Annotated in this window: 99 protein-coding genes and 3 tRNA genes (1 of these 102 running past the window's edge); 60 read left to right on the top strand and 42 right to left on the bottom strand. The window is 71.5% G+C overall.

What is annotated here, in order from left to right:
- Positions 1 to 212: the 3' portion of a DsbA family protein gene (locus DEJ24_RS12260; protein WP_258374672.1), read on the top strand. It extends 439 nt beyond the left edge of the window; the window shows 212 of its 651 coding nt (coding positions 440-651); its start codon lies beyond the left edge, outside the window; it ends in the stop codon at positions 210 to 212.
- 371 nt (positions 213 to 583) lie between these two features.
- Here the strand turns inward: DEJ24_RS12260 and DEJ24_RS12255 are convergent, their stop codons facing one another.
- Positions 584 to 1102, bottom strand: coding sequence for a GNAT family N-acetyltransferase (locus tag DEJ24_RS12255; RefSeq protein WP_111078847.1), 519 nt, complete (start codon positions 1100 to 1102; stop codon positions 584 to 586).
- Here DEJ24_RS12255 and DEJ24_RS12250 point away from each other — a divergent pair.
- The 3 genes from DEJ24_RS12250 to DEJ24_RS12240 all read left to right on the top strand — a co-directional run bounded on the left by DEJ24_RS12250 (position 1101) and on the right by DEJ24_RS12240 (position 3677).
- Positions 1101 to 1805 (top strand): XRE family transcriptional regulator, encoded by a 705-nt coding sequence (locus DEJ24_RS12250; protein WP_111078846.1) that lies wholly within the window; start codon positions 1101 to 1103, stop codon positions 1803 to 1805. The genes DEJ24_RS12255 and DEJ24_RS12250 overlap by 2 nt on opposite strands.
- A 360-nt stretch (positions 1806 to 2165) precedes the next feature.
- Positions 2166 to 2654, top strand: coding sequence for a ribose-5-phosphate isomerase (locus tag DEJ24_RS12245; RefSeq protein WP_111078845.1), 489 nt, complete (start codon positions 2166 to 2168; stop codon positions 2652 to 2654).
- A gap of 93 nt (positions 2655 to 2747) precedes the next feature.
- The gene (locus tag DEJ24_RS12240; protein WP_111078844.1) at positions 2748 to 3677 is read left to right on the top strand and encodes an Fpg/Nei family DNA glycosylase; all 930 of its coding nucleotides are present in this window, start codon (positions 2748 to 2750) and stop codon (positions 3675 to 3677) included.
- Positions 3678 to 3760: 83 nt separating this feature from the next.
- On the opposite strand, the gene DEJ24_RS12235 is transcribed toward DEJ24_RS12240, so the two are convergent.
- Positions 3761 to 5239, bottom strand: coding sequence for an amidohydrolase (locus DEJ24_RS12235; RefSeq protein WP_220036716.1), 1479 nt, complete (start codon positions 5237 to 5239; stop codon positions 3761 to 3763).
- Positions 5236 to 5889 (bottom strand): FMN-binding negative transcriptional regulator, encoded by a 654-nt coding sequence (locus tag DEJ24_RS12230; RefSeq protein WP_110905031.1) that lies wholly within the window; start codon positions 5887 to 5889, stop codon positions 5236 to 5238. Before DEJ24_RS12230 ends, DEJ24_RS12235 begins: the two co-directional genes overlap by 4 nt.
- Positions 5890 to 5922: 33 nt before the next feature.
- Here DEJ24_RS12230 and DEJ24_RS12225 point away from each other — a divergent pair, with 33 nt between their 5' ends.
- Positions 5923 to 7329, top strand: a complete 1407-nt coding sequence (locus DEJ24_RS12225; protein ID WP_110905030.1) for a serine hydrolase — start codon at positions 5923 to 5925, stop codon at positions 7327 to 7329.
- Positions 7330 to 7400: 71 nt separating this feature from the next.
- Here the strand turns inward: DEJ24_RS12225 and DEJ24_RS12220 are convergent, their stop codons facing one another.
- The gene (locus DEJ24_RS12220) at positions 7401 to 8066 is read right to left on the bottom strand and encodes a hypothetical protein (RefSeq protein ID WP_111078843.1); all 666 of its coding nucleotides are present in this window, start codon (positions 8064 to 8066) and stop codon (positions 7401 to 7403) included.
- Positions 8067 to 8227: 161 nt separating this feature from the next.
- Here DEJ24_RS12220 and DEJ24_RS12215 point away from each other — a divergent pair, with 161 nt between their 5' ends.
- The 3 genes from DEJ24_RS12215 to DEJ24_RS12205 are packed head-to-tail and all read left to right on the top strand — an operon-like array spanning position 8228 to position 11364.
- Positions 8228 to 9823 (top strand): sensor histidine kinase, encoded by a 1596-nt coding sequence (locus DEJ24_RS12215; RefSeq protein ID WP_111078842.1) that lies wholly within the window; start codon positions 8228 to 8230, stop codon positions 9821 to 9823.
- 30 nt (positions 9824 to 9853) lie between these two features.
- A complete protein-coding gene (locus DEJ24_RS12210; protein WP_110904025.1) occupies positions 9854 to 10516 on the top strand; it encodes a response regulator transcription factor in 663 nt (220 codons plus the stop codon).
- Positions 10513 to 11364 carry a DMT family transporter gene (locus tag DEJ24_RS12205; RefSeq protein WP_111078841.1) on the top strand — a complete coding sequence of 284 codons (852 nt, stop codon included), beginning with the start codon at positions 10513 to 10515 and terminating at the stop codon, positions 11362 to 11364. Before DEJ24_RS12210 ends, DEJ24_RS12205 begins: the two co-directional genes overlap by 4 nt.
- A gap of 32 nt (positions 11365 to 11396) precedes the next feature.
- Here DEJ24_RS12205 and DEJ24_RS16935 read toward each other — a convergent pair whose 3' ends face one another.
- The 3 genes from DEJ24_RS16935 to DEJ24_RS12195 all read right to left on the bottom strand — a co-directional run bounded on the left by DEJ24_RS16935 (position 11397) and on the right by DEJ24_RS12195 (position 13273).
- The gene (locus DEJ24_RS16935) at positions 11397 to 11549 is read right to left on the bottom strand and encodes a hypothetical protein (protein WP_181436597.1); all 153 of its coding nucleotides are present in this window, start codon (positions 11547 to 11549) and stop codon (positions 11397 to 11399) included.
- A 108-nt stretch (positions 11550 to 11657) separates the two neighbouring features.
- Complete coding sequence (locus DEJ24_RS12200; RefSeq protein ID WP_111078840.1) at positions 11658 to 12029, bottom strand: hypothetical protein; 372 nt, start codon at positions 12027 to 12029, stop codon at positions 11658 to 11660.
- A 212-nt stretch (positions 12030 to 12241) separates the two neighbouring features.
- Positions 12242 to 13273 (bottom strand): LacI family DNA-binding transcriptional regulator, encoded by a 1032-nt coding sequence (locus DEJ24_RS12195; RefSeq protein WP_111078839.1) that lies wholly within the window; start codon positions 13271 to 13273, stop codon positions 12242 to 12244.
- Positions 13274 to 13375: 102 nt separating this feature from the next.
- On the opposite strand from DEJ24_RS12195, the gene DEJ24_RS12190 reads away from it, so the two are divergent.
- The 9 genes from DEJ24_RS12190 to DEJ24_RS12150 all read left to right on the top strand — a co-directional run bounded on the left by DEJ24_RS12190 (position 13376) and on the right by DEJ24_RS12150 (position 26922).
- A complete protein-coding gene (locus DEJ24_RS12190) occupies positions 13376 to 14671 on the top strand; it encodes a sugar ABC transporter substrate-binding protein (RefSeq protein ID WP_111078838.1) in 1296 nt (431 codons plus the stop codon).
- Between the two features lie 36 nt (positions 14672 to 14707).
- A complete protein-coding gene (locus DEJ24_RS12185) occupies positions 14708 to 15586 on the top strand; it encodes a carbohydrate ABC transporter permease (protein ID WP_110904020.1) in 879 nt (292 codons plus the stop codon).
- Positions 15583 to 16584, top strand: coding sequence for a carbohydrate ABC transporter permease (locus DEJ24_RS12180; RefSeq protein ID WP_220036715.1), 1002 nt, complete (start codon positions 15583 to 15585; stop codon positions 16582 to 16584). Before DEJ24_RS12185 ends, DEJ24_RS12180 begins: the two co-directional genes overlap by 4 nt.
- Entirely contained in the window at positions 16584 to 17921 is a 1338-nt protein-coding gene (locus DEJ24_RS12175) for a cellulase family glycosylhydrolase (protein ID WP_111078837.1), read from the top strand. Before DEJ24_RS12180 ends, DEJ24_RS12175 begins: the two co-directional genes overlap by 1 nt.
- Before the next feature lie 88 nt (positions 17922 to 18009).
- On the top strand, positions 18010 to 21045 hold the full coding sequence (locus tag DEJ24_RS12170; protein ID WP_111078836.1) for a glycoside hydrolase family 38 C-terminal domain-containing protein: 3036 nt from the start codon (positions 18010 to 18012) through the stop codon (positions 21043 to 21045).
- A gap of 123 nt (positions 21046 to 21168) precedes the next feature.
- Complete coding sequence (locus DEJ24_RS12165; RefSeq protein ID WP_111078835.1) at positions 21169 to 22140, top strand: endo-beta-N-acetylglucosaminidase H; 972 nt, start codon at positions 21169 to 21171, stop codon at positions 22138 to 22140.
- A gap of 14 nt (positions 22141 to 22154) precedes the next feature.
- Positions 22155 to 25385, top strand: a complete 3231-nt coding sequence (locus tag DEJ24_RS12160) for a GH92 family glycosyl hydrolase (protein WP_111078834.1) — start codon at positions 22155 to 22157, stop codon at positions 25383 to 25385.
- A gap of 66 nt (positions 25386 to 25451) precedes the next feature.
- Positions 25452 to 26312: an alpha/beta fold hydrolase gene (locus DEJ24_RS12155; RefSeq protein ID WP_111078833.1), complete on the top strand. Its 861-nt coding sequence runs from the start codon at positions 25452 to 25454 to the stop codon at positions 26310 to 26312.
- Positions 26305 to 26922: a TetR/AcrR family transcriptional regulator gene (locus DEJ24_RS12150; protein WP_111078857.1), complete on the top strand. Its 618-nt coding sequence runs from the start codon at positions 26305 to 26307 to the stop codon at positions 26920 to 26922. The genes DEJ24_RS12155 and DEJ24_RS12150 overlap by 8 nt, the downstream gene beginning before the upstream one ends.
- A 269-nt stretch (positions 26923 to 27191) precedes the next feature.
- Here the strand turns inward: DEJ24_RS12150 and DEJ24_RS12145 are convergent, their stop codons facing one another.
- Positions 27192 to 27863, bottom strand: a complete 672-nt coding sequence (locus tag DEJ24_RS12145) for a TetR/AcrR family transcriptional regulator (RefSeq protein ID WP_220036714.1) — start codon at positions 27861 to 27863, stop codon at positions 27192 to 27194.
- 106 nt (positions 27864 to 27969) lie between these two features.
- Here DEJ24_RS12145 and DEJ24_RS12140 point away from each other — a divergent pair, with 106 nt between their 5' ends.
- The 4 genes from DEJ24_RS12140 to DEJ24_RS12125 all read left to right on the top strand — a co-directional run bounded on the left by DEJ24_RS12140 (position 27970) and on the right by DEJ24_RS12125 (position 29878).
- The gene (locus tag DEJ24_RS12140; RefSeq protein ID WP_111078831.1) at positions 27970 to 28284 is read left to right on the top strand and encodes a putative quinol monooxygenase; all 315 of its coding nucleotides are present in this window, start codon (positions 27970 to 27972) and stop codon (positions 28282 to 28284) included.
- Positions 28285 to 28481: 197 nt separating this feature from the next.
- A complete protein-coding gene (locus DEJ24_RS12135) occupies positions 28482 to 29039 on the top strand; it encodes a GNAT family N-acetyltransferase (RefSeq protein ID WP_111078830.1) in 558 nt (185 codons plus the stop codon).
- Between the two features lie 33 nt (positions 29040 to 29072).
- Positions 29073 to 29567, top strand: coding sequence for a hypothetical protein (locus DEJ24_RS12130; protein ID WP_111078829.1), 495 nt, complete (start codon positions 29073 to 29075; stop codon positions 29565 to 29567).
- A gap of 29 nt (positions 29568 to 29596) precedes the next feature.
- Positions 29597 to 29878, top strand: a complete 282-nt coding sequence (locus tag DEJ24_RS12125; protein ID WP_111078828.1) for a transcriptional regulator — start codon at positions 29597 to 29599, stop codon at positions 29876 to 29878.
- A 62-nt stretch (positions 29879 to 29940) separates the two neighbouring features.
- Here DEJ24_RS12125 and DEJ24_RS12120 read toward each other — a convergent pair whose 3' ends face one another.
- The 8 genes from DEJ24_RS12120 to DEJ24_RS12085 form a co-directional block, all read right to left on the bottom strand.
- Positions 29941 to 30732, bottom strand: coding sequence for a hypothetical protein (locus DEJ24_RS12120; RefSeq protein WP_258374805.1), 792 nt, complete (start codon positions 30730 to 30732; stop codon positions 29941 to 29943).
- Between the two features lie 74 nt (positions 30733 to 30806).
- Entirely contained in the window at positions 30807 to 31190 is a 384-nt protein-coding gene (gene rbsD / locus DEJ24_RS12115) for a D-ribose pyranase (protein WP_110904007.1), read from the bottom strand.
- Positions 31187 to 32197 (bottom strand): ribokinase, encoded by a 1011-nt coding sequence (locus DEJ24_RS12110; RefSeq protein ID WP_111078827.1) that lies wholly within the window; start codon positions 32195 to 32197, stop codon positions 31187 to 31189. The genes rbsD and DEJ24_RS12110 overlap by 4 nt, the downstream gene beginning before the upstream one ends.
- Positions 32194 to 33144: a substrate-binding domain-containing protein gene (locus tag DEJ24_RS12105; RefSeq protein ID WP_110904005.1), complete on the bottom strand. Its 951-nt coding sequence runs from the start codon at positions 33142 to 33144 to the stop codon at positions 32194 to 32196. The genes DEJ24_RS12110 and DEJ24_RS12105 overlap by 4 nt, the downstream gene beginning before the upstream one ends.
- A 66-nt stretch (positions 33145 to 33210) precedes the next feature.
- The gene (locus DEJ24_RS12100) at positions 33211 to 34182 is read right to left on the bottom strand and encodes an ABC transporter permease (RefSeq protein WP_111045316.1); all 972 of its coding nucleotides are present in this window, start codon (positions 34180 to 34182) and stop codon (positions 33211 to 33213) included.
- A gap of 80 nt (positions 34183 to 34262) precedes the next feature.
- Positions 34263 to 35774, bottom strand: a complete 1512-nt coding sequence (locus DEJ24_RS12095; protein ID WP_111078826.1) for a sugar ABC transporter ATP-binding protein — start codon at positions 35772 to 35774, stop codon at positions 34263 to 34265.
- Between the two features lies 1 nt (position 35775).
- Positions 35776 to 36834 (bottom strand): LacI family DNA-binding transcriptional regulator, encoded by a 1059-nt coding sequence (locus DEJ24_RS12090; protein ID WP_111078825.1) that lies wholly within the window; start codon positions 36832 to 36834, stop codon positions 35776 to 35778.
- Positions 36835 to 37115: 281 nt separating this feature from the next.
- Positions 37116 to 37189 (bottom strand) — tRNA-Gly (locus DEJ24_RS12085).
- A gap of 53 nt (positions 37190 to 37242) precedes the next feature.
- Here DEJ24_RS12085 and DEJ24_RS12080 point away from each other — a divergent pair.
- The 5 genes from DEJ24_RS12080 to DEJ24_RS12060 all read left to right on the top strand — a co-directional run bounded on the left by DEJ24_RS12080 (position 37243) and on the right by DEJ24_RS12060 (position 40564).
- Positions 37243 to 37506 carry a hypothetical protein gene (locus DEJ24_RS12080; RefSeq protein ID WP_111078824.1) on the top strand — a complete coding sequence of 88 codons (264 nt, stop codon included), beginning with the start codon at positions 37243 to 37245 and terminating at the stop codon, positions 37504 to 37506.
- A gap of 127 nt (positions 37507 to 37633) precedes the next feature.
- Positions 37634 to 37710: transfer RNA gene (locus DEJ24_RS12075), tRNA-Pro, on the top strand.
- 36 nt (positions 37711 to 37746) lie between these two features.
- Positions 37747 to 39081 carry a trigger factor gene (tig, locus tag DEJ24_RS12070; protein ID WP_111078823.1) on the top strand — a complete coding sequence of 445 codons (1335 nt, stop codon included), beginning with the start codon at positions 37747 to 37749 and terminating at the stop codon, positions 39079 to 39081.
- A 167-nt stretch (positions 39082 to 39248) separates the two neighbouring features.
- Complete coding sequence (locus DEJ24_RS12065) at positions 39249 to 39878, top strand: ATP-dependent Clp protease proteolytic subunit (RefSeq protein WP_110903999.1); 630 nt, start codon at positions 39249 to 39251, stop codon at positions 39876 to 39878.
- Between the two features lie 26 nt (positions 39879 to 39904).
- A complete protein-coding gene (locus tag DEJ24_RS12060; protein ID WP_110903998.1) occupies positions 39905 to 40564 on the top strand; it encodes an ATP-dependent Clp protease proteolytic subunit in 660 nt (219 codons plus the stop codon).
- Positions 40565 to 40636: 72 nt separating this feature from the next.
- Here DEJ24_RS12060 and DEJ24_RS12055 read toward each other — a convergent pair whose 3' ends face one another.
- Both DEJ24_RS12055 and DEJ24_RS12050 read right to left on the bottom strand, forming a co-directional pair.
- Positions 40637 to 41338: a copper resistance CopC family protein gene (locus DEJ24_RS12055; RefSeq protein WP_181436596.1), complete on the bottom strand. Its 702-nt coding sequence runs from the start codon at positions 41336 to 41338 to the stop codon at positions 40637 to 40639.
- Entirely contained in the window at positions 41335 to 42087 is a 753-nt protein-coding gene (locus tag DEJ24_RS12050) for a YcnI family protein (RefSeq protein WP_111078821.1), read from the bottom strand. The genes DEJ24_RS12055 and DEJ24_RS12050 overlap by 4 nt, the downstream gene beginning before the upstream one ends.
- A 184-nt stretch (positions 42088 to 42271) precedes the next feature.
- On the opposite strand from DEJ24_RS12050, the gene clpX reads away from it, so the two are divergent.
- Entirely contained in the window at positions 42272 to 43552 is a 1281-nt protein-coding gene (gene clpX / locus DEJ24_RS12045) for an ATP-dependent Clp protease ATP-binding subunit ClpX (RefSeq protein WP_111078820.1), read from the top strand.
- A gap of 76 nt (positions 43553 to 43628) precedes the next feature.
- On the opposite strand, the gene DEJ24_RS12040 is transcribed toward clpX, so the two are convergent.
- Together DEJ24_RS12040 and DEJ24_RS12035 are read right to left on the bottom strand one after the other, a co-directional pair.
- The gene (locus DEJ24_RS12040) at positions 43629 to 45656 is read right to left on the bottom strand and encodes a M3 family metallopeptidase (protein ID WP_111078819.1); all 2028 of its coding nucleotides are present in this window, start codon (positions 45654 to 45656) and stop codon (positions 43629 to 43631) included.
- A 52-nt stretch (positions 45657 to 45708) separates the two neighbouring features.
- Entirely contained in the window at positions 45709 to 46290 is a 582-nt protein-coding gene (locus DEJ24_RS12035) for a TetR/AcrR family transcriptional regulator (RefSeq protein ID WP_111078818.1), read from the bottom strand.
- Positions 46291 to 46423: 133 nt separating this feature from the next.
- On the opposite strand from DEJ24_RS12035, the gene DEJ24_RS12030 reads away from it, so the two are divergent.
- Positions 46424 to 47263 (top strand): alpha/beta fold hydrolase, encoded by an 840-nt coding sequence (locus DEJ24_RS12030; protein WP_111078817.1) that lies wholly within the window; start codon positions 46424 to 46426, stop codon positions 47261 to 47263.
- Between the two features lie 106 nt (positions 47264 to 47369).
- Here the strand turns inward: DEJ24_RS12030 and DEJ24_RS12025 are convergent, their stop codons facing one another.
- The gene (locus tag DEJ24_RS12025; protein ID WP_111078816.1) at positions 47370 to 47621 is read right to left on the bottom strand and encodes a hypothetical protein; all 252 of its coding nucleotides are present in this window, start codon (positions 47619 to 47621) and stop codon (positions 47370 to 47372) included.
- Between the two features lie 91 nt (positions 47622 to 47712).
- Entirely contained in the window at positions 47713 to 50310 is a 2598-nt protein-coding gene (gene valS, locus DEJ24_RS12020) for a valine--tRNA ligase (RefSeq protein WP_258374804.1), read from the bottom strand.
- Positions 50311 to 50549: 239 nt separating this feature from the next.
- Between valS and proP the strand changes: the two genes are divergently transcribed.
- Complete coding sequence (proP, locus tag DEJ24_RS12015) at positions 50550 to 52154, top strand: glycine betaine/L-proline transporter ProP (RefSeq protein WP_258374803.1); 1605 nt, start codon at positions 50550 to 50552, stop codon at positions 52152 to 52154.
- 94 nt (positions 52155 to 52248) lie between these two features.
- Here proP and DEJ24_RS12010 read toward each other — a convergent pair whose 3' ends face one another.
- From DEJ24_RS12010 to DEJ24_RS11995, 4 genes are read right to left on the bottom strand one after another with little or no spacing between them, the layout of a single operon-like run.
- The gene (locus DEJ24_RS12010; protein ID WP_111078815.1) at positions 52249 to 53874 is read right to left on the bottom strand and encodes an ABC transporter ATP-binding protein; all 1626 of its coding nucleotides are present in this window, start codon (positions 53872 to 53874) and stop codon (positions 52249 to 52251) included.
- Positions 53871 to 54797 carry an ABC transporter permease gene (locus DEJ24_RS12005; protein ID WP_111078814.1) on the bottom strand — a complete coding sequence of 309 codons (927 nt, stop codon included), beginning with the start codon at positions 54795 to 54797 and terminating at the stop codon, positions 53871 to 53873. The genes DEJ24_RS12010 and DEJ24_RS12005 overlap by 4 nt, the downstream gene beginning before the upstream one ends.
- Complete coding sequence (locus tag DEJ24_RS12000; protein ID WP_258374802.1) at positions 54794 to 55795, bottom strand: ABC transporter permease; 1002 nt, start codon at positions 55793 to 55795, stop codon at positions 54794 to 54796. Before DEJ24_RS12000 ends, DEJ24_RS12005 begins: the two co-directional genes overlap by 4 nt.
- Positions 55796 to 55802: 7 nt before the next feature.
- The gene (locus tag DEJ24_RS11995) at positions 55803 to 57452 is read right to left on the bottom strand and encodes an ABC transporter substrate-binding protein (protein ID WP_111078813.1); all 1650 of its coding nucleotides are present in this window, start codon (positions 57450 to 57452) and stop codon (positions 55803 to 55805) included.
- Positions 57453 to 57484: 32 nt separating this feature from the next.
- Here DEJ24_RS11995 and DEJ24_RS11990 point away from each other — a divergent pair, with 32 nt between their 5' ends.
- Together DEJ24_RS11990 and DEJ24_RS11985 are read left to right on the top strand one after the other, a co-directional pair.
- Positions 57485 to 58084, top strand: a complete 600-nt coding sequence (locus tag DEJ24_RS11990; RefSeq protein ID WP_111078812.1) for a TetR/AcrR family transcriptional regulator — start codon at positions 57485 to 57487, stop codon at positions 58082 to 58084.
- A 72-nt stretch (positions 58085 to 58156) separates the two neighbouring features.
- Complete coding sequence (locus tag DEJ24_RS11985) at positions 58157 to 58975, top strand: hypothetical protein (RefSeq protein WP_111078811.1); 819 nt, start codon at positions 58157 to 58159, stop codon at positions 58973 to 58975.
- A gap of 39 nt (positions 58976 to 59014) precedes the next feature.
- Here the strand turns inward: DEJ24_RS11985 and DEJ24_RS11980 are convergent, their stop codons facing one another.
- A complete protein-coding gene (locus DEJ24_RS11980; RefSeq protein ID WP_111078810.1) occupies positions 59015 to 60088 on the bottom strand; it encodes a cation diffusion facilitator family transporter in 1074 nt (357 codons plus the stop codon).
- Positions 60089 to 60342: 254 nt separating this feature from the next.
- Here DEJ24_RS11980 and ileS point away from each other — a divergent pair, with 254 nt between their 5' ends.
- The 4 genes from ileS to ndk are packed head-to-tail and all read left to right on the top strand — an operon-like array spanning position 60343 to position 65963.
- On the top strand, positions 60343 to 63627 hold the full coding sequence (gene ileS, locus DEJ24_RS11975; protein ID WP_181436595.1) for an isoleucine--tRNA ligase: 3285 nt from the start codon (positions 60343 to 60345) through the stop codon (positions 63625 to 63627).
- Positions 63624 to 65096 carry a folylpolyglutamate synthase/dihydrofolate synthase family protein gene (locus DEJ24_RS11970; RefSeq protein WP_111078809.1) on the top strand — a complete coding sequence of 491 codons (1473 nt, stop codon included), beginning with the start codon at positions 63624 to 63626 and terminating at the stop codon, positions 65094 to 65096. The genes ileS and DEJ24_RS11970 overlap by 4 nt, the downstream gene beginning before the upstream one ends.
- Positions 65093 to 65509, top strand: a complete 417-nt coding sequence (locus tag DEJ24_RS11965) for a DUF4233 domain-containing protein (protein WP_146240699.1) — start codon at positions 65093 to 65095, stop codon at positions 65507 to 65509. Before DEJ24_RS11970 ends, DEJ24_RS11965 begins: the two co-directional genes overlap by 4 nt.
- Before the next feature lie 34 nt (positions 65510 to 65543).
- On the top strand, positions 65544 to 65963 hold the full coding sequence (gene ndk, locus DEJ24_RS11960; RefSeq protein ID WP_110903983.1) for a nucleoside-diphosphate kinase: 420 nt from the start codon (positions 65544 to 65546) through the stop codon (positions 65961 to 65963).
- Positions 65964 to 66024: 61 nt separating this feature from the next.
- Here the strand turns inward: ndk and DEJ24_RS11955 are convergent, their stop codons facing one another.
- A complete protein-coding gene (locus DEJ24_RS11955; protein WP_111078808.1) occupies positions 66025 to 66891 on the bottom strand; it encodes a thioredoxin domain-containing protein in 867 nt (288 codons plus the stop codon).
- Positions 66892 to 66993: 102 nt separating this feature from the next.
- Complete coding sequence (locus DEJ24_RS11950) at positions 66994 to 67599, bottom strand: vitamin K epoxide reductase family protein (protein WP_111078807.1); 606 nt, start codon at positions 67597 to 67599, stop codon at positions 66994 to 66996.
- A 327-nt stretch (positions 67600 to 67926) separates the two neighbouring features.
- Here DEJ24_RS11950 and DEJ24_RS11945 point away from each other — a divergent pair, with 327 nt between their 5' ends.
- Positions 67927 to 71085 carry an Rne/Rng family ribonuclease gene (locus tag DEJ24_RS11945; RefSeq protein WP_111078806.1) on the top strand — a complete coding sequence of 1053 codons (3159 nt, stop codon included), beginning with the start codon at positions 67927 to 67929 and terminating at the stop codon, positions 71083 to 71085.
- Positions 71086 to 71278: 193 nt separating this feature from the next.
- Positions 71279 to 71791 (top strand): hypothetical protein, encoded by a 513-nt coding sequence (locus DEJ24_RS11940; protein ID WP_111078805.1) that lies wholly within the window; start codon positions 71279 to 71281, stop codon positions 71789 to 71791.
- Positions 71792 to 71857: 66 nt separating this feature from the next.
- On the opposite strand, the gene DEJ24_RS11935 is transcribed toward DEJ24_RS11940, so the two are convergent.
- A complete protein-coding gene (locus DEJ24_RS11935; RefSeq protein ID WP_110903979.1) occupies positions 71858 to 72145 on the bottom strand; it encodes a DUF4031 domain-containing protein in 288 nt (95 codons plus the stop codon).
- Between the two features lie 176 nt (positions 72146 to 72321).
- Between DEJ24_RS11935 and rplU the strand changes: the two genes are divergently transcribed.
- The 10 genes from rplU to DEJ24_RS11885 all read left to right on the top strand — a co-directional run bounded on the left by rplU (position 72322) and on the right by DEJ24_RS11885 (position 79826).
- Complete coding sequence (rplU, locus tag DEJ24_RS11930) at positions 72322 to 72630, top strand: 50S ribosomal protein L21 (protein ID WP_110903978.1); 309 nt, start codon at positions 72322 to 72324, stop codon at positions 72628 to 72630.
- Positions 72631 to 72645: 15 nt separating this feature from the next.
- Complete coding sequence (gene rpmA, locus DEJ24_RS11925) at positions 72646 to 72897, top strand: 50S ribosomal protein L27 (protein WP_071257351.1); 252 nt, start codon at positions 72646 to 72648, stop codon at positions 72895 to 72897.
- A gap of 85 nt (positions 72898 to 72982) precedes the next feature.
- Positions 72983 to 74530, top strand: a complete 1548-nt coding sequence (obgE, locus tag DEJ24_RS11920; RefSeq protein WP_111078804.1) for a GTPase ObgE — start codon at positions 72983 to 72985, stop codon at positions 74528 to 74530.
- A 5-nt stretch (positions 74531 to 74535) separates the two neighbouring features.
- On the top strand, positions 74536 to 75336 hold the full coding sequence (proB, locus tag DEJ24_RS11915; RefSeq protein ID WP_111078851.1) for a glutamate 5-kinase: 801 nt from the start codon (positions 74536 to 74538) through the stop codon (positions 75334 to 75336).
- Between the two features lie 68 nt (positions 75337 to 75404).
- On the top strand, positions 75405 to 76685 hold the full coding sequence (locus DEJ24_RS11910; RefSeq protein ID WP_111078803.1) for a glutamate-5-semialdehyde dehydrogenase: 1281 nt from the start codon (positions 75405 to 75407) through the stop codon (positions 76683 to 76685).
- Between the two features lie 41 nt (positions 76686 to 76726).
- Complete coding sequence (locus tag DEJ24_RS11905; RefSeq protein ID WP_110903974.1) at positions 76727 to 76927, top strand: hypothetical protein; 201 nt, start codon at positions 76727 to 76729, stop codon at positions 76925 to 76927.
- Between the two features lie 11 nt (positions 76928 to 76938).
- Positions 76939 to 77538, top strand: a complete 600-nt coding sequence (nadD, locus tag DEJ24_RS11900) for a nicotinate-nucleotide adenylyltransferase (RefSeq protein WP_111078802.1) — start codon at positions 76939 to 76941, stop codon at positions 77536 to 77538.
- Positions 77535 to 79118, top strand: a complete 1584-nt coding sequence (locus DEJ24_RS11895) for a hypothetical protein (protein WP_111078801.1) — start codon at positions 77535 to 77537, stop codon at positions 79116 to 79118. The genes nadD and DEJ24_RS11895 overlap by 4 nt, the downstream gene beginning before the upstream one ends.
- Before the next feature lie 109 nt (positions 79119 to 79227).
- Complete coding sequence (rsfS, locus tag DEJ24_RS11890; RefSeq protein ID WP_111078800.1) at positions 79228 to 79620, top strand: ribosome silencing factor; 393 nt, start codon at positions 79228 to 79230, stop codon at positions 79618 to 79620.
- A 130-nt stretch (positions 79621 to 79750) separates the two neighbouring features.
- Positions 79751 to 79826: transfer RNA gene (locus DEJ24_RS11885), tRNA-Ala, on the top strand.
- Between the two features lie 329 nt (positions 79827 to 80155).
- Here DEJ24_RS11885 and DEJ24_RS11880 read toward each other — a convergent pair.
- A complete protein-coding gene (locus DEJ24_RS11880) occupies positions 80156 to 83596 on the bottom strand; it encodes an SdrD B-like domain-containing protein (RefSeq protein WP_111078799.1) in 3441 nt (1146 codons plus the stop codon).
- Between the two features lie 174 nt (positions 83597 to 83770).
- On the opposite strand from DEJ24_RS11880, the gene DEJ24_RS11875 reads away from it, so the two are divergent.
- The 5 genes from DEJ24_RS11875 (at position 83771) to DEJ24_RS11855 (ending at position 92347) form a co-directional block, all read left to right on the top strand.
- Positions 83771 to 84709: an aldose 1-epimerase family protein gene (locus DEJ24_RS11875; protein ID WP_111078798.1), complete on the top strand. Its 939-nt coding sequence runs from the start codon at positions 83771 to 83773 to the stop codon at positions 84707 to 84709.
- On the top strand, positions 84688 to 86235 hold the full coding sequence (locus DEJ24_RS11870) for an anthranilate synthase component I family protein (RefSeq protein WP_111078797.1): 1548 nt from the start codon (positions 84688 to 84690) through the stop codon (positions 86233 to 86235). The genes DEJ24_RS11875 and DEJ24_RS11870 overlap by 22 nt, the downstream gene beginning before the upstream one ends.
- 79 nt (positions 86236 to 86314) lie before the next feature.
- Positions 86315 to 87139 (top strand): hypothetical protein, encoded by an 825-nt coding sequence (locus DEJ24_RS11865; RefSeq protein WP_258374801.1) that lies wholly within the window; start codon positions 86315 to 86317, stop codon positions 87137 to 87139.
- A gap of 131 nt (positions 87140 to 87270) precedes the next feature.
- Positions 87271 to 88848 (top strand): DNA polymerase Y family protein, encoded by a 1578-nt coding sequence (locus DEJ24_RS11860; protein WP_375334709.1) that lies wholly within the window; start codon positions 87271 to 87273, stop codon positions 88846 to 88848.
- 13 nt (positions 88849 to 88861) lie between these two features.
- Positions 88862 to 92347, top strand: coding sequence for an error-prone DNA polymerase (locus DEJ24_RS11855; protein WP_111078796.1), 3486 nt, complete (start codon positions 88862 to 88864; stop codon positions 92345 to 92347).
- A 57-nt stretch (positions 92348 to 92404) separates the two neighbouring features.
- Here DEJ24_RS11855 and DEJ24_RS11850 read toward each other — a convergent pair whose 3' ends face one another.
- Both DEJ24_RS11850 and DEJ24_RS11845 read right to left on the bottom strand, forming a co-directional pair.
- Positions 92405 to 93922, bottom strand: coding sequence for a cell wall metabolism sensor histidine kinase WalK (locus DEJ24_RS11850; protein ID WP_111078848.1), 1518 nt, complete (start codon positions 93920 to 93922; stop codon positions 92405 to 92407).
- Positions 93923 to 93929: 7 nt separating this feature from the next.
- The gene (locus DEJ24_RS11845) at positions 93930 to 94607 is read right to left on the bottom strand and encodes a response regulator transcription factor (RefSeq protein ID WP_110903965.1); all 678 of its coding nucleotides are present in this window, start codon (positions 94605 to 94607) and stop codon (positions 93930 to 93932) included.
- Positions 94608 to 94814: 207 nt separating this feature from the next.
- Here DEJ24_RS11845 and DEJ24_RS11840 point away from each other — a divergent pair, with 207 nt between their 5' ends.
- Positions 94815 to 95132, top strand: a complete 318-nt coding sequence (locus DEJ24_RS11840) for a hypothetical protein (protein WP_111078795.1) — start codon at positions 94815 to 94817, stop codon at positions 95130 to 95132.
- Between the two features lie 21 nt (positions 95133 to 95153).
- Here the strand turns inward: DEJ24_RS11840 and DEJ24_RS11835 are convergent, their stop codons facing one another.
- A complete protein-coding gene (locus DEJ24_RS11835) occupies positions 95154 to 96215 on the bottom strand; it encodes an aromatic acid exporter family protein (protein ID WP_111078794.1) in 1062 nt (353 codons plus the stop codon).
- A 79-nt stretch (positions 96216 to 96294) separates the two neighbouring features.
- On the opposite strand from DEJ24_RS11835, the gene DEJ24_RS11830 reads away from it, so the two are divergent.
- Positions 96295 to 97536, top strand: coding sequence for an aminoglycoside phosphotransferase family protein (locus DEJ24_RS11830; protein ID WP_111237994.1), 1242 nt, complete (start codon positions 96295 to 96297; stop codon positions 97534 to 97536).
- 466 nt (positions 97537 to 98002) lie between these two features.
- Entirely contained in the window at positions 98003 to 100129 is a 2127-nt protein-coding gene (locus tag DEJ24_RS11825) for a DEAD/DEAH box helicase (protein WP_111078792.1), read from the top strand.
- A 174-nt stretch (positions 100130 to 100303) separates the two neighbouring features.
- On the opposite strand, the gene DEJ24_RS11820 is transcribed toward DEJ24_RS11825, so the two are convergent.
- Entirely contained in the window at positions 100304 to 100576 is a 273-nt protein-coding gene (locus DEJ24_RS11820; RefSeq protein ID WP_110903960.1) for a mycoredoxin, read from the bottom strand.
- A 184-nt stretch (positions 100577 to 100760) separates the two neighbouring features.
- On the opposite strand from DEJ24_RS11820, the gene DEJ24_RS11815 reads away from it, so the two are divergent.
- The gene (locus tag DEJ24_RS11815; RefSeq protein ID WP_111078791.1) at positions 100761 to 102275 is read left to right on the top strand and encodes a CYTH domain-containing protein; all 1515 of its coding nucleotides are present in this window, start codon (positions 100761 to 100763) and stop codon (positions 102273 to 102275) included.
- A gap of 84 nt (positions 102276 to 102359) precedes the next feature.
- Here DEJ24_RS11815 and DEJ24_RS11810 read toward each other — a convergent pair whose 3' ends face one another.
- Positions 102360 to 104534, bottom strand: a complete 2175-nt coding sequence (locus DEJ24_RS11810) for a S9 family peptidase (protein ID WP_375334708.1) — start codon at positions 104532 to 104534, stop codon at positions 102360 to 102362.
- 28 nt (positions 104535 to 104562) lie between these two features.
- Positions 104563 to 105771: a Fic family protein gene (locus DEJ24_RS11805; RefSeq protein ID WP_181436594.1), complete on the bottom strand. Its 1209-nt coding sequence runs from the start codon at positions 105769 to 105771 to the stop codon at positions 104563 to 104565.
- Positions 105772 to 105991: 220 nt separating this feature from the next.
- Here DEJ24_RS11805 and DEJ24_RS11800 point away from each other — a divergent pair, with 220 nt between their 5' ends.
- Complete coding sequence (locus DEJ24_RS11800; RefSeq protein WP_111078788.1) at positions 105992 to 107194, top strand: amidohydrolase; 1203 nt, start codon at positions 105992 to 105994, stop codon at positions 107192 to 107194.
- Positions 107195 to 107282: 88 nt separating this feature from the next.
- Here the strand turns inward: DEJ24_RS11800 and DEJ24_RS11795 are convergent, their stop codons facing one another.
- Positions 107283 to 108173, bottom strand: coding sequence for an aminodeoxychorismate lyase (locus DEJ24_RS11795; RefSeq protein ID WP_111078787.1), 891 nt, complete (start codon positions 108171 to 108173; stop codon positions 107283 to 107285).
- Between the two features lie 25 nt (positions 108174 to 108198).
- Positions 108199 to 108549 (bottom strand): tryptophan synthase subunit alpha, encoded by a 351-nt coding sequence (locus tag DEJ24_RS11790; protein WP_110904027.1) that lies wholly within the window; start codon positions 108547 to 108549, stop codon positions 108199 to 108201.
- A gap of 64 nt (positions 108550 to 108613) precedes the next feature.
- On the opposite strand from DEJ24_RS11790, the gene DEJ24_RS11785 reads away from it, so the two are divergent.
- Positions 108614 to 109132 carry an 8-oxo-dGTP diphosphatase gene (locus tag DEJ24_RS11785; protein WP_181432948.1) on the top strand — a complete coding sequence of 173 codons (519 nt, stop codon included), beginning with the start codon at positions 108614 to 108616 and terminating at the stop codon, positions 109130 to 109132.
- Positions 109133 to 109178: 46 nt separating this feature from the next.
- Here the strand turns inward: DEJ24_RS11785 and DEJ24_RS11780 are convergent, their stop codons facing one another.
- From DEJ24_RS11780 to DEJ24_RS11770, 3 genes are all read right to left on the bottom strand, one after another.
- A complete protein-coding gene (locus DEJ24_RS11780; protein WP_111078785.1) occupies positions 109179 to 109463 on the bottom strand; it encodes a hypothetical protein in 285 nt (94 codons plus the stop codon).
- A 31-nt stretch (positions 109464 to 109494) separates the two neighbouring features.
- Positions 109495 to 110850 (bottom strand): ABC transporter permease, encoded by a 1356-nt coding sequence (locus DEJ24_RS11775; RefSeq protein ID WP_111078784.1) that lies wholly within the window; start codon positions 110848 to 110850, stop codon positions 109495 to 109497.
- A 68-nt stretch (positions 110851 to 110918) separates the two neighbouring features.
- Complete coding sequence (locus tag DEJ24_RS11770) at positions 110919 to 112607, bottom strand: sodium:proton antiporter (protein WP_111078783.1); 1689 nt, start codon at positions 112605 to 112607, stop codon at positions 110919 to 110921.
- Between the two features lie 113 nt (positions 112608 to 112720).
- Here DEJ24_RS11770 and DEJ24_RS11765 point away from each other — a divergent pair, with 113 nt between their 5' ends.
- Positions 112721 to 113977: an inorganic phosphate transporter gene (locus DEJ24_RS11765; RefSeq protein ID WP_110903952.1), complete on the top strand. Its 1257-nt coding sequence runs from the start codon at positions 112721 to 112723 to the stop codon at positions 113975 to 113977.
- Between the two features lie 111 nt (positions 113978 to 114088).
- The gene (locus DEJ24_RS11760) at positions 114089 to 114385 is read left to right on the top strand and encodes a hypothetical protein (protein ID WP_111078782.1); all 297 of its coding nucleotides are present in this window, start codon (positions 114089 to 114091) and stop codon (positions 114383 to 114385) included.
- Positions 114386 to 115343: the final 958 nt, after the last annotated feature.

Raw genomic sequence — 115343 nt, 5'->3', positions numbered from 1 at the left:
ACGGCATCGAGCGGGTCGGCCAGGACGTCGGCACGCCCGTCATCGCCGTCGACGGTGTCGCCTTCTTCGGACCGGTCATCTCGCCGGCGCCGAAGGGCCAGCAGGCACTCGACCTCTGGGACGGCGTCGTCGCCGCGGCCCGCTACCCGGGCTTCTTCGAGCTCAAGCGCTCCCGCACGACCGGTCCGGTCTTCGACACGGTCGAGGACTGACCCCGGCGCGACCACGACGGTCGCGCCCGCCGCGTGCATCGCCCCCCGTTCCGACGGGGCGCGATGTCGGTGCGGGGGCAGAACAGGTCGGTGCCGTCGCGGTCCCGCGGGCTCGCGTGGTGCGGGGCGGACGGGAGGCGCGGGTCGGCCCCGCCACGGGCCTCCCGGTCCGCGTCCCGCCGCGTGCGCCGCGCCCCGTTCTGACAGGGCGCGATGTCGGATCGGGCGGGCTCGCGTGGTGCGGGGCGGACGGGAGGCGCGGGTCGGCCCCGCCACGGGCCTCCCGGTCCGCGTCCCGCCGCGTGCACTGCGCCCGGTTCTGACGGACGCGATGTCCCTGCGGGGTGCAGCCCAGCCTGAGCAAGGTCAGATCAGGCCAGCGGCAACCGCATCAGCGTCAGGTCGAGCCATCGGTCGAACTTGCGGCCGACCTCCGGGACGACCGCGACCGTCGCGAACCCGAGTCGCTCGTGGAGCGCGATCGACCCCGTGTTGGTGCTGCAGATGCCGGCGATCATCACGTGCCGGCCCTCGTCGGTGGCGCGGGTGACGAGGGCGCGCATGAGCGTCGAGGCGACACCCCGCCCGCGGAACGACTCGACGACGTAGACGCTGTGCTCGACGGTGAGCCGGTAGCCCTGGTGGGGCCGCCACTGCGAGTAGGTCGCGTACCCGGCGACGACCCCGTCGACCTCGGCGACCAGGACGGGCCAGCCGTCGCCCTGCCGCTCGGCCAGCCAGGTGTCGAACCAGGCGCGGGGGTGCGGGACCTCTTGCCAGATCGCCGTCGAGTGCAGGACCGCGTCGACGTGGAGTGCGTGCACGACGTCGAGGTCCGCGGGAGTGCAGTCGCGGACCCGAACCGCATCTGTCGCATATGCTGTCGCCATGTCTCACATCGTAGACGAGCCCGAGGGTGCCGACGCAATCCCCGACCAGGAGCGGACGGACCAGGAGCGGAAGGGCAGTGGGCACGCGGACAGTGATCGTGCGGAGATCGATCACCCGGACGACGCCGACCAGCGCCGGCTGGGGGAGCGGTTGCAGCGCCTCCGCACCGAGCGCCGCTGGAGCCTCACGGAACTCGCCGAGGAGTCCGGCGTCTCCCGCGCCATGATCAACCGCGTCGAGCGGGGCGTCTCGAGCCCGACCGCCACGATCCTCGGCCGCCTCTCCGGCGCGTTCGGGCTCACCGTCTCGCAACTCCTCGACGAGGCCCTCGAGCACGAGGTGCCCCGGACCAGCGATCCGGACGAGGCCCGCGGGGTGCAGCGTGCCGCCTCGGCCGACTCGTGGACCGACCCGGAGACCGGGTACCGCCGCCGCCCGCTGTCGAGCGCGGACTTCCCCGCCGACGTGACCGAGGTGCGCCTGCCCGCCGGTCGCGAGGTCGCCTACCCCGCCAGCGCGTACGCCTTCCTGCGGCACTGCATCTGGGTGGTCGACGGGGCCCTCGAACTGCAGGTGGGTGCGACCACGACGCGCCTCGGCGCGGGGGACCGGATCGAGCTCGGCGAACCGGCCGACGTGGTCTACCGCAACGCCGGCGACGAGCCGTGCCGGTACGTCGTCGTGGTGGTCCGCCAGCGCTGAGGGGAGGCCCGCTCCGGGTCCGGCACCGCGCCTCCCGGCCCGGCCTGCCTGCCCGGCCCTGCTCGTGCGCGAAAGCGACAGTCCGCGGCGGAAGGTTCGCGCAGATCTGTCGCTTTCGCGGACGGGACGTCCGCCCCGCGTCCGGCACCGCGCCTCCCGGCCCGGCCGGCCCGGCTCCTGCGCGAAAGCGACAGTTCGCGGCGGAAGGTGCGCGCAGTTCTGTCGCTTCCGCGGACGGGAGGCCCGCCCCGCGTCCCGGCCCCGCGTCCGGCCCGGAGGCCCGCCCCACGTCCGGCACCGCGCCTACCGGCCGGAGCGGGCGCGGGAAGCCCGCCGCGGGTGCAGGAATAGGATCGGTCCATGCGCATCCACCTCGGAACGGACCACGCCGGCCTCGAGTTCAACAAGACCCTCGCCTCGCACCTGACCGAAGCCGGCCACGAGGTCGTGGACCACGGTCCGACCGAGTACGAGCCGCTGGACGACTACCCCTCGTTCTGCATCAACGCCGCGCACGCCGTGGTGCAGGACCAGCGCGCGGGGGTCCAGGCCCTCGGCGTCGTCTTCGGCGGATCGGGCAACGGTGAGCAGATCGCCGCGAACAAGGTCGAGGGCATCCGGGCGGCGCTGGTGTGGAACGAGTCGACCGCGGTCCTCGCGCGCCAGCACAACGACGCGAACGTCATCTCGATCGGTGCCCGTCAGCACACCGAGGAAGAGGCCATCCGCTTCGTCGACCTGTTCATCGCCGAGCCGTTCTCGGGCGAGGAGCGCCACGCCCGCCGGATCGCGCAGCTCGCCGAGTACGAGCAGACCGGCACGATCGCCGGCAAGCAGGTCGACGCGTAGCAGGGCGCTTCCGGCCGGGTCACCGCGGACCGGGCCACGCCGTCGGCAGTCGGGGGACACGGGTCGTCAGCGGTACCGGGTAGAACGGAACGCATGCCCGAGGGTCACTCCGTCCACCGAATCGCCAACCAGTTCACCCGGCACTTCGTCGGCAAGCGCTGCGAGGTGTCCAGCCCGCAGGGCCGGTTCGCCGCGGGCGCCGCACAGCTCGACGGCAAGACACTGATCGCTGCCCGCGCCGTCGGCAAGCAGATGTTCCTGGAGTTCGAGGACGACCTGTTCCTCCGTGTGCACCTCGGTCTGTACGGGGCGTGGGACTTCGCCGGCGTGATCTCCACCGCCGAAGCGCTGTCGGACGACGACGACCGCGAGGAGTCCTTGTCCTCGATCGGCGCCCCGCGACTCGCCCGCTACCGGATGGCCGAGCAGGAGAAGACCGAGGACCCGATCGAGGCCTTCCCGCCGGACCCGGTCGGCCAGGTGCGCGTACGGCTGCTCACCGAGGACACCGTCGCTGACCTGCGGGGCCCGACTGCCTGCGTCGTCGAGGATCCCGCCGGTGTGCAGCGTGCGCTCGACAAGCTCGGCCCGGACCCGATGAACGACGACGGTCCGGAGGCCGAGAAGGTGTTCGTGGAGAACATCCGGAAGCGCAACGTCGCGATCGGGCAGCTGCTGATGGACCAGTCCGTGGTGAGCGGCATCGGCAACATCTACCGCGCGGAGCTGCTGTTCCGGCAGCGCCTCGACCCGTACAAGGTCGGGAAGAAGATCACCGTGAAGCAGGCGAAGGCGCTCTGGGCGGACTGGTCGAAGCTGCTGCACGACGGTGTCCGGGACGGCTTGATGCTGACGATGGACGGCCTGTCCGACGCCGACCACAAGAAGGCACTGCGCTCGCGGAAGGACCGCCACTGGGTGTACCACCGACAGGGCGAACCCTGCCGGGTCTGCGGCACCGAGATCCGGATCGCCGACATGGCCGGCCGCAAGCTCTACTGGTGCCCGAAGGACCAGAAGTAGCCCTCCCGCAACACGCAAAGGTGGCGGCGCTCCGCAGGGCTACTGCCGTGCGTGACGACGCCACCGTTGCGTTTCGCGAGGACCTAGACGGCCCAGTGGGTCCAGCGGCCGGCGACGGCGGTGGCCAGGACCGGCATCGTGCGGAGTGCGGCCGACGTCGCCGTGAGCGGGTCGGACGGCACGAGGACCAGGTCGGCGACGTCGCCGACGGCCACGCCGACGCGGCCGTCGGTGCTGCCCCGCCACGCGGCGAGCGCCGACATCCGCTGCTCCGGGTGCCACGGAGCCCGTCCGTCGCGGTCCCGGCCGACGGCGGCGGCGAGCGCCACCCACGGGTCGAGTGGCGCGACGGGGGCGTCCGATCCGAGTTGCATCCGGGCTCCGGCTCGCTCGAGTGCGGCGAACGGGAAGGCCCGGTCGGTGCGGCCCGCCCAGTGGTGGTCAGCGATGTCGCGGTCGTCCATGGCGTGCTCGGGCTGGACGGAGGCGACGACGCCGAGCCGCGCGAACCGCGGGACGTCGTCGGGCTGCAGCAGTTGGGCGTGCTCGATGGTGCCGCGGGTGCCGACGGTCTCGAACGCGTCGAGTGCCAGCGTGACGGCCCGGTCGCCGATGGCGTGGACGGCGGGGACGAGTCCGGCGGCGACGGCACGGCGGAGGACCGGGACGAGGTCCTCCGGCGTCCAGGTGAGCAGCCCTCCGCCGTCCGAGGTCGCGGCGGTCCGGGTGCCGAGGGACCCGTCGGTGATCACCTTGAACGGCCCCATCGTCAGCAGGCCGCGGGTGCCCGGCACGACGTCGCCGGTGCTGAGGCCGCGCGCGACCACGCCGTCGAGCTCTCCCGGGTAGACGCCGGACGCCACGCGGATGCCGTCCGTGCCGGCGGCGATCCGGCGCGCCCATCGGTCGAGTCCGAACACCATCTCGAGGTCCACGACGCCCGTCACCCCGCGTCGGGCGGCGGCGTCGACCGCTTCCTCGACGGCGGCGTCGAGCAGTTCGCCGGGCACCCGGGACAGCGCACCGGTGACGTCGAAGGCGTCCTGTTCACGGAGGACGCCGTCCTCGCCCGCCGGCAGGGCACGGCCGAGCGCCGCTGCGAAGTGCGCGAGGGCGCGGGTGTTGCACCAGACGGCGTGCAGGTCCGCGGCGACGACGACGACCGGGAGGCCCGGGGCGGCTCGGTCGAGCAACTCGCGTCGCGCCGGGGCCGGCCAGAGTCCGTCCCGGTAGCCGTGTCCGACCAGGACGCGGTCCGGGAGCGCAGTGCGGGTGGCCTCGGCGAGGCGGTCGGCGGTCTCCTCGGCGGAGGCGCAGTCCTGCACGTCGATGCGCTGCCGCATGAGTGCCCACTGGTCGAAGTGCACGTGGTGGTCACGGAGCCCCGGTCCGAGCCAGGCGCCGTCCGCCTCGACGACCTCGGTGGTGACCTCGCTGCCGGAGGGCGCGTCGATCGTCCCGGCCGGTCCGATCGCGGCGACCCGTCCGTCGAGGACCAGGACGTCGGAGGGGGCGCCGGACGTGCCCACACGGCGGACGGTGCGGAGCAGGACGGATGTCACAGCGCCTCCCGTCCGGCGTCGCCCAGGTCCTCACGACGCGCGCGTACGCGCTCCATCTCGTCCGCCAGCGCCGGCGCCGCGTAGGGCCCGTCGGCGCGGAGGCCCTCGATGACCCGGTCGACGACCTCGGGTGCCTTGTTCTGGCTGAGCTTCGCGCGCGCGTCGAACCGGGTGACGCGCAGCCGGATGCCGACGGTGCCACGGGCGATGCGGCGGGCGGTGTCCTGGTCGACGTCGAGCGACACCGGGGACGGCATCTCCCGTTCGAAGTGGTCGACGAGGTCCCCGAGGACCCGGAAGTTCTCGTCGTCGGACAGGATCTCCGGCGTGCCCCACAGATGCGCGGTGGTGTGGTTCCAGGTCGGGACGAACTGCTCCGGCGGGTACCAGGCGGGGGAGACGTAGCCGTGTGGGCCCTGCACGATGACCAGGACCTCGTGCTGGCCGAGCTCGTGCGCGACCTCGTCCGGACGGCCGACGTGCGACACCAGGACGAGTTCGTCGTCAGCGCTCGCTTCGAGCAGGAACGGGTAGTGCGACGCCACCAGCCCGGTCGCCGTGTGCGACACGATCGTCGCCCAGGGGTTCCCGTCGACGAGTCGTCGGACCTCGTCGACCTCGGTCATCAGGAAGGATGGTGTGTGCCGCATCCGACGAGCGTGGCACATGCCAGGCTGGTCGGCATGGAGAAGCGCGCTGCCTACGAGTCCGTCCTGCCCTACGTCCGGGAGTGGATCGCCTACAAGGTGTGGCAGCTGCGGTTGCCCGGCGTGCAGGTCGCCGTCGGGTTCGAGGGGCAGGAACTGTTCGCCGACGCCTTCGGCTACGCGGATGTCGAGGCCGGGCGTCGCCTGACGACCTCCGACCTGTTCCGGATCGCCTCGCACTCGAAGACGTTCACCGCGACGGCGCTGCTCCAGCTCGCCGACCAGGGCGCCCTGCGCCTCGACGACACCGTCGGCACGTTCGTCCCCGCCCTGGTCGAGGCCGGTTCGCCGATCGCCGACGCCACCGTCCGCGAGCTCATGGAGATGGGTGCCGGAGTCGTCCGCGACGGCGCCGACGGCGACCACTGGGCGCTGGCACACCCGTTCCCGGACGCCGCGGAACTCGTCGCGCTCGTCGTCGCGGGCGGCGCGAAGGTGCCCGTCGGGTCGGCCTTCAACTACTCGAACCTGGGCTACGGCCTGCTCGGCCTCGTCATCGAGGCGGTCACCGGCACCCGCTACGCCGACCACGTCCGCACGGCGATCACCGAGCCGCTCGGGCTCACCGGCACCGGCGCCGAGTTCGACCCGGCGCGCGAGGACGAGTACGTCATCGGCTACACCGGCCTGCACACCGCCCGCACCCGGCAGCGCGTCCCGCACGTGACGACGGGGGCGCTCGCCGCGGCCACCGGGTTCCACGGCACCGCCTCGGACCTGGTCCGGTACTTCTCGGCACACGTGCCCGGCCGCGGCACGCTGCTCTCCGACCATGCCAAGCGGCTGGCCCAGCGGAAGGCGTGGAGCGCGCTCGACAGCGACCCCGCCGCCCGCGGCTACGGCGCCGGGTTCGTCGTCGACCGGATCAACGGCCGGGAGGTCCGTGGCCACTCCGGCGGGTTCCCCGGGCAGATCACGCAGTCGGTGTTCGACCCCGCGTCCTCGCTGGTCGTGTCGGTGCTGACGAGCAGCGCCACGGGTCCCGCGACGATGCTGGCCTACGGCATCGTCCACCTGCTCGACGCCGCCGCCGACGAGCACGCCCCCGGGGCGCCGGTGCCGGCTGACGTCGACACCGACCGCTACACCGGGCGCTTCACCACCTTCGAGGGGATCACCGACATCGCCCGCGTCGGGGAGCGGCTGCTGGCGATCGACCCGACGCAGCCGGTGCCGACCGAGTCGCCCGTCCGCCTGGAGGTCGTCGACGCGGACACGCTGCGGATGGCGTCCGGCAACCGGTTCGGGTCGATCGACGAGGACATCGTGTTCACGCGCGACGACTCCGGCGCGATCGTGTCCGTCCGGGGCGACAGCGGCATGACGCAGCGTCCGTGGTCCGTGCCGGAGGAGTCACCCGAGGTCGCGGCCGCACTCGTCTGATCACTGCCCGGGTCTGAGCACTTCGCTCGTCTGCACACGCAGCCCTGCGGCCGGGGACCGGGCGGTCGGCGTCAGCGGACGTCGGCCGTCTCCCACAGCCGTCGGGCACCGTGGCCGACCGGGCGGAGGAGCGGCGGCGCGAACACCAGCAGCGCCCCGACGAACGCCACGAACTGCGCGGTCTGCGGGATCGCGAACAGAACGGTCAGGGCGTCCTGCGGCGGCATCCAGAACCCGAACAGGACCGGCTCGACGACCGTCCAGGCGAGCCAGATCCCGGCGCCGACCAGCACGGCCCAGGCGGCGACGCGGTGCAACGGACCGCTCGCAGCGCCGGCGGTGGTGTCGGCGGTGGTGTCGGTTGTGGTGTCGCCTGTGGTGCTGGGCCTGGTTCGCAGGACGAGTAGCACGCCGAAGACGAACAGCAGCACCCGGGCCGCGATGAACAGCACGGTCCCGAGGGGCCAGGCGGCACCGGGCACGAGTCCGGCCACGGAGTACGTCAGCGCGGCGAGGGCGAAGGCGAGCAGGACGTGGTCATGATTGCGGAGCGCCTCGATCGTCACCACGGCGGCGGCGGCGAGACCGACGGCCATCACGGTCCGGAACCCGATGCTGTACTGGTCCGGCCACGTGAGGGCGACCTGCAGCCAGCTGGCGACGACGGCGATCGCCGGGACGAGTGCGGCGACGACCGCGGCGAGTGCCGTCAGTCGGTCACGTGTGGTGTCGTGCATGGTTCCCCCCTCGTGCTGTCCTGCCTCCGTGCAGTGTCGGCACTCTACACATCACCGGCCGCTGCAGGGAAGGGTCGGGAGGACGGGGTGGGGACAACCCCACCACGCGTCCGGGAGGCGGCAGGATGGGACCGGGCCCGCTCCTGGGCGAGGCTCGATGCATGACCGACACCGACCGGCTCGACCTGGCCCGCACCGTCCCCCTGGACGACGCGATGACCTCGCCCGACCATGCCGAGACCGTTCCGCTCGACACCACGACACCGGAAGCGACCATCCCGATGCCCTCCGCCCCTGCACCCGGTCCTGGCGGGCCTCCCGGCGCCTGGGACGCGACCCCGCCGGTGACCACCCCGCAGCCGCCGAAGCCGACGGCGTCGGCCCCCGGCGGTCGCGGTCCGGATGCCCCGATCCGCTCGGGCAGCGGTGGCAGCGGTGGGCGACCGAGCGCCGGTGCCTTCTACCGGGAGGCCTGGCGTCGGTCACCGCGGGACTTCGGTTACATGGCCCTCACCGCGGTGCTCCTCTGCACGCTGTACTTCGCGTTCCCCGCGATCCTGGGCATCGGCGGCCTCGGGTCCCGCGACGTGTTCAACCCGTTCACGCTGCTGCTGTTCTTCGTGGCGCTGTTCGTCGCCCGCTGGCTCGGACAGTTCGAGAAGCTGCGGATGAGCTGGGCCGACCCACGGCCGATCCGTCCGGTGGACTGGACGCCGAAGTGGCAGCAGAACTGGTGGACGCGCACCGGGTCGGCGGTCGCGAACCCGCACTACTGGCTGTACCTGCTGCACGCGGTCGTCGTCTACCCGCTGACCGCTGCCGTGACCGTCGGTGCCGGGCTGCTCCTGGCGGTCGGGTTCCTCTGGCCGGTCGTCGTCGTCCTGGTGTACGTCGTCGCCGGCCGGTACCTGCTCGACCCGAACGACATCGGCTCGGGTGCCGGGGTCGTCTTCCTCGGCCTCCTGTCGATGGCGGCGAGTGTGCTCCTGTTCCCGCTCTGGCTGCGCGGCTCCGTGCTCGCGCACTACTGGATCGACCACGGCCTGCTCGGCGGCTTCCGGGCCGAGGTGCTCGAGGAGCGGGTGGCGGGCCTCCAGGCCTCGCGTGCCGGCGCCGTGACCGCGGAGGGGCAGGCGCTCCGCCAGATCGAACGCGACCTGCACGACGGCCCGCAGCAGCGACTGGTGCGTCTGCGGATGGACCTGGCCGCGGCCGAGCGGTCGTTCGAGAAGGACCCGGAGCGGGCCAAGCGGCTGATCGGTGAGGCGTCCGGCCACGCGCAGGACGCGCTCGACGAACTGCGGGCGCTGTCCCGCGGGTTCGCGCCGCCGATCCTGCTCGACCGTGGGCTCGTCGCGGCCCTCGAAGCGCTGTGCTCCCGTTCGCCGATCCCAGTCGGACTCGACATCCGCCTTCCCGACGGGCTCGAGCTCGCGACCGAGATCCAGCGGAACGTGTACTTCACCGTCAGCGAGCTGCTGACGAACACCGCCAAGCACGCCGGCGCCTCGGCGGCCGGGGTGTACCTCGGGCTGCTGGTCGACACGGCCGGCACCTGGTTCCTCACCGTCAGCGTGACGGACGACGGCCGCGGCGGGGCGAGCCCGCGCGAAGGGCACGGCATCGAGGGGCTGATGGGCCGGATGCGCGCCCTGGACGGTGAACTGACGGTGTCCAGCCCGCTCGGCGGACCGACGGAGGCGACCGCCCGGATCCCGCTCGGTGCGCTGAACGGTGTCCCCACGCCCCGCACGTGAGCAGGTGCGCGTCGCCGCTAGGCTGAGCGCATGACCGACGGCCCGGATGCAGCACGCATCCGGGCCGTCGTCGTCGACGACGCCGTCCTGCTCCGCGAGGGCCTGGCCCGCGTGCTCGACGAGGCCGGCATCGACGTCGTCGGCCAGTTCGGCGATCCGGCGTCGTTCCTCGCCGCACTGCCCGCGCTGACCCCGGACGTCGTCGTGATGGACGTGCGGATGCCGCCGACCTTCACCGACGAGGGTGTCCGCGCAGCCGTCCAGGCGCGGCGGATCGCCCCCCGGACCGGCATCCTGCTGCTGTCCCAGTACGTCGAGGCCGCCTACGCCGAGGACGTCCTGGCCGCCGGCAGCGCCGGCATCGGCTACCTGCTCAAGGACCGCGTCACCCGGCTCGACGAGATCGACGACGCCGTCCGTCGGGTCGCATCGGGAGGCACGGTGCTGGACCCCGAGGTCGTCACCCAGTTGATGAGTCGCCGCCGCGACCCCCTGGCGGCGCTGACACCCCGGGAGCGCGAGGTCCTCGGCCTGATGGCGGAGGGTCGCACCAACGCCGCCATCGCCCGTGCACTCGTGATCGGCACCGGGGCGGTCGAGAAGCACGTGACGAGCATCTTCGGCAAGCTCGCGCTCGAGGACACCGGCGAGGACCACCGCCGCGTCCTGGCCGTCCTGGCCTACCTCGGATGAACCGCGTCCCGGCACCGCTGCTGGCACTCACCGCGATGCTGTCGGTGCAGATCGGCGCAGCGGTCGCGAAGACGCGCTTCGAGGACGTCGGCTCGGTGGGCGCCGCCACCCTCCGGCTCGTCATCGCCGCGGTCGTCCTGGCGCTCGTCGTCCGCCCCCGGGTCCGGCACTGGACCCGTGCCCAGTGGCTCGCCGCGGTCCTGCTCGGCCTGGCGCTCGGCGGCATGAACCTGTTCATCTACGTGGCGTTCGCGACGATCCCGATCGGCGTCGCCGTGACGATCGAGTTCCTCGGCCCGCTGACGCTCTCGCTCGCGCACACCCGGCGCTGGCGGGATGCGGGTTGGGCGGCGCTGGCGCTCGTGGGCGTGGTGCTGCTCGGCGTCGGACCGTCCGCGGTCGGCGACGTCGGGGGAGTCGTGGCCGCCGTCCTCGCCGCCGGGTGCTGGGCCGCGTACATCGTGATGAACCGCCGGGTCGGTGCGGCGATCCCGGGCATCGACGGGCTGGCCGTGTCCATGCTCGTCGCGATGGTGGTGGCGCTGCCGTTCGGACTCCGGTCCGCAGTCCAGGGTGTCGTGGCCGACCCGCTGCTGCTCGTCGTGTTCGGCGTCGTGGCGCTGCTCTCGAGTGTGCTGCCGTACGCGCTCGAGATGTCCGCGCTCCGCCGGATGCCGACGCGGGTGTTCGGCGTGCTGCAGAGCCTGGGCCCGGCGATCGCAGCGCTCGCCGGCCTGGTCGTCCTCGGTGAGGCCCTGTCGGTACTCGAGGTCGTCGCCCTCGTCTGCGTCACCGCGGCGAGCGCCGGGGTCACCCTGACGTCGCGGCGGGGCGCCGCCGCGGTCTGACGTCATCCGGCTGTCCGCCGGCCGAGGGCCGACTACTCGGCGCGCAGGAAGTCGGCGTAGGTTGGCTCGGACTGGACGCCCGACAGGAGCGAGGGGTCGTTGACGCGTCGGTCGACGTAGGCCTCGATGACCTCGGGTGGGGTGAGCACGTGGGCGCCCCAGGACGGCACGTCGGTCTTCTTCACGGTGCCTCCTCTCGGTCTCCGGCGCAGATGTCTCGATCGTCGAGAATCTTCGTGAGCCGGTGTGTCACGAACGATCCTCGCCGGCGCGCAGGAAGTCAACGCAGTGCGTCATGCGGACTCCGGGGAACGCGATCTCGCCGGTCGGGGGTCTGATCGGCTGCCGCTCGTCGGCGCGTGTCCGGTCCGCGGATCCACCGCACGGAGGGTGCGGTGCTTCACGGCCGAACGCCAGATCCAGGCGTCGGCCTGCTGTCCGAACTGCGCCCACTCGACCAGGACGGCGTCGCGCGTCCAGCTCCGTGCGAAGGCCTTCACCCGGACGTGGAAGGTCGGGAACTGCACCCATGCCCAGACCGGCATCGGGGTGACCGCGTGGCACACGTCGCCGCCCCGGGCCTCCTCCGACAGGGAGAAGGCGCTGGGGCGCTCCACCTCCGGGTGCTCCGGGGGCTGCCACCGGTTCTCGCGACGCCGTCCCACCCTCGTATTCGAACGTGCGTTCGAATGCCCCGTCAAGTCCGGCGCGTGCTCCGGCGTGTCCAGCACGGCTCGGAGGGCCCGACCTAGACGCGAAAGCGACAGATGTGCGCCGGAATTCGGCGCGCATCTGTCGCTTTCGCGTGCAGGACGGGTGCGGCCGCGGCCGCGGCTGCGGCGCGGCCGGCTCGCGCGGCCGGCTCGCGCGGCCGAGGTCAGGGGGCGGCGCGCGCGGTGGACTCGCGCACGCTCAGCGTCAGCTCGGGCCCGGGGCGCGACGGGAGGGGCACCTCGGACTCGATCTGCTCGCGGAGCAGCACCGCGGCTCGCTGCCCGAGCTCGACGGTGTCCCGGGTGAGCGAGGTGATCGCCGGACGCACGAGCCGGATCATCGCCGAGTCGTCGAACGACACGATCGACACGTCCTGCGGCACCCGGACGCCCATCTCGCTCGCGACGCCGAGCCCGGCGACGGCGAGCACGTCGTTGTCGAACACGATCGCCGTCGGCCGGGTCGCGCCGGAGAGCAGGCGCCGGGTGGCTGCGGCACCGGCCTCGGCGGAGTAGTCGGTCGGCACGGACTCCATGCGGTCGTCGACATCGGTCCCGGCGAACGCCCGCACCCGGTCGATCCGCAGTGCGGTGTGTTCGAACTCGGGCGGCCCGGAGACGTGCGCGATCCGCCGGTGCCCGAGGGCTCGCAGGTAGCGCAAGACCGTGTCGGTGGCGTCCGAGTCGTCGATCCAGACGCTCGGGGCTGCGCCGGCAGGGGAGGGGTGTGACCCGACGATGACCGACGGCATGCCCAGGTCGGCGAGCAGGCGCAGGCGTTCGTCGTCCCTCCGTGGGTCGATGACGATCACGCCGTCGACCCGGTGTCCGCGCCACCAGTCGCGGTAGGTCTCGAGCTCTTCGTCGGCGTCGCGGGCGACGAGCAGCGTCATGCCGATGTGGGTGCCGGTCAGGCCGAGCTGGATGCCGGAGATCAGGTCGCCGAAGAACGACTCGGTGCCCAGGGTGCGGGCGGGGCGGTTCAGCACGAAGCCGATCGACCCGGCCTTCGCGCCGCCCAGTGCCCGTGCTGCGGTGTGCGGTTGCCAGTCCAGGTCACGGGCCACCTGACGGACCCGTTCCCGTGTCGTCTCGGAGACGCCGGGGCGGCCGTTGAGCGCGAACGAGACGGCGCTGATCGACACGCCCGCCCGCGCTGCGATGTCGGCGATCGTCGTTCGGCGTCCTGTGGCCACGGGCTTGACTATAGCGCTTTAGTCAGGCATTGTCGCCGTCACGTAGGGGTTCGGCGCACAAGGCTGAACCGGTTCAGTAGCTCGACGAAGGAGTCAGCAACGATGAGAAGCACCCACCGCACCACGTCGGGCCGAGTGGCCGCGATCCTCGCAGGCGCCGCAGCCACCGCCCTCGTCCTCACCGGTTGCTCGAGCGGCGGCACCGCCAGCACCGGCGGCGGTGACGGCGAGGTCAGCGGGTCGATCACCCTGCAGACCTGGGCCCTCACGCCGACCTACACGGACTACCTCAACGGGGTGGTCAAGGCGTTCGAGAAGAAGTACCCGGATGCGAAGGTCAAGCTCGTCGACCAGCCCGGCGACGGCTACGCGGACAAGGTGCTCAGCCAGGCCTCGTCGAACTCGCTGCCGGACGTCGTCAACCTGCCGCCGGACATCGCCCTGCCCCTCGCCAAGCGCGGCTTCCTGCAGGACGTGTCGAAGGACGACAGCAAGCTCTCGAGCACCTACGTCGAGGGTGCCCTCGCGGCGTACGACTACAAGGGCGTCGACGGCACGTTCGGCTACCCCTGGTACCTCAACACCGACATCGACTACTGGAACAAGACGATGTTCGAGAAGTGCGGTCTCGACCCGGCCAGCCCGCCGAAGACGACCGACGAGCTGTTCACGCAGGCCGAGACGATGCACCAGAAGTGCCCGGACGACTACCTGATGAGCCGCAAGCCCGGTCTGTCCGACTTCTCGCTCGCCGGCGTCAAGATCCTCAACGCCGACGGCACGAAGTTCACCTTCGCGAACTCCTCGAAGGCCGCCGACCTCATCACGAAGTACGCCAAGGCATACAAGGACGGCCTGATGCCGTCGTCGGTCCTCAACACCGACTACCTCGGCAACTCCACCCTGTTCACCCAAGGCAAGGTCGCCTGGACCACCGGTGGCGCGACCGCGATCAGTGACTTCGAGAAGAACAACCCGTCGCTGAAGGGCAACATCATCGTCTCGCCGGCGCTGGACAACCCGCCGCTCTACGTGCAGGGCCTCAGCGTCTCGGCGAAGAGCAAGCACATCGCCACGGCCGAAGCGCTCGCCGCGTTCATGACCAACGCGGAGAACCAGGAGGCGTTCGCGCACCTGGTGAACATCTTGCCGTCGACCAAGTCGTCGCAGTCCGACCCGTTCTTCTCGAAGGACGACGGCACCGTGCAGGCCAAGGCCCGTGTGCTCGCGAACGAGGCGCTGAAGACCGCGAAGAACCTCAACCCGGTCGAGGCGAACTCCGCGATGACCGACTTCCTCGACCAGCAGATCGCGCTGGCGATGAAGGGCGGCACCACCCCGGAGAAGGCGCTGCAGACCGCGCAGGACAAGATGAACACCCTGCTCGCCAACGGCTGACCCAGCTCGTCACGTCAAGGAAGAGGGAGGATCGTCATGCGTGCGAACCGTTGGTTCACGCCCTGGCTGCTGGTGCTGCCCGCACTGGTCTGGCTGCTCGCGTTCAGTCTCTGGCCGTCGATCAACACCGTGCGGCTGTCGTTCACGAACGCCAGCCCGCTCGGCGGGGTCAGCGCCTGGGTGGGGACGGCGAACTTCCGGACCCTGCTCGCGGACCCGCAGGTGTGGGAGGCGCTGCTCAACAGCGTCATCTACATGGCGGTGTGTCTGCCGCTGCTGACGGTCCTCCCGCTCCTGATGGCGGTGCTCGTCCAGCACAAGATGCCCGGCATCGCGTTCTTCCGGACCGCGTACTACACGCCGGTGATCGCGAGCGCGGTCGTCGTCGGGCTGATCTGGAACTGGATCCTCGACGACCGCGGTGTCGTCAACGAGATGGCGCAGTCGCTCGGCATCGTGCAGGGCGCGATCCCGTTCCTGACGGACCGGTGGCTCCTGCTGTTCAGCGCCATCAGCCTGACCGTGTGGAAGGGCCTCGGCTACTACATGATCATCTTCCTGGCCGCGCTCGGGAACGTCGGCAAGGACCTGCACGAGGCCGCCGCACTCGACGGTGCCGGCTCGGTCCGACGCTTCTGGTCGGTGACCATGCCCGGCGTCCGCGGCACGATGACCCTCGTCGGGATCCTCGTGTGCGTGAGTGCACTCCGGGTGTTCAGCGAGCTCTACATCCTGACGAACGGGACGGGTGGCCCCGGCGGCCAGGACAACTCCCTCGTCATGCTCATCCAGCAGTACGCCCGTGGCTTCACCGGCAACCTCGGCTACGCGTCCGCCCTGAGCCTCCTGCTCTTCGCCGTGACGCTCATCCCGATGCTCGCCCTCGCCCGGATGAACAGCAAGGCGGACAAGTGACGAACACGACCGACACCAGCGAACCCGTCATCGGGGGCAACGCCGGCCTGGCCGCACCGACGCCCGACGTGGCCGGCGCGACGGGCGGCGGACGGGCCTCCCGAACGGACCGACGGGGCGGAACGGACGGACCGGGCGGAACCGGCAAGCGTCGCCGTCGTGCGGTCTGGGGCGTCATGTCCACCCGCGAGAAGGTGGTCCGCTACGTCCTGCTCATCGTGGTGCTGTTCATCACGATCGGCCCGTTCCTCTGGCAGCTCTCCACCTCGCTCAAGGGCACCGGTGAGGACATCTACACGGCGAACCCGTCGTTCATCCCGTCGCAGCCGACGATCGGCAACTACCTGCGCGTCGCCGACGCGATCCCGGTCTTCGGCTACATCGGCAACTCGCTCATCGTCGCCGCGATCGACGTGATCGGGAACATCGTCTTCGCGACCCTCGCCGGATTCGCCCTGGCACGGCTGCAGTGGCGCTTCCGAAAGGTCGTCCTCGGCCTGTTCCTCGCCACCCTGGTGCTGCCCGGCGAGGCGACGATCATCTCCCAGTTCGTCACCGTGAAGGACCTCGGCCTCGCCGACTCCCTGGTCGGCGTCGCCCTGCCCGGCATGATCGCCGCGCTCAACGTGCTGCTCATGTTCAACGCGTTCCGGCAGGTCCCCGAGGAGATCGACCAGGCCGCGGTGATGGACGGCGCGAACGCCCTGCAGCGGCTCCGGTACATCTCGTTCCCGGCCGTGCAGGGGACCATCGCGGTGATCGCGATCTTCTCGTTCATCGGCGCGTGGGACGACTTCCTCTGGCCGCTCATCGTCCTGCAGTCGCCGGACAAGCTCACCCTGACCGTCGGACTGCAGTACCTACAGGGCACGTTCGCGACCGACCAGCGCATGATCGCGGCGGGCACGATGATCGCCTTCATCCCGATCGCGGTGATCTTCGCGCTCCTGCAGCGCTTCTTCTTCAAGGGCGTGGAAGAGGGCGGGGTGAAGGGCTGATGCGCTTCGGCGTCAACCACACGCCGTCGAACGGGTGGTTCCACTCGTGGCTGGACTTCTCGCCCTCGGACACCGCGCGGGACCTCGAGGCCATCGCGTCGCTCGGCGCCGACCACGTCCGGATCTTCCCGCTCTGGCCCGTCGTGCAGCCGAACCGGACGCTGATCCGCCCCTCGGCACTCGAGGACGTCGCCACCGTCGTCGACATCGCCGGCTCGTTCGGACTCGACGTCAACGTCGACGCCCTGCAGGGTCACCTGTCCAGCTTCGACTTCGTGCCGTCCTGGCTGGAGAGCTGGCACCGCCGGAACATGTTCACCGACCCGGACGTCGTCGCCTCGACCGCCGCGTACGTCCGGGCGCTCGCCGCCGCGGTCGCCGACCGGCCGAACCTGCTCGGCATCACCATCGGCAACGAGGTCAACCAGTTCGCGCACGCCCCGCACCCCGCGCCGTTCGCGACGACCGCCGAGCAGGGACACGCGTGGGCGGCGGCGATGGTCGACGCGGCCCGGGCCGGGCTCGGTGACGGCCGGGAGGTCCGGAGCGCGTCCGTCCCGCCGGCCCGCCGACCGCTGGTCACCCTGGCCCAGTACGACGCCGCCTGGTACGACGACGCCCAGCCGTTCGGCCCCGAGCACGCCGCCGAGCACGGTGACGCGACCGTCACGCACTCGTGGGTGTTCAACGGCGCAGCCCGCCTGCACGGTGCCCTCGGTGCCGGGTCGGTCCGGCACGGGGAGTACCTGCTCCAACTTGCCGCCGCCTGGAACGGACGCGCAGACCGGCCGAACTGGTTGCAGGAGGTCGGCGCACCGACGAACGTGGTGGACGTGGCCGACGCCCCGACCTTCACCGAGCAGACGATCCGGCACGCCCTCGACGTGCAGGAGCTGTCCGGGATCACGTGGTGGTGTTCGCACGACGTCTCCCGCTCGCTCGCCGACTTCCCGGAGCTCGAGTACGACCTCGGGCTGCTGACGAACGACGGCCGCGTGAAGCCGACGGGGGAGCGGTTCCGCGAGATGGCGCTGACGTTCGGCGACGGCCGCTACGACGCACCCACCCCGCCGGCCACCGCGCTCGTCCTCGACGACGTCGCCCCGGACGGTGCACCGCTGCACGGGACCCGGGCCGACTCCGCTCCCGGCGGCCGGTTCGCCGCCGCCTGGCTCGCGCTCGCCGAGCAGGACGGGCGTGGGCCCCAGGTGGTGCTGCGCTCCCGACTCGCCGACACCGCGCTGCTCGCAGCCCGCGGCATCCGTACCTGCGTCGACGTGCCCGCGGGCACCACGGCGACCGCGCTCTCGGTCGCGCACCCGGCGACCATGCCCTGACCGACCGACCGACGACCGACCGACCGCACGACCGACCGCACGACGAACACCACCGACCCGACGACCACCGCCGTCCCCGGAAGGACCCATGCACGACGACATCCCGCTCACCATCGGCCGCGCACGCCGCGTGCTCGACGAGCGCATCCTGCCCGAGGTGCACGCCACCGCCGTCCCGCTCGACACCGCCTGGCACGAGCTGCCCGGCGAACCGATCGCCCCCGCCGAGGGACTCGCGCTCACCTTCGAGCCGTACGAGGTCGGCACCCCCTGGGGAGCAGCCTGGGGCACCACCTGGTTCCGCCTCTCCGGGACCGTCCCCGCCGAGTGGGCCGGGCAGCGCATCGAGGCGCTCATCGACCTCGGGTTCGACAAGAACATGCCGGGCTTCCAGTGCGAGGGCCTCGTGTACCTGTCCGACGGCACACCGGTGAAGTCGATCAACCCGCGCAACCAGTGGGTCCTCATCGCCGAGCAGGCCGTCGGTGGCGAGACCGTCGAGTTCTTCGTCGAGGCGGCGTCGAACCCGGTGCTGCTCGACTACCACCCCTTCCTGGTCACGCAGGAGGGCGACGTCCGGACCTCGTCCCCGAAGCGCCTGTACACGTCGCGCCGGATGGACCTGGCCGTGTTCGCGGCCGAGGTGCACGAGCTCGCACTCGACATCGACGTCCTGCTCGAACTGCAGGAGGAGCTGCCGCAGGGCCCCCGGCGGATGCGGATCCTGCAGGCGCTCGATGACGCCCTCGACGCGCTCGACCTGCAGCACATCGCCGAGACCGCCCCGGACGCCCGTGCCGCGCTCGCCGAGGTGCTCGCCGCCCCGGCCGAGGCCTCGGCACACCGGATCTCCGCCGTCGGACACGCCCACATCGACTCCGCCTGGCTCTGGCCCGTCCGCGAGACCATCCGCAAGGTCGCCCGCACCACGTCGAGCATGACGGAGCTGATCGGGCAGACCGACGACTTCCTCTACGGCATGTCCAGCGCCCAGCAGTACGCCTGGATCAAGGAGCACCGCCCCGAGGTCTACGCGAAGGTCAAGGACGCCGTCGCCGCCGGACGCTTCCTGCCCCTCGGCGGCATGTGGGTCGAGTCCGACACCGTGATGCCGACGGGGGAGTCGATCGTCCGGCAGTTCTCGCAGGGCCAGCGGTTCTTCGAACGGGAGTTCGGCATCCGACCGAAGGGCGTGTGGCTGCCGGACAGCTTCGGCTACTCGCCGGCGCTGCCGCAGCTGATGCGCCGCGCAGGGTTCGAGTGGTTCTTCACGCAGAAGATCTCCTGGAACCAGGTGAACAAGTTCCCGCACCACACGTTCCTCTGGGAGGGCATCGACGGCTCGCGGGTCTTCTCGCACTTCCCGTCGATGGACACGTACAACTCCCGGCTCTCCGGGTCCGAGGTCGCGAAGGCCTCCCGCCAGTTCCGCGAGAACCGCCTGGCCTCCGGCTCGATCGCCCCGGTCGGCTGGGGTGACGGCGGCGGCGGCACCACCCGCGAGATGACCGGCACGGCCGCACGCCTGGCCGACCTCGAGGGCAGCGCCCGCGTCACGTGGGAGCACCCCGACGCGTTCTTCGACCGGGCGAAGTCCGAGCTGGAGAACCCGCCCGTGTGGGTCGGCGAGCTCTACCTCGAGCTGCACCGCGCGACGCTGACCAGCCAACACCAGACCAAGCAGGGCAACCGCCGCAGCGAGCACCTGCTCGTCGAGGCCGAGCTGTGGTGCGCCACGGCCGCCGCCCGCACCGACTTCGCGTACCCGTACGACGAGCTCGACGCACTCTGGCAGCAGGTGCTGCTGCAGCAGTTCCACGACATCCTGCCGGGTACCTCGATCGCGTGGGTGCACCGCGAGGCCGTCGAGCGGTACGCGGAGATCGCCGACCGCCTGGAGGCCCTCATCGCCTCCGCCCTGTCGGCCCTCGCCGGTCCCGGGGACCGGACGGTCGTCGTCAACCCGGCCCCGAGCCTCCAGAGCGGTGCCCTGGCGCAGAGCGCGGTCCTGACCACCGACGTGGCGGCGACGACCGACGTCACCCTCACCGAGGTCGACGGCGGGTTCGTGCTCACCAACGACCTGGTCCGGGTGGTCGTCGACGGCCGCGGCCTGGTCACCAGTGCGGTCGACCTGACCACCGGACGCGACGCGATCGCCCCCGGCCAGGTCGCGAACCTGCTGCAGCTGCACCAGGACTTCCCGAACATGTGGGACGCGTGGGACGTGGACCGGTACTACCGGAACCGCGTCGAGGACCTGGTCGACGTGACCGGCCTCCGCGCCTCGGTCGACGCCGACGGGACCGCCCGGGTGACGGTGTCGCGGGCGTTCAGCGAGTCCACCGTGACGCAGGAGATCACGCTCGCACCGGGCGCACGCACCCTGGAGTTCGCCCAGGTCACCGACTGGCACGAGACCGAGAAGTTCCTCAAGGTGGCGTTCCCGCTCGACGTCCGCGCCGAGCACACCATCGCCGAGACGCAGTTCGGCGCGCAGAAGCGGGTGACGCACACGAACACCTCGTGGGAGGCCGCGAAGTTCGAGACGTCCATGCACCGCTACGTGCTCGTCGAGGAGCCCGGCTTCGGTGTGGCCCTGGTCAACGACTCGATCCACGGGTTCGACGTCACACGCGACTCGGTCGACGGTCACGTCACCACGACGCTGCGGCTCTCGCTGCTGCGGGCGCCGCGGTTCCCGGACCCGGAGACCGACCAGGGCGTGCAGACGCACCGGTACGGGATCGTCATCGGAACGGACATCGTCGGCGCGACCGTGGCCGGCACGGCGATGAACACCGCCGTCCGGACGGTCACCGGTGCGCACGGCTTCGACTCGCTCGTGCAGGCCTCCGGCGACGTGGTGGTCTCGGCCGTCAAGCTCGCCGACGACCGCTCCGGCGACCTGGTCGTCCGGGTCTACGAGCCGGCTGGACGCCGGGGGACGGGCGGCCTGGCGGTCGACGGACCCTTCGACGAGCCGGTCGAGGTCACGCTGCTCGAGGAGACGGATCCGGCACTGCCGGGCGTCGCCGCGATCACCGACGGGGTGGCGGCCTTCCCGGTCGACGCGTTCGAGGTCCGCACGTTCCGCTTCCCGCGACGGGGTGCAGCGCACTGACCGTGGCCGGATGAGACCCCCGCCGCCGGGACTTCGGGTGTCCCGGCGGCGGGTCCCACGGCCGATCGGTCGTGGACCCGCGGCGGCAGTCGTCGCCGCGGACACCACTCGAAGAGGAGTGACATGCAGAAGTCCATGAAGATCGGGATCGTGGCGGCGCTGGTCGCCATGGTGGCGGCACCGATGGTGCCCGCCGCCGCTTCGGCGACACCGGGCGGGCCGGCAGCCGCGTCGCACGGCCAGGGGCACGGCAACGGCCACGGCCACGGCCACGGGCGGCCGGGACACCACGCCCCGACGAAGTCCGGGCCGACGAGCATCGCGTACGTCGAGGTGAACAACGACGAGCTCCGGAACGTCGGCCGCTACACGCTCGAGAACGGTGCGAACGCCTTCGACGTCGCGATCATCTTCGCCGCGAACATCAACCGCGACGCGGACGGCGACGCGGTCCTGTACGCCAACGAGAACGTGCAGCGCACGCTGGACCAGGCTGCGACGCAGATCCGGCCCCTGCAGGCCAAGGGCATCAAGGTGACGCTCTCCGTGCTCGGCAACCACCAGGGCACCGGGCTCGCGAACTTCACCTCGAAGGCCGACGCCCGCGACTTCGCGGCGCAGGTCTCCGCGACGGTCAAGCAGTACGGCCTGGACGGCGTGGACCTGGACGACGAGTACTCGGACTACGGCGTGGACGGCACACCGCAGCCGAACGACCAGTCGATCGGCTGGCTCGTCTCGGCGCTCCGCGCGGACATGCCCGGCAAGATCATCTCCTTCTACGACATCGGCCCGTCGTCGACGTCGCTGCAGCAGGAGAAGCCGTCGATCGGCAAGAAGCTCGACTACGCGTGGAACCCCTACTACGGCACCTACACGGCGCCGCAGATCCCGGGTGTGCCGAAGTCGAAGCTCTCGGCCGCCGCGGTCGACATCCAGAACACCCCGGTGGCCACGGCCGTCTCGTTCGCCGAGCGGACCAAGGCCGACGGGTACGGCGTGTACATGACGTACAACCTGCCGGACGGTGACGTCAGCCCCTACGTGTCGCAGTTCACGAGGGTGCTGTACGGCCAGTCGGCCGTCTACCGGTGAGGGACGACTGATCGATGAGTGACGTGCGCCGTGGTGGCCCGACCGCAGTCGGACCGACAGCTGGCCCGACGACCGCGGTCGCGGCCCGGAACGGGGTCGGGTTCGTCTCGCAGGAGGCGACCCTGATCGAACAGACCGGCCCGGAGGCGACCGTGGTGGTCGTCCCCGGGCCGGCAGGTCAGGAGGTCGGACCCACCGACGTCCTGACCTGGGTCTGGTTCCCGGAACGGTCACTGCCGGACGGGCAGACCGAACCGGCCGAGGCGGACCTCGACGGGTTCTGGGCCGCCACGGCGTTCGCACTCGACATCGTCTTCACCGACGGCACCCGGCTCAGTGCCGGGTCCAGCACCGACTCCGCCCGCGACCAGTACGGGGACACCGTCACCCCGGAGGCGCAGGACGACGCCCGCAAGCAGTGGGTCGACCAGTGGAACCGGCGGACGGTCGACCTGTCGGCACACGCCGGCCGCGTGGTGGACCGCCTGGAGGCCCGGCTCGGCCGGACGGACCGGCCTGCGTCCGCCCCTGGTCCCGACCCCACCGACGGCGCGGTCCGCACCGTCCGTGGCTGGCTCGACGACGTCCGTATCGAGCCGGCAGGGCCCGCCACCGGTGCCCTGCCCGCGGACGCCCGCCCACTCGACCACGTCCGCACCACCCGCGGCACACACTCGTCCGGCACGTTCTCCCGCGGCAACAACGCACCGCTCGTGGGGCTGCCGCACGGCGGGGTGTTCGGCCTGCCGATGACGAACGCCGCCGACAGCCGGTGGCCGTACGCCTACCAGGAGCACAACCGGCCGAGCGACAACCGGCCCGCGGTCCAGGCGTTCGCCACCAGCCACCTGCCCTCACCGTGGATGGCCGACCGCGGGGTGTTCCAGGTCATGCCGTCACCGCTCGCCGACCCCGATGTCGACCGGACCGCCCGTGCGCTCGGGTTCGACCACGTCGACGAGCTCGACGGCCCGCACCGCTACCGGGTCACGCTCGACGAGGGGGTCACCGCCGAGATGACCGCCGGAGAGTTCGCCCTGGCGTGGCGGTTCACCGGTGTCCGGAGCATCGTCATCGACCACCACGGTGTGCTCCGTTCGTGCGAGGTCCGGATCGAGGACGGCACGGCGATCGTCGACGCCCTGCTCGACGACCGCGCCGAGACGCCACCGCACCACGTGCACCTGCGGATCGGGAACGCCGTCGCCGAGCACACGACGGTCGTCGACGGGCTGCTGCGCGGCTCGGTCGAGGTCGCCGGCGACAGCGACGTCCTGCTCGGCACCTCGACGGTCTCCGCGGCGGACGCGGTGGCGAACCTCGACGCCGCGGGCGACTTCGACGCGATGCGCCGGCACGCCGAGGACCGGTGGGTCACCGAGCTCGACACCCTGCAGGTCGAGGGCGCGACCGAGGACCAACTCGTCTCGATCTACTCCGGCCTGTACCGGGCGTTCCTCTACCCGACCCGCGCCGGCGAGACCGCCCTCGTCCACCAGGACGACCCGGCCGGCAGCCCGCGTCACCGGTCCCCGTACGGTTCGGTGCTCACCGAACCGATCCGCGACGAACCCGGACCCGAGGTCGTCGACGGACCGCTCACCACCACGAACGGGTTCTGGGACACCTACCGGACCGCCTGGCCGCTGCTGGCACTCCTCACCCCGGACACCGCGGCCGACCTGGCCGAGGGCGTCGTCGGCCACTTCGCCGATGGTGGTTGGACCCCGCGCTGGAGTGCTCCCGGCGCCGAGGACGTGATGACCGGCACCACGAGCGACACCGTGTTCGCGGATCTCGTCGCGAAGGGCGTCGACGGGTTCGACCTCGAGCAGGCGTACCGGTCCGCACTGCGGAACGCGACCGTCCCGGCGCGGGACCGGCGGGTCGGGCGGAAGGGGAGCCTCCCGGGCCTGTTCCGCGGGTACGTCGACACGGCGACCGGCGAGGGCATGTCGTGGACGCTGGACGCGGCCATCAACGACTGGGGCGTCGCCGTGCTGGCGGACGCCCTGGCCGATCGCGCGGTCGCGGCCGGTGACGACGTCGGCGCTGCCCGGTACCGCGCCGAGCACGAGTGGTTCGCGCGCCGTTCCCTGCAGTACCGGAACGTGTTCGACCGCGAACGCGGGTTCTTCATCGGGCGGACGCCCGACGGCGCCTGGCGCGACGACTTCGACCCCGACGTGTGGGGCAGCGACTACACCGAGACCAACGCGTGGGGCACGATGTTCACCGCGCCGCACGACAGCGCCGGCGTCGTCGAGCTGCACGGCGGTCCGGCCGGGTTCGACGACGCGTTCGCGCGGTTCTGGGCGCGACGGGAGACCGGTGGGACCGATCGTTCCGGCTCGTACGGGTTCGCGATCCACGAGATGACCGAGGCCCGCGACATCCGGATGGGCATGCTCGGACTGTCGAACCAGCCCGCGCACCACATCCCGTTCTTCCCGATGGCCACCGGCCGGCACGACGACGCGCACCGCGTCGTCCGCGAGTGCCTGGAGCGGCTGTTCGTCGGCTCCGACATCGGTCAGGGGTACCCCGGTGACGAGGACAACGGCGAGATGAGCGCTTGGTACGTCTTCGCGACCATCGGGCTCTACCCGCTGGCGCCGTCGACCGGGACCTACGTGATCGTGCCGCCGTCGGTCCGCCGGACCGTGCTGAACCGGGCGGGAGGGTCGCCCACCGTCATCGAGACCACCGGCAGCGGGGCGTTCATCGCCGCCGTGACCGTCGACGGCGAGCCGTGGGAGTCGGTGAGCATCCCGCACGCGGTCGTGGTCGGGGCCTCGCGCATCGAGGTCGCGCTCGCCGACACACCCCGGGGGTGGGCGGCGGACAGCCGGCCGGCATCGGCGTCCGTGCTGCACGGGTACCGGGACACCCCCGACGACGTGCTGCCGGTCGGCGCGTCGCCGCTCACCGACGACACGGGGGTGGCCGTCGTGGCGCTCGAGGCAGGTGAGTCCGCCACGGTGCCCGTGACGGTCGAGGCCGTGTCGCTCGTCACGGTGACGGTCGCGGCCGCCGGTACCGCGTCGTGGCGGATCGTGCTGCGGGACGTCGACGGTGCAGCGGTGCACGTGCTCGAGGGGCGGGACGAGGTGTTCGACTGGGCCGGGCAGACCCGGGTGTTCCCGTTCGACGGCGGGGTCCACGGCGGGACCCTGACGTTCCACGCCCTGACGCCGATCACGCTGTCGCAGCTGCAGCTCATCGCCGCGGACGGCACTTCCTGACCGGCTGTTGACGTTCCTGGCTATGGGTGTTAGCTTTTGGCTAACACTCGTAGCCAGGAGGCAAGCATGCTCGAACACATCGAACGTGACGGCGGCACCATCGCCGTCGACGTCAGCGGTACCGGACCCCTCGTCGTCCTCGCCCACGGCATGGGCGACACCCGGCACTCGTACCGGTTCCTCGTCCCCGAACTGGTCGCCGCCGGGTACCGGGTCGCGAACGTCGACATCCGCGGCTGCGGCGACTCGAGCACCGGATGGACCGGGTACTCCCGCGCGGACATCGCCGGGGACCTCGTCGCCGTCGTCCGGCACCTCGGTGGCCCGGCCGTCGTCGTCGGTCAGTCGATCAGTGGCGGTGCCGCGACGATCGCCGCCGCCGACGCCCCGGAGCTCATCACCGGTGTCGTGGAACTCGCCCCCTTCACCCGGGCGCAGTCCTTCGACCTCGGCGGGTTCCTCCGCAACCGGAACCACCACCGATCCGGCACCGTCCAACTCCTGCGGGTCATGACGGCCGGCAGCCTGCCGGGCTGGCTCGCCTACCTGGACCTGGCGGTCGCCACCAAGCCCGCCGACTGGGCCACCGAACGCGGGCACATCGAGGACACCCTGCGGCAGCCCGAGCGGATGGCCGTGCTCACGGCGATGACGAAGACCAACCCGGCCGACGCCGGCGCTCGACTGGCTGACGTCCGCTGCCCGGTGCTCGTCGTCCAGGGCGGTGCCGACCCGGACTGGGCCGACCCCGCAGCCGAGGGTCGCCGCATCCTCGGCGACCTGCCGACCGGCCTCGGCGAACTCGCCGTCATCGAGGGCGCCGGGCACTACCCGCACCGCGAGACCCCGGCCGAGGTCATGGACCTCCTGCTCCCGTTCCTTCGGCGCACGCTCACGGCGACCACCACGGGTGGTGACCGTGCCTAGGGCCGGACTCGACCCCGCGGTCGTCACCGAGGCCGCCGCGGTCCTCGCCGACGAGAACGGCCTCGCGCAGCTGAGCATGAGCACCGTCGCGGACCGGCTCGGCGTGAAGCCGCCGTCGCTCTACAAACACGTGGCGGGCCTCCCGGACCTGACCCGGCGGATCGCAGCGCTCGCTGCCGCCGAGCTGACCGAGGCACTGACGGAGGCGACCCGGGGGAGCACCGGACGGGAGGCCCTGGCCGCCGCCGCGCGCACCGTCCGTCGGTACGTGCAGGAACACCCGGGCCGCTACGCCGCCACCACCGGCAGCCGACCGGCGGACGCCGACGATCCGCTCGCCACGGCCCTCGACCGGTCGCTGTCGTCGTTCGTCACGGTCCTGCGGGACTACGGGCTCGACCCGGCCGACGAGGTGCACGCGCTCCGGATGCTCCGCAGCATGCTGCACGGCTTCGCCACCCTCGAGGTGTCCGGCGGGTTCCAGCTCGGCGCCGACGTGGACGAGAGCTTCACCTGGATGATCGACTTCCTCGACCAGGGGCTGCGGGCCCGGGCTGCGGGTGGGGACGGGCGTTCGGTCGTGCCCGACGGGCGCTCGGTGGCTCGGTAGCCTGCTCGAGGGGGGACCATGGGCGACACGATCACCACCTGGGGTGGGAGCAAGTCGCCCGGTCTCGGGGTGGTGTCGAGTTCGGGAGCGTGGTCGCGCGGGATCAGCGGGGACGGAAGCGGCTTGTCCGCGCCACCCCTGGACACCCGGGGACCGACCGGCCGTGGACACCCGGGGACCGACCGAACCGAGGCGTGCTTCGCGGCACGCTGCCCGGAGGAGTGGGCGGAGTTCGTCGCGCCGTGTCCCTCACGCGGAGGCCCCCCGGGTCAGCGCAGCGTCGCGATCCCGGCCAGGATCACGTCGACTCCCGCGCGGAACTGCGCGCGGTCGTCATGGTCGGCGAACGTCGTCGCGAACCGGTCCAGGAAGGGGAACGCGTCGGCGCCCCCCTGGGTGGTCCTCCTGGTGGCGACCGCGCCGAGGAACGCGGACCGGTCCGTGCCGGGGCCGGCGAGGCGCGCTGCTGCTGCGTACTGCCCCGCGACACCGAGGACGTGGTGCACCAGCGTCGAGGTGGCATCGAACTGCGCCGAGGCGGGCACGCCCAGCGCGTCCAGCAGTGTGCCGACACGGTCGAAGACCCGGAGGACCGCGGGCTGCCACGGCTCTGCTGCCAGTTGCGTGCCGACCCACGGGTGCGCGTCGAACACGTCGAACACGTCGAGCATGAGGATCCGCACGGCCTGCGCTGGTTCCGCGGGGGGCGTTCGGTCGTGCAGGGCTGCGGCGACCACGTCGTCGGTGACGGCTGTCAGCAGCTGGCTCTTGTTCGCGACGTGGTGGTAGATCGCTCCTGCGCCGGTGTGGAGCCGGGTCGCGAGCGCCCGGAAGGTCAGTCCCGTCTCGCCGGCTGCGTCGAGGATCTCGACCGACACCCGGACGATCACGTCCTTCGTCAACGGTTCCCTGCGCCGCTCGGCTCGCTGCTCGTCCTGCACGACCCCATCTTGACATGACTGGAACCACGTTCCATACGCTGCGATGGAACACCGTTCCAACGTGACGTCACCGATGTCGCCGTCTTCCCTCCCAAGAAGGATCCGCATGCTCACCTCGAACCAGCCCGGCACCGTCCTGCAGTTCCAGGCGAAGCCCGGCATGGGCGACCGCCTGTTCGAACTCACCAACGCGCTGCACTTCACCGGGGACCCGGACGGTCCCACCGACTGGGTGCTCTGCCGTGCGGACGACGACCCGGACACCCTGTGGGCGTTCGAGTTCTACGCGGACGACGCGTCGTTCGAACGCCACTTCGCCGACCCCGTGATCGACGCGAACCACGAGGAGGTCATCGACCTGCTCGCCGCTCCGCCGATGCGGGTGACCGTCCGGCCTGCCTTCTCGGGGTTCGCGAGCTGAAGTCGGCCGTCGCGATCGCCGCGGTCGCGCTCCTGCCTCCGGTTCAGCACACGCCGACCTTGGCGCTCCGGCCGGAGCAGGCGGCCCGCTACCGTCATCGGTATGAGTGTCTCGTCCTCCGGCCGCAGATCCGTCGAGGGCGACTGGCCGCTGGTGCGGGAGCTGCAGAGCGGGCGTCCTCTCGACGGACGCGCACGATGACCAGCATCCGCCTGATCGAACCCGGCGACGGCCGCGCACTCTCCGACCTGCTCGTCCGCAACCGGGCGTTCCTCGCGCCGTGGAGCCCCATCCGCGCCGACGGGTACGAGACCGTCGCCGGTCAGCGGACGGACATCGACCTCGTGCTGGAGCAACACCGTCGCGGCGGGACCGTCCCGTTCGTGGTCCTCGACGATGACGGCCAGGTGGCAGGTCGTCTGACCCTCAGCGGCATCGTGCGCGGCTCGTTCCGGTCCTGCGCGATGGGGTACTGGTTGTCGGAGGACCGGACCGGCCGAGGCCTCGCGACCCGCGCAGTCGCCGCGGCGCTCGGGCATGCGTTCGACGAGCTCGGCCTGCATCGGGTCCAGGCCGAGACCCTCGTCCAGAACACCGCCTCGCAGCGGGTGCTTGCCCGCAACGGTTTCGTCCAGTACGGCCTCGCCCCGCGGTACCTCGAGATCGCGGGCCGGTGGCAGGACCACCGCATGTTCCAGCGGCTGCGTGACGATCCTCCGGTCCCGGTCCCGGTCCCGGTCCCGGTCGACCGTTGACTTTCCATGGCGGCAAATGATTGACTTGCCGATATGGAAAACGACCCGAGGAACAGCGCACCCGACGGCTCGGACCCGACCGACGCCCGACAGGCGCTCGCCGCGGTCGACGCGACCAGGGCCTCCGTCGCCGACCGTCTGGTGACCCCGTGGTGGTACCACCCGGCCCTGGGCCTGCTCGCCGGCGCCTACCTGGTCGGCTACGCGTTGGGCGACACCATCGTCCGAGTGGCCGTGCTCGTCGTCTTCTTCGCCGGGATCTTCACGCTCGTCTCGGCCTACCGCCGACTCACCGGTGTGTGGGTCTCCGGCCACCGAGCCGGAGCCGCAACCCGGTGGGCAGTGGCGATGGGCGTGTTCGATGTGATCGCGGTCGTCGCCGCGATCTTCGTGCACGAGGCCACGGGCCTCCTCTGGCCGGTGTGGGTGCTGGCGGCGATGGTCGTCGTGGCGATGGTCCTGCTCGGACGTCGGTTCGACCGCCGGCTGCGCTCGGAGCTGCGGCACGGCCGCGTGCAGGCCTCGTGACCGCGCCGTCGACGGGTCGGGGGAGCGGCGTGAGCGGGACGTTCGACGAGGTGGTGCACGCGCCGAACCGTCTGCAGATCTGCGCGTTCCTCGATCCGCTCGACCAGGCCGAGTTCTCAGTGGTGCGCGACGTGCTCGGCGCGAGCGACTCGGCGACGAGCAAGCACGTCAAAGTGCTGCAGGACGCGGGGTACCTGACGGTGCGCAAGCCGACCGGCAAGGGTCGGGTCAAGACGTGGCTCGCACTCACCCCGGAGGGTCGCAGCGCCTACCAGGGACACGTCGCCGCCCTGCGCGCTCTGTTGGGCTGACGCCGGAGCGCTGAGGGACCGCGGACGTGAGTCGATGCGGTCGTGGAGATCGGGACGGACGCTCAGGCGTGAGCGGCCAGGTGTGCGCCCCACACCGCGTAGGTGTCGCGGTACCGGTGTTCCTCCGCCTCCGGACGCCACACCGATCGCGTCAACTCCTCCGGGAAGCCGACGACGCTGACACGCGGATGGTCCTCCGCCACGGCGCGAGACCGGAGGTTGAGCGCCTTCCCGTGCACGCCGGCGGCGGCCCGCGCGGGACGGGAGAGGCTGCCGGCGTTGTCGAGGGGCGGGATCTCACCGACGAGGACCCGGGCGGTGGGCGGGAGCACCTCGAGGAGTGCGGTGACGGTGTCCCGGAGGTGCTCCTCCCACGTCCTCGGAGGCATGACCCGCAGCGCGTCCGTGATCCCCACCATGACGACGGCGAGCTCGCACTCCTGCAGGTGTTCGCGGTGCGCGTGGACGATCGGTGGCAGCTGTCGGACGCTGGACGACGGTGCGCTGACGATCGACCACGAGGTCCCTCGACCACATCGGCCTGTGCGCTTCCGGGCGAAGAACGCCGGGAGGGACAGCTCGTGGGTACGGACGCCGAGCGACAGTTCACCGCGCTCGCCGACGAACCAGACCCGGTCGACCGCCGACCCCGGGACGGTGCCGGCCGGGTCGTCGTCGGGGAACACGTCCCAGGCGGCGTCGGAACGGCGGAAGACGAACTCGCTCATCCGCCCCACACGCACCGGCATCATGAGTGCGGAACGGACCATCTCGCGGGCTCGTGACATCGGTGCACCCTCGTCGCACCAGCGCAGCGGCGTGTCCGCCGCGGAGTCGACGTCCTTCCGGGTCACCGCCAAGCTAGTCCTCCACCATGGGGACCATCGGGGTACAAACGGTCGGTGGCGAGCCGGGGACGGCCCGGACCTCAGAAGGGGACGCCGCAGACGAGCACCGCGTTGGCGAACGGCGTCGCCTCGCCGGTGCGCACGAACAGCCGCGCTCCGCCGGACATCGCCTTGAGCTGCTCGTGCGACACCGACCGGCGCTCCGGGAACCGTTCGGCCAACCACGTCTCGGCCTCGGTCCCGGCGACCTCCGTCGCCACGACGCAGTCCTGGAAGACCGCGTCCCCGAGCAGTGCGTCGAGGACGTCGACGAAGCGCGGGACTCCGTGCACGAGGGCGAGGTCCACGACCGGGACTCCCGGTGGGATCGGGAGTCCGCAGTCCGCGACCACGACGAGGTCGCCGTGGCCGAGCCGACTCAGCCCCGCGTTCAACTCCGCGTTGAGGATGCCGGTCTTCTTCACGCGTCGACTCCCTGCGCTCCGTCGGTCCGGTCCTCGGGCGCGGACTCGACCTCGACCTCGGACTCGGACTCGGACTCGGACTCGACCTCGGGCAGCACGTCGTCGAGCGTCGGGTAGGACGGCTGGGTCCCGACCCCCTGCACGGCGAACGCCCCGACCCGGACGGCCTGGCGAGCCGACTCGAGCAGGGAGCGTCCCGCGGCGAGCCCGGCGGCGAGCGCCCCGACGAACGCGTCGCCCGCACCGGAGGTGTCGACCGCGACCACGCGCGGTGACGGCACGGCGATCACCGCTGCCGGGTCCTCGTCGTCGGAGACCAGGGCACCGCGTGCTCCGAGCGTGACGACCACGGACCGGATGCCGAGCGAGCGGAGCATCGCGACGAGCGCTCCCTCGTCCGCCGGCACCTCGGCACCGGGGACGAGCTGCGCGAGGACGAGCGCTGCCTCGTGCTCGTTGACGACGAGCGGGTCGGCGGCGAGCACGACCTCCCGTCCGACCGGCACGACGGGCGCCAGGTTGAGCAGCACCCGCCCGGTCGCCGCCGTGACGGCGGCGCCGACGCCGTCCGCGGGGACCTCGCCCTGCAGGACGACCACCGCGGCCGACGCGACGGTGTCCGCGGCCGCGAGCACAGCCTCCGTCCCGGTCGCCGCGTTGGCCCCGGGGACCACGACGATCGTGTTCTCGCCGCTGCGGTCGACCGTGATGGTCGCGAGCCCGGTGGGGGCGTCGACCGCGCGGACGTGGGTGACGTCGACGCCGCTGTCGGCCAGGAGGCTCGTGGCCACCGTCGCCGCACCGTCGCGTCCGACGCTCCCCACCATCACGGTCGGCGCGCCCCGACGGGCGGCCGCGACGGCCTGGTTCGCACCCTTGCCACCCGGGAGCAGGGCGAAGGAGGTCGCGATGAGCGTCTCACCCGGTGCGGGGTGGCGATCGACGGTCACGACCTGGTCGACGTTGAGCGAACCCACGACGACCACGGTTCCGGTGGGACGGCTCACTTGGTGAAGTCTCCGACGTTGCTCTTGGTCACCGAGACGACGGGCACCTGGACGGTCTTCTCGGCCTTGCCGGAGACGGCCTTCACGGCCTGGTCGACCGCCAGTGCGCCGAGCTTGGCGGGCTGCTGGGCGACCGAGCTGCTCAGTGTGCCGTCCTGGATGGCCTTGAGGCCGTCGGCCTCGCCGTCGAAGCCGGCGACCTTGACGCTCGTGCCGGCCTTCGCGCCCAGGGCCTTGATCGCGCCGAGTGCCATCTCGTCGTTCTCGGCGAAGACGCCGACGACGTCGGGGTGGGCCTGCAGCAGGTTGGTGGTGACGTCGAGCGCGGTGGCGCGGTCGAAGTTCGCGGTCTGCTTGCCGACGACCTTGATCCCCGGGTAGGCCTTGATGCCCTCGGCGAAGCCCTGGCCACGGTCACGGCTGGCGGAGGTGCCCGCCTGACCCTGCAGGACGAGGATCTCGCCCTTCTCGCCGATCGCCTTCGCCAGGTCGTCGGCGGCCTGCTTGCCACCGGCGACGTTGTCGCTCGCGATGAACGAGTCGACCGAGGCGTCGTTGACGGTGCGGTCGACGGCGATGACCGGGATCTCGGCCTTGTTCAGCGCGGTGACGCTCGGGCCGGCAGCGTCGGAGTCGACCGGGTTGACGATGACGGCCTTGGTGCTGCCGCTCGAGGCGGTCTGCAGCTGGTTCGCCTGCTGGGCCGAGTCGTTCTGGGCGTCGACGACGTCGAGGGTGACGCCCTGCTTCTTCGCCTCGGCCTTCGCGCCGTCGCGGACCTCGACGAAGAACGGGTTGTTGAGCGTGGAGAGGGCGAGCGTGATCTTCATGTCGCCGCCGCCCGACGCGCCGGTGCTGCTCGTGCGGTTGCACCCGGCGGTGCCGAGGACGACCAGGCCGGCGACGACGCCGACGGTGGCGACCTTCTGGAAGGAGGAGAACTTCATCGTTGGTTCCTTTGTGGAGAGGGTGGGGGAGGAGGAAGAGGAGAGGAGCGCGTCAGCTGCTGCGCGTCAGCTGCTGCGCGTCTTGCGGCGGAGCACGTCGAAGCCGACGGCGACCGCGATGACCAGGCCGATGACGACCTGCTGCCAGAACGAGCTGACGTTGAGCAGGTTCAGGCCGTTACGGATGACGACGAGGACGAGCGCGCCGATGAAGGTGCCGGAGATCCGGCCGACACCGCCCGCGAGCGAGGCGCCGCCGATGACGACCGACGCGATGGCGTCGAGCTCGTAGCCGCTGGCGGCCTGCGGCTGCGCCGAGTCGAGTCGACCCGCCAGCAGCAGACCGGCGAGCGCGGCGAACAGCCCGGACAGCCCGAACACGACGACGACGATCCGCTTGACCGGGAGGCCCGACAACCGTGCCGCTTCCGCGTTGCCCCCGACGGCGTACATGCTCCGACCGATCACGGTGCGGTTGAGGATGAAGGACGCGATCAGCGCGGCCACCACGAGGACGATGATCGGCACCGGCACGGGGCCGATGTCCCCGCCGAGGAACGACACCTGGGGCGAGGTCGGCACCGGCTTGCCGTCGGAGAGCACGAGGGTCAGACCGCGGGCGACGCTGAGCATCGCCAGGGTCGCGATGAACGACGGCAGTTTGCCGTAGGCGCTGGCCAGACCGTTCACGACGCCGGTGGCCAGCCCGGCGACGAGTCCGCCGACCAGGGCCAGCCAGCCGGGCAGCCCCGCGGTGGCGAAGAACCACGCGGAGACCATCGCCGACAGTGCGGCGACCGAGCCGACGGACAGGTCGATGCCGCCCGCGACGATCACGAAGGTCACGCCGAACGCGAGCACGGCCACGGTCGACACCTGGATGCCGATGTTGAGGATGTTGCGGCCGGTGAGGAAGTCAGGCGTCGCGATGAAGAGCGCGATGCAGAGCACGACGAGGCCGACGAGGGCGCCGTTGTTCGCCAGGAACTTCGTGAACGAGAAGGACCGGTTCGGGGCCTTCGCAGTGGTCGATGACATGCGGCATGTGCTTTCTGGTGGGTACTGCGCTGTACGCGGGGATGTGCGCGCGGGTGGCCGCGCGGGAGGGGGCGCCGTCGTCAGGCGGCGTCGGCGTCCGGGACGTCACGGGCGGCGAGGGTCATCACGGCGTCCTCGGTGGCGTCGGCACCGTCGAGTTCGCCGGCGATCCGACCGTCTCGCATGACGAGGATCCGGTCGCTCATGCCGAGCACCTCGGGCAGCTCGCTCGACACCATCACGACGGCACCCCCACCAGCGGTGATGGCGTTGACGAGCTCGTAGATCTCGACCTTCGCGCCGACGTCCACGCCACGGGTGGGCTCGTCGAGCAGCAGCACGCTCGAGCCCGCGAGGATCCACCGACCGAACACGGCCTTCTGCTGGTTGCCGCCGGAGAGCGACCCGATCGGCTGGTCGATGTCGTGCATCCGGATGCGGAGCCGGGCAGCGACCTGCTCGGCACGCTGCTTCTGCCCGGCGAAGTCGACGAGTCCGCCCCGGGCGCTCGACGCGAGCGTGGCGTACCCGAGGTTGTCGTTGACGGAGGCGCCGAGCACCAGGCCCTGGCCCTTCCGGTCCTCGGGCACGTGTCCGATGCCGGCGCGGATCGCCCCGGCGACGCTGCCCTTGCCGAGTTGGCGGCCGCGGACGGTCACCGTGCCGCTGTCGTACCCGTCGGCGCCCGCGATGGCCCGGACCAGTTCGGTCCGTCCGGCACCGACGAGTCCGGAGATGCCGACGATCTCACCGGCGTGCACGTCGAAGGACACGTCCTGGAACCGGCCGGCAGCCGTGAGGTGCTCGACCCGCAGGACGGCGTCCGCGCGGTCCACGACGGCGCTGCCGGTCGGGTACTGCTCCTCGATGCTCCGGCCGACCATGAGTCGGACGAGTTCGTCCTCCGGGGTCGATGCGGGGACCTCGGCGACGAAGTGGCCGTCGCGGAGCACGGCGACGGTGTCGCCGATCTCGGCGATCTCGTCGAGGTGGTGACTGATGAACAGCATGCCGACGCCCCGGGCACGGAGGTCCGCGACCACGCGGAACAGGGCCTCGGTCTCGTGGCGGGTGAGGGCGGCGGTGGGCTCGTCGAGGATCAGGATCCGCGCCTCCACACTGAGCGCCTTCGCGATCTCGACCAGCTGCTGCCGTGCGATGCCGAGCTCGCCGACGGGGGTGTCGACGTCCACGTCCAGCCCGATCACCGCGAGGGCGGCCTCGGCCTGACGGCGGAGCGTCTTCCGGTCGACCAGCCCGAAGCGGGTCGGGATCCGGCCCATCATCACGTTCTCCGCGACACTGAGCGAGCCGACCAGGTTGAGTTCCTGGTGGATCGTCGCGATGCCGAGCCGCTCCGCGGCGGAGACGGTCGGGAGGCTCACCTCGGCCCCGTCGACCAGGATCCGTCCGCCGTCGGGCTGGTGGATCCCGGACATCATCTTGATGAGCGTCGACTTGCCCGCACCGTTCTCGCCCAGGAGGACCTGGACCTTCCCGGCGTGCACGTCGACGGTGACGTCGGTGATCACCTGGACGGGGCCGAACGACTTGCTCACCCGGTCGAGGGTGAGGAGGGGGGTCTGCGCCATGTCAGTTCTCCGGGTGCTGCTGGGCGGCGGGGCGCGACGATGCGGCCTGCCGGACGGGTCGGATGGGGGTGGCCGAGGACGCGCGGACGATCAGTTCGCTCGGCAGACGGACGGACTCGGGGCTGCCGCCGTCGATGACGTCGCGGAGCAGGCCCACGGCGACGCGACCCATGTCCTCGACACTGTGGGCGACGACGGAGAGCGCGGGCTCCAACAACGAGAACCACTCGATGTCGTCGAAGGCGACGAGCGCGATGTCCTGGCCGACCCGGAGGCCGAGTCGGTTGAGGATCGCGATCGCACCGACGGCCATCAGGCTGTCCGCAGCGAAGATCGCCGTGGGCGGGTCGTCGAGTTCGAGCAACGTGGTGACGCCGGCGGAACCGGACGCGGCCTGGAAGTCGCCGAAGACGACGAGCTCGGGGTCCTCGCTCAGCCCGGCTGCGACGACGGCGTCCTGGTAGGCGGTGAACCGCTCGCGGCCGGTGGAGACGCTCTGCGGGCCGGCGATGTACCCGATGCGGGTGTGGCCGAGGGCGGCGAGGTGCTCGACGGTCTGCCGGATGCCGGTGCTGCTGTCGGTGGTCACGCTCGGGACGTCGATGCCCGGGATCACGCGGTCGACGAACACGGTCGGGACCTCGCGGTCGACGAGCTGCTGCACGGTGCCGGTGTCGTTGCCCTGCGGAGCGACGATCACACCGTCGACCCGGCGGGCGATGAGCGTGTCGAGGTACCGGTTCTGCTGGTCGGCTCGTTCGTTCGCGTTGCCGAGCAGCGTGACGTACCCCTCCGCCAGTGCCGCCTGCTCGATGGTGTGGGCGAGGTCGGCGAAGAACGGGTTGCGGACGTCGGAGACCAGCAGACCGATCGTGTCCGACCGGGTGGAGCGGAGCGCGCGAGCCTGCAGGTTCGGACGGAAGTCGAGGTCCTTGACCGCCTGTTCGACCGCTCGACGCGACTCCTCGCTGGTGGCAGCGTTGCCGGAGAGCACGCGGGACGCCGTCGCTGCGGAGACGCCGGCGCGGGCGGCGACGTCCTTGATGGTGACGGTGTTCATCGGTGAGCACTCCGTTGGGCGAGTCGTGGAATCGATTCCATGGAATCGATTCCATGACCATAAGGACCACCCCCGGACGCTGTCAAGCGGCGCGGTCCGGGGCCGCGCCCGCCGAGCCGTCCGCGAAAGCGACAGTCCTGCGCCGAAGATGCGCGCCGATCTGTCGCTTTCGCGGAGGAGTCGGGCACGCCGAGACAGCGCCGATCAGACGGCGCCGGACGGGGGAGAGAGTGGAGGGGATGACGGGAATCGAGGATCGGCGCTGTGCCGGTTCGCGTCTGTGGAGGGGATGACGGGAATCGAACCCGCGTAGCCAGTTTGGAAGACTGGGGCTCTACCATTGAGCTACATCCCCGCGCCTGCGCACATGTCGCAGCCCCACCACCATACCGGACGAACGACACCCCCATGATCCTGCCGCCGCCGGACGAGTCGTCGCAGCGCACGATCAGGCGCTCCCGGGTGCTGTCGTACGCGCTGGTGGCCGTCGCCGCGGTGGTCCTCTCGCTCCGCCCGGAGTTGTTCGGTGACCCGCAGGCGCAGCCCTGGCACGCACTGCTGCACGTGTGGCGGATCGTCGTCGGGCTGCTCCTCGGGGTGGCCGCCCTGGCCGTCCAGGTCGTCGTCGGCGTGCAGTGGCGTCGGGGTCTGCGGCAGTCCGCGGACGGGTGACTTCCCACAACCGGCGGTCCTCCCGGGCGGCGCGCACCTGGAGCCCGCTAGACTCGTCGAGGTCGCTGGGTGGGATTCGTCCTGCCCGCGCGCTGAACGGCGCATGCGACGATCCTGGCCCTCGTACCGGGGCGTAGCTCAGCTTGGTAGAGCGCCCGCTTTGGGAGCGGGAGGTCGCAGGTTCAAATCCTGTCGCCCCGACCAGGTCACATCGAACGTCAACCAACAGGAGAACATCCCTTGGCCACCAGCACCGTCGACAAGGTGAGCGACACCCGCGTCAAGCTCACCGTGAACGTGACGCCGGACGATCTCAAGCCGAGCATCGACCACGCGTACAAGCACATCGCAGAGCAGATCAACATCCCCGGCTTCCGCAAGGGCAAGGTCCCGCCGGCGATCGTCGATCAGCGCGTCGGTCGCGGCGAGGTCCTGAACCACGCCGTCGGCGACGCCATCGACACCTTCTACCGCCAGGCGGTGGACGAGCAGGAGCTGCGCATCCTCGGCCGCGCCGAGGCCGACGTCGCCGAGCTCCCGAACGTCAAGGACTTCTCGGGCGACCTCGTCCTCACCTTCGAGGTCGACGTCCGTCCCGAGTTCGACCTGCCCGACTACGGTTCCTTCGAGCTGACGGTCGACGCGGTCGAGGTCTCCGACGACGAGATCGACGAAGAGCTGCAGAACCTCCGCACGCGCTTCGGCACCCTCGTGACCGTGGACCGTCCGGCCACCTCGGGCGACTTCGCCCAGCTCGACCTGACCGCCACCATCGGTGACGACGAGGTCGACTCGGCCACCGGCGTCTCCTACGAGATCGGCTCGGGCGACCTGCTCGAGGGCATCGACGAGGCGCTCGAGTCCCTCACCGCAGGCGAGTCCACCACCTTCGAGTCGAAGCTCGTCGGTGGCGACCGCGAGGGCGAGACCGCTCAGATCGCCGTCACCGTCACCGCCGTCAAGGAGCGCGAGCTCCCCGAGGCCGACGACGAGTTCGCCCAGATCGCGAGCCAGTTCGACACGCTCGACGAGCTGAAGGCCGACCTCAAGGAGCAGATCGCCAAGTCGAAGACCTTCGGCCAGGGCGCTGCGGCACGCGACAAGCTCGTCGAGCAGCTCCTCGAGTCGGTGGAGATCCCGATCTCCGAGAAGCTGATCGAGGACGAGGTGCACCGTCACCTCGAGCAGGAGAACCGTCTGGAGGACGACGAGCACCGCAAGGAGGTCGCCGAGTCCAGCGAGAAGGCCTTCCGCTCGCAGATCCTCCTCGACTCCATCGCCGAGAAGGAGCAGATCCAGGTCTCGCAGGAAGAGCTGACGCAGTACCTGATCCAGGCCGCCGCGCAGTACGGCATGGAGCCGGCCGAGTTCATCAAGGTCATCGACCAGAACGGCCAGATCCCCGGCATGGTCGGCGAGGTCGCTCGCTCGAAGGCCGTCGCCACGGTGCTGTCGAAGGTCACCGTGAAGGACACCGCCGGCAACCCGGTCGACCTCTCCGCGTTCACCGCGGGTGTCGCCGAGGGTGACGACGTGGAGACCGACGACGAGTCCGCCGAGGCCGACGCGAAGTAGTCGGGAGCCATTCCGCAACAGGAGGCGCGGTGCCAGTCGGCACCGCGCCTCCTGTGCGTCCGCGGTCGGTTTCCGGTCGACCGCATTGCCGACAGCGAACAGGCGCGACCGCGTGCGTTGCAACCGATAAGTTCGACAACAAGCGACAACTGAACGGGAGCTTTTCCATGGCCGAAGCAACACTGAACCCCAGTGTTTTTGACCGCCTTCTGAGAGACCGGATCGTGTGGCTCGGCTCCGAGGTCCGCGACGACAACTCGAACGAGATCGCAGCCAAGCTGCTGCTGCTCGCCGCCGAGGACCCTGAGAAGGACATCTACCTCTACATCAACTCGCCCGGTGGCTCGATCACCGCCGGCATGGCGATCTACGACACGATGCAGTTCGTGCCGAACGACATCGTCACGGTGGGCATCGGCCTCGCCGCCTCGATGGGGCAGTTCCTGCTCTCGTCCGGCACGCCCGGCAAGCGCTACATCACGCCGAACGCGCGCGTGCTCCTGCACCAGCCGTCGGGTGGGTTCGGTGGCACCGCTGCCGACATCCAGACGCAGGCGAAGGTCATCCTCGACATGAAGCAGCGGATGGCCGAGCTGACGGCGGAGCAGACCGGCAAGTCCATCGAGCAGATCCTCAAGGACAACGACCGCGACAACTGGTTCTCGGCGCAGGAAGCCCTGGAGTACGGCTTCGTCGACCACCTCCGCGCCTCGTCCGCCGAGGTCGTCGGTGGTGGCGGAACCGTCAACGACGGCGAGACGCAGACCCCCGCGGCCGAGCCCGACGCCCAGTCCTGATCCCCACCGAAGAAAAGGAAACGAGAATGCATCTCCCCATGCTCGGTGGCGCGCAGAACGTCCCGGCCCCCTCTGATCGGTACATCCTCCCGAGCTTCGAGGAGCGCACGGCCTACGGCTACAAGCGGCAGGACCCGTACGCGAAGCTCTTCGAGGACCGCATCGTGTTCCTCGGTGTCCAGGTCGACGACGCGTCGGCCGATGACGTCATGGCCCAGCTGCTCGTGCTCGAGTCGATGGACCCCGACCGCGACATCGTCATGTACATCAACTCGCCCGGTGGCTCGTTCACCGCGATGACGGCGATCTACGACACCATGCAGTACATCCGTCCGCAGATCCAGACGGTCTGCCTCGGTCAGGCGGCCTCGGCCGCGTCGGTGCTCCTGGCCGGCGGCACGCCGGGCAAGCGCCTGGCGCTCCCGAACGCCCGTGTGCTCATCCACCAGCCTGCCGTCCAGCAGGGTGGCGGTCAGGCGTCCGACATCGAGATCCAGGCGGCGGAGATCCTCCGCATGCGGACCTGGCTCGAGGAGACGCTGTCGAAGCACTCGAACAAGACGCCTGCCGAGATCAACCACGACATCGAGCGCGACAAGATCATGTCCGCGCAGGAAGCCGTGGAGTACGGCCTGATCGACCAGGTCCTCACCAGCCGCAAGAACGTCCCCGCGCTCGTCAAGTAGCACCCGGACACACGACGGCCCCGCACCTCATCGGTGCGGGGCCGTCGTCGTTCCCGGGGCGGGAACTGCCGATCAGTCGTCGTCGCCGTCGGCGGCGGGTGCCGGTCGGCGACGCACGAGCAGCAGCACGGCGACGACCGCGGCCACGACGACGAGTCCGCCGGCGCCGATCCACAGCGCGTCGGAGGCCGTCGAGGCCGTGCCGCCGGACTCCGTGCCGGTCGTGCTCGCCGCGGCGGTCGAGCCGTTGCCGGCGGTCGCGCAGGTCGGCGGCTTCGTGGTGCCGGTGGCCGGGGTGAAGCCCGACGGGGCCTTCCACGTGAAGTCGTACGAGTCGGAGACGGTGTGCCCGTCGGCCGAGATGATCTGCCACTCGGCCTGGTACTCGCCGGACGCGCCGAGGGCTGCCGTGGTGGACATCGTCGGGCCGGCGACGTCGACGCAGCCGTCCTCGAAGTACTTCCCGTCCGGGCCGACGATCCGGAACGCGAACCCGGAGTCCGTGTCGCCGATGTCCAGCAGGCGGTCGTTCGTGGTGATCGCGAACGTCTTCGGCAGCTCGGTCAGGGTGCTGTTCGCCGCCGGGGTCGCCGACACGACGTAGTTGTGCGCGCTGGCCGGTGCCGCGAGGCCGAGGACCGCACCACCCACGAGCGTGAGGGCGGCGAGCGTCCCGGCACCGAGCCTCCCGGCCCGGATCCGGCGGCGCACCGCCGGACGAGTGCCCGGCTGCACGCCCGAGTGCACGCCCGACTGCTCGGTGCCCGTCGTCACTTGCTGCTGCCGCGGCGGCGCGTGGCGGCCACCGAGACGACGAGTGCGACGGCGCCCAGGAGCAGGCCGCCGAGGCCGAGGAAGCGGCCGACCAGGTCCGGGTCCGCCGGGGCGGAGGACGACGAGCCGGAGGCCGTGGTCGCGGTCGACGTGTCGGACTCCGTCGACTCCGTGGTGCCGTGCTCGTCGTCGCCCGATGCGGCCGAGGTCAGCGTGATCGTCGGTGCGGGGTGCTCCGGTTCGGCCTGACCGGCCTTCGTCGCCTGGTCCCACTCGGTGGAACCCTGCTCGCAGGTCTGCGTCACCGGCATCGACACGGTGTCACCGGCCTTGCCGTCGGGCAGCGCGAAGGAGAGCGAGAAGGTGTCGCGCTCGTCGGCGGGCAGCGGGGTCTTGGCGGTGTAGGTGACGCTGGTGATGCGCTCCGCGGCCGCCTCCGCGGCGTCCTCGTCGGATCCGGCTGCGGAACTCGGGGCCGTGTACGGCTCGGTCGCCTTCGTGATCGTCCAGTTCGGGTTCACGGTGGGCGTGACCTCGATCACGGACTCGGGGACGTGGAACTGCAGCTTCGTGGTGGGGGAGCCGTCGCAGCCGTGCGGCACGGAGAACGTGACGGTGGTGTACGAGTTGACGGCGGTCGACGATGCTTCGGCCTCGACGTGGGCGCTGGCCGAGGCCGCGGTGCCGAGGACGATGGCGGCGGCGACGCCGAGGGTCACGACACCGCCGGTGGCGAGGCGCTTCTGCATGGTTCCTCCAGGAGCCGTTCTCTACAACTTGTAGAGCAACGCCGCTCACGCTACCAGGCCGACCACGCCCTGGGCGAACGCGGCCGGGGGTCCCCGACTGTGTCACCGGGAGCGGTTAGGCTCGGTCCACGACGACCTCGTGGACCGCACTGGCGGTGCACGTCGACCAGGGAAGGCCGAGAGCATGGCACGCATCGGAGAGAGCGCCGACCTCCTGAAGTGCTCCTTCTGTGGGAAGAGCCAGAAGCAGGTACAGCAGCTGATCGCCGGACCCGGCGTCTACATCTGCGACGAATGCGTCGAGCTCTGCAACGAGATCATCGAAGAGCGTCTCGCCGAAGCGGGTGAGGACACCGGCAGTGGTGAGTTCGACCTGCCGAAGCCGCGCGAGATCTTCGACTTCCTGCAGGAGTACGTCATCGGGCAGGACCCGGCGAAGCGCGCCCTCGCGGTCGCCGTCTACAACCACTACAAGCGGATCCGGGCACAGGGGCAGATCACCGCCGCCGAGGACCGCGACGACGTCGAGATCGCGAAGTCGAACATCCTGCTCATCGGCCCGACCGGCTGTGGCAAGACGTACCTGGCGCAGACCCTCGCGAAGCGGCTCAACGTGCCGTTCGCCGTCGCCGACGCCACTGCCCTGACCGAGGCCGGCTACGTCGGCGAGGACGTCGAGAACATCCTCCTCAAGCTGATCCAGGCGGCCGACTACGACGTCAAGCGTGCCGAGACCGGCATCATCTACATCGACGAGGTCGACAAGATCGCGCGGAAGGCCGAGAACCCATCGATCACGCGGGACGTCTCGGGCGAAGGCGTGCAGCAGGCGCTGCTCAAGATCCTCGAGGGCACGGTCGCCTCGGTCCCACCGCAGGGCGGTCGGAAGCACCCGCACCAGGAGTTCATCCAGATCGACACGACGAACGTCCTGTTCATCGTCGCCGGTGCGTTCGCCGGGCTGGAAGAGATCGTCTCCTCGCGCGTCGGCAAGCACGGCATCGGCTTCGGTGCCCAGCTGCACAGCCCGACCGACCACCAGGACCTGTACTCGGAGGTCCTGCCGGAAGACCTGCACAAGTTCGGCCTGATCCCGGAGTTCATCGGTCGTCTGCCCGTCGTCACCACGGTGTCGAAGCTCGACCAGGCTGCGCTCATGCAGATCCTCACCGAGCCGAAGAACGCCCTGGTCCGTCAGTACCAGCGGATGTTCCAGATCGACGGCGTCGAGCTCGAGTTCGACCACGCTGCACTCGAGGCGATCGCCGACCTGGCCGTCCTGCGCCAGACCGGTGCCCGTGGCCTCCGCGCGATCATGGAAGAGGTCCTCGGGCCGATCATGTTCGACGTGCCCTCGGACGACGACGTCGCCCGCGTCGTCGTCACCCGGGCCTCGGTGCTCGAGAACGCGGCGCCGACGATCGTGCCCCGGTCGCAGCCGAAGCGCGTCGAAAAGTCCGCGTAGCCGAACGCACCCCGGACACAGGAGCGCGCCCCGTCCTCGACGGGGCGCGCTCCTGTGTCGCGTGGCGACCGCCCGGCTACTCCAGCCCGCGGCGACGCAGCAGCGGGCCGACCTCGGCGTCACGGCCGCGGAACTCGCGGTAGGCCTCGAGGGGGTCCTTCGCGCCGCCGACGCCGAGCAGCAGCCGTGCGAAGCGTTCGCCGGCCTGGCGGGACAGCCCGCCGTGCTCGCGGAACCACTCCACGGTGTCGGCGTCGAGCACCTCGCTCCAGATGTACCCGTAGTAGCCGGCGTCGTACCCGCCGGAGAACGTGTGCGCGAAGTAGGTCGACGAGTAGCGGGGCGGGACGGCCGGGGCGTCGATGCCGGCGGCGACCAGGGCCTCCCGTTCGAACGCCTCGACGTCCGTCACCGCAGCGGCGTCCGCGGCGCTCAACCGGTGCCACGCCTGGTCGAGCAGCGCGGCGGCCAGGTACTCGGTCGTGCCGAAGCCCTCGTTGAACCCTTCCGAGTTGCTGAGGCCCAGGACGAGCTCGGGCGGCATCGGCGCGCCGGTCTCGTGGTGCCGGGCGTAGTTCGCCAGGACCGACGGCCACGTGACCCACATCTCGTTCACCTGCGACGGGAACTCGACGAAGTCGCGCTCGACGTTCGTGCCGGAGAACCGGGGGTACGTCGTCCGGGCGATCAGGCCGTGCAGGGCGTGGCCGAACTCGTGGAACAGGGTCTCGACCTCGTCCTGCGTCAGCAGCGTCGGCGAGCCGACCGCAGGCTTCGGCACGTTGAGGTTGTTCACGACGACCGGCAGCGTGCCGAGCAGGTGTGACTGCTCCACGACGGGGTTCATCCACGCACCACCGCGCTTCCCGTCGCGCGTGTACAGGTCGAGCAGGTACAGCCCGACGGGGGCGTCCTGCTCGTCGACCACCTCGAAGACGCGGACCTCCTCGTTGTAGCCGTGCAGGTCATGACGCTCGGTGAAGCGCAGGCCGTACAGGGCTCCTGCGGCATGGAAGACGCCGTCGACCAGGACCCGGTCGGCCTCCAGGTACGGACGGAGGGCACTGCTGTCGGCGGCGAACTGGGCGCCCCGCAACACCTCCGTGGCGTACGCCCAGTCCCACGACTCGACGTCGAAGCCGACGGTGCGCGAACGAGCCTCGCGCTCGTCGCGTGCGTTCGCGACGGCGGCGGTGACGAGCGAGGACAGGAGGCCCGCCACGGCTTCCGGGGTACGGGCCGTCTCGTCCGCGGTGACGACCGACGCGTGGTCGCGGAAGCCGAGCAGCTCGGCCCGTTCGGCTCGGAGGCGGACGATGCGGAGCAGGACCGCCCGGTTGTCGAACGCGTTGCCGCGGCGGCCGCGGGAGAGCGACGCCTCCATGATCCGCTGGCGGAGGCCGCGGTCGGTGAGGGTCGCGAGCCACGGGTGCCCGGTGTACAGCGGCAGGGTGACGAGCCACCCCTCGAGACCACGGTCGGCGGCGGCTGCCGCGGCGGCGGACTTCGCACCGTCGTCGAGGCCGGCGAGTTCGGCTTCGTCGGTGACGTGCACCGCGGCGTCGTTGGTGTCCTCGAGCAGGTTGCGTTCGAACGTCGTCATCAGCGACGACAGCTCCTGGTTGACCGCGGTCAGGCGCTCCTTGCCGGCGTCGTCGAGCCCTGCACCGGCCAGGGTCATCTCGGTCAGCGTGCGTTCGGCCAGGCGGCGGTCCTCGTCGGAGCGACCGGGGGTGGCGTCGAGCGCGTCGTGCACGGCGCGGACCCGGGCGAACAGCCGGCCGTCCAGGACGATCGCGTCGCGGTGTGCGGCGAGGAGCGGGGAGAGCTCGGCCTCGAGGTCACGGAGCTCGTCGGTGGAGTCGGCCGAGGTGACGGTGGAGAAGACCATCTCGACACGCTGCAGCAGCTGCCCGGCGCGCTCGAGCGCGACGAGGGTGTTCTCGAACGTCGGTGGTTCGGGGTCGGTGGCGATCGCCTCGACCTCTGCGCGGTGTTCGGCCATGCCCGCGTCGAACGCCGGCCGGTAGTGCTCGGTCCGGACGTCGTCGAACGGGGGGAGGGCGTAGGGGAGGGTGCTCGGTCCATCGAACGGAGTGGCCATCGCCCCAACCTAGCGACGTGCGCGCCACGCCGGGCGCGCGCGCCCCTCGGTCCTAGTGCGTCGCTGCGTCGATGAGCACCGCGGCTGCTCGGCGTGCGTGCACGGCCGCCTCGGTCGTCCCCGCGATCGCCGCGGTGGTCTGCGCTCCCTCGGCGAGCAGGGCCAGCTGTGACGCGAGTTCCTCCGCCCGGTCGACGTCGGGGACGGCCCGCGCGGCGATCTCGGCGACGAACCGCTGGAACGAGTCCTTGTGGTCGCGGGCGATCTCGGCGATCGCGGGGGAGGTCGCGCCGAGCTCACCGAAGGCGTTGATGAAGCCGCAGCCGCGGAACGTCTCGTCCCCGAACCACGACTCGAGGAAGTCGTACACGGCCAGCAGTTGCGCGCGCGGCCCGTCGGCGGCGTCGACCGCGGCCCGGATGCCCTGCTCCCAGAACTCGTGGCGGCCGGCGAGGACGGCGGCGATGAGCTGCTCCTTCCCGGGGAACGCGGCGTAGAGCTTCTTCAGCGAGACGCCGGCGGTCGAGCGGATCTCGTCCATGCCGACGGCCTGGATGCCGCGCGTGTAGAAGAGCGCGTCCGCCGTCTCGACGATCCGTGCTGCCGTCTCGGGTTCGACCGTGCTCGTCGCCATGTGCGTGCTCCGTCCACTCAGTGTCCACCGGCATCCGAGTTGCGCCGGGAACGATCGTTCTCTAGTGTAAGCGACACCACCGGAGAACGCCCGTTCTCCACGGGGCTCAGTGCACTTCACCAGGAGGAACACCATGGGATCCATCACCGTCGGTACCGAGAACAGCGTCGACATCGCCCTCCACTACGAGGACAAGGGCCAGGGGCAGCCGATCGTGCTGATCCACGGGTTCCCGCTGGACGGCAACTCGTGGGAGGGCCAGGTCCCGCCGCTGCTCGACGCCGGCTACCGGGTCATCACGTACGACCGCCGCGGGTTCGGGCAGTCCTCGCAGCCCTCGACCGGCTACGACTACGACACCTTCGCCGACGACCTGCACACCGTCCTCGAGACCCTCGACCTGCAGGACGTGATCCTGGTCGGCTTCTCGATGGGCACCGGCGAGATCGCCCGCTACATCGCCCGCCACGGTGAGGACCGGATCGCGAAGGTCGCGTTCCTCGCCTCGCTCGAGCCCTACCTGGCCATCACCGACGACAATCCCGACGGTGCCGCGCCGATGGCCTTCTTCGAGGGTGTCTCCGCGGACGTCGCGAAGGACCGCTACGCGTACTTCACGTCCTTCTACGAGGGCTTCTTCAACCTGTCTGAGAACCTCGGCACCCGCATCTCCGAGGAGCAGGTCCGCAACGCCTGGAACGTCGCTGCCGGCTCCGGCGCGATCGCATCCGTCGCGGCCCCGCTGACCTGGCCGACGGACTTCCGGAAGGACATCCCGGAGGTCACCGTCCCCGCGCTCATCGTGCACGGCACTGCGGACAACGTCCTGCCGATCGACGCCACCGGCCGACGCTTCACCCAGGCGCTGCCCGCGGCCCGCTACGTCGAGATCGAGGGCGCGCCCCACGGCCTCCTCACCACGCACACCGCCGAGGTCAACGCGGTGCTGCTCTCCTGGCTCGCCGAGTCCTGATCCCTCGGCGATCCCGGTCGGGCGTCCGCGCCTGACCCGACACCGAGCCGGCCTGCACCACGGTGGTCCCGTGCTGCAGGCCGGCTCTCGTCCGCACGCGAGGTGTTCAGTCCTCGGTCCCCGCGTCGTCCGGGTCGGTCACCTGCGCGTGCCCGAGCGGGTCCAGGTGGATCGACGTCCCGTCGTCCAGCTCGACCATCGGCTTGCCCTCCAGGAACGTCAGCGTCCAGCGCCACGTCGAGGCGTCGACCGATCCGGCGGCCAGTTCGTCCTCGACTCCGCGCACGGCGACGACCATCGTCTCGGGCAGTCGCGCGGGTGGTTCCGCGCCGACGTTCCATCTCGTACCCAACTGCATGCGAGCCTCCAGTCCGTGTCGGGGGAGGGCGCCGCAACGACGGACGCCCCGCCCGTGTCTCCACGGTAACGGGGCGTCCGGTCCGGGTCGACTAGGCCGAAGGCTGCTCCGCCAACTCGATCTCGACGACGGCGAACTCGTCGCCGTCGACGAACGACAGGTCCTGGATCCGGCCGACGGCCGCCAGGTCCACGGCAGCCCGCTCAACGAGTTCACGGACGGCGGTGGGCGCCTGCACGACGGCGCGGGTGACCGGCGTCTTCTGGGATGCCTTCGCCGCGGTCTTCGCACCACGGATGCCGATCAGTGCCTGACCGACGGCGGCCAGCAGCCCGGTCTCGGCCTGGTCGACCGGCAGGTCGGCACGGACCGGCCAGGAGGCCCGGTGCACGCTGGTGTCGTGGGTCCAGGCCCACACTTCCTCGGTCGCGTACGGCAGGAACGGCGCCAGCAGGCGGAGCAGCACGTCGATCGCGCCGCGGAGCGCGAGGACCGCGCTCGCCTGCGTCTCGTGGACCGAGTCGGGGGCGGTGCCGTAGGCACGCTCCTTGACGAGCTCGAGGTAGTCGTCGCAGAACGTCCAGAAGAACCGCTCGGTGATCTCGAGCGCCCGGGCGTGGTCGTAGGCATCGAACGCGGCCGTGGCCTGGTCGACGACGGTACCGAGCGCGGCGAGCATGTCGACGTCGAGTGCCTCGGTGACCCGGTGGGCGCCGGTGGGCAGTTCGAAGCCGTAGACGAACTTCGCCGCGTTGAGGACCTTGATCGCCAGTCGTCGACCGACCTTGATCTGCTTCGGGTTCTGCGGGTCGAACGCCGCGTCGGTGCCGAGCTTCGACGAGGCCGCCCAGTAGCGGACCGCGTCGGCGCCGTGTGCCTCGAGGACGGACAGCGGTGTGACGACGTTGCCCTTCGACTTCGACATCTTCTTGCGGTCGGGGTCGACGATGAAGCCGGAGATCGACGCGTTCTTCCACGGCACCACGTCTGCCTCGAGCTGGCTCCGGAGGACGGTCGTGAACAGCCAGGTCCGGATGATGTCCTGCGCCTGCGGGCGGACGTCGTACGGGTACACCAGGTCGTAGAGCGCCGGGTCGGTCTCCCACTTGCCGGCGAGCTGCGGGGTGAGGGACGAGGTCGCCCAGGTGTCCATCACGTCGAGTTCACCCTGGAAGCCACCGGCGACACCGCGCTGCGACTCGTCGTACCCGGGGGCGGGGTCGGACGACGGGTCGACGGGCAGCTGCGCCTCGGTCGGGACGATCGGCTGGTCGAAGACCGGGTTGCCGTCGGCGTCGAGCGGGTACCAGACCGGGATCGGCACGCCGAAGAAGCGCTGGCGCGAGATCAGCCAATCGCCGGACAGGCCGCCGACCCAGTTCTCGTACCGGACCTTCATGAAGTCGGGGTGGAACGCGATCTGGTCACCGCGCTCGAGCAGCGTCTTCTTGAGCTGCTCGTCGCGAGCGCCGTTCACGATGTACCACTGGCGCGTGGAGACGATCTCGAGCGGCTTGTCGCCCTTCTCGAAGAACTTCACCGGGTGGTTGATCGTCGTGATGTCACCGACCAGCTCGCCGGACTCGGTGAGGGCGTCCACGACGACCTTCTTGGCGGAGAACACGGTCTTGCCGGCCATCTCGGCGTAGAGCGCACGGCCCTCGGCGGACTCGATCCACTCCGGCTCGTCGGATCGGACACGACCGTCGAAGCCGATGACCGAGCGGTTCGGCAGCTGCAGTTCGCGCCACCAGACGACGTCGGTGGTGTCACCGAACGTGCAGATCATCGCGATGCCCGCGCCCTTGTCCTTCTGCGCGAGGTGGTGTGCGAGCACCGGGACCTCGACGTCGAACAGCGGGGAGCGGACCGTGGTGCCGAAGAGGTCCTGGAACCGCTCGTCGTCCGGGTGCGCGACGAGGGCGACGCACGCCGGCAGCAGTTCGGGGCGGGTGGTCTGGATGACGACGTCGCCGCTGCCGTCGCTCTTGTGGAAGGCCAGGCCGTGGTAGGCGCCGGGCATCTCCTTGTCCTCGAGTTCGGCCTGCGCGACCGCGGTCCGGAACGTGACGTCCCAGAGCGTCGGGGCGTCGGCCTGGTAGGCCTCGCCGCGCTCGAGGTTGCGGAGGAAGGCACGCTGCGCGCTGGCCCGGGAGGTCGCGTCGATCGTGCGGTAGGACTGCGTCCAGTCGACGGAGAGGCCGAGGGTCCGGAAGAGCTCCTCGAACTGCTGCTCGTCCTGCACGGTCAGCTGATCGCACAGCTCGATGAAGTTGCGGCGCGAGATCGGCAGCTGGTCGGCGGCCTTGCTCGACTTGCCGTCACCGCCAGCGAACGGCGGGGTGAAGTCGGGGTCGTAGGGGAGCGACGGGTCGCAGCGGACGCCGTAGTAGTTCTGCACGCGACGCTCGGTGGGGAGACCGTTGTCGTCCCAGCCCATCGGGTAGAAGACGTGCTTGCCGCGCATCCGCTCGAACCGGGCCTTGAGGTCGGTGTGCGTGTACGAGAACACGTGACCGATGTGCAGCGAGCCGGAGGCGGTCGGCGGCGGGGTGTCGATCGAGTAGACGGCGGACCGGTCACCGGCGGCGTCGCGGTCGAACCGGTAGGTGCCGTCCTGCTCCCACCGCGGCCCCCAGACCTGCTCGAGTCCGTCCACCGATGGCTTGTCGGGCATGGGCTTGGTCATGGCTGCGCCTTCCGTTCGTATGTGCGGCACCGAGTCCGTGATGAGGTGCCTGAGTGTCCCCGCGTGGTGCGGGTGCGGTCCTCAGCGTACCGGTCGGCCGCGCCGGACAGCCCACCTGCTAGGCTTCCGGGGTTTGTCCGGCGAGCGCGGTCCGCAGGACGCCAGTGTCGCTGTCTCGCCGGAAGCCCGGCCGTCCCGCCGGGAGCCCGAAGGACGCCACAGCACACCGGAGGAACACCTTGCCAGCCAACGACACACCGAAGCAGCAGCACGCGGACCGCCCGCTGCGGACGAAGGGCGCCGTGCGGACGAAGGGGGCCGTGAAGCGTGCCCGACGGAAGCTGACCGAGGACGACGTCACCGTCGTCGAGGAGTCGATGCTCAAGCGTGCCGTCGCCGCCGCGGCCCTCGGCAACGCGATGGAGTGGTTCGACTTCGGCATCTTCGCCTACCTCACGGTCACGATCTCGCAGGTCTTCCTGCCGGAGGGTGACCCGGCGTCGAACGTCGTCGCGACCTTCGGCTTCTTCGCGGCCGCGTTCATCGTCCGACCGATCGGCGGCGCCGTCTTCGGTCCCATCGGCGACAGGATCGGCCGCCAGAAGGTCCTCGCGCTGACGATGATCCTGATGGCCGCCGGCACGCTGATGATCGGCCTGATCCCGTCGTACGACACGATCGGCGTCTGGGCCCCGATCCTGCTGCTCGTCGCCCGCTTCGTGCAGGGCTTCTCGACCGGTGGTGAGTACGGCGGCGCCGCGACGTTCATCGCCGAGTACTCGCCGGACAAGCGGCGCGGGTTCATGGGCTCGTGGCTCGAGTTCGGCACGCTCGCCGGGTACGTGCTGGGCGCCTCGATCGTCACCGGCCTGCAGTTCGGCCTGTCCGAGGACGCCCTGCTCAGCTGGGGCTGGCGCATCCCGTTCATCATCGCCGGGCCGCTCGGCCTGATCGGCCTGTACCTGCGGCTGAAGCTCGAGGAGACCCCGGCGTTCCAGAAGCAGCAGGAGCAGGCCGCCGAGCGCGAGTCGCAGAAGACGCCGTTCCTCAAGCTCTTCGCCGAGAACTGGCGTGCGCTCATCATCTGCATCGGGCTGGTCCTGGTCTTCAACGTGACCGACTACATGCTGCTGTCGTACATGCCGACCTACCTGGAGCAGAACCTCGGCCAGAACGCCACGTTCGGACTCATCCTGATCGTCGTCGTGATGCTGCTCATGATGGTCGTCATCACGTTCGGCGGTCGGCTGTCGGACCGCTTCGGTCGTCGTCCGGTGCTCGCCGCCGGTTGCATCGGCTTCTTCCTCCTGTCCTGGCCGGCGCTGGAGCTCGTCCAGACCGGCACCGGCGTCGGGGTCTTCTCCGGCCTGCTCATCCTGGGCGTGGTCCTGGTGACCTTCACGTCGACGATGCCGTCCACCCTGCCGGCGCTGTTCCCGACGATCATCCGCTACGGCGCCCTGGCCATCGCGTTCAACGTGTCGGTGTCGCTGTTCGGTGGGACCACTCCGCTCGCCACCGCCGCACTCATCAACTGGGCGAAGGACGGCGGCTACGGCTGGGCCGAGGACATCCCCGCCTTCTACCTCATGCTGGCGGCCGTCATCGGGCTCGTCGCGGTGTACTTCACCAAGGAGACCGCCGCCACGCCGCTCATGGGTTCCGGCCCGACGGTCGGGTCCGAGGACGAGGTCGCCGGCGTCATCGACGACTACAACGACCCGACCTCGGAGCTTGCACGGTCCGACTGGGCGAAGGAGTTCTCGACGAGCCAGATCCCGGTCGTGACCGGGGACGGTCCGGTCGGCGACGGCGCGCAGGACAGGGCACCCGCGGGATCGTGACCCGCACCACCCGGCCTGGAGGCCCGACCCGCGTCACGTGGGTCGGGCCTCCGCCGCGTGGGTGGTCGGGTCCGGCACGCCGACGGCGTGACCGTCAGGCGGACGGGCCGGCTGCCAGCCGCCCGGCGGCACGGACGAGCCGCTGTGTGACGGGGTGTTCCGGACGGCCGAACACGGCCTCGGCCGGGCCGTGCTCGACGACGGTGCCCTCGTGGACGACGAGCACCTCGTCCGCGAGCCGCCGGACGGCTCGCAGGTCGTGCGACACGAAGACCATCGCGACGCCGGTGTCGTCGCGGAGCCGTTCGAGCAGGCCCAGCACGGCGTCCTGCACGGTGGCGTCGAGCGCGGTCACCGGCTCGTCGAGCACCAGGACCTCCGGCTCGGTGGCCAGCGCGCGGGCGATCGCGAGCCGCTGCCGCTGACCGCCGGACAGGGTGCGGGGCGACCGGGTCCGGAGGCTCGTGTCGAGGTCGACCTGTCGCAGTGCGGCCCCGACACGGTCACCCAGGGCACCGGTCGCGCGCCGGGCACGGCCTCCGCTCAGGGCGTCGGCGAGCACGCGGTCGACGTCCCACCGCTCGTCGAACGTGGCGCCCGGGTCCTGGACGACCGCGGCGATCCGGTGTCGCCGGGCACGACGCTCGCGCTCGGGAAGCGGTGCCCACTCCTCGCCGTCGAGCGTCACCGTCCCGGCGTCCGGCGTCTCGAGCCCGAGGAGCATCCGCGCCACCGTCGTCTTGCCGGAGCCCGACGCCCCGACCACGCCGAGCACCCGGCCCGGCGCGACCCGCAGTGCGACGTCGGTGACTGCGGCCACTCCCGGGTAGGAACGCACGAGGCCCTCCGCGGCGAGCACCGGCTGCTCGACCGCCAGCACCGGCTGCTCCGATGCGGACGGGACGCCCACGGCACGGACCGCCGGCATCGACCGCGCCGCGCGCACCAGGGCCTGCGTGGCGGGGTGGGTCGGGGCCTCCAGGACGGTGGCGGTCGGACCCTCGTCGACGATCCGGCCGGCGTCCATCACCGCGACCCGGTCCGCCCAGCCCGCGACGAGTCCGAGGTCGTGCGTCACGACGAGCAGCCCGGTGCCCCGCTGTTGCGCGGCCCGCAGCTGCTCCATCACGCGGAGGGCGATACCGGCGTCGAGGGCCGTGGTCGGTTCGTCCGCGACGAGGAGCCCGGGCCGGCCGATCGTCGCGGCGGCGATGAGGGCACGCTGTCGCATGCCGCCGGACAGCGTGCCAGCGGTCCGGCCGTCGGTGGCGAGCGCGGGGTCGAGCCCGACGGCCTCCAGTTCGGCGCGGACCGCCTCCACGCGGTCGCGGGCGGACAGGTCGGTGTGCAGGCGGAGGGCGTCCGCGACCTCGCGCCCGACGGGACGGAGCGGGTCCAGGGCGCCCAGGGCCTCCTGGCCGACGTAGCCGACGTGCCGACCGCGGACCGCGCGCCACCGGCGTTCCGACAGGCCACGGACGTCGTGGTCGGCGACGGCGAGCCGGTCGGCCGTCACCATCGCACCGGTGGCGGAGAGGCCGAGTGCCGCCCGGACCGTGACGGTCTTGCCGGACCCGGACGCGCCGACGAGCGCGACGCACTCACCCCGGGCGACCCGGAGCGTGACGTCGGAGACGAGGGGGAGGCCGTCGATCGTGACGGAGAGACCGGCGACCTCGAGGGTGAGGTCGTCGCCGTGCCCGCTCACCGCGCCGCTCACCGCGCCGCTCCCGCGCGGCGGAGCGCCCGGCCGAGCACCGTCACCGCGGTCGCGAGCACCACGATCGCCAGCCCCGGGAACGTGCTCATCCAGGGTGCGGTCTGCAGGTAGGTACGGCCGTCGGCGAGCATCGCACCCCACTCGGGCGCCGGCGGCGGTGTCCCGACGCCGAGGTAGCTGAGCGCCGACGCCCACACCACGGCCTGACCGATGCCGAGCGTGCCGACCGCGACGACCGGCCAGAGCGCCGCCGGCAACACGTGGCGGAGCACGATGGCGGCGGGGGAGCGGCCGAGCAGCACCGCGGTCTCGACGACCTGGGACGACCGTGCGGTGCGGACCAGGCCGCGGACGATCCGGGCGTACCCGGGGGCGGTCGCGAACCCGACCGCGAGCATCGCCGGCACCGGTCCGGGCCCGGTGACGGCGATGACGACGAGTGCGACGAGGAGCAGCGGCAGCGCGAAGGCGACCTCGGTGACCCGCCCCACGACGGCGTCGACGAACCGGCCGCCGAGCCCGGCGAGGACGCCGAGGACCACGCCGGTGCCACCGCCGACGAGCGTGGCGACCACGCCGACCAGCAGTGACGCGCGCGTCCCCGCGACCACCCGTGCCAGGACGTCACGTCCGGACTCGTCGGTGCCGAAGGGGTGGCCGGCACCGGGCGGCAGGAGCGCCTCGGTCGGGTGCACCGCGAGTGGGTGCGACCCGCCGAGCAGCGCCGGCCACAGCGCCGCCACGACGGCGACCGCCACCACCACTGCTGCGACGGTCCCTGCCGGTCCGAGCGTCCCCCCACGGAATCGCTCGGACCGGCGTCCGGCGCGGGCGGCGCCGGGGTCCTGGGACGGCGTGCTGCCGGGCACGCCGTCGGTGCTGCTGCGTCCGGACGGGAGGCCCGGGTCGACGATGCCGCTCACCGCGCCCCCGCCTCGTCCGACGTCGTGCCCCGCGGGTCGACCGCCCGCTCGACGAGGTCCGCCGCGGCGAGCACCACGACGTACGCCGCCGCCGACACCAGGGCGATCCCGGCGACGAGGGGCATGTCCCGCTGCGTCACGGCGGTCACCAGCGCCCGCCCGATGCCGGGCAGCGCGAACACCGATTCGACGACCACGGCCCCGGACACCAGCGACCCGAAGGCCCAGGCGGACAGGGCGATGCCGGGCAGCGCCGCATGCCGGAGCAGGTGTCGCCCGAACAGCCCCGCGCGGGACTCGCCCCGGCCCAGTGCCGCGAGGGCGAACGCCGAGCGCTGCGCGTCCACGACGCCGTCGCGGATCGTCTCGGCCAGGTAGCCGGCGACCGGCACCGCGACGACCAACACGGGCAACACCCACCCGCGGACGGTCCCGTCGCTCACCGCGGGCACCCACCCCAGGCTGCCGGCGAAGACGACGATGAGCACGCTGCCGAGCCAGAAGTGCGGCATCACGCTCGCGGTCACCGACAGCCCGGTCGTCAGCAGCGCCGCCGTGCGCCCGCGCTGCGTCGACCACCACGCGGCGACGACCGCCAGCACCCAGGCGACGACGAGCCCCGCCACCGCGAGCGTCAGCGTGACCGGGAGCTCCTGCGTCAGCAGCGTCGACACCGGCGTGCGGAACGCGTACGAGTCGCCGAGCTGCCCGGTCGCCAGGCGTCCGAGGAACACCGCGTACTGCACCAGCACCGGGCGGTCGAGGCCGTACTCGGAGCGGACCTGCGCCACCGCCTCGGCCGAGGCCTGCGAGCCCGGACCGCCGAGGATCGCGAGTGCCGGGTCACCGGGGATCAGGCGGATCGCGACGAACACGATCGTCGCGACGGCCCACAGGACGCCGACCCCGCCGAGCAGCCGGCGCACCGCCCAGCGCGCCCACCCGACGGCGGGCGAGTGGCGTGCCGGACGGATGCCGGGCCTCCTGGTCGTCCCCACCGGTGCGTCAGCGGGCGAGCCACGCCGTCCCGAACCACGGCGTGGAGACCGACGTGGTCGAGATGCCGTGCACGGCCGAGCGGTACAGGAAGTGGTTCTGCTGGTCGTAGAGCGGCAGGACGGTCCGGCTCTCGAGGATCGTCTTCTGCGCCTGCTCGACCAGGTCGGCACGCTCCGACGAGTCGGCGGTCTGCGCCGCCCGCTCGAGCAGCCGGTCGAGGGCCGGGTCGTCGAGCTGCGCGAGGTTCGCGAAGTACCCGGACGGCGCCGGAGTGATCGACGCGGAGTCGTAGAGGATGCGCAGGACGTCCGGTCCGACCTTCGTGTACGGAGCACTGACGACGTCGTACTGGTTCTCCGCCAGCGCCGCGTACCAGCTGGACAGGTCGAGTTCCTCGAGCTGCACCGAGATGCCGACCTCCGCCTCGGACGCCTGGATCTGCTGGAACAGGTTGCGCTCGGCGGGCACCGACTGGTTCGTGGAGACCGGGAACGTGACGGTGAGGGGCTTGCCGTCCTTCTCGCGGACGCCATCGCTGTTCGTCTTCCAGCCGGCGGCGTCGAGCAGGCGCTTCGCTTCGGACGGGTCGTACGCGAAGAGCGACTCGTCGGAGTACGAGGTCGGCTCCACGCTGGACAGGACCGAGTACGAGCGCTTCGCGGTCCCGAGGAACAGGGACTTCAGGCCGGGGTCGATCTCCGCAGCTGCGATGAACGCCTTGCGGACGGACTCGTCCTGGAAGACCCCGTGGCCGGAGTTCAGCTCGAGCCGGTTCGACGCGCCGGGACGCGGGGCGTCGAGGTCACGGATCGCGGCCTTCGACGACGCGGCCCGCAGCTGGTCGGGCTGGGCGTTGTCGATGACGTCGACCTGGCCGGACTGCAGTGCTGCGTAGCGGGAGGTCGAGTCCGGAAGGAACCGCCAGGTCAGACCGTCGAGCCGGGGCTTCGTGGTCGAGCCGCCGAGCGGGGTGTAGTCGGCATTCTCCGTCAGGGTGACGCGGTCGCCGTGCTTCCAGTCGGTGACCTCGAACGGGCCGGTACCGACGGGGGACTCGCAGTTCGTGGCCTGCTTCCGCTGCAGGGCCTTCGGCGACTCCATGCCGACCCAGGGCTGCGAGAACGACTCCAGCAGCGCGGCGTCCGGCCGGCTGAGCGACAGGGTGACCGTCCGGTCGTCGGTGGCCGTGGCCTTCTCGATCGACTGCAGGGCGAGGTACCCGGTGCTGGATGCCGTGGCCGGGTCCTGCACGTGCTCGATGTTCGCCACGACGGCAGCGGCGTCGAACGGGGTGCCGTCGGTGAACGTCACGTCGTCCCGCAGGGTGAAGGTGAGGGTCTTGCCGTCATCGCTCGTCGACCACTTCGTGGCCAGCTCGGGCGTCGGCCGCCCGTCGTCGAGACCGACGAGTTCCTCGATGTACTGCGTCGCCAGGAGCGCCTGCGGGTAGTTGCCGCCGACGTGCGGGTCGAGGCAGGTCGGTTCCGCGTCGCCCGAGGCGTACGTCAGCGTGCCGCCACGGACCGGGGTGCTGCTGTCGCCGGGGCTGCCGCCGCCGGAGCAGGCGGCGACGGCCAGGAGGACCGTGGCCGCGCTGGCGACGCCGGTCACGATGCGCCGCAGCGCCGGGCTTTTCTGTACTGGGTCCAAGATCATGGCGCGACGAGTCTAGCGGTTTACTGGAGGGCATGGACCAGCCAACCCGCCGAGGCGGTCGACCGCGACGATCGAGCGCCGAGGTGCTCGCCGACGCCGCTGCCGAGCTCTTCCTCGAGCAGGGGTACGCGAAGACCACCGTGGACCACATCGCCGCCCGCGCCGGTGTCAGCCGCGCGACCTTCTTCAACTACTTCGCCGCGAAGTCCGACGTGATGTGGCTCGACCTCGACGCCGCGGTGGCCGAGTTCCCGCAGCACCTGGCGACCTCCGCCGAGACGAGCGCCGTCCGCGCCGTGGAGGACGCCCTGCTCGCCACCGCCCGCGCCCACGATCCGGACCGCGTGCCCTGGGCGATCAGTCAGGCCGAGGTGATGGACGTCGGTGCCGAACTCGTCGCGAGCGGTGCCACCCGGGTCACGGGGCAGCACCAGGCGATCGCGTCGTTCGTCGCCGGGCGGACCGGAGAGCACCCGGCGTCGCTCTGGCCGCAGACCGTGGCGGGCGCGATGCTCGGGGCGGCTGCCGCGGCCTTCGGGGTCTGGGTGACCGACGGGGTCGCGCGACGTCCACTCGTCGAGTACGTCGCCGCCGCGCTGACGCCGGTGGTGGCGGGGCTCGACGCGCGCTGACCCGGTCTCGCTCCGCTGGTAGGTTCTGGGTGCGCCGTCCGAGGGGGACGGCCGATGACTCCAGGGGGATCCGTGTCCGAGACACCCGAACAGCAGCCGTCCTCGTCCGGAACGGGTGGTCCGGACCCGGAGCGCCACGAGCCGGACGCCGCGCAGGCGCCGCGGTACCCGGCGCAGGCGCCGCAGGACGGCGGGCAGCCGCAGTACCCGGCGCAGGCGCCGCAGGACGGCGGTCAGCCGCAGTACCCGGCGCAGGCGCCGCAGGACGGCGGTCAGCAGACGCCGCAGTACCCCGCGCAGGCTCCTCAGCACCCGGCCGGCCAGCAGCAGCCCCAGCAGTTCGGCGGTCAGCCCCCGCAGTTCGGCGGTCAGCCGCCGCAGTACCCCGGCGCTCCGCAGGGCCAGCAGCCCTGGCAGGGTGCCGGCGCCCCGATGGTCCAGCCCGGGGGAGCCGCTGCGTACGGCGGCCGCCCGCAGCAGCCCCGGGGCCGTCGGGTCCTGGTGGCCGTCGTCGGCATCGTGGCGTTCCTCGTCGCCGGTGCCCTGGTCCGTTGGGGCCTGTCGTCGTTCGGCGGCCCGTCGAAGCAGGAGCTCGTCGACCAGGGCGTCGCGAAGATCACCGAGCAGACGACCTTCCCGAAGCAGGTCGACGAGATCACGACGTGGACCGGGGTGGACGCCGAGGACGAGGCGATCCACTACCGCTACAGCGTCGCCGCCGACCCGACCGCGATCTCCGAGCGGGCGATCCGCAGCTCCGTGCTGTCGAACCTCTGCTCGACGACGGCGACGCGGGACATCCTCGAGGAGGACATCGCGATGCGGTACTCGTACGTCTTCCCGGGCTCGACCAAGACCGTCGACCTCGAGTTCACCGACGCCGACTGCTGACGCCCCGGCCGCTCGAGTCGCCGCGGTCGCCCGGGGCGCTCAGGCGCGGAGCGTCCCGGCGCCTCCGGCGGCGACGTCCTCGACGGTCCCGTCCTTGACGACCTCGGGGATCTCGTTGCCCGTCGGCTTCAGGACCGCGGCACCCGGCACGGACAACGTGAGCACTGCCTCCTCGACGTACTGGCTGTCCTCGAGCGACTGTTCGATCTTCCGGAGCCGGCCGGCGACGTGTTCCTCGGTGTCGTTCCCGACCAGGTCGACCGCGGCGACCATGTACACGCGGGACGGGCCGACGAACTCCAGGTGCAGGTAGCTGACGCTCTCGACCTGCTCGCGGGCGAGCAGTTCGACGAGCACGGCGTTCTCGAGCTCGGGGGAGGTGCTCTCCCCGAGCAGGAACCGACGGTTGCGGTCGATGAGGACGACGGCGACGACCCCGAGCAGCAGGCCGACGGCGATCGACCCGATGGCGTCGAACACGGCGAGCCCGCTGACCTGGTGCAGGAAGACACCGAGGAACGCGATGACCAGGCCGACGAGCGCGGCGGCGTCCTCGGCGAAGACGGCCCGGAGCGTCGGGTTCGACGACTGCAGCACGTGCCGGAGGACCGGGACACGGCGCTTCGTCGCGGCACCGTGGGCCTGGCGGAACGCCTGCAGGAAGCTCGTCCCCTCGAGGAGGAACGACACCCCCAGGACGATGTAGTTGAGGACGACGTCCTCCGCCGGCCCGGTGTCCCCGAGCTCGGTGATGCCGTGGTAGATCGAGACGATCGCGCCCGCGGTGAACAGGCCGAACGCGGCGAACATCGACCAGATGTAGGTCTCCCGGCCGTAGCCGAGGGGGTGGCGCGCATCGCGCTTCCGGGCACCGCGTCGTTCGGCGATGAGCAGGAAGATCTCGTTCCCGGTGTCCGCCCACGAGTGCGCGGCCTCGGCGACCATCGACGCGGAGCCCGTCAGCATCGCGGCGACGGACTTGGCGATGGCGACGAGCAGGTTCGCGCCGAACGCGATGAGGACGGTGAGCAGGGACTCCGGCTTCGCTTTCGCGCTGCCGGCCGAGGCGTCCGGAACGGTCTCGGGGGTCTCGGATGACGACGACGAGGGCATCGCTCCAGCATGCTCCCGTCCGGTAGACTCGGGCGCACAGGCATCGATCCGGCCATCACCGGGGAGTCATCCGGAAGAACGCGGCACCCGTCGGGGGTCGTCAGTAGAACCGGACGGGTTCGGGACCGTCATCATCCCCGACGCAGAGTGGTCACGAACAGGCGGTCGCGCCGGTCCGAGGCAAGCGAGGTGGTACCGCGGAGCGCAGGCTCCGTCCTCGTGGTCCAGTTCCACCGACCTCCAGGAGCCATCCGGTGCGTTACCCCCTGAACCGCGAGTCCCCGAACGGCGACGTGTCCACGAGCGGTGCGGGCGTGAACCCGTCCCCGTCCTTCCCCGCGGTCGAGCGGGGGATCCTCGCCTTCTGGAAGGGCGACGACACGTTCCGCGCGTCCATCGCCGAGCGCGAGGGCTGTGACGAGTGGACCTTCTACGACGGCCCGCCGTTCGCGAACGGCCTGCCGCACTACGGGCACCTGCTGACCGGCTACGCCAAGGACGTCTTCCCGCGCTACCAGACCATGCGCGGCAAGCAGGTGCACCGTCGCTTCGGCTGGGACACCCACGGGCTGCCCGCTGAGCTCGAGGCGATGCGCCAGCTCGGCATCACCGAGAAGCACGAGATCGACGCCATGGGCATCGACGTCTTCAACGCGGCCGCTCGCCGGTCGGTGCTGCAGTACACCGACGAGTGGCAGCAGTACGTCACCCGGCAGGCGCGCTGGGTCGACTTCGAGGACGACTACAAGACGCTCGACGTCACCTACATGGAGAGCGTCCTGTGGGCGTGGAAGACCCTGTGGGACAAGGGCCTGGCGTACGAGGGCTTCCGGGTCCTGCCGTACTGCTGGAACGACCAGACGCCGCTGTCGAACCACGAGCTGCGCATGGACGACGACGTCTACAAGATGCGCCAGGACCAGTCCGTGACGGTCTCGTTCCCGCTCACCGGTGCACGTGCACAGGAACTCGGACTCGACGGCGTCCGTGCCCTCGCCTGGACCACGACCCCGTGGACGCTGCCGACGAACGCCGCGCTCGCGGTCGGTCCGGCGATCGCGTATGCGGTCCTGCCGGCCGGGCCGGGAGGCGCGGCTGACGGGTCCGACGCCGGTTCCGTCTCCTACCTGCTCGCGGCCGACACGGTCGCCGCGCACGCCAAGGACCTCGGGTACGCCTCAGCGGAGGAGGCCGTGGGCGCCGTCACGCGGACGATCGAGGGCCGGGAGCTCGACGGCGTCACCTACGAACGCCTGTTCGACTTCCTCGCGGAGACCGAGGGCATGGAGAACGCCTGGAAGGTCCTGGTCGCCGAGTACGTCGAGACCGGCGAGGGCACCGGCATCGTGCACCAGGCCCCGGCCTACGGTGCGGACGACCAGGAGGTCTGTGCGGCCGCCGGCATCCCCGTGGTGCTCTCGCTCGACGAGGGCGGTGTCTTCACGTCGCAGTTCCCGCTCGTCGCCGGACAGCTCTGGATGGACGCCAACAAGCCGCTGACGAAGGCCGTCCGCGACGCCGGCCGACTGCTCCGCCAGGCGTCCTACGAGCACAGCTACCCGCACTGCTGGCGCTGCCGCAAGCCCCTGATCTACAAGGCCGTCTCGTCGTGGTTCGTCCGGGTGACCGACCTCCGCGACCGCATGGGCGAGCTCAACCAGGACGTCAACTGGGTGCCGGACAACGTCAAGGACGGGCAGTTCGGCAAGTGGGTCGGCAACGCCATCGACTGGTCGGTGTCCCGCAACCGGTACTTCGGCACGCCGATCCCGGTGTGGCAGTCCGACGACCCCGAGTACCCGCGCACCGACGTGTACGGCTCGCTCGCGGACATCGAGCGCGACTTCGGGCGGCTGCCGCTGAACGCCGAGGGACAGGTGGACCTGCACCGTCCGTTCATCGACGACCTGACCCGTCCGAACCCGGACGACCCGACGGGTGCGTCCACCATGCGACGGATCACCGACGTGTTCGACGTCTGGTTCGACTCCGGGTCGATGCCCTACGCACAGGTGCACTACCCGTTCGAGAACGCCGAGTGGTTCGACGCACACAACCCGGCGGACTTCATCGTCGAGTACATTGGGCAGACCCGCGGCTGGTTCTACGTCATGCACGTGCTCTCCACCGCGCTGTTCGACCGGCCGGCGTACACGAACGTCATCAGCCACGGCATCGTCCTGGGCTCCGACGGCCAGAAGATGTCGAAGAGCCTGCGGAACTACCCGGACGTGTCCGAGGTCTTCGACCGCGACGGCGCCGACGCGATGCGCTGGTTCCTGATGTCCTCGTCGGTGATCCGCGGTGGCAACCTCGTGGTCACCGAAGAGGGCATCCGCCAGGGTGTCCGCGAGTTCCTGCTGCCGCTGTGGTCGACGTACTACTTCTTCACCCTGTACGCGAACGCGTCGGGGGAGTCGGGCTACCAGGCTGCCCGCAGCACCGCGAGCACCGACGTGCTCGACCGGTACCTCCTCGCGAAGACCCGCGTGCTCGTGGCCGACGTGACGACGCACCTCGACGCGCTCGACACCCCGCTCGCCGCGCAGGCGATCCGCGACTTCGCCGACGTGCTCACCAACTGGTACGTCCGCCGGTCGCGGGACAAGTTCTGGGCCGGTGCGGAGACCTCCGCGGAGGCCCGTGCCGCGTTCGACACGCTGTTCACGGTCCTCGAGACCCTCGCCCGGGTGGCGGCGCCGCTGGCACCGCTCGTGACCGAGGAGGTCTGGAAGGGCCTGACCGGTGACCGCAGCGTCCACCTGACCGACTGGCCGGACGCGTCCGAGTTCCCCGCGGACGACGCCCTCGTCGACGCGATGGACCGCGTGCGGGACGTCGCCTCGAAGGGGCTCGCGCTCCGCAAGTCGACCGGTAAGCGCGTCCGGCTGCCGCTCGCGACGCTGACGCTCGTCGTGCCGGACCCCGCATCGGTCGAGCCGTTCGCGGACATCCTGCGCGACGAGCTCAACGTCAAGCGGGTCGTGCTGGAGGCGCAGGCCGAGGAGTCCCTGGCGCAGTACGGCATCGAGCGGAAGCTCACCGTGAACGCCCGCGCCGCGGGCCCCCGCATCGGCAAGGCCGTGCAGCAGGTCATCCCGGCCGCGAAGAAGGGCGACTGGACCGCGACCGAGACCGGCGTCACCGTCGGTGGCATCGACCTGGTCGAGGGTGAGTTCACGCTCGACCTCACCGTGGCCGACACGTCGAAGGCCGTGGCGTTCCTGGACGGCGGCGGGTTCGTCGTCCTCGACACCGTCACCACGCCGGAGCTCGAGGCCGAGGGCATCGCCCGCGACGTCGTCCGTGCCGTGCAGCAGGCCCGTCGCGACGCCGGTCTCGATGTCGGCGACCGCATCGACCTGACGCTCCGTGCGGACGAGACGGCCGCTGCCGCGATCGGCGTGCACGAGACGCTCATCGCGAACGAGACCCTCGCCAGCGGAGTACAGGTCGTGCCGACGACGTTCGGCCAGGACGAGGACACCGTCGCGGTCGGCGACGGAGCGAAGGTGACCGTGGAGGTCCAGCGCGCATGAGCGACAGCAACGAGTACGACGCCCCGGCGGACGACGCGGACGGGATCGAGGCCGAGCCCGTCGAGATCCCCGTCGGCCCGACCGGTGACACTGCTCCCGGCGAGGAACTGCCGTACGGCGGGGACGACGACGAGGTCCGGCGGGTCGAGGCGGCGCTCATGGCCCGGATCGGTGAACAGTCGCCCGAGCACCGCCTGACCGCGACCCGACGTGCCGTCGAGCTCCTCGGCGACCCGCACCTGGCGTACCCGGTCATCCACATCACGGGGACGAACGGCAAGACGTCGACCGCCCGGATGACCGAGAGCATCGTCCGTGCCCACGGTCTGCGCACCGGGCTCATGACCAGCCCGCACCTGGTGTCGATCCGGGAGCGCATCGTCATCGACGGCGAGCCGATCGAGCCGAGCCGGTTCGTCGAGAACTGGGACGACATCACCCCGATCCTCGAGATGACCGATGCCGAGCTCACCGCCAAGGGCGAACTGCCGCTGACGTTCTTCGAGGCGCTGACCGTCCTGGCGCTGGCGTGCTTCGCCGAGGCGCCCGTCGACGTCGCCGTGATCGAGGTCGGCATGGGCGGCGAGTGGGACTCCACCAACGTGGTGCAGAGCCAGGTGCAGGTCTTCACCCCTATCGCCATCGACCACGCGAAGCAGCTCGGCAACACGGTCGCCGAGATCGCGCGCACGAAGTCCGGGATCATCAAGCCGTCCTCGTCCGTGGTCACGTCGGCCCAGGTGCCCGAGGCGCTCGCCGAACTCGAGCGGGCCGCCGAACTCACCGAGTCGACGCTGGCGGTCGAGGGAACCCGCTTCCGGGTGACCAGCGACACCCCGGCGGTCGGCGGGCAGCTGATCAGCGTGCAGGGCATCGCCGGGACCTACGACGACCTGTTCGTGCCGCTGTTCGGCGCCCACCAGGCGCACAACGCGGCGGTCGCGATCGCCGCGGTCGAGTCGTTCCTCGGCCGGGGCAGCCAGGCACTCGACGAGGACGTCCTCAGTGAGGGGTTGGCCAACGCGACGAGCCCTGGCCGGCTACAGCCGATCGCGACCGGTCCGACCGTCGTCGTCGACGCAGCGCACAACCCGCACGGCGCGAAGGCACTCGCCGACGCGTTGCCCGTGGCGTTCCCGTCCGGACACGTCGTCGGCGTCGTCGGGATCCTCCGCGACAAGGACGCCCGCGGGTTCGTCCGTGCCCTCAAGGACACCGTCGCGACCTTCGTCGTGACGCAGCCGCCGGGGGAGCGGGCACTCGACGCCGACGAGTTCGCCCGGCTCGTCGTCGACGAGGTCGGCAACGACCGGGTCGTCGTCGAACCGTCGCTCGCCGGCGCCCTGCAGGAGGCCCGTGACCTGGCCGACGACGCCGACGCCGAGGACGCGATGGTCCTGGTCGCTGGCTCGATCGTGATGGTGGGTGCCGTCATGGAGATGGTCCACCGCGAAGGCGGAACGAAGTGACGGACGCACCACGGGCCTCCCGTCCGCCCCGCACGCCCCGGATGCGACGTCCGCGTCGGGACCGCGGGGCACGCGAGAGCCTGCTGTCGATCACCCTCGTGCTCGAGGCGATCATGTTCTTCTTCCCGATGCTCGTCGTCTACGGCAAGCACACCCTGCCGGCCGGACTGGCCTTCGGCGGTGGCATCGCCGCGATCGTCATCCTGGCCCTGGCGTCCCGACTGACCGGCTCCCGTGCCGGTGTATGGTTCGGGTGGCTGCTGCAGGCGGCCATCCTCGCCACCGGGTTCATCGAGCCCTTCATGGTCGTGGTGGGCGTGGTGTTCCTGGCGCTGTGGGTGTTCTGCTTCGTCAAGGGCGGTCAGCTCGACCGTCAGAACGCCGCCCGCCGAGCCGCACTCGGCGAGGACTGACCCACCACCACCTCGAACCGCAGGGAGTCCCGCTGTGTCCGAACTCGAAGAGACCCTCGTCCTCGTCAAGCCCGACGGCGTCGCCCGCCAGCTCACCGGCGAGATCCTCCGCCGCATCGAGGCGAAGGGCTACGAGATCGTCGACCTGAAGATGCTGACCGCGCCGCGCGACCTGCTCGACAGCCACTACGAAGAGCACCAGGGCAAGCCGTTCTTCGAGCCGCTCGTCGAGTTCATGCAGTCCGGTCCGCTCGTCGCCGTGCGCGTCGCGGGCAACGGCGTCATCGCCGGGTTCCGCTCGCTCGCCGGGACCACCGACCCGACCTCGGCCGCACCCGGCACCATCCGTGGTGACCTGGGCCGCGACTGGGGCCTCAAGGTCCAGCAGAACCTGGTGCACGGCTCGGACTCGGCGGAGTCCGCTGCACGCGAACTCGGACTCTGGTTCGCCTGATCCGGTACGACGAAGGCCCCCGCACTCTCGAGTGCGGGGGCCTTCGTCGTCGTGCCGGCGACTACTCGCCGGAGCCGCCGTTCTGCTCCACGAAGGCGGCGAAGGCCTGGGCGTCGGACCAGGCGTTGGTGCCGGTGCCGTTGTACTGCTTGCCGTTCACGAGGACGGTGGGCGTCCCGGTCAGCTTCGGCAGGTCGGAGTTCGGCAGGGGCTCGGTGAGCGCACGGTTCGTGGCGTCGGCTACCCAGCCGGCGAACCGCTGGTCGGTGATGCAGGACTGCACCTGCGCGTTCGTCGCGCCGGCCTTCTCCGCGATGTCGGCGAGCTTGTCGTTCGTCAGACCGCGGGTGTTCTCCGACGGCTGGTTCTCGTAGAAGGCGCTGTTGACGTCGAGGAACGCGTCGGGATCGTAGTTCGCGACACAGGCGGCCGCGGCGGCCGAGCGGGTCGAGTACTTCGAGCCGAGCGAGGCGCGGTCGAGCAGGTTGAACGGGCGCACCTCGAGCGTGGCGGTGCCGTCCTGCACCCACTGCTTGATCTGGGACATGTTGCCCGTCTCGAACTGGTTGCAGATCGGGCACATGTAGTCCTCGTACACGGTGATGTTCGCGACCGAGTCGTCCTGCTTCGTGGCCGTCGGCTTCCCGCCCTCGGGGATGCCCTTCGTCTCGACCGGGACGATCTTGCCGTCCTGCCCCGTGAGCACGATGCCGTCGCTCGCCATGTTCTTCGGTCCGGGCCCGACGGGCTGGATCGAGTTCGCGACCACGAGCACGACGATCGCGACGACCGCGAGCGACGCCACGATGATGCCGCTGATCAGGAACGTCTTGTTCCGACGTCGGCGGGCCTGCTCCTTCTGGCGGGCCTCGCGGGCACGCTCACGCGCGGCGTTGCGGCGCGCCTTCTTGCTCTCGTTGTCGCTCATCGGGATCGAGCGTAACGGCTCCGACCGCCGGGACCGGGCCCCGGTGCTGGGAAGACCCCAGGAATCAGGTGACACGTCACCACTGGAGCTGGGTTGCGGGGGTCACAGGGTCGTGAGGACCGTCGGGAACTTCACGAGGATCACCACGACGATGAACAGGTAGTTCGCGAGCGGGAACGCCCAGCAGAAGGGCAGCAGCGCGCGTCCGACACGACGGGCGCCGTTGCCGAAGGGCAGGTTCCCCTTGGCGAGGTTCCAGATCGTGAAGATCCAGAACAGCGGGATCGTCATCGCCCAGACGAGCATGCACCAGAGGCAGAGGTAACCGATGAACCAGACGGTCTGCGTGAACAGCCAGGTCACGAAGACCCAGGCCAGGAACACGCCGGCGTTGAAGAGCGTCCAGAACCACTTCGTCCCGCGGAAGCCCGCAAGGAGCACCACGCCGACCGCGATCGGGGCGACGAACCCCATCATGCCGAGCAGTGGGTTCGGGAAGCCGAACAGGTGCCCCTGCCAGGTCGTCATCACGTTCGAGCAGTTGAGGAACGGACTGACGTCGCACGTCAGCACTTTCTCCGGGTTCTCGTACTTCGCGAACTCGTCCAGGACCAGACTGAAGGCCGCGTAGAGCCCGACCACGCCGGTGACGAGCAGCAGGATCGCGACGGCGACGGGGCGGCGGGGAGCGACAGGCGTGGAACTCACGGCGTCATCTTCGCACGGGGCTCCCGGCGTTCTCCGTGACCGCGTGCGATGATGGGGGAGTCACCCGGCCGATCCGGGCGACGACGAGAACTTGCCGGGCCACCGCCCGGACGTGATGGTGTTGTGACAGAGCACCGTGACCGGACGACGCGTCACCTCCGACGCCGAGCCGCCGTGAGCCGGGTGCCCACGACGACCGGGCGTGGACGAGACGCCGGATCGGTCACTGACAGCAGCGAGCGCGGGGGCGGAGTCGCCGCCCGCACCGATACGAGAGAATTCCCGCCACCCACCGGGTGCGTGCGGGGTCGAGGAGTGCACCAGTCCATGGTGGAGCAGAACGAGAACCAGAACCAGAACACCGACGACGCGCCGAAGCGCCGGACCCGCCTCTTCGGCGGCCGTCGCGCTCGGTCCGGCGGCCTGGAGGCGCCTGACCCGTCCGACACGTCGACCGACGCCGTCGAGACGGTCGGGTCCGACGAGCAGGTCGAGCCCGACCGGTCGTCCGACGTGGTCGAGGCGCTCGACGTCGCGGACACGGTCGACGCCTCCGACGGTGCCGACGTGAGCGACACCGCCGACGTCACCGACACGGCAGAGGCCGACGTCACCGACACGGCAGAGGCCGACGTGAGCGACACGACCGAGGTCGAGCAGTCGCCGGACCCGGAGACCGTCGAGGTCGTGGTCGACACCGCGACCGGCACGGTCTCCGTCGTGGTGGAACCCGCCTCGGGTGCGGGAACCGCGCCGGAGGACGTCAGCACCCTGACCGGTGACCTGCCGGCCGTCGGCCAGGGCGGGGTCGAGACGCAAGGCACGACGGACGCGAGCGATGTACCGGACGCGCGACGGGCCTCCCGTCCGGACGAGGCACCGGCACCGGCACCGGCACCGCCCGAGCCGTTCGTGCCGAAGGCCACGAGCACGCTCAGCCTGATCTTCCACGCCCCGGTGCTGCCGGAGCTGCCCGCCCGAACCGATCACGACCGTGACCGGAGCGACCGGTACGACCGTTCGGACCGAGCCGAGCGCTCGGGACGCGGCTCCCGCTCCGGCCGGAGCGACCGGTACGACCGTTCGGACCGGTACGACCGTTCCGACCGTGACGACCGCGACGACCGTCCGGAGCGCGACGAGCGCACCGACCGGGTCGACCGCCCCGACCGTTCCGACCGTTGGGACGACGAGGACCGCGACGAGCAGGGTGGCAGCCGCCGCCGCACCCGCCGCCGGGGGAGCAGCAGCGACCGTGAGCAGGCCGAACCGCGTCGCCGCGAGCCCGAGCTCATCACCGAGCCGCAGCGCATCAAGGGCTCCACGCGGCTCGAGGCCAAGAAGCAGCGCCGTCGTGACGGCCGTGACGCCGGACGTCGTCGCCAGGTCGTGACCGAGGACGAGTTCCTCGCGCGCCGCGAGAGCGTCGACCGCCAGATGATCGTGCGGTCGAGCTCCTCGACCATCGAGATCGGCGTGCTCGAGGACGGCGTCCTCGCCGAGCACTACGTCACGAAGTCGCAGAACGTCTCGCTCATCGGGAACGTCTACCTCGGCAAGGTGCAGAACGTCCTGCCGTCGATGGAGGCCGCGTTCGTCGACATCGGCCGCGGTCGCAACGCCGTCCTGTACGCCGGCGAGGTCGACTGGAACTCGGTCGACACCAGCCACGGTCGTCGCATCGAGGCTGCCCTCAAGCCGGGCGACAAGGTCCTCGTGCAGGTCACGAAGGACCCGGTCGGCCACAAGGGCGCGCGCCTCACCAGCCAGGTGTCCCTGCCGGGCCGCTACCTGGTCTACGTGCCCAACGGCTCGATGAACGGCATCTCCCGCAAGCTGCCGGACACCGAGCGTGCCCGTCTCAAGAAGATCCTCAAGGAGGTCCTCCCCGAGCACGCCGGCGTCATCGTGCGCACGGCCGCCGAGGGTGCCACCGAGGACCAGCTGACGCGCGACGTGCAGCGCCTCACCAGCCAGTGGGAGGCCATCGAGAAGAAGGTCCAGAGCGGCCAGGCGCCGGTCATGCTGCACTCCGAGCCGGACCTGCTGGTGAAGATCGTCCGCGACGTCTTCAACGAGGACTTCACGAAGCTCATCATCGACGGCGAGTCCGCTCGACAGACCATCGACGAGTACCTCAGTGCGGTCGCGCCGGACCTCAAGGACCGGGTCGAGCTCTACCAGGGCCCGGACTCGTTCGAGGAGCACCGGATCAACGAGCAGATCGAGAAGGCCCTGGACCGCAAGGTCTGGCTGCCCTCCGGTGGTTCGCTCGTGATCGACCGCACCGAGGCCATGACGGTCGTCGACGTCAACACCGGGAAGTTCGTCGGCTCCGGGGGCAACCTCGAGGAGACCGTCACGAAGAACAACCTCGAGGCCGCGGAAGAGCTCGTCCGCCAGCTCCGTCTGCGGGACATCGGCGGCATCATCGTCGTCGACTTCATCGACATGGTGCTCGAGGAGAACCGGGACCTCGTGCTCCGTCGCCTCATGGAGTGCCTGAGCCGCGACCGGACGAAGCACCAGGTGGCCGAGGTCACCTCGCTCGGCCTCGTGCAGATGACCCGCAAGAAGATCGGTGTCGGACTGCGCGAGTCGCTCGACGAGGTCAACGCGCAGGTCAACGACAACAACGCGGACCCGGGGCCGACCAAGGGCCGCCGCAAGGCCCGTGGCGGCAACGGCAACGGTGGAGGCACGAACGGCAACGCCGTCGTTGCCGAGTCGAAGTCGTCGCAGGCGCACCAGATCACCGACGACGTCAAGCACGCGTTGTCGCGGATCGCCGCGTCGACCATCCCGCACGAGCAGTCCGACGTGCCGGTCACCGGCGTCGCCGGTGCCGCGTCGCCGGTCACGGCGGCGTCGCCGACGTCGCCGGTCGCCCCCGCGGCCGAGGCGCCGAGTGAGCCCACCGGTGGCTCGAAGCGTCGTCGCCGCCGTGGCAGCCGGGCCGGTGACGCGCAGCAGGTGTCGAGCGACGCACAGCAGGTGTCGAGTGACGCGCAGCAGGCGTCGGGTGACGCGCAGCAGGGGTCTGCCGAGCAGCACACGTCGCTCGCGACGCCCGCCCCGGAGACGGTGCTCCCGGCGACGACGACGGGTGTCCACACGCGGTCCACGCGTGCGGAGTCGGCACCGGCGCAGCCGGCCGCGGCTGTCGCTGAGCAGCCAGCCGCCGAGGTCGCACCGAAGGAACGTCCCGCCGGTCGCCGTCGGGTCAGCTCGTCGGCCCCGGTGACGCCGGCCGACACCACCGTCGCCATCCTCGACATCCCGGTCGGCGTCGCCAAGCGCGAGCCGCGTCGGGTGAGCGAGGAAGCGGCGGAGTCCCTCCTCGACTCGGTGCTGCAGGCGCTGCCGGAGCCGAAGCAGCCCGGCCAGGGTCGTGCGCGTTCGCGTCGCGTGTCGTCGGGGAGCATCAGCGCCCCGGCGAACCCGACGGCCACCGAGGACGACGGCACCGTCATCCTCGGGCAGTGATGTGACGGACGAGCAGCGTCCGGCTGGTCGTGACCCGGTACCGGGTCACGACCAGCGCCGGACGGGCTGGGGAGCCGTGCCTCCGCCGGCGGCGCCCCCGCTGGGTCCGGTCGGTCCTGGTCGGGCCGGTTCGGGTCAGGCTGGTCCTGGTCCTGGTCCTGGTCCTGGTCGGGCCGGTCCTGGTCGGGCCGATGTGCCTGGCGCCACGTCCGTCCTCGCGCCCGGGGTCTCCATCGTCGCCACGACGGGCGCGGCCATCACCGTGGTCAGCGTCGTCCTGGTCGAGTTCCTGGCGGGCCTGATCGGGCTGCTCGGCACGAGCACGATCGTCGGCCCCTTCCGGAGCCACGGTGGGACGAGCCTGATCGAGGCCTTCGTGCAGAACGTCTTCGTCGCGCGTTCCCCGTTCGCCCTCGCGGCCTTCCTGGCGCTGGCCTTCCTGGCGCCGGTGGTGCCGCGTGCCCCGCTGCCCGTCGTGCTCCTGCGGACCGTCCTGGCGGGTGCTGCGGGCACCGTGGCACTCGCCCTGGTCGGCACCGTCACCGCGGTCCACGACGCCGTCCAGCAGGGGAGCGTGGGGCAGGGGCTCGGACGTCTGCTCGTCGACGTCGTCACCACGCCGTTGCAACTCGGGCTGCCGATGACCCTGATGCTGCTGGGGTCGGCGTCGGCCGCGTGGCTGTGGCTCGGCCGGCATCCGCGCTGACGTCCCGCGACACGCCCGTGTGTGCCCTCCCGGAGACGGATCCGGCCGACGTTCCCGATGCCGCGGTCAGCCCTGGTCGCGCGCCGTCTTCCGCTTGTCGCGCTGCGGCACACGCAGTCCGCTGGCGATGAGGCGCAGCACCAGCTCGCGCCCGGTCACCGGGGCGGCCCCGGAGGCCACGAGTTCGGCGTACCGGTCCTGCGGCACGTCGTAGTGGTCGTGGTCGAAGGCGCGCCGTGGGACCCCTGCCCGGTCGGCGAAGGCGTGCAGCTCGTCGTAGGATGAGTCACTGACCAGGTGTGACCAGAGCGTGTCGTGTGCGGGCCAGGCCGGGGGATCGATCAACACGGTCATCCCCCCATGGTACGTGTGTCGGCGTTTGACCCGCCTGGTCGGATCGAGTATTCTCGATCCCTGGTGTCAGCGGGCCGTTCTGCCTGCGTCGCCGATCGTCCCGGGGCAACCCAGGACGCTCGCGCAGAAGTGGGCACCCGAGACTTCCCTCAAGCAGAGTTACGTAAGGATTCCACGTGGTTTACGCAGTAGTGCGCGCCGGCGGCCGTCAGGAGAAGGTCGAGGTCGGCTCGATCATCACCATCGACCGCATCAAGGCCGACGACAATGGCAACATCGACCTCGCGCCGGTGCTCCTCGTGGACGGGGACAAGATCACCTCCGCCGCGTCCGAGCTCGCGAACGTGACGGTCACCGCCGAGGTCCTGGCCGACCTCCGCGGCCCGAAGGTCGTCATCCAGAAGTTCAAGAACAAGACCGGTTACAAGAAGCGCCAGGGCTTCCGCGCGGATCTCACGCGCGTCAAGGTCACCAAGATCGCATAAGGCGGGAGCAGAGACATGGCACACAAGAAGGGTGCGAGTTCCACTCGCAACGGTCGCGACTCGAACGCACAGCGCCTCGGCGTGAAGCGCTTCGGTGGCGAGGTCGTCAACGCCGGTGAGATCATCATCCGCCAGCGCGGCACGCACTTCCACCCGGGCGCCAACGTCGGCCGCGGTGGCGACGACACGCTGTTCGCCCTCTCGGCCGGTTCGGTCGAGTTCGGCACCAAGGGTGGCCGCAAGGTCATCAACATCGTCAACGCGTAGTCGCTGACGATCAGCTTCAGCGGGAGGGGCAGGCCGTGTGCCTGCCCCTCTTCTGCATTTCCCGAACACCTACAGGAGTGACCCCATGGCGACGTTCGTCGACCGCGTGACGCTGCACCTCACGGCAGGCAACGGCGGCAACGGCTGCGTGTCCGTCCGTCGCGAGAAGTTCAAGCCCCTCGCGGGCCCCGACGGCGGCAACGGCGGTGACGGCGGCGACATCGTCCTCGTCTCCGACCCGCAGGTCACCACCCTGCTCGGGTACCACCGCTCACCGCACCGATCCAGCCGCAACGGTCAGCCCGGCATGGGCGACCACCGCAGCGGGGTCAGCGGTGACACGCTCGAACTCCCTGTCCCCGTCGGCACGGTCGTGTACGACGAGAACGGCGACGTGCTCGCGGACCTCACCGAGCCGGGCATCCGCGTGGTCGTCGGCCCCGGCGGCCAGGGTGGCCTCGGCAACGCCGCGCTCGCCACCACCAAGCGCAAGGCCCCCGGCTTCGCGCTCCTCGGCACCGACGGGTGGAGCGGCGACGTCAGCCTCGAGCTGAAGACCATCGCGGACATCGCCCTGGTCGGGTACCCGAGCGCCGGCAAGTCGTCGTTGATCGCCGCGATCTCGGCCGCCAAGCCGAAGATCGCCGACTACCCGTTCACGACGCTGACCCCGAACCTCGGCGTCGTCGAGTCAGGCAGCACGCGCTTCACCGTCGCCGACGTCCCGGGTCTGATCGAGGGCGCGTCCGAGGGCAAGGGGCTCGGTCTCGAGTTCCTCCGTCACGTGGAGCGCTGCGAAGCCCTGCTGCACGTGATCGACTGCGCCACGCTCGACGTCGGCCGTGACCCGATCAGCGACCTCGACGTGATCCTCCGCGAACTCGAGCAGTACCCGGTCCCCGAGGGGCAGGTCCCGCTGCTCGACCGCCCCCAGCTCATCGCGCTCAACAAGATCGACGTGCCCGACGCCGCGGAACTCGCCGCGTTCGTGACCGCCGAGTTCGAGTCGCGCGGCTACCGCGTGTTCCCGATCTCCACCGCGTCGCACAAGGGCCTGCGTGAGCTCACCTTCGCCCTGGCCGACGTCGTCGAGCAGGCCCGTGCCGAGCGGGCCGCCGAGCCCGAGGTCGAGCGCATCGTGCTCCGTCCGAAGGCCGTCAACGAGAAGCCGTTCACGGTGCGTGCCGAGGGCGGCGAGGAGCACCGCTTCTACCGGGTCCGTGGCGCGAAGCCGGAGCGCTGGGTGCAGCAGACCGACTTCACCAACGAAGAGGCGATCGGCTATCTGGCCGACCGGCTCGCCAAGCTCGGGGTGGAGGACGGCCTGTTCAAGGCCGGAGCCGTCGCCGGGTCCACCGTGGTCATCGGTGGCGACGGCGGCATGATCTTCGACTGGGAGCCGACCCTGACCTCCACCGCGGAGCTCATCACCAGTGCTCGTGGGACGGACTCCCGGCTCGACCTCAACGCCCGACCGACGCGCAACGAGCGTCGATCGGACTACTTCGAGCGGATGGACGGCAAGGCCGCCGCACGTGCCGAGCTCGAGCAGGAGCGGATCGCCGGTCTGTGGGCGGACGACGACGACGCCGAGTCCGACCCGGTCGAGCCGGCGACGTCCGAGCGCGACTGAGCGCCGTGGTCGGACCGAACACCGTCGCGGAGCGCGCGGACATCCCGCGCGCCCGGCGGATCGTGGTCAAGGTCGGCTCGTCCTCGGTCAGCGGGGACAACGCGTCGCAGATCGGCCCGCTCGTCGACGCCCTGGTCGGCGCGTACCGCCGTGGGACCGAGGTCGTCCTGGTGTCCTCCGGCGCCATCGCCACCGGCTTCCCGTTCCTGGGGCTCGAGGGACGGCCGGAGGACCTCGCCACGCAGCAGGCCGCCGCCGCGACCGGGCAGGCGGTGCTGGTCTTCCGGTACCAGAAGGAACTCGACCGGCACGGGGTCACGGCGGCGCAGGTCCTGCTCACCGCGGGTGACCTGCAGAACCCGACGCACCGGGTGAACGCGCGGCGGGCGATGAACCGGCTGCTCGAACTCCGGGTGCTCCCGATCGTCAACGAGAACGACACGGTCGCCACCCACGAGATCCGGTTCGGCGACAACGACCGGCTCGCAGCGCTCGTCGCCCGGCAGGTCGAGGCGGACGCCCTGGTGCTGCTGTCCGACGTCGAGGCCCTGTACACGAAGCCGCCGGAGCAGCCGGGCGCCACCCGCATCGACGAGGTCCCGTTCGGCGACGAGCTCGCGGGTGTCACCTTCGGCTCGATCGGCGCAGCGGGGGTCGGTACCGGGGGAGCCGGCACGAAGGTCGCGGCCGCCCGCCTCGCGGCCGAGGCCGGCACGTCCGTGCTCGTCACGGCGACGGCCCTCGTCGAGCGCGCGCTCGGTGGAGAGCACGTCGGTACCTGGTTCCGGGCCGCACCACGCGCCTGACCGGGGCGACCTGTCGGACGGGAGGCACGCCTCCCGTCACAGAGGCGCGGCCGACTTAAGATCGGGTCATGTCCCTCACCGCTCCCGCGCAGGCCCAGGCGGGTACGCCGCTCGTCGACACGCTGACCGCCGCCCGCGCAGCCGCGACGGTGCTGGCGACCACGACGACGGCCGTCAAGGACGCCGCCCTGCGGGCGATCGCCCTCGGGCTGCGCGCCGCGACGGCCGAGATCGTCACCGCGAACCACGAGGACCTGATCGCGGGTCAGGACGGCGGACTGACCTCGGGCCTGCTGGACCGATTGCGTCTCGACGTCGACCGCGTGGACGCCCTGGCCGACGCGGTCGAGCACGTGGTGGGGCTGACCGACCCGGTGGGGGAGCACGTCCGCGGCTCGGTCCTGCCGAACGGGCTGCAGCTCGCGCAGGTGCGGGTGCCGTTCGGGGTGGTCGGCGCCATCTACGAGGCACGTCCGAACGTCACCGTCGACATCGCCGCCCTGGCGCTGAAGTCCGGCAACGCCGTGGTCCTCCGCGGCGGATCGGCGGCGCTCCGCACCAACGCCGTGCTCGTGCGGCGGATCCAGGACGCGATCGCCTCGGTCGGGCTGCCGCGCGAGCTCGTGCAGACGATCGATCCGCTCGGACGCGCCGGGGCGACCGGTCTCATGCGGGCCCGCGGCCTGGTCGACGTGCTCATCCCGCGCGGCAGCGCCTCCCTCATCCAGACCGTCGTCACCGAGTCGCAGGTGCCCGTCATCGAGACCGGCGCGGGGGTCGTGCACGTCTTCCTCGACGAGTCGGCACCGGTCGACCGTGCCGTGGACATCGTCCTCAACAGCAAGGTCCAGCGACCGAGCGTCTGCAACGCCCTCGAGACGCTGCTCGTGCACGAGCGGGCGGCCGAGCGGCTCCTGCCGGTGTTGGCCGACCGCCTCCGGGCCGCCGGCGTGACCCTGCGGGGCGACGATGCCACCCGGACCATCGTCCCCGGGGTGCTGCGTGCGACCGAGGCCGACTGGGCCACCGAGTCGATGGACCTCGATCTGTCGATCCGTGTCGTGCCGGACGTCGACGCCGCGATGGCGCACATCGCGCAGTGGTCCACCCACCACACCGAGTCGATCGTCACGAACGACGTCGACACGGCCGAGCACTTCCTGGCGGGCGTCGACTCGGCGGTCGTGATGGTGAACGCGTCGACGCGGTTCACGGACGGCGGGGAGTTCGGGTTCGGCGCCGAGGTCGGCATCTCCACGCAGAAGCTGCACGCGCGAGGCCCGATGGGGCTGCCTGAACTCACGAGCACCAAGTGGCTCGTGCGCGGGCAGGGACACATCCGCGGCTAGGATGGTCCGGAGTCTTCCTCGATCGATCGGAGCACTGCCAGATGTCACTCCTCGCTGAAGCCGCAGAACACGCGGCCGGCGTCCCCGCGATCGTCTTCCCGATCGTCGCGGCCTGCGTCTTCACCCTCCTCGGCTTCGTCACGTGGAGCTTCCGCGACGTCGCCTACCGCCACTCGCACAAGTTCCAGGCCACCCGGCAGCACGAGACCGGTGTGGACGAGTTCGGCCACTCCAAGATCTGATCCGCCACCCGATGCTCGAGAGCACGGGTCGGCCGCGCATCGGGGTGATGGGCGGGACGTTCGACCCCATCCACCACGGTCACCTCGTGGCGGCGTCCGAGGTCGCGATGCACTTCGACCTGGACGAGGTCGTGTTCGTCCCGACCGGCCAGCCGTACATGAAGTCCGACGTCACGGACGCCGAGCACCGGTACCTGATGACCGTGATCGCGACCGCGTCGAACCCGATGTTCACGGTCAGCCGCGTGGACATCGACCGGCCGGGCCCGACCTACACCGTCGACACCCTCCGCGACCTGCACGAGCAGCGGCCCGACGCCCAGCTCGTCTTCATCTCCGGGGCGGACGCCGTCCAGCAGATCGTCGACTGGAAAGACCACGACGGACTCTGGGACCTCGCACACTTCGTCGCCGTGACACGACCGGGCCACCAGCTGAGCATCACCGGACTCCCAGAACGGGACGTTAGTGTGCTCGAGGTCCCCGCGCTGGCGATCTCCTCGACCGACTGCCGTGACCGGGTGCGGAGCGGGTCCCCCGTCTGGTACCTCGTGCCCGACGGCGTCGTCCAGTACATCTCGAAGCACCATCTGTATCGGAGCGTTGCATGAGTCCGTCCGACGCGCAGCCGCCGCTGTCGCGGCGCCAGATGCGTGAGCGCGAGCGCGCCGCCTCTGGCGGTGCCCAGCCCGCGACGCCGCCGCCGACCGTCGCCGCCCCCGCAACACCGGAGGCCCGTCGTCGCCCCGGTTCGCACGTCGCCCCCGGTTCGGCCACGGCCAACCAGGCGGCACCGCGATCCGCGGGAGCCGCCACCGGTGTGTCCGACGTGCCCCCGGCCTCCGCGACCGAGATCGTCCCCGGCACCGGCGGGATGTCCCGCCGACAGCTGCGGCTGCTGCGCGAGGCGCAGCAGCAGGGCGGCCGTCCCGTCCCGCTGCAGAACCCGACTCCGCAGTCGTCCGACCGCACCGTGCAGGACGTCCTCGGCACGCTGACGGACCCCTCGTCCGTGCCCGCACCGGATGCCCAGGTGCCGCCGCTGTCGACTCCGGTCGAAGCCGCTGCCGCCGGCATCGGGGCGCAGTCCTCGCCGCTCGTGCCCCTCGGGTTCGACGCGCCGACGGACGAGCGGCCGGCTGACGACATCGACGACACTGACGCCGGGGCTGGGGCCGCGGCCGGGCTCGGCGCTGGGGCCGGGCTCGGGGCGACGGAGGTCGACGACGCTGACGCTGTCCAGGTCGATGGCTGGTCCGACGACGACGCCGTGCAGAGCCAGGCTGCCGAGGACGACGAGTCCTCGCACTGGCAGGACCCGAACCCGGAGCTCACGCACCTGGAACCGGCCGCTGTCGAGCAGGCCACCGCCGCCGACGGTTCGCCGGACGCCATCGAGCCCCTGGAAGAGGCGGCTGCGCACGGCGAGGAACCCCGCCAGCACCGCACGACCTGGGCGCCGCACGACGCCGACCCCGACGCGATCATGGCCGCGACCGACGACGTCGCCGCGCCCGCCACCGAGCTGCCCGCCGCGGCTCCCGGCGTGTTCCCGCTCGACCTGGACGACGACGACACGAACGAGGTCCCGGTCGTCGTGCCGGCAGACGCGCCCGTCTCGGCGCCGACGTCCGCCGCGCAGCCGGGATCGTCCCCGCGTCCGACGTCCTCGGATGCGCCGCGCGAGCCGAAGCCCGTCACCACGGCGTTCCAGCCTCCGGCCGGCCACTGGTCGACCTTCGCGCACGACTCGAACGACGCCGAGGTGCACGACGAGGAGACCGGCACCCGCCGGGTCGCCGAGTCGCACACGAACGCCCTCATCCTGCCGAACTCGGCGCTGGCCGACCCCACCGGTGCGCTCAACGCCACCGGCGAGGTCATCCTCACCGGTTCGATCGACCTGCCTTCCTCGCTGTCCTCGACCGGGTCGCACCGGCCGATCGACGGCGCGGAGGTCGACCGCCTCCTCGAGCAGCACGACGAGCAGCCGGACACGGATGCCAGTCCCGTCCGCGCGAGCCGTGCCGTGTCGAGCCACACGTCGACCCGCCAGGTCGTGCTCGCCGCCGCCAAGCCGAAGGACTCCAAGACGCCGGTCGTGCTGGCCGTCGCCGCGAGTGCCGTGGGTGTCGTCGCTGCCGGTGTCATCGTCGTCGCACTCGTCGCGACGAACTTCTTCGGCTCCTGAGCGAGCCTCGAACTCCGTGGGCATGGCCCGCGTCAGCGGTCTGACCTATGATCGTGACCCATCATGAACATCCGGACGCACGCGTCGGGATGACCACCGGAAGGAATCCGTGACCGCCTCCGCTCGCGCACTCGAACTGACGCAGATCGCCGCTCAAGCGGCCGACTCCAAGCAGGCCGAGGACATCGTCGCCCTCGACGTCACCCGACCACTCCAGCTCACCGACGTCTTCCTGCTCGCCACCGGCCGCAACGAGCGCAACGTGCTCGCCATCGCCGACGAGATCGAAGACCGCCTGCTCCAGGTCGGTGCCAAGCCGCTTCGTCGCGAAGGCCGGAGCGAAGGCCGCTGGGCTCTGATCGACTTCGGGGACATCGTCGTGCACGTGTTCCACGAGGAAGAGCGCCAGTACTACTCCCTCGAGCGCCTCTGGTCGGACTGCCCGGTCATCCCGCTGGAGCTGGCCGCCGATCAGTCGCAGGCTGCCGAACAGTCGGCCTGACGCCGGTCTCAGCGCGACGCGCCCGGGTGGCGGTGACGATTTCGTCACCCGGTGATCGCGTGGTGTACGCTGTACTGGTGCCTCCGGGGAACCGGGGGAACGAGAATCGGCCTCCGGGCCGTTTCGGTCTGGGTCTGTGGCGCAGCTGGTAGCGCACCTGCATGGCATGCAGGGGGTCAGGGGTTCGAGTCCCCTCAGATCCACCAGAAGCAAGGACATCACGAAGAAGCCCCGCCGCTCATGGAGCAGCGGGGCTTCTTCGTGTCTGGGCTTCTTCGTGCCTGGGCTTGCCTGTGCTCGCGGACCTGGGCTTGGGTGTCTGGGCTTGCGTGCCTGTGCTCGCCTGCCTGTACTTGCCTGTTCGGGCTTGCTGTCCCGTGCTTGCGGTTTTCGTGCCTACGGAGCCGGAGCCGGAGCCGGAGCCGGAGCCGGAGCCGGAGCCGGAGCCGGAGGCGGGCAGCCGGTCGCCGTCCGACTCGGTGCGTCCCGTCACCGGGCTGGCAACGAGACGCACCGAGTGATCCGCTGGTGACCGTCAGACGCGGCGCCGTGCGCGGGCAACCGCTCGGAGGCCGAGACCGGCCATCAGCAGGAGGAACGCGCTGATCGCGGCCGCAGCTGTCCCGACTGCTCCGGTGAAGGCGAGGGCGTGCCCGGTTGACCCGCCCGGATGCGCAGTCGCGTCAGCGTGGTCGTCCGGCCCGCTGCCCGTCGACCCGCTGCTCCCGGGCCCGCCGTCTCCGGACCCACCGTCTCCGGACCCACCGTCTCCGGACCCGCCGTTCCCGGGACCACCGTCTTCGGGACCGCCGCTCCCCGAGCCGCCGCCCGGCTCGGGAGACGATGACGGCAGGACGCCGGCATCGATGCGGTCGTTCCGTTCGACGCCCTCGAGCGCCCCGTCCGGGCCCGTCCGCCGGGTGATCGTGATCGGTGCTGTCCGTCCGTCCGCTGCGACGTCGGAGTCGCGGGCGTCGTCGTCACCGACCGAGAGGATCGTGAACGCGCGATCTGGCACCGGTGCGACGGACACGACGTAGTCGCCAGGGCGCAGGTCGTCCACGAGGTAGTGCCCCTCCTGGTCCGTTCGCGCGACCCGGTCGACCTCTCGCCCCCGGTCGTCGGTGCCGTGCAACCGCACTGGGACGTCCGGGATCCCGGGCTCATCCGGGTCCTGCAAGCCATTGCCGTCCGAGTCCGTCCAGACCAGGTCACCCACGGCGCCCGACACGACCCGGACGGTTGCGGGGTTCGACCGGACCGGCAGCGCGAGGTCGGCGGAGCGGACCCCGAAGCGGTTCGTGTACCGGTCACCGTCCCGCTGCCCGTGGGTCGCGATGGACACGCGGTGGGACACGGTCTCCCCGGGAGCGATCCCGTTCGGGTCGTCGATCCGGATGGCAGTGACGTCGGCGAGGGTGTCCGGACAGCCGGCGCCGCCGAACGCGGTCTCCGCGCACCACGTCGTCGAGCCGCCGGGCTGGTTCGACTCGTCCGCGGGGTCGAGCGACACCGCCTCCGGGTCGGCGGCGGTGTAGACGACGGACTCCGCCGAACCGGCATCGACGGGACGGGCCAGTTCGACTCCGCCGTGGAACGACGATCCGTCGCCGGCATGCGGGAGGACGTCGACGAGTTGGACGTCGCGGACGGGATCCGTGTCGGTGTTCGTCGTGTCGAGCGACCACACCAGGTCGTCTCCCGTGACGACGACGGGGGCCTCCGCCCGCTTCTCGACGCGCAGGCCACCACTCGTGACGACCTGCACGGCCCGCGCGGCGGACCGGTACTCGGACGGAGACCGGTCCGTCGGAGCCGAGACCTCGACCCGGTTCTCCAGCGGCCCCGCCGGAGCATCCCGTGCGACGACGGCGGTGTAGGTGATCGGCGCGATGCGGGTGTTCGGCGTCACGTCGTCGATCGCCCAGGTCAGTCGCTGGTGCTCGGTGCCGTCGTCGTCCCGGACCGTGTCGACCGCCGGCTCGACGGACGCGCTGCCCGGGCTGTACGCCATGTGTGCCGGGAGGACGTCACGGACCGTCACCAGTCGTGGTCGCCCCGTCGTGTTCCCGTTCGTGAGCGACGGCGTGAGGACGTAGTCCACGGCGTTGCCGGGCACCACGGGAACCGGTGTGTCCGTGTCGTCCGCCGTGGCGGTCGAGGAGCTGGCACGCGCCACGGTCTTCCCGATCCGGGCCAGGTCCTCGGTGACGAGCACGCTGTCGGACAACCCTCCCGCGCCGAGTTCGGGGTCGGAGCGGGTGTCGTGCACCCAGTCGGGGTGACGGTCGCTGAAGCGCACGTGCCCGAAGTCGTAGGCACGCGTCCCGTCTGCGACCTCGCGGACCGAGACGAACGAGGACAGCGCGGCAGTGGTGCCACCGACGACGTCACCGCGGGCACGGACGGCGCCGACGGCGTCGATCCCGCCCGGCACCTCCGCCGGGTCCGTGAACCAGGGACCGCGATCGTCGTCACACGTGGCCCGGCGCTGCCCGTCCTCCGGACCGTCCATGTCGTACGCGGCGTACTCGACCCGCGCCTCGCGCAGCCCGCTGGTCCGGGCCGACGTCCCCTGCACCCGCGTCAGACGCTGCGTGTGCCGGTCGAACGTGTCGCACAGCACGGTGTTCCGGAACGTGTCGAGTCCGGGGTTCGAGGCGCTCACGTCGCTGCGGAGCACCGACCCGGGCGTGCTCCACGGGTCACCCCGACGCGCCGAACCGTCGCCGGTCCGACCGCTGTCGTCCAGCACCCTGAGGAGACGCTTCCCCGCGGTCCCGACGGCGTCCGCCACGATGTTCCGTGTCGCTCGGTTGTCCGCCACGGGTTCGGCGTCCCCTGGGAAGTTCGGTGCCCCTGACGCCGCGTGCGTCACGACGTCGCGGAACGTGTTCACCGATCCGAGACTCGTGCCGGCGGGTGGGTTCGGCACCCAGAACGAGATGTAGCCCGAGACCACGAACCCGGGGGTGTTGCCGACGACGGGGCCGCCGAAGGCGTTCTGCGTCGGCATGCGTGACGCGTCGGTGACGGTCCCGGTGATCGTCACGGAGACGTCCTGACCGGCACCGGACTGCTCGCACGTGAACCGGCCGGAGTCGGCGACCGCCCGGGGGCCACCACCGCTCCCCGCCGGCAGCGAGGCGAACCGGGACGAGACGGACGGGTCGTTCGGACCGCACGGCGGAGCGTCCCCGTTCCAGAGCACCGCGCCGGACGGCAGGTCACCGCGGAGCTGCGAGACGTCGTCGGTGAACGTCATCCGCCCGTCACCTGGAGCGAACCCGAGCAGGCCCTGCCCGGGGACGACCGGCTGCCAGTCGACGGCGATCGGGAACACGAGTTGGAACCCACGTGTGCCGTCGGGTCCGGTGACGTCCGGGCGCAGCACGGAGCCGACGACCCGCTTGCTCAGGTTGTAGCGGGCCGCCGCCGAGACGGTGAGCCGCGGCGCGGTCGCCGAGACCGGTGTGTCCGCGTCGTCAGCGGTGGCGGTCCCCGTCACGATGACGGCGTCGCCGTCGTCGAGCCCGGCGGAGACGTCGAGGACGACGGGCACCGCGACCACCTGGCCTTCCGCCACGTCGCCGAGGACGCAGGTGAGGTCGCGGCCGTCGATGCCCGAGCCGGACGCCGAACAGCCTGCGGGCAGAGCCGCCCACGACGTCCCGGTCGGCGCGGTGACGGTGAAGCGTTGCCGATGGCCGACACCGCCGTTCGCGTTCACGGTCACCCGGTACGTGACCGAGTCGAGCGTGCGGACGACACCGTTCGCCGGCCCGCTGTCGCCGCCGGGTCGGTCATCGGGGCTGAACGGCCCCGCGCCGTCTGCCAGGACGTCGATCGCCAGCCCGACCTGCGGACGCCCGGCCGGACCCGGGGGAGCGGCGGTCGCTGGTGCGACCGTTCCGATCGCGATGCTGAGCAAGGCCGTCGACGCGACGGCGATGCGCGTGGTGATGCGGTGACGCATGAGGATCCTCCGATGGTCAGCCGTCCCCGTTCCCCGTCCCCGTCCGGGCGGTGGAGGTGGTGACGGCGCAGGGAACGTAACCAGACGGCACCCCGGTCACCCAGTACTCGGTATTCCGTACTCCACTGGCGCCTCGATCGCCGCCCGGACGCGGCGCCCCGCTACGCTGAGCGCATGAGCAGCGCTGCGCCCCGGTCCGGAACCCAGACGTCCATCGCCTCCGACGGGTACACCGCCGAGATCGCGAGCGTCGGAGCGACCCTGCGCGCACTGCGGCACGACGGCCGAGACCTCGTCACCACGTTCGACGCCGACGACGTCCGCCCGGTCTTCCGCGGCGCCGTGCTCGCCCCCTGGCCGAACCGCGTCGTCGACGGCCGGTACACCTTCGACGGGGTCGAGCAGGAACTCGCGCTGACCGAGCCGAAGCGCGCGCACGCCCTGCACGGTCTCGTGGCCTGGACGGACTTCGCCGTGCTCGACCAGGACGCCGACCGGGTCGTCCTCGCCACCACCGTGCAGCCCCAGGAGGGCTACCCCGCCCGCGTCGAGGTGCGGGTCGAGTACCGCCTGGACGCCGACGGTCTGCACACCACGATCACCGGGACGAACACCGGGGACGACCGGGCACCCTGGGGGACCGGTCCGCACCCGTACCTCGTCGCCGGCGCGGGCACGGTCGACGACTGGACGCTGACGCTCCCGGCAGCCGAGGTGCTCGAGGTCACCGAGGACCGCCTGATCCCGACCGAGCTGGTCCCCGTGCACGACGAGTTCGACCTCCGCCGGCCGACGGCGATCGGCGCCCGCTTCATCGACCACGCCTTCACCGGCTTCGACCGTGACGCCGAGGGCACCGCCACGATCACCGTCACCGCGGCCGACGGGCACGGCGTGCGGGTCGCCTTCGGCAGGGACTGCGGGTGGGTGCAGGTGCACACCGCTGACCACGTCGTCCCCGAGTACCACCGCTCCGGCCTCGCCGTCGAGCCGATGACCTGCGCCCCGAACGCCTTCAACGCCGACGCCTTCGCCGGTGACGTGGACGCCGGACTCGTCGTGCTCGAGCCCGGCGCCGCGCACGCTGCCGCGTGGACGATCTCGGCGGTCTGAGCGTCACGGTGGACCGTCCCGCGGGCGTACCGCGGATCGCGGTCCAGCGGCTCGCCGACGTCCGGGACCTCGGCGAACTCGCCCGTCACAGCACCGCCGACCTGGCCTGGCTGGACTCGGCGCTGCCGGTCGGCTCGCCCGCAGCGGCGGCCCGCCGTGCAGCGTGGTCGGTCCTCGCCGTCCCGGACGGCCCCTTCGCCGCCCGCCTCCGGCACGAGGACCGGATCGCCCACGTCACGGTGTCGGGGTCAGCCGCCCGGTGGTTCGGGTCCAGCCGGGTCGAGAGCCGCCCGGCCTTCGCCGTCCTCGACGAGCTGCTGCGCCGCACCCCGACGCTCGACGAGCCGTTGCCGGGGTGTGCGTTCGCCCTCGGCTGGGTGGGCTTCCTCGGTTACGAACTCGGTCGCGAGGTCGACGGACCCGACCGGACCGCTGACGGACACGCCGACGCCGACCTCCGGTTCGTCGACCGGGCCGTCCTGGTCCACGCGGACGGCTCCGCCTGGGCGATCGCGCTGGTGCACGACGACGCGCCGACTGCCTCGGACGCGAACCGGGCGTGGCTGGCGGAGGTGCGCGCGTCGACGACGCGAGACGACGTCACGGTGGCACGCCCGAGCCTCCCGGCCGGCGACACGGTCGTCGTCGGGCGCGTCCTGGAGGCCCGTGGTCGCGTCCGCCGCGTCGCCCACGAGCACGCGGTGGACGTGTGTCGACACGAAATCCGCGAGGGCAACGCGTTCCAGGTGTGCCTGACGACCGCCTTCTCGGTGCCGGACGCCCCGCCGAGCCGCGACGGCGACCGGTACCTGGCGGAGTACCGGCGCGTGCGCGAGGGGGACCCGGTCCCGTTCGGCGCCTACCTGCGCTGGGGCGACCTGCGGATCGCGAGCCGTTCGCCGGAGCGGTTCCTGCGGATCGACGCCGACGGGAGCGTGCTCGCCGAACCGATCAAGGGCACCCGTCCCCGTCACCCGGACCCGGTGGCGGACGCCGCGACACGCGCGGAGCTCTCCGACAGCGCGAAGGACCGCGCCGAGAACGTGATGATCGTCGACCTGCTGCGGAACGACCTGCTGCGGACGGCACGCCCGGGCACGGTGCGCGTGGAGCGGCTCTGCGACGTCGAGACCTACGCCAGCGTGCACCAGCTGGTGTCGACGGTCGCCGGGGTGCTGCCGGAGGGCGCCTCCCGGGCCGAGGTGGTGCGTGCCGCGTTCCCACCGGGGTCGATGACCGGCGCGCCGAAGCGCAGTGCGACGGCGATCGCGGACCGCCTCGAAGCGGCGCCGCGCGGGGTCTACTCGGGGGCGATCGGGTACTTCTCGGCGAGCGGAGCGGTCGATCTGTCGGTGGCGATCCGGACACTGGTGACGGTCCTGCACCGGGACGGCCGCGTGTGGTCCCGGTCCCTCGGGGCCGGCGGTGCGGTGACGTGGTCCTCCACGGCGGCGGACGAGGCGGACGAGGTCGAGACGAAGACCCTCTCGGTGCTCGGTGGGATCGGGGCAGTGGCACGCTGGTGATCGTCGGGCCCTGACCGCTCGAACAGGTGTTCGATCTGTTGTCCACCTGATGTCGGTGCCGGTTGACATGATCGAACACATGTTCGAATATGAGGGCATGCAGACGGCGGCGGCACTCCGGTCGCCCGATGAGCGTGGCGACCGCGGACGCGGGGACCGGGAGCACATCGGGCGGAACGGTGCTGCCCGGGCTTCCGACCACGTCGGTGCGGCTCGGGCTGCGCTCGACCGGATCACCGCACTGCGCTCCCGGGTCGCCGACATGGAAGCGACCCGCGTGGACACCGAGGGGCTGCCCACGGCCGATGCCCTCGCGCCGCTGTTGCCCGGCGGCGCCATCCGCGCCGGTGGCACGTACTCCGTGCCGGAGTCGGTGCTGCTCGCCCAGACCATGCTGCAGGCGGCCTCCGCGGCCGGATCCTGGTGCGCCGTGGTCGGGGTGCCGTCCTTCGGCGTCGAAGCCGCCGCCGCGGCCGGCATCGACCTGGAACGACTCGTTCTGGTGCCGGACCCGGGCGACCAGTGGCTCGCGGTCACCGCGGCGCTCGCCGACGTCGCGCAGATCGTCCTCACCCGGCCGCTCGGCCGCGTGGTGCCCGGTGACGTCGCCCGGCTCTCCGCACGCCTCCGCCAGCGCGGGGCAGCCCTCGTCGCACTCGGTTCCTGGCCCGGCGCGGACGTCACCCTGCGGGTCACCGAGTCGCACTGGAGCGGCATCGGCCAGGGACACGGGTACCTCACCGAACGCCGGGTGACCGTCACCGCCTCGGGTCGGGCCGGAGCAGTCCGGCCGACCAGCACCGAGCTGCTGTTGCCCGCGGCGGACGGGTCGGTGCGCGCGGCGGTCCCGGTGGCGGCCTCGGCCGGTGGGCGGGTCCTGCGTCCCGTGGCGGTGGCATCGTGAGCCCCCGCGGACGCCGGGCTCTGGCCGCCGGGCCGCGTGGTGGTGCCGTGCTGCCGAGTGTCGGGTCGTCCGGGGTGGGGCTGCCGGGTGCCGGAGCCGTCCGGGCCGACGCGCTCAGCCGTGGTGCCGGTCTGCCGGAGCCCCCGCCGACCCGGACGATCGTGCTCTGGTGCCCGGACTGGCCCGTCATCGCCGCTGCCCGGGCCGCGGGCACCCCGCCCGAGCAGCCGTTCGCCCTCATCGCGAAGGGTCTGGTCTTCGCGAGCTCCGCCTCGGCTCGACAGGTCGGCGTGGTGCGCGGACTGCGGGTCCGCGAAGCACAGGCGCGTTGCACCGACCTGGTCACGCAGCCCTACGACGACGCACTCGACCACCGGGCGTTCGAGCCCGTCATCCGCGCGATCGAAGCCGCCGCGCCCGGGGTGGAGGTCCTGCGCCCCGGGACGATCGCGCTGCGTGCCCGCGGTCCGGCGCGCTACCACGGCGGCGAGCGGGCGGCCGCGACGATCCTGGCGGGCATCGCCGCCGACCACGGCGCACCCGGCGTGCGTGCCGGTGTGGCGGACACCCCGTTCGCGGCGGAGCAGGCTGCCCGGGCACGGCCGACCCGGCCGGGGGAGCGCGTCCGGATGGTGCCGGTCGGTGGATCGGGCACGTTCCTCGCCCCGCTGCCGCTCGGGGTGCTCGGCGACCCCGACCTCGCGATGGTGCTCGGCCGCCTGGGCCTCACCACGCTCGGCGACTTCGCAGCCCTCACCGACGAACAGGTGCGCGACCGCTTCGGCGTGCCCGGGGCGTTCCTGCACCGGCTCGCCGGGGGTCGCGACCCGCGGGAGGTCTCCGCGCGGGACGTCCCACCCGACCTCGAGGTCCAGGCGTCCTTCGAGCCGCCGCTCGACCGTGCCGACCAGATCGCCTTCGCCTTCCGTCGTTCCGCCGACGAGTTCGCCGCCAAGCTCCGGGCGGCTGGGCTGGTGGCGACGACCATCCGCGTGGGCATCGTCGACGAACGGGACGTCCTGCTCGAACGGGTCTGGGCGCACCCGCGGTGGTTCGACGCCGCGGACGTGGTGGACCGGGTGCGCTGGCAGCTCGCCGGTGGGGTCGACCCGACCGGGCTCGAGGCTCCCGTGACCACGGTCGTGCTCGAACCGGTCGCGGTGGACGACCTGGCGAACCACGAGCGCGGGCTCTGGGGCTCCGGACCGGACGAGCGGGTCCACCACGGGCTGGCCCGGGTGCAGGGCATGGTCGGGCACGACGGGGTCGTCACGCCCCGGATCGGTGGCGGTCGCACCCTGGCCGAGCGCATCGTGCTCGTGCCGTGGGGCGACACGCCGATCGGTGGCGAGCGTGCCCTCGCGGTCGTGCGGGACCGTCCGTGGCCGGGGAAGCTCCCCGGGCCCCCGCCGGCGACGGTCCTCGAACGACCCCGGCCGGTGGACGTCGTCGCGGCGGACGGCGGATCCGTGGACGTCGACGACCGTGGCGCCCTGACCGGGGAACCCGAGGGGTTCCGCTCCGACGGCGACCGCGGGGGACGGTTCACCGCCGTCACGGCGTGGGCGGGACCCTGGCCGCTGGTCGTGCGCTGGTGGGAGTCCGGCGGGCGACGGCTGCACCGGTTGCAGCTCGTGGACGCCGACGGGCGTGCCTGGTACCTGGTCCTCGCCGACCACCGCTGGTGGGCAGAGGCGATCGCGACGTGAAGGACGGTTCCTGATGGGGTACAACAACCCGCCGATCCCGTGGTCGCAGTTCGAGCGCGCCCTCTCCGACAAGCGGAGCCCGGGCACGACCCCCGAGGGCGACGGTGGGGACAGCCCGGCCTGGTCGCGGAAGCGTGCGCCGTACCGACCGGTGGACCCCGCCGCGCCCGACGCGCCCCCGGCCGTCCCGTACGCCGAACTCCACGCGCACTCGACCTTCAGCTTCCTGGACGGCGCGAGCCCGCCCGAGCACCTGTTGGAAGAGGCTGCACGACTGGGCCTCCGTGGACTGGCGATCACGGACCACGACGGCTTCTACGGGGCCGCCCGGATGGCCGAGGTCGCCGAGACGTACCCGAGCATCACCACGGTCTACGGTGCCGAGCTGTCGCTCGGCCTCACCGAACCACAGAACGGCGTCCCCGACCCCGAGGGCTCGCACCTGCTGCTCCTGGCCGACGGGCAGGACGGGTACCACCGGATGGCCGGCGCGGTGACGGCCGCGCACCTCGCCGCGGGCTCCGAGAAAGGTCGGCCGCGGTACGACCTCGACGACCTCGCGGAACGCTCGGGCGGCCGGTGGCGGGTGCTCACCGGCTGTCGGAAGGGCAGCGTCCGTCAGGCCCTCGAACGCGGCGGTGAGAGCGCTGCCGAGCAGGCCCTCCGCGCACTGCTGGACCGGTTCGGCACCGGCAACGTGGTGGTGGAGCTCTCCGACCACGGTGACCCGCTCGACAGCGCCCGGAACGACGTCCTCGCCGTCCTCGCCGACCGGCACGCGCTGCCCGTCGTGGCGACCGGCAACGTGCACTACGCGACCCCGGACCGGTTCCCGGTCGCGACCGCCCTCGCCGCGGTCCGGGCCCGCCGCAGTCTCGACGAGATCGACGGGTGGTTGCCGGCGGCCGACACCGCGCACCTCCGTTCCGGTGCCGAGATGGCGCGGCGGTTCGCGCGGTGGCCCGGAGCGGTGGAGCGGAGTGTGGAGCTCGCCGACGAGCTCGGGTTCGCGCTGCGCACGGCGAAGCCCGGCTTGCCCGACCTGGACGTGCCGGACGGTCACACCCCGATGAGCTGGTTGCGAGACCTCACATGGCGCGGTGCGCGTCGGTTCTACCCCGGGGACGCCGACGGGGTGCACGCCCACAAGCGGGTGCGCATCGAACGCGAACTGTCCGTCATCGAGGACAAGGGGTTCCCCGGCTACTTCCTCATCGTCCGGGACATGGTGCAGTTCGCCCGGAGCCGGGGGATCCTCTGCCAGGGACGCGGGTCCGCGGCGAACTCGGCGGTCTGCTTCCTGCTCGAGATCACCGCGGTCGACTCGATCCGGTACGGCTTGCCGTTCGAGCGGTTCCTGTCGTCGATGCGCGACGAGGAACCCGACATCGACGTGGACTTCGACTCCGACCGGCGGGAAGAGGTGATCCAGTACGTCTACGACAAGTACGGCCGGTTCAACGCCGCACAGGTCGCGAACGTCATCACCTACCGGCCCAAGGGTGCCGTGCGGGACATGGCGAAGGCGCTCGGCCACAGCCCCGGCCAGCAGGACGCCTGGTCGAAGCAGGTCGAGCGGTGGGGCTCGGTCACCGAGAGCCAGGACCACGACATCCCGGAGCCCGTGGTCGACCTGGCGCAGCAGGTCCTCGGGTTCCCGCGGCACCTCGGCATCCACTCCGGCGGGATGGTCCTGACCGATCGGCCGGTGGGCGAGGTCGTGCCGATCGAGCACGCCCGGATGGACGGCCGGACCGTCCTGCAGTGGGACAAGGACGACTGCGCCTACATGGGGCTCGTGAAGTTCGACATGCTCGGGCTCGGCATGCTCGCCGCGCTGCAGTACTCGTTCGACCTGGCCGCGGACCACTGCGGGGAACGGTGGGACATGCACGCCATCCCGAAGGAGGAACAGGGGGTCTACGACCAGCTCTGCCGCGCGGACACGATCGGGGTCTTCCAGGTGGAGTCCCGCGCGCAGATGGGCACGCTGCCCCGGCTGCTGCCCCGACGGTTCTACGACCTGGTCATCGAGGTCGCCCTCGTCCGCCCCGGGCCGATCCAGGGCGGCGCGGTCCACCCGTACATCCGACGCCGCACCGGCGAGGAACCGGTCACCTACATGCACCCGGCCCTCGAACCCGTGCTGGAACGGACGCTCGGCGTGCCGCTGTTCCAGGAACAGCTCATGCAGATGGCGATCGCGGTGGGCAACTGCTCCGGGGACGACGCCGACCTGCTCCGCCGTGCGATGGGGTCCAAGCGTGGCCTCGAGAAGATCGACCGGCTTCGGGACAAGCTCTACCGGGGGATGGCGGAGAACGGCATCCTCGGCGAGGACGCCGATGCCATCTACGCCAAGATCCAGGCGTTCGCGAACTTCGGCTTCGCGGAGAGCCACTCGATCAGCTTCGCGCTCATCGTCTACGCCAGCGCGTGGATGCGCCTGCACTACCCGGGAGCGTTCCTGGCGGCGCTGCTCCGGGCGCAGCCGATGGGCTTCTACTCACCGCAGACCCTCGTCGCCGACGCCCGGCGGCACGGGGTCCGTGTGCTCCGGCCGGACATCCTGCGGTCCGAGGTCGACGCGACCCTCGAGCCGATCGACGACCCCGACGACCCCGACCACCCCGATCGCCCCGACCGTTCCGCCGGTCCCACGGGTCCCACGGGTTCCGCCGCTCACGCCGCCGGCGGTCTGGGGGACGCGTGCCTGGCGACGGAGCAACCGCCCGTGCTGCCCTTCGACCGGGACGCCGAGGACGACACCGCCGCCCACCGACGGGACGGCGCGTTCGCCGTGCGACTCGGGTTGGCCGAGGTCGCCTCGCTCGGCCGACGCAGCGCCGAGCGCATCGTCGCCGAACGGCGGGCGAACGGGTCCTTCACCGACATGTCCGACCTGGCCAGGCGGGTCGGCCTCACCACGGCACAGCTCGAGGCCCTCGCCGCCGCCGACGCGTTCGAATCCCTGGGCATCGACCGCCGGGCCGGCATGTGGTCCGCAGCGCAGGCGGCGGCCGAGCGGGCCGACCAGTTGCCGGACACCCAGGTCGTCGTGCAGCCGCCGCTGTTCGGGCAGATGACGAGCGGGGACGTCCTCATCGCGGACATGTGGTCGACGGGCATGTCGACCGACGACCACCCGATGGGCCACCTCCGTCCGGAGCTGTCCGATCGCGGGGTGCTCAGCGTCGAGGACACCCGGACGGCGGAGACCGGTCGGCGCGTCGAGGTCGGCGGCATCGTCACACACCGGCAGCGTCCGGCGACGGCGTCGGGTATCACGTTCCTCAACGTCGAGGACGAGTCCGGGCTGGTGAACGTCATCTGCAGCGTCGGCGTGTGGGGGCGGTACCGGCGGGTGGCCCGGGAGTCGCCGGCGGTCATCGTGCGGGGGATCCTGGAACGCTCGCCGGACGGCGTCGTGAACCTGGTCGCGGACCGGATCGAGCACCTGCCCCTCGCGGTCCGGACCCGGTCCCGGGACTTCCAGTGAGCGCGGCAGTTCCCGTGAGTCCAGGAGCACCCGTGAGCGCGGCCCTCCCCGGATCCGTCAGCGCGGAGGGTTCGGCGTGACCCGCACCTCAGGGACGCGGATGGTGACCTCGAGCCCGCCGGTCGGGACGTTGCGGAGGGTGGCCGAGCCCCCAGCCCGTTCGGCGACCGCGCGGACGATCGCGAGTCCGAGTCCGGAGCCGCCCGGCATCGGGATGCCGGGCACAGCGTCCGGGTCGCGTCGTGACGTGCGGGCCTCGTCGGGCCGGGTGAAACGGTCGAACGCGACCGGTACGAACGACTCGGGGACGCCGGGGCCGTCGTCGGTGATCTGCAACACACCCTCGCCGGGGGTGGTCCGCCAGGTGACGACGACGCTGCCGCCGCGGGGGAGTGCGGCGACCGCGTTGCCTGCGGTGTTCGTGACGAGTTGCGCCATCCCGCCGGTGTCGAGCCGGTACCGCGGTTCCACCGTGCCGCCGCCGATGCCGGGGCCCGAGCCACCGACCGCGACGGGCGGGTCGAGTTCGAAGTCGACCGTGACGTCCTTGGCGCTCGCGATGAGGCGGACGCGGTCGACGGCGGCCATGACCTCGTCGCCCAGGTCCGACCACGCGGTGGCCGTCTGCGGGGCGCCGTCCGCCGATCGGCGTTCCGACTCCTCGATGCGGGACAGGGTGAGCAGGTCGTTGGCGAGCCTCGAGAGCCGGGCGACGCTGTTCTTCGCGCGTTCGATGTGGGCGGCGAGGGCCTGGGCGTCGTCCCCGTCCAGGGACGCCAGGTCGAGCTGGGTGGTGAGGATCGCGAGCGGGGTGCGCAGCTCGTGGCTGGCGTCCGACACCATCTGGCGTTCCCGCTCGGTGGCCTGGCGGGTCCGCGCGAGGAAGGCGTTCAGGGTCGTGGCGAGGGACGCCAGCTCGTCCTGCGCGGGGCCGACCGGCAGCTCGGCGCGCTCCGGGGCGACGGAGAGCCGTTCGGCCTCACGACGCATCCGGTTGACGGGACGCAGCGCCGTGGTGGCCAGCACCCATGAGGCGACGCCGAAGGCCACCAGGATCGCCAGACCGGTGAAGGACAGCGTGGTGGTCAGGTCGTCGACGACGATCGCCTCGGCCTGCGAGTTGCGGGCGGCGACCACGGTCCAGCGTCCGGCCTGGTTCACCGGGTGTTCGACGACGACGCGGTACTCGGAGTCGCCGACGTCGATCACCGAGGTGCCGGCCGGGGTGGAGCGGAGACTGCCGAGCGCCTGTTCGAGGCGTCCGGGCATCGACGACAGGGTGATGTCGCCCGTGGGCGAGACCACCGCGACGAACTGCGCGTTGCCGGGCGGGGAGAGGTTCGGGTTGCTGTCGACCTCGAGCGTGGCGACGTACGGGTCGGTGTCGGCGTCGAGCAGGGTCTCGGTGGCCCGCGCGACGACGCTGACGACCTGCAGGCGCATCACGATCACGAGCAGCGCGATGACGACGGCCGCGATCACCGTCGAGCCGATGGTGATGCGGGCACGCAGCGAGAGCGATCGCAGCGTCCACCGGGTCCGCCGCGCGGGTGCTGCCCCGTCCGACCGCGTCACGCGGTCGTCACGCGCCGATGAGGTCGAGTCGGTAGCCGCGGCCACGGACCGTGCTGATGGCGACGGTCGCCTCCTGCGCGACGAGCTTCTTCCGCAGGTACGAGATGTACTGCTCGACGACGTTCGGGTCGACGTGCTGCGAGCCGTCCCAGACCTCTTCGAGGATCTTCGGGCGGTCGACGACCGTGCCGACCGAGCGGGCGAGCAGCCGCAGCAGCGCGAACTCGGTGGGGCTCATGGCGACGCGCTGGCCCTTGATGGACACGCGGCGTGCTTCGGAGTCGATCGAGACGTCGCCGACCTCGATGGTGCGGGGAGCACCGACCGGTTCACGGCGGCCGAGCGCACGGAGCCTGGCGGTGAGTTCGGCGAACGCGAACGGCTTGGTGAGGTAGTCGTCGGCGCCGGCGTCGAGTCCGAACACCCGGTCGTCGACCGCGTCGCGTGCGGTGACGAGGAGGATCCGGACCGGGTCCTCCCGTTCGCGGACGCGTCGAGCGAGCTCGAACCCGGACATCCCGGGCATCATCACGTCGACCACGGCGATGTCGTAGGCCTGCTCACCGAGGGCGATCAGCGCCTCCACGCCGTTCTCGACCGCGGTGACGCGGTACCCCTCGGCAGCGAGCCCGCGCTCCATGAGCGCGCGCATCTCGTCATCGTCCTCGACCACCAACAAGCGCATCTGGACCTCCCGCGACCATCGTGGCACCGAACGCCGTCCGGCGGGCGGATCGGCGTCCGGCACGCCTGAACACCGTCACAGCACGGAGGGTGTCCCGTTGCGCCCGGTGGACAGCTCGAGACCGACGGGTACTGGCCGGGACCATCGCCTTGCTATGCTCCGGCCCGGACGCTGTACCCGACAGACCGTCCTGTACTGGGGGGCACCATGCACGACCCGGACCATCCGGAGATCGTCCGCCTGCGCGCCGAGCTCGACTCCGCCCGGGAGGGCGTCGTCGGTCTCGGTCCGCTCGACGGACCACATCGCGACCGCGTCGTCGCCGACCTGCTCGCCGCCGTGCTGGACGGAGCGGGTCGCGCCGCGCGTGCAGCCGGCCGGGAGGCCGTGGTCGCCGAGATCCGTCGGTTCGCCGACGTCGAGGTGGTCACGTCCGACCCGTCGTGGCCAGCGGCGGGGGTGTGGGCGGACCTCCTCGAGGCGGCGCGCCAGGCCGCGTGCGGCACGGACGAACCCGTCCGCTGACCCGACGTCGGAGCAGACTGCTCAGTCGTCCTCGCCGAGCAGTTCCTCACGGACGCGCCGGACGTCCTCCAGCAGCGCTCCGATGAGCACCCAGTGCCGGGAGTTCGGCCGGACGACCGCGAGCGGCGCGGTCAGCGCGTGCTCGACCGCGGTCGCCTCCGGTCCTTCGGCGAGCTCGCCCGGCGTGAGTCGTGCCGACTCGACCTGCGCGCCGAGGCGGCGGACGTCGGAGCCGATGCGGGCGACCTCGGTGGCGATCCGCCCCACCATCGGGTCGGCACGGAGGTCCGGGGCGGTGTTGTCCCGGACGGCGCGTGTCATGCCCGTGACCCGGGTGACGAGGACGCGCAGGTGTTCGGCGACGGCGACGTCCCGCTCGAGGACGGTGTGGTGCCGACCGCCGCGGGGGTTCATGGCGAGCGAGTCGCGAGCCGAGGTCAGCGCGGCCTCCGTCCGGCCGTGCTGCTGCCGGAGCGCCCGGGCCTGCAGCAGGGCTGCGTCCCACTGCTCGTGGTCCCACCCCTCGGTCAGGCCGACGGCGATGCGTTCGAACGCGGCGGCGGTGTCGCGGGCGAGTCGTGCGACGGCCAGGTGTGCGGGTTCGAGGAGGACCGGCGGCACGATGACGGCGTTCACCACGAGCGCGACGACCGCGCCGATCACGGTCTCGAGGATGCGGTCGGCCGAGTAGTTCGGCGTGACGACCCCGGCGGTCAGCACGAGCATCCCGCTGATGCCGACCTGCGTCGCCGAGGTCGGGGTCAGGCGCAGTGCCCAGGCGAGCAGGATCGCCAGGACGACCACGAGCAGCACGATCCACACCGCGTCGCCGAGGAGCAGGTGCACCCCGGTCGCCAGGACCACGCCGAGCAGGACCCCGGCGCTGCGCTCCAGGCCCTTCATGAACGACTGGTTGATGCTCGGCTGCACGACGAGCAGGGCGGCGATCGCGGCGAAGGTCGGGAACGGTCCACGGATCAGGAGCTCGCACAGCAGCACCGCCGCGACCACCGCCACCGCGGTCTTCACGACCTGGAGGAACGGGGTGCGGCTGGAGCTGCGGAGGCGCCTGACCGGGTTCACCCCTCCACGCTAGCCAGGAGCCGCACGCCGAGCCGCTCGGCAACGCGCCGAATCCCCGCACACACGGTTGACTGTGGCCGTGTGGCCCAACCATGAGCGTGTCATCCCCGAGGCCTTCGCCGGGTCCGGGACGTCCGTCGTGGCCGCCCGTGCGCACTCGGTCGAACCCTCGGGCAACGGTTACCTCTACGGGTACGAGGTCGACACCCTCGACCGGAACGGCCAGCGGGCCACCGTCCTGACCTACGTCGACACCGGCGGCGCCCACGACCAGAACAGCGCGATCGTCACCGACCCCGCGACGGGGGAGCCGGTGTCGGTGTGGGCCTACCCGAACGACCCGGGCCTCCCGGTGCTGCCGCAGGTGACCTACCGGGACGCCGTCGCCGAACTCCTGACCACGCTCGGGATGCCGGTGACGGACCCGACCCTGACGGTGGCCGCCTACCGGCCCGGCAAGCGTGCCGTGGTCCGCGTCGACGCACCCGAGCGCACCCTCTTCATCAAGATCGTCCGGCCGCACCGGGTCGCACCGATCGTCCGCACCCACGAGCAGTTCGCGGCGGCCGGGCTCCCGGTGCCGCGCGTGCTGGCGAGCCGCGGTGACGGGCTGCTCGTCCTCGAGCTCGTCCGGGGTGTCCCGGCCGGCAGCCGGATCGTCGAGATCGCGGACGACCCGCGCTTCGTGGCGTCCCTCGCAGCGCTGACCGGCCGCATCGCCGCGGTACCGATGACGCAGCAGGCGCGTGCGGACGCGATGGACCACGCGGACTGGCACCGCCGTACCCTGACGACCGCGCTGCCCGGGGACGCCGAGGAGATCGACCGCCTGTACGACGCGATCGGGCGCCGGTCGATCGGCTGGAACGCCGCGCAGAAGCAGGTCGTGCACGGTGACCTGCACCTCGAGCAGGTCTTCGTCGACGAGGACGAGCCGTGGCGCATCTCCGGCCTGCTCGACATCGACACCGCCGGTTGGGGGTACCCGGTGCGGGACGTCGGCGCGGTCGTCGCGCACCTCGTCGTCACCGGGCTGTGGCACCGCTCCCGTGGTGACGTGGACCGCGGTGCCGCCGCCGAGCGCCTCGCGGACGCCGTCGCCCGGGACTGGGCCGCCCGGAACCCGCAGGAGGCCGAGCGCCTCGGGCCGGCGATCGGGGCACAACTCCTCGCGCACGCGGGCGGGCAGGCGACCACCGGGTCGGTGAACGGGATCGCGACGGCGGAGCAGCTGCTCGCGGCGACGCGGGCCGCCCTGGCGGAGCCGGCCCCGAGCCTCCCGTCCGGTGCCGGCCGGCCACGCTCCGCACCGCACCGCTGACGCCTGTCCCGTCCGCCCTGCCCGTGACGCCGTGTCCCGGTCGGGAGGCCCGCCACGCGCGGGGTGTGGAGAGTCGCCTCCGTCGGTTCCGGGGGAGTAAACTGACCGCGCACGCACGGCGTGCTCGCATGTCGCGTCGATCCCTGCCGCGACGACCGGTCCCTGGCCGGTGCGGGCCGCAGCCGCGTCGCCTGGTAGGTCAGACCTCCAGGACGTTCTCCGGGGGACCTCCTCCGGGATGGGTGGCGTGCGTGAGACGCCGCCGGACTCCCGCGCAGACCGTCACATCGGCCACCGGCCCGCACCTGGGCCCCCGATGCGTCCTGTCGGAACGTGCCGGCGTGCTGCGGGCCACGGCGGCCCGCGGTGGACACCGGTGCGACGGCCACGACACACGGCAGCCGCACCACACGACTTCCGCCCGTACCGGGTGGCTCGCCCCGACGAGGGCGGAACAGGAGGAGCCTTGGCTCGATCAGGTACCCGTCGCGCTGCCGGTGGCACGCGGACGGCTGCGCGCCGGACCCGGCCGCTCGACAACGACGGCCTCATCCCCGTTCTCGCCCGCGCCGTGCGCGAGGTCGAAGCCGCCGCGCAGCGGGGCCCCCTCAAGGCGACGAACCGCACGAAGTTCCAGGCTGTCGCCCTGCTCATGCGCGAGGAGCGTGCCCGCGTCAAGGCGGACGCGACCCTCACCGACTCGCAGCGTGCCGAGCAGCTGAAGCGCCTCGACGGGGTCGCCACGATCCTCGCGAAGACCGCTGCGCGGGACACCAGTGTCATCCAGCTCCTCACCGAGGAAGCCTCGGTCTCCGAGGCCACGCGCACGGTGAAGCGCGACATGATGATCGCCGCCGGCATCGAGCTGCAGCCCGAGGACCTGGTCATCGCAGCCGAACCGACCGCTGCGGTCGAGACGCCCGAGCGGTCCGTGGTGCCACAGTCCGTCGTGCAGCGGCAGCTCGCGAACCCGTTCCTGCCGCCCGACTTCGCGCTCGCCGACCAGCCCGTGGCGCACCCGCGTCGTCTGGCGAACTGGGAGCTCTTCGGTCCGCTGTTCAAGTCGTTCGAGTACGGCGCCGGCGGCGGAGTGGCCTCCATGCCGCTGCCCGAGCCCGCCACGCTGCACACCCCGGCCGGTGCCTCGCTGATGAAGCACCAGGCGGAGCTCGTCACCTCGGCGGCGCAGGGGCACCGCACCTTCCTGCTCGCCGACGAGCCGGGCCTCGGCAAGACCGCGGAGTCGCTGCTCGCTGCCGACGCCGCGAAGGCGTTCCCGCTGCTCGTCGTCGTCCCGAACGTCGTCAAGACGAACTGGGCTCGCGAGGCCGAGCGCTGGGTGCCGAACCACCGGGCCACGGTCATCCACGGGGACGGCCAGGACCTCGACGGGTTCGCCGACATCATCATCGTCAACTACGAGATCCTCGACCGGCACGTCGGTTGGCTCGGGACCTTCGGGTTCAAGGGCATGGTCGTCGACGAGGCCCACTTCATCAAGAACAAGGACTCGCAGCGCTCGAAGTTCGTGCTGCAGCTCGCCGAGAAGATCCGCGAGCGCACCGCGAACCCGCTGCTGATGGCCCTGACCGGGACGCCGCTCATCAACTCGGTCGAGGACTTCCGCACGATCTGGGAGTTCCTCGGCTGGATCGACGACAAGAAGCCCCGCGCGCAGCTCATGAACGAGCTCGAGGAGATCGGGTTGACCCCCGCCGACCAGGGCTTCTTCACCGAGGCGCGCAAGGCCGTGATCGACCTGGGCATCGTCCGTCGCCGCAAGGTCGACGTCGCCGCGGACATCCCGGCCCGCCGGATCGCCGACATCCCCGTCGAGCTCGACGGCGACGAGGGCCGTTCGATCCGCGACGCCGAGCGCGAGCTCACCGCGAAGCTGGTCAAGCGGTACCACCAGGCGCTCGCTGCCCGCACCGGCCAGGCGCCGGTCGACGGCATCGACGAGAAGCTCGTCCGCCAGGTCGCCCGCTGGGAGCTCGAGGACCAGGACGCCTCGTCCACCGGGGAGAACGTGTTCTCGATGGTGCGTCGCATCGGCCGTGCCAAGGCGCAGCTCGCGGCGGACTACGCGGCGCAGCTCGCCTCGAACGTCGGCAAGGTCGTGTTCTTCGCCAAGCACCTCGACGTGATGGACCAGGCGGAGGAGGTCTTCGCCCGCCGGCACCTGCGCACCGCGACGATCCGCGGCGACCAGACGCCCGCGCAGCGCACGGCCGAGATCGACTCGTTCGTGAACGACCCCGACGTGGCCGTCATCGTCTGCTCGCTCACCGCGGCGGGCGTCGGCCTCAACCTGCAGGTCGCCTCCAACGTCGTCCTCGCCGAACTGTCGTGGACGAGCGCCGAGCAGACGCAGGCGATCGACCGCGTGCACCGCATCGGTCAGGAAGAGCCGGTCACCGCGTGGCGCATCATCGCCGCGCAGACGATCGACACCAAGATCGCCGAGCTCATCGACTCGAAGGCCGGCCTCGCCGCCCGCGCGCTCGACGGGTCGGACGAAGAGGTCGTCGACTCCGGCGACATCCAGCTCGACGCGATGGCGGCGCTGCTGCTCGACGCGCTCTCGCGGTAGGGCGCGGCCGGCTGGCTGGCCGGCTGGCGCCGGCTGGCCGGCTGGCTGGCGCCGTTCGGCTGCGCACAACAGGAACCCGCTCGAACCACGGGAGACCGTGGTTCGAGCGGGTTCCTGTTGTGCGGGTCCGGCTTGCGCCGGGCGCCGGGGCCGGGCGCCGGGCGCCGCCGCGCGTCAGACGCGCGACTGCACCTCGGCCAGGGACGGGTTCGTCGCCGTGCTGCCATCGGGGAAGACCAGCGTCGGCACGGTCTGGTTGCCGCCGTTGACCTCGGCGACCAGCTCGGCCGTGCCGGGCGTGTTCTCGATGTCGACCTCGCGGAAGGGCACGCCCGCCTTGGTCATCTGGTTCTTCAGTCGGGCGCAGTAGCCGCACCAGGAAGTCGTGAACATGGTGACGCCGCCGGCCTCGGGCACGAACGCGTCACGGGTGATCGTCTCGCTCATGTGCTCACGGTAACCCCGGTTCCCGGGAGGCGCGTCCGACCCCGCCTCCGGCCCCGCGTCCGACCCCGCGTCCGACCCCGCCTCGGGCCCCGCCTCCGGCCGCGGCTCCCTGACGAGCGACGACGGCCCGCCGCCGACCCACCCGTGGCGAGGACCACGCCGCCACCCTGGTAGACAAGACCGTGTGAGCGACACCCACCTCGAGATCGAGCGCACCTACGACCTGCCCGACGGCGCCGCACTGCCCGACCTGGTCGGCGCCGGCGGGATCATGCAGACCGACGTCCAGGAACCCTTCGAGCTCGACGCCACCTACTGGGACACCCAGCGGTACGACCTCGTCGCCGCCCACGTCACCGTCCGACGGCGCACCGGCGGACACGACGCCGGCTGGCACATCAAGCGCGCCGAGTCCGACACCGTCCGCCACGAGCAGCACTTCCCGCTCACCGAGGACCCGGACACCGTGCCTGTCGACGTCCTCGCCGCACTCTTCACCGAACGCCGCGGCCGCGGACTCCACCCCGTCGTCCGCATCACCACCACCCGCACCGTCACCCGCCTGCTGGACGAGGACGGTGACCAGGTCGCCGAACTCGCCGACGACCAGGTCGTCGCCGAACGCCTCGACGACGACGCGCCGGCGGACCCGAACACCTGGCGGGAGGTCGAGGTCGAAGCCGTCGAGGGCGTCGACCCGCAGATCGCGCACGAACTCTTCGCCGCCCTGGACGGCCGGTTCGCCGCCGTCGGCGCCGGCCCCGCCGCCGTCGCGTCCAAGCTGGCACGCGGGCTGGCGGGGGCACCGGCACCGCGCCTCCAGACCGAGGAGAAGCCGCACAAGGGCACCGCGGCGCGCGCACTCACCAAGCGGCTGCGGAAGCTCCGCGGCACGCTGCTCCGACTGGAGGCCGGACTCCGGTCCGGCGCACCGACCGACCTGGCCGAGACGGCCGAGACCGCGCTCGGCATCGCCGCCGTCCTCGGGTCGTACCGGCCGGCCTTCGCCGACGGGGACGAGATCGACCGGGCCGCCGCCGCGGCCGACGTACTCGCAGCCGTCACGGCACGAGCCGCCCTCGCCGAGTACCTGGTCGACCGACTGCCGCACGCGTCGAGCCCGGCGCAGGAGGCGCTCGTCGACTCCATCACCCGCGAGCGCGTCCTCGCCGCCACTCGCCAGCGCCGCGACGACGCCACCCGCGAGGTCGTCCTGTCCCTGCACGAGGAGTCGTTCCTCGAACTGCTCGACGCCCTCGACGACGCCGTCGAGCGCCCCCGGCCGACGGCGTGGGCGCTGCGCGACCCGAAGCGGGTCGCGCAGGACGTCTCGGCGATCGAGAAGCCGCGTGTCCGCGACCTCGTCCGCGTCGCCGTCGGGGACGACCCCGCCGACGAGGCCGGCGACCGCGAGGCGACCCAGCGTGCCTGGCACGCGACGCTCCGCGCCCGGATGGCGATGGACGTCCTCGGCGACGACGCGTTCCCGCACGCGCTGTGGAAGCGCATCGGCACCGCGGCCGACGTACTCACCGAGCGGGTCCGGTCGCTGCACGCGCTCGAGCAGCTGCGCGTGCAGGCCGGCATCGCGGAACGGGCCGGCGAGGGCACCTTCGGGTACGGGGTCCTGGCGGGCGACCGGGTCCGCGTGGCCGAGGAGTCCTACGACGAGGCGGTGCACGCGCTCAACCGCGTGTGACGGCGGCGCCCGGAACCACGACGGCGCGCACCCTGCTCGGGTGCGCGCCGTCGTCGTCGGTCCGGACTCGGTCGGTGCTCCGGGTCAGCCCGCCGCGATCGGGTTCGCGCTCGCGGCTGCGGGGGAGACGTCGGCCAGTCCGAGCACGTCGAGCAGCCAGGCCAGCTCGGACGCACGCTCCTTCCACGAGTCGTACCGACCGCTGACACCACCGTGTCCGGCGGACATCTCGGTCTTCAGGAGCACCGGGGCGCCGACCTCGCGCAGCTTGGCAGTCCACTTCGCCGGCTCGACGTAGAGCACACGGGTGTCGTTGATCGAGGTCACGGCGAGGATGCGCGGGTACTGCACGTCGTCGCGGACGTTCTCGTACGGCGAGTACTCGCTCATGTAGCGGTAGACCTCGGGGTCGTGCAGTGGGTCGCCCCACTCGTCCCACTCGATGACGGTCAGCGGCAGGTCCGGGTCGAGGATGCTGGTCAGCGCGTCGACGAACGGCACCGCGGCGAGGATGCCCGCGAAGCGTTCGGGTGCCAGGTTCGCGACCGCGCCCATCAGCAGACCGCCGGCGCTGCCGCCCTCGGCCACCAGACGCTCGGGCGTGGTCCGGCCGCTGTCGATGAGGTGATCGGCGACGGCGACGAAGTCCGTGAACGTGTTCTTCTTCGTCAGGGTCTTGCCGTCCTCGTACCAGTGCCGGCCGAGCTCGCCGCCACCGCGGACGTGGGCGACGGCGAAGACGACCCCGCGGTCGAGCATCGACAGGCGCATCACACTGAAGCCCGGGTCGATCGAGTGCTCGTACGAGCCGTACCCGTACAGGTGCAGCGGGGCCGGGGTCTCCGCATCGACGGCGTCGCGGCGCCACACGAGCGAGATCGGGACCCGCGTGCCGTCGGACGCGGTCGCCCAGTCGCGCTCCTGCACGTAGTCGGCCGGGTCGTAGCCGCCCAGCACCGGCTGCCGCTTCAGCACGGTGACCTCGCCGGTCGCCAGGTCCAGGTCGCTGACCTCGGACGGGGTGACGAAGGACGTGTACCCGAGGCGGAGCGTCGGCTGGTCCCACTCGGGGTTGCCACCGAGGCCAGCCGAGAACAGCGCCTCGTCGAAGGGGACCTCGTGCGCGTCGCCGTAGCCGTCGCCCTCGATCGGGATGATCGCGATCCGGGGGAGCGCCTCGGACCGGTACTCGAGCGCCAGGTGTCCGGCGAAGGCGTCGACCGACTCGATGCGTCGCTCGGCGTGGTGCGCGACGACGACGCGGCGGTCGGACTCCGACGTCGGGTCGTCGGCGGGGACGTCCACCAGCTCGAAGTTCTCGGCGCCGTCGTTGTGCAGGACCAGCAGTCGGTCGCTGCCGCCGACGATCGCGTGCTCGATCTCGTACTCCACGCCCTCACGACGGGGCCACACCACACGGAACTCGCCGGTCGGGTCGGACGCGTCGAGGACGAGCGCCTCGGAGGTGATCTTCGAACCGAGCTCGATGACGATGTACTGCGACGAGCGGGTCACGCCCACGCCGACCCAGTAGCGGTCGTCCGGCTCCTCGAACACCACCACGTCCGCGTCCGCGGACGTACCGACGGTGTGCCGCCAGATGCGGTCCGGTCGCCACGAGTCGTCGACGGTCGGGTAGAAGACGTACCGGCCCGAGGGGTCGAACGTCGCGCCGGCTCCGGTGTTCGGTATCGTGTCGCCGAGGTCCTGTCCCGTCTCGAGGTCCCGGACCGCCAGGGTGTAGCGCTCGTCCCCCTCGACGTCGACGCCGTAGACCAGCCGGCGACCGTCGTCGCTGATGTCGTAGGTGCCGAGCGAGAAGAAGTCGTGCCCCTCGGCCAGGGCGTTGCCGTCCAGGACCACCTCTTCCCCGGGCAGGGTGCCGGCGCCCGTCGGCGAGTCCTCGGCTGCCGCCTCGAGCGACGGCGGGGTCCAGTCGTCGGGTCCGCTGATCGGAGCGCGGCACTGCACCCCGTACTGGCTGCCCTCGCTGGTCCGGGTGAAGTACCACCACTGGCCCATGCGGACGGGGACCGAGAGGTCGGTCTCCTGCACGCGGGTCTTGACCTCGTCGAAGAGCCGCTGACGGAGTCCGCTGAGGTGCTCGGTCTGCCCCTCGGTGTAGCGGTTCTCGGCTTCGAGGTACGCGATGGTGTCCGGGGACTCCTTGTCGCGCAGCCACTCGTAGTCGTCGACGAAGTCGATGCCGTGGTGGGTCCGCGTCCGGGGCCGCTTGGCGGCGGTCGGCGGGATGGTCACGTCGTGCTCGCTGGTCACCCGGCCCACCCTATTCGCTCGGCATGGAGGACCGACCCGGCCCCGCCGCTCCGCCCACCGCCTCGGCATCCACCGCCGAGCCCGCCGGCACGGCCGCCGAGGTCGACGGCACCACGGCCGCCCGGATGCGTTCCGCGAGCGCGTCGAGCTCCGCCAGCACGTCCGACGCCACCCAGGCCCGGCCCCGTCGCCGCTCGGTGACCGGCCGCAGCACGCCCGCGTCGACCAGGTCGTCGATCACCGCGTCCGTCCACGGCAGGTCCGGCGGCAGCGCGGCACTGATCGCCGCCTCGGTCAGGACCGGGTCCGCGAGCAGGACGCGGAGCACCGCGGAGTCGTGCGTCACCCGGGGTCCGCAGCTCGTGCTGTGCACCGCGGCGCGGTCGTGCTCGATCTCGTCGAGGCGGAGTGCCGCGTACTCGACCTCGTCACACACGGTGCCGATCGCCGCGGCGACCAGGGTCACGACACCGTCGACGTGCCCGTTCCGGTACCGGACGAGTTCGGCGAAGTACCCGGCCCGGTCCGCGACGAGTGCCGCGGCCACGGGGACAACGAGCGAGGACGTCAGACCGCGTCGTCGGAGCACGGCGTTGACGAGGGCGCGGCCGATCCGCCCGTTGCCGTCGATGAACGGGTGGATGGACTCGAACTGGGCGTGGGCGATCGCCGCCTGGACGATCGGGTCGAGTTCGTCCCGCGACAGGAAGGCGAACAGGTCGTCCATGGCCTCGGCGACGTCGTCGGCCGGCGGCGGGACGTACGCGGCGTCGCGCGGGGACGCTCCGCCACCGATCCAGTTCTGCACCTGCCGCCAGCGCCCGGCGACTGGGCCGTCGACGGGGTCGTCCCGCATGAGCACGGCGTGCGCGTCGAGCACCGAGCGCTCGGTGATGCCGCCCCGGCCGGCGTCGTCGATCATCGCCCTGAGGGCCGCGGTCGCGCCGACCATCGCCGTCGCGCTGCCGTTCGCGCGGATGCCGACGAGGGCTCGGGCGTAGTCGTCGAGCGTGGCGTGCTCGTCCTCGATCCGGGAGGACGAGACGGCCTCGGTCCGGGCGAGCAGCAGGTCGAAGGTCGCGGTGCGGTCACCGAGGCGTCGGTCGAGCTCCGTCAGGCGCTCGGTCACCCGCGACACGAAGTCCGCCGTGGTCGGGGGTGCGGTCCAGGTGCGGTGGGCGATGCGGGGCGGCAGCGAGCACCGGACCGAGCGGACCATGCGGTCGGCTCGGGGCGGTCGTCCACTGCTGCGCCACGGTCGGGTCGCGGTGCGGTGCGCCGGCCAGTCAGGCCGGGGCGACCGGGTGTCGTGGTGGTGCATCCTGCCTCCGCTCGTCGGGTCTCCAGAAGGTACCCACGAGCCGTCCTCCACTGCGAAGAACCCGTATGTCGTGTACGAAGACCGAGGCGCCCGCCGATGTGATCGGTACCGTTGTGGAATGACTGACAACTCGTTCGTGATCACCGGTGCCCACGTCGTCCCCGTCGACGGGGCGGAGTTCGACGGGGGAGCGGTCGTCGTCCAGGACGGCCGGATCACGGCCGTCGGACCCGACGTGACGCCTCCCGACGGCCTGCCCGTGATCGACGCCGCCGGCGCCTGGCTGCTGCCCGGCTTCGTCGAGGCCCACGGCCACGTCGGCATCCACGAAGAGGCGAACGGCTCGGCCGGCAACGACACCAACGAGATGACCGGCCCGAATATGGCCGCTGTCCGCGCGATCGACGCGGTCGACATCGACGACGAGGGGTTCCGCGACGCCCTCTCCGGCGGCATCACGAGCATCGTGGTGAAGCCCGGCTCCGGCAACCCCATCGGTGGGCAGACGGTCGCGATCAAGACCTGGGGTGGCCGGACCATCGACGAGCAGCTCATCTCCGACGCGGTGAGCATCAAGAGCGCCCTCGGCGAGAACCCGAAGCGGGTCTACGGCGAGAAGGGGCAGACCCCCTCCACCCGCCTCGGCGTCGCGAAGGTGATCCGCGAGGCGTTCGTCGCCGCACAGGACTACCGGGCCGCCCGTGACGCCGCCGCACGGAAGGACGAGCCGTTCACTCGTGACCTCACGAAGGAGGCCCTGGTCCGCGTCCTCGACGGCGAACTCGCCTGGGACCAGCACACCCATCGCCACGACGACATCGCCACCGCCGTCCGTCTCGCCGAGGAGTTCGGCTACCGCCTGGTCGTCAACCACGGCACCGAGGCCCACAAGATCGCCGACCTGCTCGCCGAGAAGGGCATCCCGGTGATCTACGGACCGCTGTTCACCAGTCGTTCCAAGGTCGAGCTGCGCGACCGCGGCATCCCGAACCTCACCACGATCGCGGCGGCCGGTGTCCGCGTCGCGATCACCACCGACGCGCCCGTCGTCCCGATCAACATGCTCGTCACCCAGGCGACGATGGCGGTGCGCGACGGCCTGCCGCGACAGACCGCGCTCGAAGCGATCACCTCGGCCCCGGCCGACATCCTCGGCTTCGGGGACCGGGTCGGGCGCATCGCCGAGGGGCTCGACGCCGACCTGGTCCTCTGGGACGGCGACCCGCTCGACGCCACCAGCCGCGCCCAGCGCGTCTGGATCGAGGGCGAGCAGGTCTTCGCCTACGTCGACGGACAGGGCGTGACGACACCGCGCTGGTGACCAGCCCGGTGTCGGTGACCGGTTGACGGACGGGAGGCTCGGGGCGGCGCCGCACCGAGCCTCCCGTCCGTCGTCGGGTCCGGCCGGTTCAGTCCTGACGCGACAGGAGGAAGTCGTTGATGCGCTCCGTCATCCCGAGGTCCATCTCCTGCGGCACGCCGTTGACCGTGTGGATCGGAGCGGCCTGCCGGATGCTCGACACCAGCCACAGCGCGTCCGCGGCCCGCAGGTCGTCGAGCGTGACGAGTTCGTAGGCGGTCTCGATGCCCTCCTGCTCGGCGAAGCGGAAGACGTCGGCCTGCGTGGTGCCGTCCAGGATCCCGATGTCGGTCCGTGGGGTGACGAGGCGGCCACCGACCGCCATGACCAGGTTCGCGCGGGTGCCCTCGAGGACGTAGCCGTCGGTCGAGACGAAGAGCGCGTCGTCGGCACCACGGCGGACGGCCTCGCGGAGGGCGGCCATGTTGATCGCGTACGACAGCGTCTTCGCGCCCTGCAGCAGCCAGGGCGACGTCCGCACGACGTCGTGCCGGTAGCCACGGTCCAGGGTGACGACCCCGATGCCCTCGGTGCGGTCGCGGGTCTGGTCGGCGGAGGGGGCCGAGTAGACCCAGCCGGTCGGACGGCCGAGGCCCTCGACCCCGCGCGTCAGGACGGTCTTCGCGTACGCCTCGCGCACCGGGTCCAGCCGTGCACAGACCGCTTCGATCGCCTGTCGCCAGGCATCGAGGTCCGGCTCCGGCAGGTCGAGCTTGGCGGCGGACCGACCGAAGCGGGCGAGGTGCGCCTCGAGTGCCTGCGGACGCCCGTCGATGACCGTGATCGTCTCGAACACACCGTCACCCCGGGTCAGGCCGAGGTCCATCACCTGGATGTGCTCCTCGAGCGGCTTCACCCACGTGAAGGCCTCTGCCTCCGGGTCGTGCGGCGCGGCAGCGCGGGAGGGCTGGTTCAGGACGGCGAGGACGGTGTCGGTCATGCCCCCATCCAACCCCAGGTGGTTGTCAGCGACCACCGGGCAGTGCGTCCATGAGCTTCCACACGGCCTCGGTGAGTTCCGGGTGCTGGAGCGCGATGCGGCGGAGGCGGTGGTACTCCTCGCCGTGCTCGGTGCCGTGCCCGGAGGCCGGGTGCGACGACCACTGTGCGCTGCGCTGGCCGATGCGGACGTCGAGCTCCATCGCCTCGGCCCGGAGGATCAGCACGACCTGCTCGTCGACGCTCGGCAGCGTGTGCATGAAGTCCCAGGGATCGTCGCCCTGCCGACACCGGTGTTCGACGATGACCGAGATCTCCTCGGCGGCTTCGGCGCGCAGCACCTCGAGGCTGCGCCCCGTCCTGCGAGACTCAGCCATGACGCCCCCACAGCACGCCTGCCATGCAACGAGCGTACGTCATCCGATCGGTCACACTGGACACATGACCGAGCGCGACGAGAGCAAGTCCCAGCACCCGGCCGTCGTCGTCGTGTACCTCCTGCGGGACAGTGCGGACGGGCCGGAGGTGCTGCTCGGCGAGAAGCGGCGGGGCCTCGGCACCGGGCGCGTGGTCGGGCCGGGCGGCAAGCGCGAGGGTGTCGAGACAGCGGTCGAGACCGCCGTGCGCGAGGTGGCGGAGGAGGTGGGCCTCCGCATCGACCCGGCCGACCTGGAGGCCCGTGGCACGTTGGACTACCGGTTCCCGTTCCGCCCGTCCTGGTCCCAGGTCTCGGACGTCTTCGTCTGCCGCCGCTGGCAAGGCGACCCGTCGGGTGGTGACGAGCTGGAGCCCCGCTGGGTGCCGGTGGACGCCGTGCCGTACGACGCGATGTGGGACGACGCGCGCTACTGGCTGCCCGGGGTCCTGGCTGGCGGGCAGGTCGGTGCGCGGGTGGTGTTCGCGGAGGACAACGCCTCGGTCGCCGGGTTCACCGGGACGGGGATCGGCGAACCGGCCTGATCGCTGCCCGGCACGGCCGTCCTGACGCTCTGACCGCCGGCGCTCGTCAGCGTGCGCGCTGCGTCGGGGTGTTGCCGGTGCGCGCGGCTTCGGCCTCGGCCATCACGTCCGCGTCCCCGCTCTGTCCGCCGAGCGGCCGGACGAAGAAGTCGACGACGCCGAACGCGATCGCGGCGACGAGCGCGAACATCGCCCAGCCGTCCCAGAGCCCGGCGACGCTGCGGCCACCGCTCGGCGCGAGCACGATGCTCGTGACGTAGGACAGCGCCGCGATGACGAGGAAGACGACGACGATCGTCATGAGGAGGCGGTGCCAGGCGGTTCGGGTCATGATCGGATCAGGATAGCCCTCGCTCGGACGCTCATCGACGTGGGTTCAGCGGCTCGTTCTCGAGCCCGTCGCGTCCGCCGGTGAAGACGTCACCGGCGGCGCGCTCGTCCTCCCAGTCGTCGTCGCGCAGGACCTGCAGCGTGCCGGTCTCGGTCGAGATGAGACCGTTCCGCTCGAGTTCGGCGTCCCGCTCACGGCCCAGGAACTCGCGGTTCGCGGTGTTCGCGTCCTGGAACATCGTGGTCCGGCCGGTGACGATCGCGCGGATCCGGCGGCGTTCCCACCACTTCTTGCCGAGGAACATCAGGACGAGCCCGGCGGCGGCGTAGCAGCCCATCGTGACCAGGCCGCGCTCCGGGCCCGGGCCGACGCCGTAGAGCTGGTGCTTGATCATGTCGACCATGCTCGAACCGACCACGACGTTGTTGAGCCACGCGAACGGCTCCGGCATGAACCACTTCGGGTAGGCACCACCGGACGACGGCATCGACAGGAAGACGAAGCAGATCATGGCCGGCGCGGCGATGAACCGTCCGACGAAGTAGCTCAGGCCGTTCACCGCCAGCCCGATCGCCACGATCCAACCCCAGGCGATGAGGACGAGCGGGATGAAGTGCCCGTGGATCGCGCCGACGACGGGGCCGGCGAGGGTGTTCGTGATGAGCGAGATGACCAGACCACCGGTGACGATGACCGTCATGCGCGTCCGGTGGCGCAGGGGGCCGCCCATGATGCCGATGAACATCGCGACCATGTAGCCGCCGATGCACCACGCCAGCATCACGTACATCGCGACCGTGCCGTACTCGTCGTAGGCCGGCAGGGGAGCGAGCTCGGTCACCCGGGGAGCGGCCAGTCCCGCGCCGGTCAGCACCGCGGTCAGTGTGGCGGGCACCAGGCTCGCGACCTGGAACTGGTGCGCGCTGGCCTTGAACAGCTCGTTGGCCGACGGGTCGTAGGCCACCGCGATCGTCCCCGCGACGACGTCGCGCTTCGCGCCGGCGAGTGAGTCGTAGGACGAGAAGAGGTACTCGCCGGGGAGGGCCTTCTGCACGGCCCCGATGAGCGTCTGGTCGCTGCCGACGATGCCGATCGGGACGTCGTGCGGATGCGGGGCGTGGAAGGCGAACACGTAGCAGAGGCAGAACCCGACGATGAAGAACAGCGGCATCCACAGCTGGAGCCCGATGAGCTGCAGCGACGGGTGCAACGTGGCGTACCAACGGCGGTAGCGGCCGATGTGTTGCTTCGGTGGCGGAGTGGGGCGCGCCTCCCGGCCGGGGCGGTGGACCGGCCGTGACCGCTCGTGCGCGACCCGCGCTGTGTCGTCGGCGCTGCGCGTCGGGAGGTCGTTGTTCCTGCGTGCTTCGTTCCGCGGCGTGCTCACTCGGCGGTGCGCTCCTGTCCTGTCGTCTGGCGTTCCAGGGTACGCCCGGGCGCCAGGGTTCGGGCAGGTCAGGAACGGCTGCGGGACGCCTGCGCCGAGTCCATCGCGAGCTCTTCGGCGTCGAGCGTCACGAGCACGCGGCGCATGACCTCCTCGTCGAGGTTGCCCTTCTCGCGTTCCTCGAGGACGATCTCGCGTCGGCGGTCGAGCAGCTCGCGGCGGATGTCCTGGATCTGCGCGCCGCGGAGGCGCATCGCGATGTTGCGATCGTCGGACTCCTCTTCCTCGGCGTCCTGGCGGAACGTCTCGGCCTGGCGTTCGAGCCGCGCCTTGAGTCGCGAGACCACCGAGTCGACGGCCTCTGAGCCGTACCGCGACCCCCACGCCGGCCGACGTCGGTCGAGCAGCTCGATCGCGGCGACGGTGGTCCGCTGGTTGAGCAGCATCTCGCTGCGGCGGTCCTTGTCGTCCTCGGCAGGGTCCTGCACCCTGAGTGCGCGGATCACGAACGGCAGGGTCAGCCCCTGCAGCAGGAGGGTGCCGACGGTGACGATGAACGCGATCACGAAGATCGTGTCCTGCGCCGGGATCTGCGTGGGGCTCGCGACGACGGACACGGCGGCGGCGAGGGTCACCACCCCACGCATGCCGGTCCACGAGATCACCGTCAACTCGCGCCAGTTCAGTCTCGGTTCCGCCGTGCCGCGGATCCAGCGCAGGGAACGGTGTCCTCGGGACAGCCGGACGCGCAGGGGACGGATGAAGCGACCGTGGAGACGGTTCCGGGCGTACGACTCGAAGATGAACAGCGGTCGGACCAGGATCACGACCGCGAGCACGACGGCAGCGGCGGTCAGGGTCTGGCCGAGGCTGCGTTCGCTCTCCACCAGGTCCTGCACGACCGTGTTGAGCTGCAGGCCGATCAGCGCGAAGACGAAGCCCTCGAGGATGACGTCGATGCTCGTCCAGAGCGGGCGTTCCTGCAGTCGGGTCGCGTACCCCTCCTTCGGCGAGTTGTAGCCGATGTAGAGCCCGGCGGTGACGACCGCGATGACGCCGGAGCCGGACAGCTCCTCGGCCAGGATGTACGCGACGAACGGCAGCAGGATGCTCATGATCGTCTCGACCACCGGGTCGTTGATCCGCATCCGGATCCAGTGCACGAGGACGCCGAGGACGCCGCCGACGACGAGTCCGACGCCGATCGCGAGGCCGAAGATCGCGAAGTCTTGCCAGATCGTCAACGAGGCCCCGGCGATGATCAGCGTGAACACCCGGACCAGCGTCAGGGACGCCGCGTCGTTGATCAGGCTCTCGCCGGAGAGCACCGTCATCACGCGTCGGGGGAGCCCGAGCTTCCGACCGATGGCCGCGGCGGACACCGCGTCCGGCGGGGCGACGATGGCGCCCAGGAGGATCGCTGCGGGCCACGTCATGTCCGGGATGATCAGGTACGCCGCCAGGCCGACCGCGAGCGCCGTGACGATGACCAGGAAGATCCCGAGCCGTCGGATCTGCTTGATCGAGCCGCGGAAGCTCTGCCACGACACGTCGAGCGCCGCCGAGTAGAGCAGCGGCGGCAGGACGACCGTGAGGATCACCTCTGAGTCGATCTCGATGTGCGGCAGTCCGGGGATGAACGACACGCCCAGGGCGACGGCGGTGACGAGCAGCGGTGCCGGGAGTCCCCAGGCGCGAGCGAACCCCGTGACGGCGAGCGATCCGACCAGCAGGATGAGCAACTCGGCGATGTCCACGGGTCCATCTTCCCATCCCCGAGCTGCGGACCTGAGCGAACGTGAAGGCCAGATGAACAACAGGTGTCCGTTCGGCTTGCTCGATGCCCCCTCGCCTGGGACACTTGCCCGCGGTGGACATCACGCTCATAGTCGTCCTGGTCATTGCGTTGGCCCTCTTCTTCGACTTCACAAACGGTTTTCACGACACCGCCAACGCAATGGCGACCCCGATCGCGACCGGCGCCATGAAGCCCACGGTGGCGGTCTCCGTCGCAGCGGTGCTCAACCTCGTCGGGGCGTTCCTCAGCACTGCTGTGGCGACGTCGATCTCGCACGGGCTCATCAACGAGGGACCCGGTGGCGTCGCCATCAGTCCGGAGATGATCTTCGCGGGACTGATCGGGGCGGTGGTCTGGAACATGATCACCTGGCTCCGCGGTCTGCCGTCGTCGTCCTCGCATGCGCTCTTCGGTGGCCTCATCGGCGCTGCGATCGTCGGGGCCGGCTTCGACTCGGTGAACTACGCGGCGCTGCTGACGGTGGTGATCATCCCCGCGTTCCTGTCGCCGGTGATCGCGTCGCTGGTGTCGCTGCTCGCCACGCGGATCGCGTACCGGATCACGCGGCGCCCGGTGTTCCCGAACGAGCGGGGCGGCTTCCGCATCGGCCAGATCTTCACCTCGTCGATGGTGTCGCTCGCACACGGCACGAACGACGCGCAGAAGACGATGGGCGTCATCACGCTCACGCTGATCGCGTCTGGTGCCCAGTCGGCGGACCAGGGCGTGCAGTTCTGGGTAGTGGTGGCCTGCGCGCTCGCGATCGCACTCGGTACCTACACCGGCGGGTGGCGCATCATCCGCACCCTCGGTTCGGGCATCACCGAGATCCGTGCGACGCAGGGGTTCGCCGCCGAGGCCTCGACCGCTGCGACGATCCTGGCCTCGAGCCACCTCGGCTTCGCGCTCTCCACCACGCAGGTGTCTTCCGGGTCGATCATCGGCGCCGGACTCGGTCGGCGCGGGTCGAAGATCCAGTGGTCGACCGCGGGCAAGATCGTCATCGCCTGGTTCATCACCCTGCCGGCGGCGGCTGCGGTCGGCGCGGTCGCGTCGGGCATCGCCCGCTTCGGCGTGATCGGCCTGGTGATCGACGCGGTCGTCGGTGCGATCGTGATCCTCGGCCTGTACCTGTGGTCGCTCCGGAAGCCGCACGAGCACGCGTCGGCCATCGAGATCGACGTCGCCGCGAACGCCGTGCTGACCCGCAAGGAGCAGCGCGGACTGCAACGCAAGAAGCGTGCCGAGGCTGTCGCCGCCCGCCGCGCCGAACTGAGCCGTGAGCGGACGCTCCGCCGCATGGCTGGACGCAAGGGAGGCCGTCGCTGATGGGCATCGCCACTGACGGACGCCGCGGAGCGTTCCGGCTCGGGAGGATCTGCTGATGGGCATCGCCACTGACGGACGCCGCGGAGCGTTCCGGCTCGGGAGGACCTGCTGATGGGCATCGACTGGGGAGCGTTCCTCCTCGTGGCACTCGTCGCCGTCGTCTCTGCGTGCTTCGTCGTCTCGGTGTACTCCGTTGGCCTCCGCTTCTGGAGCGCCGCCGACACCCGGGCCGGCAAGTACACCGTGAAGGACGACGGCACGATCGGCCCGGCCACCGCCGGCTTCCCGAACCCGAACGCCGCGGCGTCGGCCGTCCGGATGCTGCGGGCGCTCGCCGTGGTCTGCTTCGTGCTCTGCGGTGCGGCCGTGCTCTACGGCATCTACCTGATCGTGCCCGCCTTCCACTGAGGAACCGCGCGACCCATCCGACAGCGGTCGGCCTCCGGGCCGGCCGCTGTCGCGTTGCCGGGCGTGCCCCTCCGCTGGGGTGAGCGGGCGGAATGCCAGGGTGCCTCGCCGTCGTGCCACGCGTTCGCGTCCGCTCGCCGTCTGCCGGACGAGAGGTGCGTCGCGGCCTGGTCCCGCGCCTCCCGTCCGCCCTCGGGCGTGAGCGGGCGGGATGCCAGGGCGTGTGACGGATGCACCACGGGTTCGTGCCCGCTCGCCGTCTACCGGACGGGAGGTGCGCGGCGGGCTGGTCCCGTGCCTCCCGTCCGGCTCACGTGAGCGGGCGGAATGCCAGGGTGCGTGACGGCCGCACCACGGGTTCGTGCCCGCTCGCCGTCTGCCGGACGGGAGGTTCGAGGCGGGCTGGTCCCGTGCCTCCCGTCCGGCTCACGCGAGCGGGCGGAGTACCAGGTCCGTCGCGAGTGCACCCTCCTTTCACGCCCGCTCACCAGAGCGACTCCGCCTCGGGTGTGAGCGGGCGGGAGGACGGCGCGCGCGCCGTGCGTGCACCGCTTTGCGCCCGTTCGCCCGCCGCCCACTGGGCAGCTGGTGGTTCGGAGGCGCCTGGCGGCCTGGCCCCGCGCCTCCCGTCCCCGCGCACGCGGGCGGGCGGAAACGCACCGCTGCGGCGGGTGGCACCGCCCGCTTCCACCCGCTCGCCGGAGCGGGCACCGTTCGAGTCGACACGCGGGTGCGAGCGGGCGGAAAACGCACCGCCGCGGCGGATGGAACCGCCCATTCCCGCCCACTCACTGCAAAGGCGGACGGGAGGCGCGTGGCGGCCGGGTGGTGCGCCTCCCGTCCCCATGACGGCGAGCGGACGCGAACGCGTGGCACGACGGCGAGGCACCCTGGCATTCCGCCCGCTCACCCCAGCGGAGGGGCACGCCCGGCAACGCGACAGCGGCCGGCCCGGAGG

It is taken from the genome of Curtobacterium sp. MCPF17_001 (assembly GCF_003234615.1).
Taxonomy (GTDB): Bacteria; Actinomycetota; Actinomycetes; order Actinomycetales; family Microbacteriaceae; genus Curtobacterium.
Note: the sequence above shows the minus strand (reverse complement) of the source record. Positions and strands in the feature narration are given on the sequence as shown.

Bases quoted from the DNA above. Each gene is read 5' to 3' on its own strand.
- DEJ24_RS12250 (WP_111078846.1), top strand. From the start codon at position 1,101: ATGTCTCACATCGTAGACGAGCCCGAGGGTGCCGACGCAATCCCCGAC.
- DEJ24_RS12255 (WP_111078847.1), bottom strand. From the start codon at position 1,102: ATGGCGACAGCATATGCGACAGATGCGGTTCGGGTCCGCGACTGCACT.
- DEJ24_RS12245 (WP_111078845.1), top strand. From the start codon at position 2,166: ATGCGCATCCACCTCGGAACGGACCACGCCGGCCTCGAGTTCAACAAG.
- DEJ24_RS12240 (WP_111078844.1), top strand. From the start codon at position 2,748: ATGCCCGAGGGTCACTCCGTCCACCGAATCGCCAACCAGTTCACCCGG.
- DEJ24_RS12230 (WP_110905031.1), bottom strand. From the start codon at position 5,889: ATGCGGCACACACCATCCTTCCTGATGACCGAGGTCGACGAGGTCCGA.
- DEJ24_RS12225 (WP_110905030.1), top strand. From the start codon at position 5,923: ATGGAGAAGCGCGCTGCCTACGAGTCCGTCCTGCCCTACGTCCGGGAG.
- DEJ24_RS12220 (WP_111078843.1), bottom strand. From the start codon at position 8,066: ATGCACGACACCACACGTGACCGACTGACGGCACTCGCCGCGGTCGTC.
- DEJ24_RS12215 (WP_111078842.1), top strand. From the start codon at position 8,228: ATGACCGACACCGACCGGCTCGACCTGGCCCGCACCGTCCCCCTGGAC.
- DEJ24_RS12210 (WP_110904025.1), top strand. From the start codon at position 9,854: ATGACCGACGGCCCGGATGCAGCACGCATCCGGGCCGTCGTCGTCGAC.
- DEJ24_RS12205 (WP_111078841.1), top strand. From the start codon at position 10,513: ATGAACCGCGTCCCGGCACCGCTGCTGGCACTCACCGCGATGCTGTCG.
- DEJ24_RS12190 (WP_111078838.1), top strand. From the start codon at position 13,376: ATGAGAAGCACCCACCGCACCACGTCGGGCCGAGTGGCCGCGATCCTC.
- DEJ24_RS12185 (WP_110904020.1), top strand. From the start codon at position 14,708: ATGCGTGCGAACCGTTGGTTCACGCCCTGGCTGCTGGTGCTGCCCGCA.
- DEJ24_RS12175 (WP_111078837.1), top strand. From the start codon at position 16,584: ATGCGCTTCGGCGTCAACCACACGCCGTCGAACGGGTGGTTCCACTCG.
- DEJ24_RS12170 (WP_111078836.1), top strand. From the start codon at position 18,010: ATGCACGACGACATCCCGCTCACCATCGGCCGCGCACGCCGCGTGCTC.
- DEJ24_RS12165 (WP_111078835.1), top strand. From the start codon at position 21,169: ATGCAGAAGTCCATGAAGATCGGGATCGTGGCGGCGCTGGTCGCCATG.
- DEJ24_RS12160 (WP_111078834.1), top strand. From the start codon at position 22,155: ATGAGTGACGTGCGCCGTGGTGGCCCGACCGCAGTCGGACCGACAGCT.
- DEJ24_RS12155 (WP_111078833.1), top strand. From the start codon at position 25,452: ATGCTCGAACACATCGAACGTGACGGCGGCACCATCGCCGTCGACGTC.
- DEJ24_RS12140 (WP_111078831.1), top strand. From the start codon at position 27,970: ATGCTCACCTCGAACCAGCCCGGCACCGTCCTGCAGTTCCAGGCGAAG.
- DEJ24_RS12135 (WP_111078830.1), top strand. From the start codon at position 28,482: ATGACCAGCATCCGCCTGATCGAACCCGGCGACGGCCGCGCACTCTCC.
- DEJ24_RS12130 (WP_111078829.1), top strand. From the start codon at position 29,073: ATGGAAAACGACCCGAGGAACAGCGCACCCGACGGCTCGGACCCGACC.
- DEJ24_RS12105 (WP_110904005.1), bottom strand. From the start codon at position 33,144: ATGAAGTTCTCCTCCTTCCAGAAGGTCGCCACCGTCGGCGTCGTCGCC.
- DEJ24_RS12100 (WP_111045316.1), bottom strand. From the start codon at position 34,182: ATGTCATCGACCACTGCGAAGGCCCCGAACCGGTCCTTCTCGTTCACG.
- DEJ24_RS12095 (WP_111078826.1), bottom strand. From the start codon at position 35,774: ATGGCGCAGACCCCCCTCCTCACCCTCGACCGGGTGAGCAAGTCGTTC.
- DEJ24_RS12090 (WP_111078825.1), bottom strand. From the start codon at position 36,834: ATGAACACCGTCACCATCAAGGACGTCGCCGCCCGCGCCGGCGTCTCC.
- DEJ24_RS12080 (WP_111078824.1), top strand. From the start codon at position 37,243: ATGATCCTGCCGCCGCCGGACGAGTCGTCGCAGCGCACGATCAGGCGC.
- DEJ24_RS12065 (WP_110903999.1), top strand. From the start codon at position 39,249: ATGGCCGAAGCAACACTGAACCCCAGTGTTTTTGACCGCCTTCTGAGA.
- DEJ24_RS12060 (WP_110903998.1), top strand. From the start codon at position 39,905: ATGCATCTCCCCATGCTCGGTGGCGCGCAGAACGTCCCGGCCCCCTCT.
- DEJ24_RS12050 (WP_111078821.1), bottom strand. From the start codon at position 42,087: ATGCAGAAGCGCCTCGCCACCGGCGGTGTCGTGACCCTCGGCGTCGCC.
- clpX (WP_111078820.1), top strand. From the start codon at position 42,272: ATGGCACGCATCGGAGAGAGCGCCGACCTCCTGAAGTGCTCCTTCTGT.
- DEJ24_RS12040 (WP_111078819.1), bottom strand. From the start codon at position 45,656: ATGGCCACTCCGTTCGATGGACCGAGCACCCTCCCCTACGCCCTCCCC.
- DEJ24_RS12035 (WP_111078818.1), bottom strand. From the start codon at position 46,290: ATGGCGACGAGCACGGTCGAACCCGAGACGGCAGCACGGATCGTCGAG.
- DEJ24_RS12030 (WP_111078817.1), top strand. From the start codon at position 46,424: ATGGGATCCATCACCGTCGGTACCGAGAACAGCGTCGACATCGCCCTC.
- DEJ24_RS12025 (WP_111078816.1), bottom strand. From the start codon at position 47,621: ATGCAGTTGGGTACGAGATGGAACGTCGGCGCGGAACCACCCGCGCGA.
- valS (WP_258374804.1), bottom strand. From the start codon at position 50,310: ATGACCAAGCCCATGCCCGACAAGCCATCGGTGGACGGACTCGAGCAG.
- DEJ24_RS11995 (WP_111078813.1), bottom strand. From the start codon at position 57,452: ATGATCTTGGACCCAGTACAGAAAAGCCCGGCGCTGCGGCGCATCGTG.
- DEJ24_RS11990 (WP_111078812.1), top strand. From the start codon at position 57,485: ATGGACCAGCCAACCCGCCGAGGCGGTCGACCGCGACGATCGAGCGCC.
- DEJ24_RS11980 (WP_111078810.1), bottom strand. From the start codon at position 60,088: ATGCCCTCGTCGTCGTCATCCGAGACCCCCGAGACCGTTCCGGACGCC.
- DEJ24_RS11970 (WP_111078809.1), top strand. From the start codon at position 63,624: ATGAGCGACAGCAACGAGTACGACGCCCCGGCGGACGACGCGGACGGG.
- DEJ24_RS11955 (WP_111078808.1), bottom strand. From the start codon at position 66,891: ATGAGCGACAACGAGAGCAAGAAGGCGCGCCGCAACGCCGCGCGTGAG.
- DEJ24_RS11945 (WP_111078806.1), top strand. From the start codon at position 67,927: ATGGTGGAGCAGAACGAGAACCAGAACCAGAACACCGACGACGCGCCG.
- DEJ24_RS11935 (WP_110903979.1), bottom strand. From the start codon at position 72,145: ATGACCGTGTTGATCGATCCCCCGGCCTGGCCCGCACACGACACGCTC.
- rpmA (WP_071257351.1), top strand. From the start codon at position 72,646: ATGGCACACAAGAAGGGTGCGAGTTCCACTCGCAACGGTCGCGACTCG.
- obgE (WP_111078804.1), top strand. From the start codon at position 72,983: ATGGCGACGTTCGTCGACCGCGTGACGCTGCACCTCACGGCAGGCAAC.
- DEJ24_RS11910 (WP_111078803.1), top strand. From the start codon at position 75,405: ATGTCCCTCACCGCTCCCGCGCAGGCCCAGGCGGGTACGCCGCTCGTC.
- DEJ24_RS11905 (WP_110903974.1), top strand. From the start codon at position 76,727: ATGTCACTCCTCGCTGAAGCCGCAGAACACGCGGCCGGCGTCCCCGCG.
- nadD (WP_111078802.1), top strand. From the start codon at position 76,939: ATGCTCGAGAGCACGGGTCGGCCGCGCATCGGGGTGATGGGCGGGACG.
- DEJ24_RS11895 (WP_111078801.1), top strand. From the start codon at position 77,535: ATGAGTCCGTCCGACGCGCAGCCGCCGCTGTCGCGGCGCCAGATGCGT.
- DEJ24_RS11880 (WP_111078799.1), bottom strand. From the start codon at position 83,596: ATGCGTCACCGCATCACCACGCGCATCGCCGTCGCGTCGACGGCCTTG.
- DEJ24_RS11875 (WP_111078798.1), top strand. From the start codon at position 83,771: ATGAGCAGCGCTGCGCCCCGGTCCGGAACCCAGACGTCCATCGCCTCC.
- DEJ24_RS11865 (WP_258374801.1), top strand. From the start codon at position 86,315: ATGTTCGAATATGAGGGCATGCAGACGGCGGCGGCACTCCGGTCGCCC.
- DEJ24_RS11855 (WP_111078796.1), top strand. From the start codon at position 88,862: ATGGGGTACAACAACCCGCCGATCCCGTGGTCGCAGTTCGAGCGCGCC.
- DEJ24_RS11845 (WP_110903965.1), bottom strand. From the start codon at position 94,607: ATGCGCTTGTTGGTGGTCGAGGACGATGACGAGATGCGCGCGCTCATG.
- DEJ24_RS11840 (WP_111078795.1), top strand. From the start codon at position 94,815: ATGCACGACCCGGACCATCCGGAGATCGTCCGCCTGCGCGCCGAGCTC.
- DEJ24_RS11820 (WP_110903960.1), bottom strand. From the start codon at position 100,576: ATGAGCGAGACGATCACCCGTGACGCGTTCGTGCCCGAGGCCGGCGGC.
- DEJ24_RS11805 (WP_181436594.1), bottom strand. From the start codon at position 105,771: ATGGTCCGCTCGGTCCGGTGCTCGCTGCCGCCCCGCATCGCCCACCGC.
- DEJ24_RS11800 (WP_111078788.1), top strand. From the start codon at position 105,992: ATGACTGACAACTCGTTCGTGATCACCGGTGCCCACGTCGTCCCCGTC.
- DEJ24_RS11795 (WP_111078787.1), bottom strand. From the start codon at position 108,173: ATGACCGACACCGTCCTCGCCGTCCTGAACCAGCCCTCCCGCGCTGCC.
- DEJ24_RS11790 (WP_110904027.1), bottom strand. From the start codon at position 108,549: ATGGCTGAGTCTCGCAGGACGGGGCGCAGCCTCGAGGTGCTGCGCGCC.
- DEJ24_RS11785 (WP_181432948.1), top strand. From the start codon at position 108,614: ATGACCGAGCGCGACGAGAGCAAGTCCCAGCACCCGGCCGTCGTCGTC.
- DEJ24_RS11780 (WP_111078785.1), bottom strand. From the start codon at position 109,463: ATGACCCGAACCGCCTGGCACCGCCTCCTCATGACGATCGTCGTCGTC.
- DEJ24_RS11760 (WP_111078782.1), top strand. From the start codon at position 114,089: ATGGGCATCGACTGGGGAGCGTTCCTCCTCGTGGCACTCGTCGCCGTC.